Origin of the sequence: Halomonas sp. B23F22_3 (genome assembly GCF_043496965.1) — a bacterium.
Lineage (GTDB): Bacteria > Pseudomonadota > Gammaproteobacteria > Pseudomonadales > Halomonadaceae > Halomonas.
Genome location: NZ_JBIEKG010000005.1, coordinates 220,394 through 331,152, shown reverse-complemented (window position 1 = coordinate 331,152; position 110,759 = coordinate 220,394). Strand labels below are relative to the sequence as shown.

Annotated in this window: 108 protein-coding genes and 1 other RNA gene (2 of these 109 running past the window's edge); 76 read left to right on the top strand and 33 right to left on the bottom strand. The window is 69.5% G+C overall.

The annotated features are described in order from the left end of the window. Nucleotides 1-1,423: the 5' portion of a GcvT family protein gene (locus ACGTNG_RS13580; protein ID WP_394797061.1), read on the bottom strand. 1,145 nt of this gene lie to the left of the window's left edge; only the first 1,423 of its 2,568 coding nucleotides appear in the window; it begins with the start codon at nt 1,421-1,423; the stop codon falls past the left edge of the window. A 291-nt stretch (nt 1,424-1,714) separates the two neighbouring features. On the opposite strand from ACGTNG_RS13580, the gene ACGTNG_RS13575 reads away from it, so the two are divergent. The 3 genes from ACGTNG_RS13575 (at nt 1,715) to ACGTNG_RS13565 (ending at nt 4,565) form a co-directional block, all read left to right on the top strand. Further along, nucleotides 1,715-2,911: a glycine cleavage T C-terminal barrel domain-containing protein gene (locus tag ACGTNG_RS13575; protein ID WP_394797060.1), complete on the top strand. Its 1,197-nt coding sequence runs from the start codon at nt 1,715-1,717 to the stop codon at nt 2,909-2,911. A gap of 419 nt (nt 2,912-3,330) precedes the next feature. Continuing rightward, on the top strand, nt 3,331-3,852 hold the full coding sequence (locus ACGTNG_RS13570) for a methylenetetrahydrofolate reductase (protein ID WP_394797059.1): 522 nt from the start codon (nt 3,331-3,333) through the stop codon (nt 3,850-3,852). 146 nt (nt 3,853-3,998) lie between these two features. Continuing rightward, nucleotides 3,999-4,565 carry a glycine zipper 2TM domain-containing protein gene (locus ACGTNG_RS13565; RefSeq protein WP_394797058.1) on the top strand — a complete coding sequence of 189 codons (567 nt, stop codon included), beginning with the start codon at nt 3,999-4,001 and terminating at the stop codon, nt 4,563-4,565. Between the two features lie 128 nt (nt 4,566-4,693). On the opposite strand, the gene ACGTNG_RS13560 is transcribed toward ACGTNG_RS13565, so the two are convergent. Both ACGTNG_RS13560 and ACGTNG_RS13555 read right to left on the bottom strand, forming a co-directional pair. Further along, the gene (locus ACGTNG_RS13560; RefSeq protein ID WP_394797057.1) at nt 4,694-6,178 is read right to left on the bottom strand and encodes a Na+/H+ antiporter NhaC family protein; all 1,485 of its coding nucleotides are present in this window, start codon (nt 6,176-6,178) and stop codon (nt 4,694-4,696) included. 231 nt (nt 6,179-6,409) lie between these two features. Next, a complete protein-coding gene (locus tag ACGTNG_RS13555) occupies nt 6,410-7,786 on the bottom strand; it encodes a glutamine synthetase family protein (RefSeq protein ID WP_394797056.1) in 1,377 nt (458 codons plus the stop codon). A 257-nt stretch (nt 7,787-8,043) separates the two neighbouring features. On the opposite strand from ACGTNG_RS13555, the gene ACGTNG_RS13550 reads away from it, so the two are divergent. Genes ACGTNG_RS13550 through ACGTNG_RS13540 form a run of 3 tightly spaced genes read left to right on the top strand, consistent with a single transcriptional unit; the run spans nt 8,044 to nt 11,757 of the window. Next, a complete protein-coding gene (locus tag ACGTNG_RS13550; protein ID WP_394797055.1) occupies nt 8,044-8,811 on the top strand; it encodes a gamma-glutamyl-gamma-aminobutyrate hydrolase family protein in 768 nt (255 codons plus the stop codon). Nucleotides 8,812-8,836: 25 nt separating this feature from the next. Then, nucleotides 8,837-10,240 (top strand): aspartate aminotransferase family protein, encoded by a 1,404-nt coding sequence (locus ACGTNG_RS13545; protein ID WP_394797054.1) that lies wholly within the window; start codon nt 8,837-8,839, stop codon nt 10,238-10,240. Beyond that, a complete protein-coding gene (locus tag ACGTNG_RS13540) occupies nt 10,237-11,757 on the top strand; it encodes an aldehyde dehydrogenase (RefSeq protein WP_394797053.1) in 1,521 nt (506 codons plus the stop codon). The genes ACGTNG_RS13545 and ACGTNG_RS13540 overlap by 4 nt, the downstream gene beginning before the upstream one ends. Nucleotides 11,758-11,842: 85 nt before the next feature. Here the strand turns inward: ACGTNG_RS13540 and ACGTNG_RS13535 are convergent, their stop codons facing one another. Continuing rightward, complete coding sequence (locus ACGTNG_RS13535; protein WP_394797052.1) at nt 11,843-13,282, bottom strand: FAD-binding oxidoreductase; 1,440 nt, start codon at nt 13,280-13,282, stop codon at nt 11,843-11,845. A 334-nt stretch (nt 13,283-13,616) separates the two neighbouring features. Between ACGTNG_RS13535 and ACGTNG_RS13530 the strand changes: the two genes are divergently transcribed. Beyond that, nucleotides 13,617-13,787 carry a DUF6435 family protein gene (locus ACGTNG_RS13530; protein ID WP_108446770.1) on the top strand — a complete coding sequence of 57 codons (171 nt, stop codon included), beginning with the start codon at nt 13,617-13,619 and terminating at the stop codon, nt 13,785-13,787. A gap of 9 nt (nt 13,788-13,796) precedes the next feature. Here the strand turns inward: ACGTNG_RS13530 and ACGTNG_RS13525 are convergent, their stop codons facing one another. The 4 genes from ACGTNG_RS13525 to gatC are packed head-to-tail and all read right to left on the bottom strand — an operon-like array spanning nt 13,797 to nt 17,650. Further along, the gene (locus tag ACGTNG_RS13525; protein WP_394797051.1) at nt 13,797-14,348 is read right to left on the bottom strand and encodes a cupin domain-containing protein; all 552 of its coding nucleotides are present in this window, start codon (nt 14,346-14,348) and stop codon (nt 13,797-13,799) included. A 48-nt stretch (nt 14,349-14,396) separates the two neighbouring features. Continuing rightward, on the bottom strand, nt 14,397-15,851 hold the full coding sequence (gene gatB / locus ACGTNG_RS13520; protein WP_394797050.1) for an Asp-tRNA(Asn)/Glu-tRNA(Gln) amidotransferase subunit GatB: 1,455 nt from the start codon (nt 15,849-15,851) through the stop codon (nt 14,397-14,399). Beyond that, the gene (gene gatA / locus ACGTNG_RS13515; RefSeq protein ID WP_394797049.1) at nt 15,851-17,311 is read right to left on the bottom strand and encodes an Asp-tRNA(Asn)/Glu-tRNA(Gln) amidotransferase subunit GatA; all 1,461 of its coding nucleotides are present in this window, start codon (nt 17,309-17,311) and stop codon (nt 15,851-15,853) included. Before gatA ends, gatB begins: the two co-directional genes overlap by 1 nt. Before the next feature lie 51 nt (nt 17,312-17,362). After that, nucleotides 17,363-17,650, bottom strand: a complete 288-nt coding sequence (gene gatC, locus ACGTNG_RS13510) for an Asp-tRNA(Asn)/Glu-tRNA(Gln) amidotransferase subunit GatC (protein WP_394797048.1) — start codon at nt 17,648-17,650, stop codon at nt 17,363-17,365. A 181-nt stretch (nt 17,651-17,831) separates the two neighbouring features. Between gatC and ACGTNG_RS13505 the strand changes: the two genes are divergently transcribed. The 7 genes from ACGTNG_RS13505 (at nt 17,832) to tldD (ending at nt 27,778) form a co-directional block, all read left to right on the top strand. Then, complete coding sequence (locus tag ACGTNG_RS13505) at nt 17,832-18,869, top strand: rod shape-determining protein (RefSeq protein WP_089846023.1); 1,038 nt, start codon at nt 17,832-17,834, stop codon at nt 18,867-18,869. 74 nt (nt 18,870-18,943) lie between these two features. Beyond that, nucleotides 18,944-19,816, top strand: coding sequence for a rod shape-determining protein MreC (gene mreC, locus ACGTNG_RS13500; RefSeq protein ID WP_394797047.1), 873 nt, complete (start codon nt 18,944-18,946; stop codon nt 19,814-19,816). Then, the gene (gene mreD / locus ACGTNG_RS13495) at nt 19,816-20,304 is read left to right on the top strand and encodes a rod shape-determining protein MreD (RefSeq protein ID WP_394797046.1); all 489 of its coding nucleotides are present in this window, start codon (nt 19,816-19,818) and stop codon (nt 20,302-20,304) included. Before mreC ends, mreD begins: the two co-directional genes overlap by 1 nt. A 41-nt stretch (nt 20,305-20,345) precedes the next feature. Then, nucleotides 20,346-20,930 (top strand): Maf family protein, encoded by a 585-nt coding sequence (locus ACGTNG_RS13490; RefSeq protein ID WP_394797045.1) that lies wholly within the window; start codon nt 20,346-20,348, stop codon nt 20,928-20,930. A gap of 83 nt (nt 20,931-21,013) precedes the next feature. Next, nucleotides 21,014-22,477: a ribonuclease G gene (gene rng / locus ACGTNG_RS13485; RefSeq protein ID WP_394797044.1), complete on the top strand. Its 1,464-nt coding sequence runs from the start codon at nt 21,014-21,016 to the stop codon at nt 22,475-22,477. A gap of 4 nt (nt 22,478-22,481) precedes the next feature. Then, a complete protein-coding gene (locus tag ACGTNG_RS13480; protein WP_394797043.1) occupies nt 22,482-26,327 on the top strand; it encodes a YhdP family phospholipid transporter in 3,846 nt (1,281 codons plus the stop codon). Continuing rightward, nucleotides 26,324-27,778: a metalloprotease TldD gene (gene tldD, locus ACGTNG_RS13475; RefSeq protein WP_394797042.1), complete on the top strand. Its 1,455-nt coding sequence runs from the start codon at nt 26,324-26,326 to the stop codon at nt 27,776-27,778. The genes ACGTNG_RS13480 and tldD overlap by 4 nt, the downstream gene beginning before the upstream one ends. A gap of 21 nt (nt 27,779-27,799) precedes the next feature. Here tldD and yjgA read toward each other — a convergent pair whose 3' ends face one another. Next, nucleotides 27,800-28,306, bottom strand: a complete 507-nt coding sequence (yjgA, locus tag ACGTNG_RS13470; protein ID WP_394797041.1) for a ribosome biogenesis factor YjgA — start codon at nt 28,304-28,306, stop codon at nt 27,800-27,802. Nucleotides 28,307-28,422: 116 nt separating this feature from the next. Here yjgA and pmbA point away from each other — a divergent pair, with 116 nt between their 5' ends. After that, the gene (pmbA, locus tag ACGTNG_RS13465; RefSeq protein WP_394797040.1) at nt 28,423-29,763 is read left to right on the top strand and encodes a metalloprotease PmbA; all 1,341 of its coding nucleotides are present in this window, start codon (nt 28,423-28,425) and stop codon (nt 29,761-29,763) included. 27 nt (nt 29,764-29,790) lie between these two features. On the opposite strand, the gene ACGTNG_RS13460 is transcribed toward pmbA, so the two are convergent. From ACGTNG_RS13460 to ACGTNG_RS13405, 12 genes are all read right to left on the bottom strand, one after another. Further along, a complete protein-coding gene (locus tag ACGTNG_RS13460; RefSeq protein ID WP_394797039.1) occupies nt 29,791-30,333 on the bottom strand; it encodes a BUD32 family EKC/KEOPS complex subunit in 543 nt (180 codons plus the stop codon). A gap of 68 nt (nt 30,334-30,401) precedes the next feature. Beyond that, nucleotides 30,402-30,671 (bottom strand): HPr family phosphocarrier protein, encoded by a 270-nt coding sequence (locus ACGTNG_RS13455; RefSeq protein ID WP_394797038.1) that lies wholly within the window; start codon nt 30,669-30,671, stop codon nt 30,402-30,404. 3 nt (nt 30,672-30,674) lie between these two features. Beyond that, nucleotides 30,675-31,595, bottom strand: a complete 921-nt coding sequence (gene rapZ / locus ACGTNG_RS13450) for an RNase adapter RapZ (protein ID WP_394797037.1) — start codon at nt 31,593-31,595, stop codon at nt 30,675-30,677. Between the two features lie 47 nt (nt 31,596-31,642). After that, nucleotides 31,643-32,128: a PTS sugar transporter subunit IIA gene (locus tag ACGTNG_RS13445; RefSeq protein ID WP_394797036.1), complete on the bottom strand. Its 486-nt coding sequence runs from the start codon at nt 32,126-32,128 to the stop codon at nt 31,643-31,645. A gap of 7 nt (nt 32,129-32,135) precedes the next feature. Further along, nucleotides 32,136-32,444: a ribosome hibernation-promoting factor, HPF/YfiA family gene (gene hpf / locus ACGTNG_RS13440; RefSeq protein ID WP_394797035.1), complete on the bottom strand. Its 309-nt coding sequence runs from the start codon at nt 32,442-32,444 to the stop codon at nt 32,136-32,138. Nucleotides 32,445-32,613: 169 nt separating this feature from the next. Further along, on the bottom strand, nt 32,614-34,029 hold the full coding sequence (locus ACGTNG_RS13435) for an RNA polymerase factor sigma-54 (RefSeq protein WP_394797034.1): 1,416 nt from the start codon (nt 34,027-34,029) through the stop codon (nt 32,614-32,616). Nucleotides 34,030-34,183: 154 nt separating this feature from the next. Then, nucleotides 34,184-34,909 (bottom strand): LPS export ABC transporter ATP-binding protein, encoded by a 726-nt coding sequence (gene lptB / locus ACGTNG_RS13430; RefSeq protein ID WP_394797033.1) that lies wholly within the window; start codon nt 34,907-34,909, stop codon nt 34,184-34,186. Then, the gene (lptA, locus tag ACGTNG_RS13425; protein ID WP_394797203.1) at nt 34,909-35,436 is read right to left on the bottom strand and encodes a lipopolysaccharide transport periplasmic protein LptA; all 528 of its coding nucleotides are present in this window, start codon (nt 35,434-35,436) and stop codon (nt 34,909-34,911) included. The genes lptB and lptA overlap by 1 nt, the downstream gene beginning before the upstream one ends. Further along, the gene (lptC, locus tag ACGTNG_RS13420; RefSeq protein ID WP_394797032.1) at nt 35,436-36,020 is read right to left on the bottom strand and encodes an LPS export ABC transporter periplasmic protein LptC; all 585 of its coding nucleotides are present in this window, start codon (nt 36,018-36,020) and stop codon (nt 35,436-35,438) included. Before lptC ends, lptA begins: the two co-directional genes overlap by 1 nt. Before the next feature lie 3 nt (nt 36,021-36,023). Further along, the gene (locus ACGTNG_RS13415; RefSeq protein WP_394797031.1) at nt 36,024-36,581 is read right to left on the bottom strand and encodes a KdsC family phosphatase; all 558 of its coding nucleotides are present in this window, start codon (nt 36,579-36,581) and stop codon (nt 36,024-36,026) included. A gap of 46 nt (nt 36,582-36,627) precedes the next feature. Continuing rightward, complete coding sequence (locus tag ACGTNG_RS13410) at nt 36,628-37,623, bottom strand: KpsF/GutQ family sugar-phosphate isomerase (protein ID WP_394797030.1); 996 nt, start codon at nt 37,621-37,623, stop codon at nt 36,628-36,630. Nucleotides 37,624-37,663: 40 nt separating this feature from the next. After that, nucleotides 37,664-38,614, bottom strand: a complete 951-nt coding sequence (locus ACGTNG_RS13405) for a calcium/sodium antiporter (RefSeq protein ID WP_394797029.1) — start codon at nt 38,612-38,614, stop codon at nt 37,664-37,666. A gap of 158 nt (nt 38,615-38,772) precedes the next feature. Here ACGTNG_RS13405 and ACGTNG_RS13400 point away from each other — a divergent pair, with 158 nt between their 5' ends. The 9 genes from ACGTNG_RS13400 (at nt 38,773) to hisD (ending at nt 45,584) form a co-directional block, all read left to right on the top strand. Then, nucleotides 38,773-39,585, top strand: a complete 813-nt coding sequence (locus tag ACGTNG_RS13400) for an ABC transporter ATP-binding protein (protein WP_394797028.1) — start codon at nt 38,773-38,775, stop codon at nt 39,583-39,585. Continuing rightward, the gene (mlaE, locus tag ACGTNG_RS13395; RefSeq protein ID WP_394797027.1) at nt 39,582-40,364 is read left to right on the top strand and encodes a lipid asymmetry maintenance ABC transporter permease subunit MlaE; all 783 of its coding nucleotides are present in this window, start codon (nt 39,582-39,584) and stop codon (nt 40,362-40,364) included. The genes ACGTNG_RS13400 and mlaE overlap by 4 nt, the downstream gene beginning before the upstream one ends. A gap of 16 nt (nt 40,365-40,380) precedes the next feature. After that, nucleotides 40,381-40,845 (top strand): outer membrane lipid asymmetry maintenance protein MlaD, encoded by a 465-nt coding sequence (gene mlaD, locus ACGTNG_RS13390; protein ID WP_394797026.1) that lies wholly within the window; start codon nt 40,381-40,383, stop codon nt 40,843-40,845. A gap of 4 nt (nt 40,846-40,849) precedes the next feature. Next, nucleotides 40,850-41,500, top strand: coding sequence for an MlaC/ttg2D family ABC transporter substrate-binding protein (locus ACGTNG_RS13385; RefSeq protein WP_394797025.1), 651 nt, complete (start codon nt 40,850-40,852; stop codon nt 41,498-41,500). Beyond that, nucleotides 41,497-41,835: an STAS domain-containing protein gene (locus ACGTNG_RS13380; protein WP_394797024.1), complete on the top strand. Its 339-nt coding sequence runs from the start codon at nt 41,497-41,499 to the stop codon at nt 41,833-41,835. Before ACGTNG_RS13385 ends, ACGTNG_RS13380 begins: the two co-directional genes overlap by 4 nt. 150 nt (nt 41,836-41,985) lie before the next feature. Beyond that, entirely contained in the window at nt 41,986-42,240 is a 255-nt protein-coding gene (locus ACGTNG_RS13375; RefSeq protein WP_138181527.1) for a BolA family protein, read from the top strand. Between the two features lie 12 nt (nt 42,241-42,252). Continuing rightward, nucleotides 42,253-43,515, top strand: coding sequence for a UDP-N-acetylglucosamine 1-carboxyvinyltransferase (gene murA, locus ACGTNG_RS13370; protein ID WP_394797023.1), 1,263 nt, complete (start codon nt 42,253-42,255; stop codon nt 43,513-43,515). A 20-nt stretch (nt 43,516-43,535) separates the two neighbouring features. Beyond that, nucleotides 43,536-44,198 (top strand): ATP phosphoribosyltransferase, encoded by a 663-nt coding sequence (gene hisG / locus ACGTNG_RS13365; RefSeq protein ID WP_394797022.1) that lies wholly within the window; start codon nt 43,536-43,538, stop codon nt 44,196-44,198. Between the two features lie 63 nt (nt 44,199-44,261). Then, nucleotides 44,262-45,584: a histidinol dehydrogenase gene (hisD, locus tag ACGTNG_RS13360; protein WP_394797021.1), complete on the top strand. Its 1,323-nt coding sequence runs from the start codon at nt 44,262-44,264 to the stop codon at nt 45,582-45,584. A 207-nt stretch (nt 45,585-45,791) separates the two neighbouring features. Here hisD and ACGTNG_RS13355 read toward each other — a convergent pair whose 3' ends face one another. Next, nucleotides 45,792-47,009 (bottom strand): S1C family serine protease, encoded by a 1,218-nt coding sequence (locus tag ACGTNG_RS13355; RefSeq protein ID WP_394797202.1) that lies wholly within the window; start codon nt 47,007-47,009, stop codon nt 45,792-45,794. A gap of 103 nt (nt 47,010-47,112) precedes the next feature. Here ACGTNG_RS13355 and ACGTNG_RS13350 point away from each other — a divergent pair, with 103 nt between their 5' ends. Then, nucleotides 47,113-47,874: a Nif3-like dinuclear metal center hexameric protein gene (locus ACGTNG_RS13350; protein ID WP_394797020.1), complete on the top strand. Its 762-nt coding sequence runs from the start codon at nt 47,113-47,115 to the stop codon at nt 47,872-47,874. A gap of 63 nt (nt 47,875-47,937) precedes the next feature. Here the strand turns inward: ACGTNG_RS13350 and ACGTNG_RS13345 are convergent, their stop codons facing one another. Next, nucleotides 47,938-48,381: a Z-ring associated ZapG family protein gene (locus ACGTNG_RS13345; protein ID WP_394797019.1), complete on the bottom strand. Its 444-nt coding sequence runs from the start codon at nt 48,379-48,381 to the stop codon at nt 47,938-47,940. A 196-nt stretch (nt 48,382-48,577) separates the two neighbouring features. Between ACGTNG_RS13345 and zapE the strand changes: the two genes are divergently transcribed. From zapE to ACGTNG_RS13305, 8 genes are all read left to right on the top strand, one after another. After that, nucleotides 48,578-49,768 carry a cell division protein ZapE gene (gene zapE, locus ACGTNG_RS13340; RefSeq protein WP_394797018.1) on the top strand — a complete coding sequence of 397 codons (1,191 nt, stop codon included), beginning with the start codon at nt 48,578-48,580 and terminating at the stop codon, nt 49,766-49,768. A 154-nt stretch (nt 49,769-49,922) separates the two neighbouring features. Continuing rightward, complete coding sequence (rplM, locus tag ACGTNG_RS13335) at nt 49,923-50,351, top strand: 50S ribosomal protein L13 (protein ID WP_071941796.1); 429 nt, start codon at nt 49,923-49,925, stop codon at nt 50,349-50,351. Nucleotides 50,352-50,364: 13 nt separating this feature from the next. Then, nucleotides 50,365-50,754, top strand: a complete 390-nt coding sequence (rpsI, locus tag ACGTNG_RS13330; RefSeq protein ID WP_394797017.1) for a 30S ribosomal protein S9 — start codon at nt 50,365-50,367, stop codon at nt 50,752-50,754. A 218-nt stretch (nt 50,755-50,972) separates the two neighbouring features. After that, complete coding sequence (gene petA / locus ACGTNG_RS13325; protein WP_394797016.1) at nt 50,973-51,566, top strand: ubiquinol-cytochrome c reductase iron-sulfur subunit; 594 nt, start codon at nt 50,973-50,975, stop codon at nt 51,564-51,566. Continuing rightward, nucleotides 51,566-52,825, top strand: a complete 1,260-nt coding sequence (locus ACGTNG_RS13320; protein WP_394797015.1) for a cytochrome b — start codon at nt 51,566-51,568, stop codon at nt 52,823-52,825. The genes petA and ACGTNG_RS13320 overlap by 1 nt, the downstream gene beginning before the upstream one ends. Continuing rightward, nucleotides 52,825-53,595 (top strand): cytochrome c1, encoded by a 771-nt coding sequence (locus ACGTNG_RS13315; protein WP_394797014.1) that lies wholly within the window; start codon nt 52,825-52,827, stop codon nt 53,593-53,595. Before ACGTNG_RS13320 ends, ACGTNG_RS13315 begins: the two co-directional genes overlap by 1 nt. Before the next feature lie 145 nt (nt 53,596-53,740). Further along, nucleotides 53,741-54,367 carry a stringent starvation protein SspA gene (gene sspA, locus ACGTNG_RS13310; protein ID WP_394797013.1) on the top strand — a complete coding sequence of 209 codons (627 nt, stop codon included), beginning with the start codon at nt 53,741-53,743 and terminating at the stop codon, nt 54,365-54,367. Between the two features lie 53 nt (nt 54,368-54,420). Beyond that, complete coding sequence (locus tag ACGTNG_RS13305; protein ID WP_394797012.1) at nt 54,421-54,888, top strand: ClpXP protease specificity-enhancing factor; 468 nt, start codon at nt 54,421-54,423, stop codon at nt 54,886-54,888. Nucleotides 54,889-55,023: 135 nt separating this feature from the next. Here ACGTNG_RS13305 and ACGTNG_RS13300 read toward each other — a convergent pair whose 3' ends face one another. The 4 genes from ACGTNG_RS13300 to ACGTNG_RS13285 are packed head-to-tail and all read right to left on the bottom strand — an operon-like array spanning nt 55,024 to nt 58,344. Further along, complete coding sequence (locus ACGTNG_RS13300) at nt 55,024-55,602, bottom strand: BON domain-containing protein (RefSeq protein ID WP_394797011.1); 579 nt, start codon at nt 55,600-55,602, stop codon at nt 55,024-55,026. A 4-nt stretch (nt 55,603-55,606) separates the two neighbouring features. Continuing rightward, a complete protein-coding gene (locus tag ACGTNG_RS13295; protein ID WP_071941788.1) occupies nt 55,607-56,200 on the bottom strand; it encodes a phosphoheptose isomerase in 594 nt (197 codons plus the stop codon). A gap of 37 nt (nt 56,201-56,237) precedes the next feature. Beyond that, on the bottom strand, nt 56,238-56,606 hold the full coding sequence (locus ACGTNG_RS13290; RefSeq protein ID WP_394797010.1) for a YraN family protein: 369 nt from the start codon (nt 56,604-56,606) through the stop codon (nt 56,238-56,240). Continuing rightward, nucleotides 56,590-58,344 carry a penicillin-binding protein activator gene (locus ACGTNG_RS13285; protein ID WP_394797009.1) on the bottom strand — a complete coding sequence of 585 codons (1,755 nt, stop codon included), beginning with the start codon at nt 58,342-58,344 and terminating at the stop codon, nt 56,590-56,592. Before ACGTNG_RS13285 ends, ACGTNG_RS13290 begins: the two co-directional genes overlap by 17 nt. A gap of 54 nt (nt 58,345-58,398) precedes the next feature. Here ACGTNG_RS13285 and rsmI point away from each other — a divergent pair, with 54 nt between their 5' ends. The 17 genes from rsmI to lpxC all read left to right on the top strand — a co-directional run bounded on the left by rsmI (nt 58,399) and on the right by lpxC (nt 77,257). Further along, nucleotides 58,399-59,256, top strand: a complete 858-nt coding sequence (rsmI, locus tag ACGTNG_RS13280) for a 16S rRNA (cytidine(1402)-2'-O)-methyltransferase (RefSeq protein WP_394797008.1) — start codon at nt 58,399-58,401, stop codon at nt 59,254-59,256. Between the two features lie 32 nt (nt 59,257-59,288). Continuing rightward, nucleotides 59,289-59,655, top strand: an RNA gene (gene rnpB / locus ACGTNG_RS13275) — RNase P RNA component class A. Between the two features lie 52 nt (nt 59,656-59,707). Continuing rightward, entirely contained in the window at nt 59,708-60,664 is a 957-nt protein-coding gene (rsmH, locus tag ACGTNG_RS13270; protein ID WP_394797007.1) for a 16S rRNA (cytosine(1402)-N(4))-methyltransferase RsmH, read from the top strand. Between the two features lie 8 nt (nt 60,665-60,672). Further along, entirely contained in the window at nt 60,673-60,999 is a 327-nt protein-coding gene (ftsL, locus tag ACGTNG_RS13265) for a cell division protein FtsL (protein ID WP_394797006.1), read from the top strand. After that, the gene (locus ACGTNG_RS13260; protein ID WP_394797005.1) at nt 60,996-62,711 is read left to right on the top strand and encodes a peptidoglycan D,D-transpeptidase FtsI family protein; all 1,716 of its coding nucleotides are present in this window, start codon (nt 60,996-60,998) and stop codon (nt 62,709-62,711) included. Before ftsL ends, ACGTNG_RS13260 begins: the two co-directional genes overlap by 4 nt. Nucleotides 62,712-62,733: 22 nt before the next feature. Then, on the top strand, nt 62,734-64,242 hold the full coding sequence (locus ACGTNG_RS13255; protein ID WP_394797004.1) for a UDP-N-acetylmuramoyl-L-alanyl-D-glutamate--2,6-diaminopimelate ligase: 1,509 nt from the start codon (nt 62,734-62,736) through the stop codon (nt 64,240-64,242). Beyond that, the gene (locus ACGTNG_RS13250) at nt 64,239-65,606 is read left to right on the top strand and encodes a UDP-N-acetylmuramoyl-tripeptide--D-alanyl-D-alanine ligase (RefSeq protein WP_394797003.1); all 1,368 of its coding nucleotides are present in this window, start codon (nt 64,239-64,241) and stop codon (nt 65,604-65,606) included. The genes ACGTNG_RS13255 and ACGTNG_RS13250 overlap by 4 nt, the downstream gene beginning before the upstream one ends. A 9-nt stretch (nt 65,607-65,615) precedes the next feature. Then, on the top strand, nt 65,616-66,698 hold the full coding sequence (gene mraY / locus ACGTNG_RS13245; RefSeq protein ID WP_394797002.1) for a phospho-N-acetylmuramoyl-pentapeptide-transferase: 1,083 nt from the start codon (nt 65,616-65,618) through the stop codon (nt 66,696-66,698). Between the two features lie 37 nt (nt 66,699-66,735). Further along, complete coding sequence (gene murD, locus ACGTNG_RS13240) at nt 66,736-68,112, top strand: UDP-N-acetylmuramoyl-L-alanine--D-glutamate ligase (protein WP_394797001.1); 1,377 nt, start codon at nt 66,736-66,738, stop codon at nt 68,110-68,112. Continuing rightward, nucleotides 68,109-69,332 carry a putative lipid II flippase FtsW gene (gene ftsW / locus ACGTNG_RS13235; protein WP_394797000.1) on the top strand — a complete coding sequence of 408 codons (1,224 nt, stop codon included), beginning with the start codon at nt 68,109-68,111 and terminating at the stop codon, nt 69,330-69,332. Before murD ends, ftsW begins: the two co-directional genes overlap by 4 nt. Further along, a complete protein-coding gene (gene murG / locus ACGTNG_RS13230) occupies nt 69,329-70,414 on the top strand; it encodes an undecaprenyldiphospho-muramoylpentapeptide beta-N-acetylglucosaminyltransferase (RefSeq protein WP_394796999.1) in 1,086 nt (361 codons plus the stop codon). The genes ftsW and murG overlap by 4 nt, the downstream gene beginning before the upstream one ends. A gap of 61 nt (nt 70,415-70,475) precedes the next feature. Then, nucleotides 70,476-71,888, top strand: coding sequence for a UDP-N-acetylmuramate--L-alanine ligase (gene murC, locus ACGTNG_RS13225; protein WP_394797201.1), 1,413 nt, complete (start codon nt 70,476-70,478; stop codon nt 71,886-71,888). After that, nucleotides 71,885-72,802: a D-alanine--D-alanine ligase gene (locus ACGTNG_RS13220; RefSeq protein ID WP_394796998.1), complete on the top strand. Its 918-nt coding sequence runs from the start codon at nt 71,885-71,887 to the stop codon at nt 72,800-72,802. Before murC ends, ACGTNG_RS13220 begins: the two co-directional genes overlap by 4 nt. A 3-nt stretch (nt 72,803-72,805) precedes the next feature. Beyond that, nucleotides 72,806-73,531: a cell division protein FtsQ/DivIB gene (locus ACGTNG_RS13215; RefSeq protein WP_394796997.1), complete on the top strand. Its 726-nt coding sequence runs from the start codon at nt 72,806-72,808 to the stop codon at nt 73,529-73,531. A gap of 194 nt (nt 73,532-73,725) precedes the next feature. Continuing rightward, nucleotides 73,726-75,015, top strand: a complete 1,290-nt coding sequence (gene ftsA / locus ACGTNG_RS13210; protein WP_394796996.1) for a cell division protein FtsA — start codon at nt 73,726-73,728, stop codon at nt 75,013-75,015. A gap of 34 nt (nt 75,016-75,049) precedes the next feature. Further along, nucleotides 75,050-76,234, top strand: coding sequence for a cell division protein FtsZ (gene ftsZ / locus ACGTNG_RS13205; protein ID WP_394796995.1), 1,185 nt, complete (start codon nt 75,050-75,052; stop codon nt 76,232-76,234). 111 nt (nt 76,235-76,345) lie between these two features. Beyond that, the gene (gene lpxC / locus ACGTNG_RS13200; RefSeq protein ID WP_394796994.1) at nt 76,346-77,257 is read left to right on the top strand and encodes a UDP-3-O-acyl-N-acetylglucosamine deacetylase; all 912 of its coding nucleotides are present in this window, start codon (nt 76,346-76,348) and stop codon (nt 77,255-77,257) included. Between the two features lie 87 nt (nt 77,258-77,344). Here the strand turns inward: lpxC and ACGTNG_RS13195 are convergent, their stop codons facing one another. Continuing rightward, nucleotides 77,345-77,767 (bottom strand): DUF721 domain-containing protein, encoded by a 423-nt coding sequence (locus ACGTNG_RS13195; RefSeq protein WP_394796993.1) that lies wholly within the window; start codon nt 77,765-77,767, stop codon nt 77,345-77,347. A 142-nt stretch (nt 77,768-77,909) separates the two neighbouring features. Here ACGTNG_RS13195 and ACGTNG_RS13190 point away from each other — a divergent pair, with 142 nt between their 5' ends. The 4 genes from ACGTNG_RS13190 (at nt 77,910) to ACGTNG_RS13175 (ending at nt 83,372) form a co-directional block, all read left to right on the top strand. After that, nucleotides 77,910-78,266: a hypothetical protein gene (locus ACGTNG_RS13190; protein WP_394796992.1), complete on the top strand. Its 357-nt coding sequence runs from the start codon at nt 77,910-77,912 to the stop codon at nt 78,264-78,266. Between the two features lie 69 nt (nt 78,267-78,335). After that, nucleotides 78,336-81,071, top strand: coding sequence for a preprotein translocase subunit SecA (gene secA / locus ACGTNG_RS13185; RefSeq protein ID WP_394796991.1), 2,736 nt, complete (start codon nt 78,336-78,338; stop codon nt 81,069-81,071). A 52-nt stretch (nt 81,072-81,123) separates the two neighbouring features. Continuing rightward, entirely contained in the window at nt 81,124-82,341 is a 1,218-nt protein-coding gene (gene argJ / locus ACGTNG_RS13180) for a bifunctional glutamate N-acetyltransferase/amino-acid acetyltransferase ArgJ (RefSeq protein ID WP_394796990.1), read from the top strand. An 83-nt stretch (nt 82,342-82,424) separates the two neighbouring features. After that, entirely contained in the window at nt 82,425-83,372 is a 948-nt protein-coding gene (locus tag ACGTNG_RS13175) for a Nudix family hydrolase (RefSeq protein WP_394796989.1), read from the top strand. Between the two features lie 125 nt (nt 83,373-83,497). On the opposite strand, the gene ACGTNG_RS13170 is transcribed toward ACGTNG_RS13175, so the two are convergent. Continuing rightward, nucleotides 83,498-84,400, bottom strand: a complete 903-nt coding sequence (locus ACGTNG_RS13170) for a carbon-nitrogen hydrolase (RefSeq protein ID WP_394796988.1) — start codon at nt 84,398-84,400, stop codon at nt 83,498-83,500. 221 nt (nt 84,401-84,621) lie between these two features. Further along, a complete protein-coding gene (locus ACGTNG_RS13165; protein ID WP_394796987.1) occupies nt 84,622-85,677 on the bottom strand; it encodes an agmatine deiminase family protein in 1,056 nt (351 codons plus the stop codon). A 143-nt stretch (nt 85,678-85,820) separates the two neighbouring features. On the opposite strand from ACGTNG_RS13165, the gene ACGTNG_RS13160 reads away from it, so the two are divergent. Both ACGTNG_RS13160 and ACGTNG_RS13155 read left to right on the top strand, forming a co-directional pair. Further along, nucleotides 85,821-87,062 (top strand): lipoprotein-releasing ABC transporter permease subunit, encoded by a 1,242-nt coding sequence (locus ACGTNG_RS13160; protein WP_394796986.1) that lies wholly within the window; start codon nt 85,821-85,823, stop codon nt 87,060-87,062. Continuing rightward, nucleotides 87,055-87,792: an ABC transporter ATP-binding protein gene (locus ACGTNG_RS13155; RefSeq protein ID WP_394577508.1), complete on the top strand. Its 738-nt coding sequence runs from the start codon at nt 87,055-87,057 to the stop codon at nt 87,790-87,792. Before ACGTNG_RS13160 ends, ACGTNG_RS13155 begins: the two co-directional genes overlap by 8 nt. 63 nt (nt 87,793-87,855) lie before the next feature. On the opposite strand, the gene ACGTNG_RS13150 is transcribed toward ACGTNG_RS13155, so the two are convergent. After that, nucleotides 87,856-88,398 (bottom strand): DUF2062 domain-containing protein, encoded by a 543-nt coding sequence (locus ACGTNG_RS13150; RefSeq protein WP_394577507.1) that lies wholly within the window; start codon nt 88,396-88,398, stop codon nt 87,856-87,858. 121 nt (nt 88,399-88,519) lie between these two features. Here ACGTNG_RS13150 and ACGTNG_RS13145 point away from each other — a divergent pair, with 121 nt between their 5' ends. Genes ACGTNG_RS13145 through murB form a run of 9 tightly spaced genes read left to right on the top strand, consistent with a single transcriptional unit; the run spans nt 88,520 to nt 97,276 of the window. Beyond that, nucleotides 88,520-90,817 carry a DNA internalization-related competence protein ComEC/Rec2 gene (locus ACGTNG_RS13145; protein ID WP_394577506.1) on the top strand — a complete coding sequence of 766 codons (2,298 nt, stop codon included), beginning with the start codon at nt 88,520-88,522 and terminating at the stop codon, nt 90,815-90,817. Nucleotides 90,818-90,855: 38 nt separating this feature from the next. Beyond that, a complete protein-coding gene (locus tag ACGTNG_RS13140; RefSeq protein WP_394577505.1) occupies nt 90,856-91,569 on the top strand; it encodes a MotA/TolQ/ExbB proton channel family protein in 714 nt (237 codons plus the stop codon). Next, nucleotides 91,566-91,988, top strand: coding sequence for an ExbD/TolR family protein (locus tag ACGTNG_RS13135; RefSeq protein WP_138181572.1), 423 nt, complete (start codon nt 91,566-91,568; stop codon nt 91,986-91,988). Before ACGTNG_RS13140 ends, ACGTNG_RS13135 begins: the two co-directional genes overlap by 4 nt. Then, the gene (gene msbA, locus ACGTNG_RS13130; protein WP_394797200.1) at nt 91,988-93,730 is read left to right on the top strand and encodes a lipid A export permease/ATP-binding protein MsbA; all 1,743 of its coding nucleotides are present in this window, start codon (nt 91,988-91,990) and stop codon (nt 93,728-93,730) included. Before ACGTNG_RS13135 ends, msbA begins: the two co-directional genes overlap by 1 nt. Beyond that, on the top strand, nt 93,727-94,764 hold the full coding sequence (gene lpxK, locus ACGTNG_RS13125) for a tetraacyldisaccharide 4'-kinase (RefSeq protein WP_394577504.1): 1,038 nt from the start codon (nt 93,727-93,729) through the stop codon (nt 94,762-94,764). Before msbA ends, lpxK begins: the two co-directional genes overlap by 4 nt. Before the next feature lie 19 nt (nt 94,765-94,783). Continuing rightward, a complete protein-coding gene (locus ACGTNG_RS13120) occupies nt 94,784-94,993 on the top strand; it encodes a Trm112 family protein (RefSeq protein WP_394577503.1) in 210 nt (69 codons plus the stop codon). Then, nucleotides 94,993-95,781, top strand: a complete 789-nt coding sequence (gene kdsB / locus ACGTNG_RS13115) for a 3-deoxy-manno-octulosonate cytidylyltransferase (protein ID WP_394577502.1) — start codon at nt 94,993-94,995, stop codon at nt 95,779-95,781. Before ACGTNG_RS13120 ends, kdsB begins: the two co-directional genes overlap by 1 nt. Next, complete coding sequence (locus ACGTNG_RS13110; RefSeq protein ID WP_394577501.1) at nt 95,781-96,257, top strand: low molecular weight protein-tyrosine-phosphatase; 477 nt, start codon at nt 95,781-95,783, stop codon at nt 96,255-96,257. The genes kdsB and ACGTNG_RS13110 overlap by 1 nt, the downstream gene beginning before the upstream one ends. Further along, nucleotides 96,254-97,276, top strand: coding sequence for a UDP-N-acetylmuramate dehydrogenase (gene murB, locus ACGTNG_RS13105; protein ID WP_394577500.1), 1,023 nt, complete (start codon nt 96,254-96,256; stop codon nt 97,274-97,276). The genes ACGTNG_RS13110 and murB overlap by 4 nt, the downstream gene beginning before the upstream one ends. Before the next feature lie 98 nt (nt 97,277-97,374). Here murB and rne read toward each other — a convergent pair whose 3' ends face one another. Continuing rightward, nucleotides 97,375-100,821 (bottom strand): ribonuclease E, encoded by a 3,447-nt coding sequence (gene rne / locus ACGTNG_RS13100; RefSeq protein ID WP_394577499.1) that lies wholly within the window; start codon nt 100,819-100,821, stop codon nt 97,375-97,377. Nucleotides 100,822-101,385: 564 nt separating this feature from the next. On the opposite strand from rne, the gene ACGTNG_RS13095 reads away from it, so the two are divergent. The 3 genes from ACGTNG_RS13095 to sppA all read left to right on the top strand — a co-directional run bounded on the left by ACGTNG_RS13095 (nt 101,386) and on the right by sppA (nt 104,158). After that, nucleotides 101,386-102,333 carry an RluA family pseudouridine synthase gene (locus tag ACGTNG_RS13095; RefSeq protein ID WP_394577498.1) on the top strand — a complete coding sequence of 316 codons (948 nt, stop codon included), beginning with the start codon at nt 101,386-101,388 and terminating at the stop codon, nt 102,331-102,333. Between the two features lie 11 nt (nt 102,334-102,344). After that, entirely contained in the window at nt 102,345-102,995 is a 651-nt protein-coding gene (locus tag ACGTNG_RS13090; protein WP_394577497.1) for an HAD-IA family hydrolase, read from the top strand. Nucleotides 102,996-103,060: 65 nt separating this feature from the next. Next, nucleotides 103,061-104,158, top strand: a complete 1,098-nt coding sequence (gene sppA, locus ACGTNG_RS13085; protein ID WP_394577496.1) for a signal peptide peptidase SppA — start codon at nt 103,061-103,063, stop codon at nt 104,156-104,158. Between the two features lie 80 nt (nt 104,159-104,238). Here the strand turns inward: sppA and ACGTNG_RS13080 are convergent, their stop codons facing one another. Beyond that, nucleotides 104,239-104,820 (bottom strand): Maf family protein, encoded by a 582-nt coding sequence (locus ACGTNG_RS13080; RefSeq protein ID WP_394577495.1) that lies wholly within the window; start codon nt 104,818-104,820, stop codon nt 104,239-104,241. A gap of 129 nt (nt 104,821-104,949) precedes the next feature. Between ACGTNG_RS13080 and ACGTNG_RS13075 the strand changes: the two genes are divergently transcribed. The 8 genes from ACGTNG_RS13075 to pabC all read left to right on the top strand — a co-directional run. Continuing rightward, entirely contained in the window at nt 104,950-105,477 is a 528-nt protein-coding gene (locus tag ACGTNG_RS13075; RefSeq protein WP_394577494.1) for a YceD family protein, read from the top strand. Between the two features lie 32 nt (nt 105,478-105,509). After that, nucleotides 105,510-105,680, top strand: a complete 171-nt coding sequence (gene rpmF, locus ACGTNG_RS13070; RefSeq protein WP_089846176.1) for a 50S ribosomal protein L32 — start codon at nt 105,510-105,512, stop codon at nt 105,678-105,680. Nucleotides 105,681-105,715: 35 nt separating this feature from the next. Further along, complete coding sequence (plsX, locus tag ACGTNG_RS13065; protein ID WP_394577493.1) at nt 105,716-106,837, top strand: phosphate acyltransferase PlsX; 1,122 nt, start codon at nt 105,716-105,718, stop codon at nt 106,835-106,837. Between the two features lie 5 nt (nt 106,838-106,842). Then, nucleotides 106,843-107,814, top strand: a complete 972-nt coding sequence (fabD, locus tag ACGTNG_RS13060) for an ACP S-malonyltransferase (protein ID WP_394577492.1) — start codon at nt 106,843-106,845, stop codon at nt 107,812-107,814. A 30-nt stretch (nt 107,815-107,844) separates the two neighbouring features. After that, the gene (gene fabG / locus ACGTNG_RS13055; RefSeq protein ID WP_394577491.1) at nt 107,845-108,588 is read left to right on the top strand and encodes a 3-oxoacyl-ACP reductase FabG; all 744 of its coding nucleotides are present in this window, start codon (nt 107,845-107,847) and stop codon (nt 108,586-108,588) included. A gap of 130 nt (nt 108,589-108,718) precedes the next feature. Next, nucleotides 108,719-108,952: an acyl carrier protein gene (gene acpP, locus ACGTNG_RS13050; RefSeq protein WP_008956801.1), complete on the top strand. Its 234-nt coding sequence runs from the start codon at nt 108,719-108,721 to the stop codon at nt 108,950-108,952. Nucleotides 108,953-109,150: 198 nt separating this feature from the next. After that, a complete protein-coding gene (gene fabF, locus ACGTNG_RS13045) occupies nt 109,151-110,389 on the top strand; it encodes a beta-ketoacyl-ACP synthase II (RefSeq protein WP_394577490.1) in 1,239 nt (412 codons plus the stop codon). A 32-nt stretch (nt 110,390-110,421) separates the two neighbouring features. Beyond that, nucleotides 110,422-110,759: the 5' portion of an aminodeoxychorismate lyase gene (pabC, locus tag ACGTNG_RS13040; RefSeq protein WP_394577489.1), read on the top strand. 460 nt of this gene lie beyond the right edge of the window; 338 of the gene's 798 nt are visible here — the first part of the coding sequence; the start codon lies at nt 110,422-110,424; its stop codon lies beyond the right edge, outside the window.

Genomic DNA, 110,759 nt, shown 5'->3' with positions numbered 1-110,759 from the left:
GCTCCAGCAACGCCTCGTTGGCGGCATAGCCGTGGGCGCGCTCCCAGCCCACCACCTCCATGAAGTGGCCGCCGAGGGCCTCCTCGCGTGGCCAGAAGGGGCTGCGGCGCAGGTTGCGGCCGGTCGCGAAGGGCTCGCGCGGGTGCACCGGCGGATCGTAGATCTTCTGGGCGATCTCCCGGCAGCGCCCGACGACGTGATGCGGCGTCTTCTGCACCGGGTAGAAGCGGGCGATGTCGATGCCGTGGGGGTCGAGTGTCGGGCGGCCATGGGTGAGCCAGTCGGCCAGCACCTTGCCCATGCCGGGGCCGTCCTTGACCCAGACCGCCTCGCACAGCCACAGGCCGCGGGTCTCCGGCGACTCGCCGACCAGCGAGCCGCCATCCGTGGTGACCGAGAGCAGGCCGTTGAAGGAGTGCTTCTCGTCCCAGCCCAGCTCGCCGAGCACCGGGGTCAGCTCGACGGCCCGCTCGAAGGCGGCCATCACCTGGTCGATCTCCAGGTCGCGCATGGAGGGTGAGAGCCTGGCCTGCTCGCGCTCGAGGATGTCGGTGGGGGCGACCAGGCGCGGCGAGGTGGCCTCGTAGTAGCCCCACTCGAGCTGCCCGCCCTCGGTGCTCCTGGGATCGCCGGTGTCGCGCAGGTAGGCCGAGTTGCCCTGGTCGCGCAGCAGCGGATAGCCGATCTCGAGCCCGGTGCCGGCGAAGGCGTCGAAGGGGCCGAAGAACATCAGCGGGTGCTCCACCGGCATCAGCGGCAGGCTGACACCGGCCATGGCCGCGGGGATCGGTCCCCAGATCCCCGAGGTGACGATCACCACCGGGGTGGCGATGTAGCCCCGGGCGGTCATGACGCCGCGCACCCGGCCATCCTCGACGTCGATGTCGATGGCCGGGGTGTCGGCGAAGGCCCGGAGGTGGCCCGAGGCCACCGCCTCCTCGACCAGTTCGCCGGCGACCCGCTGCGAGCGGGGCACCACCAGCCCGGCGTCCGGGTCCCAGAGGCCGCCCAGCACCAGCGACCGCTCGACCAGCGGGAAGCGTTCGACGACCTCGTCCGGGCCGATGAGCCGCGCGTTGGTGCCGAAGGCCTTGCCCGAGGCGACCTTGCGCGCCAGCTCGGCCATGCGTGCCTCGTCACCGACCCGGGCGATCTCGATCCCGCCCACCCGCTGGTAGTGCCCCCGGCGCTCGTAAAACGCCCGGCTGTAGGTGGTGGTGTAGCACGACATCTTGTCGTGGGCGGTCATGTAGCAGAAGTCCGAGGCGTGGGAGGTCGAGCCTATGTCCGAGGGGATGGCGGACTTCTCGAGCCCCACCAGGTTCGTCCAGCCCAGTTCGATCAGGTGGTGGGCCACCGAGGCGCCGACGATGCCGCCCTGGCCGATGATCACCGCGTCTGCCTGCTCGGGTAGTGTTGTCATGGCCGCTCTCCGATGCCGATGTGCTCACCGCTTCTGGCTTCACCATAAGACAGGTCGGCGCCGCGCGTTTGCTCTGGCCGACCGGTTCTTGTCCCGCGGCGACCGTCTTCGGCGCCGCGCGGCCGGTGGCCCCGCCCGAACGGCGCGCAGTGTCGCTGAGACCAAAGTGGCGGTCGCCGCTGGTGCCATGGGAGCGGGCGCGGGGGACTAGCTTCGAGGGCATGAACGGCCTTTCGGCATTCGCCTCGAGGCCGCTTGGCAGGGCCTCGCATCAGCACAGGAGAGACGATCATGTCCCAGGTCATCGAACGCATCGACCACACCCAGCCGGCCCCGGAGATCCTGCTCTATCCGCGGATCCGCAAGTCGCCGTTCTTCTACGCTTCGCGGCGCCACGGGGTGCGCAAGTACAGCGTCTACAACCATCACTACCATCCGCGCCTCTACACCGACCCCGTCGACGAGTACTGGGCGCTGGTGGAGGGCGTCACCCTCTGGGACGTGGGCGTGGAGCGCCAGATCGAGATCAGCGGTCCCGACGCCTTCACCTTCACCCAGCGGCTGGTGCCGCGGGACATGCGCCACTGCCAGGTCGGCCAGTGCAAGTACGTCTTCGTCACCGCGGATGACGGCGGCATCATCAACGACCCGGTGTTGCTGCGCATCGAGGAGAACCGCTTCTGGCTGTCGCTGGCCGACAGCGACGTGCTGCTGTGGTGCCAGGGGCTCGCCTACCACTCCGGCCTGAACGTCACCATCCGCGAGGTGGACGTGGCGCCGGTGCAGGTCCAGGGGCCGAACGCCAAGGCGGTGATGGTCGACCTGTTCGGCGAGCGGGTGCTGGAGATCCCGTACTACCACCTCATGGAAGCGGAGCTCGACGGCATGTCGGTGGTGATCTCGCGGACCGGCTACTCCGGCGAGATCGGCTACGAGATCTACCTGCGCGAGGCGAGCCGCTACGGCGAGGCCCTCTGGCAGCGTGTCTTCGAGGCCGGGCGGCCGCACGGCATGCAGGTGATCGGCCCCTGCCATATTCGCCGCATCGAGGGTGGGATCCTCGCCTTCGGCTGCGACATCTGGTACGACACCAACCCCTTCGAGGTGGGCATGGGCTACGACTGGATGGTCGACCTGCGCGGCGACGACGACTTCGTGGGACGCGCGGCCCTGGAGCGCATCAAGGCCGAGGGCGTCTCGCGCAAGCTGGTGGGCGTGGAGATCGACGGCCCGAGCATCGGCTATTTCACCGACGGCTCGATGATCGACGTCTTTCCCGTCCACGACAGCGGCGGGACCTTGATCGGCAAGGTGACCTCGGCGACCCGCTCGCCGCGCCAGGAGCGCAACATCGGTTACGCCATGGTGCCGATCTCCCATGCCGAGCTCGGCACGCCGCTGCGCATCGAGGCCAATACCGGCCTGCAGGAGGCGGTGGTGGTGCAAAAGCCGTTCCATGATCCGCGCAAGGATATTCCCAAGGGCTGACCCATGAACGATCTGTGCGGCGCGATGCCCCCGGAGCAGCGGCTCCGGGGGTGCCTGGCCCTGGCCCTGGCTCGCCCTCGCTACGAGCTGCTGCCCCTGGCCGACCTTCCCGAGGCGGCCCACCAGTTGCCCCCCGGGGCCTGGGTCACCGTGACCTGCTCGCCACGCCACGGCATCGAGCGGACCCTCGAGGCGGCGGAGTGGCTGTCCCGTGACGGCTTCTGCGTGGTGCCCCATCTCGCCGCGCGCCTGGTCCGCGATCATGACCACCTGGAGGCGATCGCGGCGCGCCTCTCGGCCGCCGGCATCGACGACGCCTTCGTGGTGGGCGGCGATGCCCCCCGCCCGGCGGGCGACTATGCCAACGGCCTGGCCCTGCTGGAGGCCCTGTCGCGGCTTCCCGGCCGGCACGGCTCGGCGTGCCGGCCTACCCGGAGGGACATCGGCAGCTCGACCGCGGCCTGCTGCAGCGCGACCTCGAGGCCAAGGCGAGGCTCGCCGACTACGCCGTCACCCAGCTGTGCTTCGAGTCCTCGCCGCTGCTCGACTGGCTGCGCCGCCAGCGCGAGGGTGGCCTGGCGCTGCCGGTCTACGCGGGCATTCCCGGCGTCATCGCCCATGCCCGGCTATTGTCGGTGGCCCTGCGCATCGGCCTTGGGCCCTCGACCCGGGCGCTGGGGCGCCAGCGGGGGCTGCTCGGGCGGCTGCTGCGGCCGGCCGTCTACCGCCCCGAGGGGCTCGCGCGCGGGCTTGTGCCGTCGCTGGAGGAGCCGGGCGGGTTCGCCGGCCTGCACGTCTACTCCTTCAACCAGGTCGGCGCGACCCGCGCCTGGCTGGAGGCGCTCTGTGCGACCCACTGCGCCAGCCAGGCGGCAGCGTCGGCGTTGTCGTCGCCTGCCGACAGCGGGGCAGGGATTGTGAAACCTGTGGGGAGGTACTGAAGACCGCGGAGCCGGCGCCGTATACTGGGGGCGATCAGCGAGTGACGCAGGAGGCGTCATCGCCATCGCACCCTTTTTTTTCGTCACGCATCTCCCGGTGACCGTGACAGTCAAGAGGCGCAGCCGCGTCTTCCAGGAGGTGAAAGATGAGCAAGTCGATCGTGGTGGGTTCCACCCTGGCCGTGCTGGGGCTGGGCGGCATCGCCCTCGGGGCCTGGCAGGTCCAGGACGCGCAGCGCGGGCCCGAGTACGCCCAGATCACCAACGTCGAGACCCTGACCCGCACCGTGGAGACGCCCCGCGAGGTCTGCCGCGACGTGGCGGTGCAGACCCAGGCCCCGACCCGCGACCCGCACAGCGTGGTCGGCACGGCGGCCGGCGCCATCGTCGGCGGCCTGCTCGGCAACCAGGTCGGCGGTGGCAGCGGCAAGAAGATCGCCACCGTGGCGGGTGCCATCGGTGGGGGCTTTGCGGGCCGCGAGGTCCAGCGGCGCGTCGAGTCCGGCCAGACCACCACGACCATGCAGCGCCAGTGCGAGACGGTGGTCGATACCAGCAAGGAGACCACGGGCTATGAGGTGACCTGGCGTCACGGCGAGGTGGTCCAGACCACGCGCCTGGATCATCGGCCCCAGGGCGATCGGGTGCTGCTCGAGGAGGGACGTCCCCAGTGGGATGCGGTCTCGTCCCAGGGCGGCGCCCAGGAGGGCTGAGTGCCCCCGCGGCGCACCTCAACGCCACCATCCTCAACGACAGCCTCAACGACAGCCTCAACGACAGCGCCCCGGCCAGAGATGGCCGGGGCGCTGTCGTGACGGGCGGGCGATGAGCCCGCGCCGCTTCAGGTCAGCAGGAAGCCCAGCGCCAGGAAGCCCAGCGCGGTGACGCCGGCCCCGATCAGCGCGTAGGGGAACTGGGTGAGGGCGTGCTGCATCGGCTGGCAGCCGCTGCCCTGGGAGGAGAGCACCGAGGAGTCGGAGAAGAAGCAGGCGTGGCTACCGAAGCTCGAGGCGGAGAGCAGCGCACCGACGACCAGCGGCATCGGGGCCCCCATGCTCTGGGCGATCGGCACCACGATGGGGATCGAGATCACGAACACCCCCCAGGAGGAGCCGGTGGCGAAGACCACCACGGCCATGGAGAGGAACACGATGGCCGGCAGCAGGGCGACCGTCAGGTGGGGCGTCAGGGCGTCGATCATGAAGGCGGTCATGCCCAGCTGGTCGTTGATCTCGCGCAGCACGAAGCCCACCGCGACGATGGCCAGCGGCAGCATCATGGTGCGAAAGCCGTCCATGATGGCGTCCATCAGGGTGGCGAAGGTGGCCAGGCGCTGGATCATGTAGAGAAGGATGGTGAACATGATCGCCACGATCACCCCCTTGAGCAGGTCGATCTCGAACCAGGCGCTGGCGCCGATCAGCACCGCCATCGGGGCCAGGAAGTTGATCACGCCGACCCATGGCCGGGTCGTGGGCACGTCATCCTCGCCGAGGGCGACATCGGGGGCGTCATCGGGGATCGGCTGGCCGTTCCTGGCGCGCGCCTCGGCGGCCTTCATCGGCCCGATGTCCGGCATGATGCCGATCGCCACCAGCAGCACCAGGCCCATGGCCACCCAGCCGTAGAGCATGAAGGGGATCGACTGGATATAGAGCCACATGCCCGAGCTCTCGGTGGCGCCGTTGGTCTCGAGCAGCTCGGCGAAGTAGACCGCCCAGGTGGAGAGCGGCACCAGGATGCAGATCGGCGCCGCCGTGGAGTCGACGATGTAGGCGAGCTTCTCGCGGGAGACGCCGAAGCGGTCGGTGAGGCGCTTCATGGCCGCCGAGGTGGCCAGGGCGTTGAGGTAGTCATCGATGAAGATCAGCACGCCCAGGGCCGCGGTGCTCAGCAGCGACTGGCGGCGCGTCTTGACCAGGCGGGTCATGAAGTGGCTGAAGCTCAGGGTGCAGCCCGACTTCTCGAGCATGGCGATGAAGCCGCCCATCATGCCGCAGACCAGGATCAGCCAGGCGATGGTCTCGTCCATCATCACCGCGAGCGAGATGTCGGCCAGCTCGCCGACGAAGTCCTGGGGCTGGAGCATGATCAGCCCGGAGATCGCGCCGATCGCCAGGGCCTCGAGGGTGCGGTGGGTGGCGATGGCGACCACCAGCACGATCAGCGAGGGCACCAGGCTGATCCAGCCGAAGTCCGTGCCGGGCTGGTGGGTCAGCGTCAGGCCGACGACCGTGACCAGCACGGCCAGCATCAGCAGCAGGGTGCGGCCCGTGCCGCGCCGCGCGGGCAGCGAGGGGGCGAAGGGGTGGGTGGACTGGCTCATGGGCGACCTCCGTGGTGCGCGGTGGTGGGTCGGGCGGCATGAGCCGGAGCAAGGGGGATTGTGATTGTCATTGCATGGCTCCCTTGGTGGCTTGGGCTTGGTGACGTGGGGGGTGAAGGAAGTCATCGGACCGACACGGGGCGTCCCGGACGACCGCCGGCGGGATCACCGGGGTCATCGGTCGTGGGGTCGCTCGTGGGGCGCGCAGCGGCCGACGGGCCGCGCCGGGGCTCAGACGTGGCGCAGGTACCAGTCGTATTCCAGCTTGCTGACCGCCTGCATGGCCCGGTCGCGCTCGGCGCGGCGATTGGCCAGGAAGACGTGGAGGAAGTCGCGTCCGAGGGCCTCGGCGAGGACCTCGCTGCCTTCCAGCAGGGCCAGCGCCTGGGACCAGCTGTTGGTCAGGCTGGGCGCCACCTGGTCGTAGGCGTTGCCGCTGATCGCCGGCGGCGGGGTCGCGCGGTGCTGCAGGCCATGGTCGATGGCGGCCAGCAGCGTCGCCATCAGCAGGTAGGGATTGACGTCGGCGCCGGCCACCCGGTGCTCGATGCGCCGCGCCTCGTTGGGGCCCGAGGGAATGCGCACCGCCACCGAGCGGTTGTCGTAGCCCCAGGTCGGGGCCATGGGCACGTAGAGGCCCGGCTGGAAGCGGCGGAAGGAGTTGAGGTTGGGGGCGAACAGCGCCATGGAGGCGGGCATCAGCGCAAGCAGCCCGGCTACGGCCTCACGGAGGCGAGGCGTGCCCAGTGGGTTCTGATCCTCGGCCGCGAAGACGTTGTGGCCCGCCTCGTCGAGCAGGCTGATGTGCACATGGGTGCCGCTGCCGGCCTCGTCGCCATAGGGCTTGGCCATGAAGGTGGCCTCGAAGCCGTGGCGCAGCGCCACGCCCTTGATCAGCCGCTTGAGCAGCACGGCGCTGTCGCAGGCCGCCAGGGCATCGTCGCAGTGGATCAGGTTGATCTCGAACTGCCCCGGGGCGCACTCCTTGAGGGCGGTATCCAGCGGCAGTTCCTGAATGCGCGCGGCCGAGTGGATCTCCTCGAGGAAGTCCGCGTATTCGTCGAGCTCGCTGATCGAGTAGAGTTGGCTGTGGCTGGCGCGCTCGCCGCTCGATGGCGAGCAGGGGGGCTGGGTCATGCCCAGCTCGTCGCGCTGGCGGTCGACCAGGTAGAACTCCATCTCCACGGCGACCACTGGCGTCAGGCCCGCCCGGTGGAAGCGCTCGAGCACGCGGGACAGCACCTGGCGAGGATCGGCGAAGAAGGGGGTGTCGTCGACCTCGACCATGGTCATCAGCAGCTGAGCCTGGCGGCCATTGCGCAGCCAGGGGCTCGGCATCAACGTGCCCGGGACGGGGCGGCAGACCCGATCGCCGTCGCCGCTGGAGAGTCCCAGCCCGGTCTCCTCGATGGTATTGCCGAGGATGTCCAGGGCGAACACCGAGGCGGGCAGGTTGACCCCGTCGCGATAGGCCTTCTCCAGGTTCTCGCGCGGGATGCGCTTGCCGCGCTGCACGCCGTTGAGGTCGCTGATCAGTAGATCGATGCTGGCAATATCGGGGTGACGTTCCAGGAAGTCACGGGCTTCGTCGACGGGAAGGGGCGGCATGATGACACCTGTTTTCTTGGGATGTTGGCGTTGTGGTCATCTTTGGCCGAACCGCTGAGTGTTGTCAAATAATTTACGTATTCGGCGGTGGTGCTGGCGAGCGACGTTCCTGATTTTTTATATAAAGACCTTTAAAAACAGCATGCTGATTGTGAGGCGCGACTTGTCGGCGTCACGCGGGTTGGCAAGATTAATCAACCGCGCTATGTTGAGCAAAGCATAACAACCCCGACGCTGAATCTTTCAAGGAGGCTGCCATGCAGACTCGACCCCTGGTGGGGGTGATCGCCTGTCGCCGCGAGGTGGAGGGCCACCCCGCGCACATGGTGACCGACAAGTACCTCTCCGCCCTGCGGGAGTATGGCCTCGAACCGGTCCTATTGCCGGTCTGGGAATCCGTCGTGGGGGCGGACATCAAGCCCCTTCTGGCGCGCCTGGATGGCCTGGTGCTGACCGGCAGCTACACCAATGTGGTGCCGCAGCGCTATGGCGCCGAGCGCGAACCGGAGAACACCCGGGACGATCCGAGCCGTGACGCCGCGGCCATGGCCTGGGTGCCGGTAGCCCTGGACCTTGGCGTGCCGCTGCTGGGCATCTGCCGAGGCTTCCAGGAGCTCAACGTGGCCTTCGGCGGCAGCCTCTACCAGGCGGTACAGAAGCAGCCCGGCAGGCTCGACCACCGTGAGCCGGCCGGCGATCGCGAGACCCAGTACGCCCCCAGCCACGACCTGGAGATCCTCCCGGGCGGTCGGCTGGCGGCCCTCCACCCCGAGCGCCATACCCGGGTGAACTCCCTGCACCAGCAGGGCATTGAGCGACTCGGCGAGGGCCTCACCGCCGAGGCCGTGGCGCCGGATGGCCTGATCGAGGCGATCTCGGTCACCGACGCCCCGGCCTTCACCCTGGCGGTGCAGTGGCACCCCGAGTGGCGTCCCCGCGAGCATTCGCTCTACGACGCCCTGTTCACCGCCTTCGCCCAGGCCTGCCAGCAGCGCCAGGCCAGCCCCTCGTCACTGCCGGCCTGAGGGCCCGCGACCCCGGAGAATCATCATGCAGACTCAAGCGTGTCAGGCCCTGGATCGGGCCCATCACCTTCACCCTTTCACCGACTTCAAGGCGCTGGGCGAGGAAGGGTGTCGCGTCATCACCCGTGCCGAGGGTGTCTATATCCACGACAGCGAGGGGCATCGCATCCTCGATGGCATGGCCGGCCTGTGGTGCGTGAACCTCGGCTACGGGCGCCGCGAGCTGGTCGAGGCGGCGACGGAGCAGATGGCCGAGCTGCCCTACTACAACACCTTCTTCAAGACGACCCACCCGCCGGTCGCCCGCCTCGCCGAGAAGCTCTGCGACCTGGCGCCGGCCCACATCAACCACGTCTTCTTCACCGGCTCAGGGTCCGAGGCCAACGACACCGTGCTGCGCATGGTGCGTCGCTACTGGGCGCTGGAGGGCAAGCCCGAGAAGCAGTGGATCATCGGGCGCGAGAACGGCTATCACGGCTCCACGGTGGCGGGCTTGAGCCTCGGCGGCATGGCGCCCATGCACGACCAGGGCGGCCCCTGCGTGCCCGGCATCACCCATGTGCGACAGCCCTACTGGTTCGGGGAAGGGCAGGATCAGTCGCCGGAGGCCTTCGGGCGCGCCTGCGCCGCGGCCCTGGAGGAGAAGATCCTCGAGCTCGGCGAGGATAAGGTCGCGGCCTTCATCGCCGAGCCCGTGCAGGGGGCCGGCGGCGCCATCATGCCGCCGGCGAGCTACTGGCCGGCGATCAAGGCGGTGCTGGCCAAGTACGACATCCTGCTGGTCGCCGACGAGGTGATCTGTGGCTTCGGGCGCCTCGGGGAGTGGTTCGGCAGCCAGCACTTCGGTCTCGAGCCGGACCTGATGCCGATCGCCAAGGGGCTGTCGTCGGGCTACCTGCCGATCGGCGGCGTGCTGGTGGGCGACCGCGTGGCGGATACGCTGATCGAGGCGGGGGGCGAGTTCTTCCACGGCTTCACCTATTCCGGGCACCCGACCTGCGCCGCCGTGGCGCTCAAGAACCTGGAGCTGCTGGAGGCCGAGGGCGTCGTCGAGCGGGTCCGCGACGACCTGGGGCCCTACCTGGCCGAGCGCTGGGCCGAGCTTGGCGACCACCCCGTGGTCGGCGAAGCTCGCTCGCTGGGCCTGATGGGCGCGCTGGAGCTGATCGACCCGGCCACCGGCGAGCGCTTCGACAAGGCCCTGTCGGCCGGCAACCTGTGCCGCGATATCTGCTTCGCCACGGGGCTGGTGATGCGCTCGGTGGGCGATACCATGATCATCGCCCCGCCGCTGGTGATCACCCGCGACGAGATCGACGAACTGGTGCGCCTGGCGCGCCAGGCCCTGGACGAGACCGCCCGCCGCCTGGCCGATCGGCATGCCGCGGCGCCGTCCACCGCCCTTCATCAAGAGGAGATTCGCGCATGAGCCTCACACGTCAACCGACGACCCGCGAGGAGTGGCAGGCGCTGGCCGCCGAGCTGACCGTCGAGCAAGGGCTCGAGACCCGCGCCTTCATCGACGACGCCTTCGTCGAGGCCGCCGACGGCGCGACCCTGACCACCGTGAACCCGGCCACCGGTGCGGCGCTCGCCGAGGTGGCGAGCTGCGACGCCGCCGATGCCGAGGTCGCCGTGGCGGCCGCCCGGGCCGCCGTCGATGGCGGCGCCTGGTCGCGCCTCGCCCCGGGCAGGCGCAAGGCCGTGCTGCTCAAGCTGGCCGACCTGATGGCGGCGCATAAGCACGAGCTGGCGCTGCTCGACACCCTGGACATGGGCAAGCCGGTCTCGAGCGCGCTGGGCGACCTGGCCGGCGCCATCGGTTGCCTGCGCTACCAGGCCGAGTGCATCGACAAGCTCTACGGCGAGGTCGCGCCCACCGGTGACAACGCCCTGGGCCTGGTGCTGCGCGAGCCGCTGGGCGTGGTGGCCTGCATCGTGCCCTGGAACTTCCCGCTGATGATGACCGCCTGGAAGATCGCCCCGGCGCTGGCCGCCGGCAACAGCGTCATCCTCAAACCCTCGGAGAAGTCGCCGCTCTCGGCGCTGCGCCTGGCGAGCCTGGCCCAGGAGGCCGGCCTGCCGCGGGGCGTCTTCCAGGTGCTACCGGGCTTCGGCCACACCGTGGGCAAGGCGCTGGCGCTCTCCATGGAGGTCGACTGCCTGGCCTTCACCGGCTCCACCGGGGTCGGCAAGCAGCTGATGCAGTACGCCGGCCAGTCGAACCTCAAGAAGGTCTTCCTGGAGTGCGGCGGCAAGAGCCCGAACCTGGTGTTCGCCGACTGCAAGGACCTGGATCGGGTGGCCCAGCACGCCGCCGCGGCGATCTTCCACAACCAGGGCGAGGTGTGCATCGCCGGCTCCCGGCTGCTGGTCGAGAATTCGATCCGCGAGGCCTTCGTGGAGAAGGTGCTGGCCGCCGCCGAGGCCATGCAGCCCGGCGACCCGCTGGACCCGGCGAGCTTCATGGGCGCCATGGTCGATCGCGCCCAGTACGAGCGGGTGCTCGACTACATCCGCCGCGGCGTCGAGGAGGGTGCGACCCTGCGCGTCGGCGGTAAGGCGACCGAGGTCGAGGGCCGGGGGCTCTTCATCCCGCCGACCGTGTTCGACGGCGTCACCGAGACCATGGCCATCGGCCGCGAGGAGATCTTCGGCCCGGTGCTCGCGGTGTTCGGCTTCGACAGCGAGGAAGAAGCGGTGCGGCTCGCCAACGACAGCGACTACGGCCTGGCCGCGGGGCTGTGGAGTCAGGACATCGATCGCATCATGCGCGTCACGCGCCGGCTGCGCTCGGGGCAGGTGTTCGTCAACAACTGGGCGGACATGGACCAGACGGTGCCCTTCGGCGGGGTCAAGCAGTCGGGCAACGGCCGCGACAAGTCCCACCACTCGCTGGAGGAGTACTCCGACCTGAAGAGCGTGTGGGTGACGCTCGCGACCTGAGATCGGGCTCTTGCGGCCTCATCCGATTCGCCGACCGGCGCCCCAATGGGGCGCCGGTCGGCGTTGAGGGCCTGCCAAGGCTGGGTCAGGCCGCGACCTCGGCGGCGCCCGGCGGGATATTGAGGTTCACGCGGAACAGGTTGTCCGGATCCACGCGGCGTTTCACCGCCTGCAGGCGCGCGAAGTTGACGCCGTAGGCGCTGGCGACGCGGTCGCCCTCGTCTTCGGTCAGGAAGTTGACGTAGCCGCCGCCGGTGGCGAAGGGCGCCAGCCTCTGGAAGACCTCGCGCGCCCAGTCGCGGCAGCGGTCATCCTCGGGGGCCTCCTGCCAGCGGGCGTGCACGTTCATCACGTAGTGGGCATCGCGACCGGCATAGGCGGTGGCGGTGGGGTCGACCCGCGACATGGCGCCCCCCAGGTGGGCCAGGAAGATCTCGCACTCGGGACCCGGCAGCGCCTCGGCCGCAGTGAGGGCCTCCTCCAGTGCCTCGTCGGTGAGCTCGCGAAAGTCGTGGGACTTCCAGTAGTTGCGGGCGCCCGGCGCGAGCAGGGGATCGAAGGCCGCCTGGAAATCGGCGTAGGGCTGGGGGCCGAGCATCTGGCCGGCCGGCTCGCCGAACGCCAGCACCGGCGCCGCGTCGCGCTCGGCACTGGCCGGATCGCCGGTATGCATCAGGGCGAACACCACGACCCGCTGTCCATGGATGGCCTCGGGCAGGAAGGGCAGCGGCGGCGCCTCGCGGAGGATCGCCCAGACGCTGAGCTCCTCCGGCGCCCCGCCGGTGAAGTCGCGCCAGGCCGTCAGTACCTCGCGGGCCTGGTCATACGGGTAGACCACCAGGCCGGCGTAGATCTCCGGGCCCACCGGGTGCAGGCGGAACTCGAAGGAGGAGACCACGCCGAAGTTGCCGCCGCCGCCGCGCAGCGCCCAGAAGAGCTCCTCGTCCTCCTCGGCCGAGACGTGATGACGCTGGCCATCGGCGGTGACCAGTTCCGCCGAGAGCAGGTTGTCGGCGGTCAGGCCGTGCTGGCGGGTCAGCCAGCCGAAGCCGCCGCCCAGGGCGAGGCCGGCCACGCCGGTGGTGGAGTTGATGCCCAGGGGCGTGGCCAGGCCGTAGGCCTGGGTCTCGCGGTCGATGTCGCCGAGCAGCGCCCCCGGTGCTACTCGGGCGGTGCCCTGGCGAGGATCCACGTGCACGCTGCGCATCGCCGAGAGGTCGATCACCAGGCCCCCCTCGGCGATGGCGTTGCCGGCGATATGGTGGCCCCCGCCGCGGATGCTCAGGCACATGCGTCGGGTACGGGCGAAGTCGACGGCCTCGACGATGTCCTGGCTGCCCTGGCAGCAGGCGATCAGGGCCGGGTGGCGATCCACCATGCCATTCCAGACGCATCGCTGCGTCGGGTAGTCGTCGTCGGTCGGGGTGATCAGGCGTCCCCGGAGACTCGCCGCGAGGGCATCGACGGCCTCGCTCGGCAGGGCGTTCTGGTCGCCCTCCAGGGTGCGATAGGTTAGCGCGGTCATGAAGCGTTCCTCCTCTGCCAGGCGGTCGCCGGGGCGCGCAGCCGAAGGCGAGTCCGCTGGATCGTGGGAATGGGTCCTGTGCTAAGTCTGGAGGATGCTCGCCGGCTCAGCGGCTCATATTGCTAGGTCGAAAGTGGCGATATCGGCACGGCCGAGCCGGGCAGGGGGCCTGCGATCGACGTGTCATTCTTAGAGGGGCGGGCAGGGCGCCGGGAGAGGAGGCCCGACCTGAGGGGAAGGGAAAGATGCATGTACAGAATGTAGTGTTTGTATAGTATTTGTACATGTCATGGCGTAGGCTGGGAGTCGACCCTCTCGATCAGGAGACAGACCCATGTTCGGACTCTTCAAGACCGACCCGCAGAAGAAGCTTCAGAAGGCCTACGAGCAGAAGCTCGAGCAGGCGATGCTGGCCGCCCGCAATGGCGACATGCGCGCCAACGCCTCGCTGACCGAGGAGGCGGAGGCGCTGCGTGAGGAGATCGAGAAGCTGAAGGAGGCCTGAGCCGGCGGTTCAGAAGGTCCGCGCCGGGGTGGCGCAACTGACCAGGCGGCAGGGGGCGCTGCCGGGATTGCGGAAGCGATGGGGCACGTTGGTGTCGAAGTAGTAGGCCTCTCCGACCGTGAGCAGGCGCGTCTCGGCGCCGATGGTGATCTCGATCTGCCCCTCCAGCACCACGCCGGCTTCCTCGCCCTGGTGGGCGATCATCTCGCGGCCGGTGTCGGCGTCGGGTGGGTAGGTCTCGATCATGAAGGCCAGCGCGCGACTGGCGCGGTTGGCGCCGACCAGCTTGTAGATGACGTCCCCGGTGCCCACGTCGGCCAGCTCGTCGGCCGAATAGAACACCTGGTTGCGGCTCTCCAGGTCCATGGTGAAGAAGTCCCCGACGCTCATCGGAATGGCATCGAGGATCTTCTTCAGCGAGCTCACCGAGGGCGAGACCTTGCCCTGTTCGATCAGCGACAGGCTGGAGTGGGTGACGCCGCAGCGCTTGGCCAGCTCACGCTGGGAAATGCCTCTCAGGGTGCGCAGGGCACGCAGTCGCGCGCCGACATCGTCTGCCATGGGTCGTCCTTTGAAATCGGGGGGCGGGCGCGAGGCCCGCCCCGATGCTCAGCACAGGGCGTCGAGCTTTTCCTTGAGCAGGCCGTTGACCTGCTGGGGATTCGCGGTGCCCCGGGAGGCCTTCATCACCTGACCGACGAAGTAGCCGATCATCTTGCCACGCTTGTCGGGCTCGGCGTCACGGTACTGGGCCACCTGGGCGGGGCTGTCCGCGATCACCTGGTCGATCATCGCCTCGATGGCACCGGTGTCGGTGACCTGCTTGAGGCCCTTGGCCTCGATCACCGCGTCGGCACTGTCGGCCTCGCCGTTCCACAGCGCCTGGAAGACCTGCTTGGCGGCCTTGCCGTTGATGGTGTCGTCGATGACCCGGGCGACGAGCTCGCCGAGTTGAGTCGCCGAGATCGGGCTGTCCTGGATCGGCAGCCCCTCGCGGTTCAGCGCGCCGGAAAGCTCGCCCTGCACCCAGTTGGCGGCCTGCTTGGCATCGCCGCAGACCTCCTTGACCTGCTCGAAGAACTCGGCCATCTCGCGGCTCGCCGAGAGCACCCCGGCGTCGTAGGCCGAGAGGCCCAGGGCCTCCTGGAAGCGCGCGCGCTTGTCGGCGGGCAGTTCCGGGAGGTTGTCGCGCAGGTGATCGACGTAGGCCTGGTCGAGCACGACCGGCAGCAGGTCGGGGCAGGGGAAGTAGCGGTAGTCGTTGGCCTGCTCCTTGGTGCGCATGCTGCGGGTCTCGTCGCGCTCGGGATCGAAGAGGCGCGTCTCCTGGACCACCTCGCCGCCGTCCTCGAGCAGCTCGATCTGGCGCTCCACCTCGAAGGCGATGGCGCGCTCGACGAAGCGGAAGGAGTTGACGTTCTTGATCTCGGCACGGGTGCCGAAGGCCTCCTGGCCCTTGGGGCGTACCGAGACGTTGACGTCGCAACGCATCGAGCCCTCGGCCATGTTGCCGTCGCTGATGCCGAGATAGGTGACGATGGAGTGGATCGCCTTGAGGTAGGCCGCGGCCTCCTTGGCCGAGCGCATGTCCGGCTCGGAGACGATCTCCAACAGCGGCGTGCCGGCGCGGTTCAGGTCGATGCCGGTCATGCCGTGGAAGTCCTCGTGGAGCGACTTGCCGGCATCCTCCTCGAGGTGGGCGTGGTGCACCCGGATGGCCTTGGTGCTGCCGTCGTCCAGGGTGATCTCCACCTCGCCGGGGCCGACGATGGGGTGATACATCTGGCTGGTCTGGTAGCCCTTGGGCAGGTCCGGATAGAAGTAGTTCTTGCGGTCGAACACCGAGACCTCGGGGATCTCGGCGTGGATGCCCAGGCCGAACTGCACGGCCATGGCCACGGCGGCCTCGTTAAGCACCGGCAGCACGCCGGGCATGCCCAGGTCGACGGCGCAGGCCTGGCTATTGGGCTCGGCGCCGAAGGCGGTCGAGGCGCCGGAGAAGATCTTGGAACGGGTGGCGAGCTGGACGTGGACCTCCAGCCCGATCACGGTTTCCCATTGCATCACAGGGACTCCTCGGCGAGAGCGGGACGACGCAGGTGCCAGTCGGTGGCCTGCTGGAACTGGTGGGCGACGTTGAGCAGGCGGGCCTCGGCGAAGTGGGTGCCGAGGACCTGCAGGCCCACCGGGCGGCCGCCGACGATGCCGGCCGGCACGCTGATGCCGGGGATGCCCGCCAGGTTGATGGCGATGGTGTAGATGTCCTGCAGGTACATCGAGACCGGATCCTTCTTCGCCCCAAGGTCGAAGGCCGGGGTCGGCGAGGCCGGGCCCATCAGCACGTCGACCTCGTCGAAGGCGTCGAGGAAGTCCTGGCGGATCAGCCGGCGCACCTGCTGGGCCTTCTTGTAGTAGGCGTCGAAGAAGCCTTCGGAGAGGGTGTGGGTGCCCATCAGGATGCGTCGCTGGACCTCCTCGCCGAAGCCCTCGGCGCGGCTGCGCTTGTAGAGGTCGGTCAGGTCGGCGGGGGCGTCGCAGCGATGGCCGAAGCGCACGCCGTCATAGCGCGCCAGGTTGGAGGAGGCCTCCGCCGGGGCGATGACGTAGTAGGCCGGGATGGCGTAGTGGGTGTGCGGCAGGCTCACCTCGCGCACCGTGGCGCCGAGCGACTCGTAGACGCCGATCGCCTCGCGCACGGCCTGCTCCACCTCGGGGTCGAGGCCCTCGCCGAAGTACTCCGTCGGCAGGCCGATCTTGAGCCCGGCGAGCGGCGCGTCGAGCTCGGCGGTGTAGTCCGGCACGCCACGCGCCACGCTGGTGGAGTCGCGCAGGTCGTGGCCGGCGATGGCGCCGAGCAGATGGGCGCAGTCGGCGGCGGTGCGCGCCATGGGGCCGGCCTGGTCGAGGCTCGAGGCGTAGGCGATGATGCCGTAGCGCGAGACGCGGCCGTAGGTGGGCTTGAGACCGGTGATGCCGCAGAAGGCGGCCGGCTGGCGGATCGAGCCGCCGGTATCGGTGCCCATGGCGGCGGGGACCAGGCCCGCGGCCACGGCGGCGGCGCTGCCGCCGGAGGAGCCGCCGGGTACGGCGGCGCCGTCCCAGGGGTTCTTCACCGGGCCATAGAAGCTGTTCTCGTTGGACGAGCCCATGGCGAACTCGTCCATGTTGGTCTTGCCAAGGCTCACGGTGCCGGCGGCCTGCAGTTTCTCGACCACGGTGGCGTCGTAGGGGGCCACGAAGTTGTCGAGCATCTTCGACCCGGCGCTGGTCTTGACGCCGGTGGTGCAGAAGATGTCCTTGAGCGCCAGAGGCAGGCCGGTGAGCGGCCCGGCCTCGCCCCGGGCGCGGGCGGCGTCGGCGGCGTCGGCGGCGGCCAGCGCCTGCTCGGGCGTCACGGTGATGAAACTGTTGAGGTCGCCGTCGAAGCGGTCGATGCGCGCGAGCAGGTTCTCGGTGAGCTCGCGGCTGGAGAACTCGCCGGCCGCGAGGCTGGCGGCGAGTTCCGTCAGAGTCTTGTCATGCATGGGCCCTGGGCTCCGTGATGGCTTGCCGGTAACGGATGGGAGTGACGCGGATCATTCGACGACCCGGGGAACCAGGTAGAGCCCCTGCTCCACGGCGGGTGCGCAGCGCTGGAAGGCCTCGCGCTGGTCGGGCTCGGTGACCTCGTCGGCGCGCAGCCGCTGGGTGGTCTCCAGGGGGTGGGCCAGGGGGGCGACGCCCTCGGTGTCCAGGGTCTGGAGCTGGTCGACCATCGCCAGGATGCGGCCGAGGTCGTCCAGGTAGTGGGCGGCCTCGTCGTCGTTCAGCCCGAGCCGTGCCAGATGGGCGGCCCTGAGAACGTCTGCGTGTTCAAGCGCCATGATCGGATGTCCTCGAGAGGGGGTGGGTCATGGAAATGACCGCAGAAGGTACCACATCCGCCGCCCGGCTGGCAGGCCCAAGAAAGCCGGGGCACACGGGTGTTCCGCTTGCTGCTGGGGGGGCTCGGTGATACCGTTTGCGTCCGCACAGGGTTCCCGGACTGCACTAGGTAACGACTCCATGTTCAAACGCTTGAGGGGGCTGTTTTCCAGCGATCTATCGATCGACCTGGGGACGGCCAATACGCTGATTTATGTCCGCGGCCGCGGCATCGTGCTCGATGAACCGTCGGTCGTGGCGATTCGCCAGTCCGGCAACATGCGCAGCGTGGCGGCGGTGGGTGCCGATGCCAAGCGCATGCTCGGTCGGACCCCCGGCAACATCACTGCCATTCGGCCGATGAAGGACGGCGTCATCGCCGACTTCACCGTCACCGAGCAGATGCTGCAGTACTTCATCCGCAAGGTACACCAGAGCACCTTCCTGACGCCGAGCCCGCGCGTGCTGGTCTGCGTGCCCTGCATGTCGACCCAGGTCGAGCGGCGCGCCATCAAGGAGTCCGCCGAGGGCGCCGGGGCCCGCGAGGTGTTCCTGATCGAGGAGCCCATGGCCGCGGCCATCGGCGCCGGCCTGCCGGTGGAGGAAGCCCAAGGGTCCATGGTGGTCGACATCGGCGGCGGCACCAGCGAGATCGCCATCATCTCACTCAACGGTGTGGTCTACTCCGAGTCCATCCGCGTCGGCGGCGACCGTTTCGACGAGGCGATCATCGCCTACGTGCGCCGCCACTACGGCAGCCTGATCGGCGAGGCCACCGCCGAGCGCATCAAGGAAGAGATCGGCTGCGCCTACCCGGGCGGCGAGCTGCGCGAGATCGACGTGCGCGGCCGCAACCTGGCCGAGGGCATCCCGCGCAGCTTCACGCTGAACTCCCACGAGATCCTCGATGCCCTCCAGGAAACCCTGGGCTCCATCGTCGCCGCGGTGAAGAGCGCCCTGGAGCAGTCGCCCCCCGAGCTCGCCTCCGACATCGCCGAGCGCGGCCTGGTGCTGACCGGCGGCGGCGCGCTGCTGCGCGACCTCGACAAGCTAATCGCCGAGGAGACCGGCCTGCCGGTGATCGTCGCCGAGGACCCGCTGACCTGCGTGGCCCGGGGCGGCGGCAAGGCCCTGGAAATGATCGACCAGCACACCTTCGAGCTGCTCTCCAGCGACTGACGGAGGCGCTGGCCTGATGCAGGGGGTCGCTCATTAAACCGCTGTTCTCGCACGGACCGCTGCCGGGCTATCGCATGCTGCTGTGTGCGATGCTGGCCGCCGCGCTGATGTACGCCGACGCGCACTTTACCCGCATGGAGCCTGTGCGGGCGCAGCTGTCGACCCTGGTGGCGCCGATCCAGTGGGTGGTCAGCCTGCCCAGCGACGTCCTCAACTGGGGGGCGCTGGCGCTCTCGGATCAGCGCGCCCTGGTGGACGAGAACCGTCGGCTGCGCGAGCAGATTCTGACGCTCTCGCACCGGGTGCAGCGCATGGCCAGCCTCACGGCCGAGAACGTGCGGCTGCGCGAGCTGCTGGCGGCTACCCGCGAGCGGGATATTCCCTACATCACCGCCGAGCTGCTGTCGCTGGATCCCGATCCCTTCACCCATCAGATGGTGATCGATCGTGGCCGTCGCGACGGGGCCTACGTGGGTCAGCCGGTGCTGGACGCCTCGGGGCTGGTCGGCCAGGTCACCGCGACCTCGGCCTACTCCAGCCGGGTGCTGCTGCTGGCCGATGCCAGCCATGCCCTGCCGGTGCAGATCAACCGCAACGGCCTGCGCTTCGTCATCCAGGGGGCGGGTAGCTACGAGGCCCTCAACGTCAAGCATGCCCCCGATACGGCCGATATCCGCGAGGGCGACCTGCTGACCACCTCGGGGCTCGGCGGCCGCTTTCCGGCGGGCTACCCGGTGGCGCGGGTCTCGTCGGTGATCCATGACCCGGGCGAGCCCTTCGCCCGGGTGACCGCCGAGCCGGTGGCCCAGCTGCAGCGCTCGCGCCACTTCCTGCTGCTCTTTCCCCCCGCCAGGCCCAGCGCCCCGCCCGAGGGCGAGCTCACCGCCCCGGCCCTCGAGGCGGCCCGGGCCGTGAGCGGCGCCCTGGCCAACGAGGAGGCGCGCTGATGGCCACGTCCCCGCCCGCCAACCTGCTGTGGGTCTGGTTCACCCTGCTGCTGGCGCTGTGCCTGCAGGTGATGCCGCTGGCCGATGGCTGGCAGGTGTGGCGCCCCGACTGGCTCGGCCTGATGCTGATCTACTGGTGCATGCGCGACCCGCTGCGGGTCGGCGTCCTGCATGGCTTCGTGCTGGGCCTGCTGGTGGATCTGATCGAGGGCGCGCCGCTCGGTCAGAACGCCCTGCTGCTGTCGCTGCTGGCCTTCCTCTGTGCGCTGGTCTATTCGCGCTTCCGGGCCTACTCGCTGGTCCAGCAGGCGGTGCTGATCTTCGTGCTGCTGGGCATGGTCCAGCTGGCCGAGCAGTGGCTGCGCACCCTGTTCGGGCCCTTCCTGATGCACCTCTCCTTCCTGGTGCCGGCGCTGATCGGGGCGCTGCTGTGGCCCTGGCTCACCACCCTGTTCGAGGCGCTGGGCCGGCGACACGCCCGCGACTGATCCTTCTTCACTCGCCCTCTGTCACTCGCTCTGGAGCCGCCATGACCCGTGACCCCGTGCTCTGCCTGGCCTCGGCCTCCCCGCGCCGTCGTGACCTGCTGGCCTCGATCGGCGTGGCGGTGGACGTGCGCCCGGTGGACATCGACGAGACGCCGCGGCCTTCGGAGCCGGCGGACGACTACGTGGTGCGCCTGGCGCGGGAGAAGGCCCTGGCCGGCGCGGGGCTGAGTCCTCTGCCGACCCTGGGCTCGGACACCGCCGTGGTGCGCGACGGCGAGATCCTCGGCAAGCCGGCAGGCCGCGATCAGGCGCTGGCGATGCTGCGGTCGCTCTCCGGGCGTGGCCACGAGGTGCTCACCGGGGTGGCGGTCACCGGCCCCGCCGGCGTGCTGAGCGCCTGCGTGACCACCCGGGTCTTCATGCGCGAGCTCGAGGAGGCCGAGCTCGCCGCCTACTGGGCCACCGGCGAGCCCGCCGACAAGGCCGGCGGCTACGCCATCCAGGGCCTGGCCGCGGTGTTCGTCGAGCACATCGAGGGGAGCCACTCGGCGGTGGTGGGGCTGCCGCTCTTCGAGACGGCGGCGCTACTGGCTCGCCAGGGCGTGCCGCTGTGGCACACGGCCTAGCCCCGGGACGTTGACCGCGGCGCAGGACGGCGTGGCGTGCTATGTCATAATGGCGCCAGATCTTACCGGACAAGGATATCCGCATGAGCGGTGAAGTACTCATCAACCTGACACCGATGGAGACCCGCGTCGCCGTCGTCGAGAACGGCGTGCTGCAGGAGGCCTTCATCGAGCGCGCCCGGCGACGCGGCATCGTCGGCAACATCTACAAGGGCAAGGTCGTGCGGGTGCTGCCGGGCATGCAGGCGGCCTTCATCGACATCGGCCTCGACCGCGCCGCCTTCATTCACGCCCACGAGGTGATGCCGCCGGGCACGCCGGCCGACGAGCAGGTCTCCATCGCTCAGCTGCTCCACGAGGGGCAGGCGCTGGTGGTGCAGGTCACCAAGGACCCCATCGGCTCCAAGGGGGCACGGCTGACCACCCATCTCTCGGTGCCCTCGCGCTACCTGGTCTACATGCCCGACTCGCCCCATCACGGGGTCTCCCAGCGCATCGAGGACGAGACCGAGCGCGAACGGCTGCGCGGCCTGGTCGAGGCGGCCGCGGGCGAGCAGCAGCTGGAGGTCGCCGGCGGCTTCATCGTGCGCACCGCCGCCGAGGGCGTCACCCTCGAGGAGCTCTCCGCCGACATGCATTTCCTGCTGCGCCTGTGGCGCCGGGTCAGTGAGCGCAAGGTGACGGCGGCGGCGCCCAGCGTGGTCTACGACGACCTGCCGCTGTTCATGCGCACCCTGCGCGACGTGATGCGCGACGATATCGAGAAGGTGCGCATCGACTCACGGGAGAACTACGTCAAGCTGATCGAGTTCGCCAAGGAGTTCATGCCGACGGCGGCGGAGCGCATCGAGCACTATGCCGGCGAGCGACCGATCTTCGACCTGTTCAGCGTCGAGGACGAGATCCAGAAGGCGCTCGGCCGCAAGGTGCAGCTCAAGTCGGGCGGCTATCTGGTCATCGATCCCACCGAGGCGATGACCACCATCGACGTCAATACCGGCGGCTACGTGGGGCATCGCAACCTCGAGGAGACGATCTTCAAGACCAACCTCGAGGCCGCCACCGCGATCGCTCGGCAGCTCAGGCTCAGAAACCTCGGCGGCATCATCATCATCGACTTCATCGACATGGACGAGCCCGAGCACCAGCGCCAGGTGTTGCGCATGCTCGAGAAGTCGCTGGAGCGTGACCACGCCAAGACCAAGTGCACCGGTGTCACCGAGCTGGGGCTCGTCCAGCTGACCCGCAAGCGCACCCGGGAGAGCCTGGAGCAGACGCTCTGCGAGGCCTGCCCGACCTGTGCCGGGCGGGGTACCCTGAAGACCCCGGAGTCGGTCTGCTACGAGATCTTCCGCGAGATCCTGCGCGAGGAGCGGGCCTACAGCGCCGAGACCTATGCGGTGCTGGCCTCCCAGCCGGTGGTCGACCGCCTGCTCGACGAGGAGTCGTCCGCCGTGGCGGACCTCGAGGAGTTCATCGGCAAGACGATCCGCTTCCAGGTCGAGACCCACTACTCCCAGGAGCAGTACGACATCGTGCTGATGTGAGCCCATGTCCGCGGCGCGCCTGATCCTTCGCTGGCTGTTGACCCTGGTGGCGGTGCCGCTGGGGCTGCTGGCGGTGCTGGTAGTGGTGCTGCGGCTGCTGCCGTGGTTGCTCGACGAGCAGGCCGCCCCCCTGGAGCGGCTGCTTTCGGCGCGCTTCAATGCGGTGGTGGCGCTGGACGACGTGACGGCGGGGCTCGCCCGGCTGGATCCGTACCTCGAGGTCGAGGGCCTCACCATCCGCTCCCGCGAGGGGCTCGGCCACGTGCCGCTGCTCGAGGTGGAGCGGGCCAAGCTGCGCCTGGATAGCGGGGCAAGCCTCGCCGCCGGCCTGCCGCGGGTGGCTGCGGCGCGGGTCGAGGGCGTGACCGTGCACCTCTATCAGGATCCGGCCGGGCGCTGGCAGTGGCCAAAGCCCGCGGAGCTGCCCCCCGAACTGATCCCCGACAGCACCTTCGATCTCGAGCGGCTCGACTTCTGGGTCGGCATGCTGCTGCGCCAGAGCGCCTGGGCCGAGGACGTCAGCCTGGTGCTGCACGGTCGCAAGCAGCGCGCCGTGCTGAAGGCGCCCCGCCTGGTGATGACCGGCGATGAGCGCCGCACCCATCTCGAGGGCGAGGTGTTCGTCGAGGGGCAGGAGGCGCATGCCATCCGCGCGGTGATGGAGCTTCAGCCCGGGCCCTCGGGGCTCGGGGATTTCAGTGCCGCCCTGCAGGCCGACATGCGCCTGAAGAGCCTGCTGGGACTCTCCGAGGTGCTGGGCTACGGGCGCGCCCTGCGCCTGGAGACCGTCAGCGGCGAGGCGCGGCTCTGGGGGCGCTGGCATCGCGGTGCCCTGGCCGACCTGCGCCTCGACCTTCAGGCGCCCCTGCTGGCCCTGCGCCAGCCGACATCGAGCGTCGAGGAGGTGCCCCAGGCCATCGTGCTCAAGCAGGCCTCGGCGAGCGCCCAGTGGCTGCGCGAGGAAGCGGGCTGGCAGGCCTGGATCGAGACCGATGCGCAGAGCGCCGACTGGGCCCGCCCCGAAGCGCAGCGAGATGACGCCGGGCCGGCGGTGCCGCGCTACTGGCAGGTGCGCAGCCAGGACGACGGCTGGTGGCTCACCACCAGCGAGTTCGACCTGGGGGCCCTGGCCGCCTGGCGCGACCGGCTGCCGCTGCCCGAGGCCCTGGCCCGGGTGATCGACAGCCTCGACCCGCGGGGACGGGTCACCGCGCTGGGGCTGGGCCGTGAGGAGGGCCACTGGCGGGCCCGGGCGGCGGCCACCGAGGTGGCCGTATCGCCCTGGGAGCAGGCGCCCGGCGGCGGGCCGCTGGACGTCTGGGTGGAGTCCGAGGACCTGTCGGGACACGTCGAGTTCGTCGGCCGTGACGCGCGGCTGCACTTCCCGGAGGTGTTCGGCGCGCCGATGGCGCTGACCCGCGCCCGGGGCATGATCGACTGGGCCTACGACGGCCCGCGCAGCTTCGTCAGTGGCCGGGACCTCGAGGTGGAGTGGAACGGGGCGCGGGTCGAGGGCGGCTTCGGGCTCTCGATCGGCGGCGAGCGGCGCGGCGGCTTCGGGCTGCAGCTCGACTTCGCGGACGTGGACGCCGTCGACACGCCGCTCACCGACTGGCTGCCCGTGGGCGTGCTGCCCCCCGCACTGACCGAGTGGCTGGCCGACGGCGCCGCCGGCCGGGTGACCGAGGGCGCGCTGCGCCTCCATGTGCCGGTGGCCCCCGAGGAGGAAACGGTTGAGCCCGCCCTGACGCTGGATCTCGATGTCGTCGAGGGGCGCCTGCCCATCGCCCCCGGCTGGCCGCGCCTCGAGGGGATCAGCGGCCACCTGGCGATGGTCGACGAGTCGCTGACGGCGGGTGTCGACACGGCCGAGAGCCTCGGGATCGAGGCCTCGGCGGGGGAAGTGTCCCTCGAGGATGAGCGGCTGGCGGTCACCGGCGACCTCCGGGCCGAGGGCGCTGCCCTGCGTCGCTATCTACTGGCGCTGCCCGTCGAGGGCATGGAGGCGCTGGAGGCCTGGCGGGCCGAGGGCCTGGCGAGCGGCACCCTGGATCTGGCCATGAACCTCGACGACCCCGCCTCCCTGGCACTGGATATCGAGACCCGGGCGGATCTTTCGCGCCTCGTGCATGAGCCCCTCGGGCTCGTCATCGAGGGTATCGAGGGCCCGCTCGCCTGGCGCCAGCGCGGCGAGGAGGGGGGCCTCGAGGGGCGGGTGAGCGGCCGGGCGCTGGACGGGCCCGTGGTCGCCGAGGTCGATACGCTGGCCGGCGGGCTCGACCTCTCCGGCACCGCCGAGGCCGCGGCCCTGACCGCCTGGAGCGGCGTGCCGGCCCTCGATACCCTGATCGACGGTCGACTGCCCTGGCAGGGGCGCCTGTCGATCGGCGACGCGGACGTCTCGCTGCGCCTGGATAGCCGGCTGGAGGGACTCGCCATCGACCTGCCGGCCCCCCTCGGCAAGTCCCGCGAGGCCCGCCGGCCCCTGCGGCTGACCGTCGACCTGACCGAGGGGCGGCTAGAGGGCCGCCTGGGCGACCGCCTGGGGCTGCGCTGGCGGGCCCCCGCCGGCACCGGCCAAGGCCGGGGACAAGTGTGGCTGGGGCACCTGTCGGCGCCCGACTGGGCCGGCCGGCCGGGCTGGGCGGTGTCGGCCTACCTGCCGCGCCTGGCCGTGGCGCCCTGGGGGCGCGCCCTGTCGCCGCTGATGGCGGCGGCCGAGCCGTCCTCGGCCGGCGGCGCGTCGACCGCGCTCTCCGCGCTGGCCCTCGAGACCGACTGCCTGCAGGTCGATGAGCGCTGCCTGGGCTCGCTGGCCGTGGAGGGCGGCGCCGGTGACGGCGGCTGGCGGCTCGCCCTGGGCGGTAGCCTCGCCGGCGGGCGGATCACCTATCGGCCCGACCTGGTGGAGCCGCTGGACATCGCGCTGGATCGGCTCTCGCTGGATGCGCTGGTGCCCCCGGCGACCGACGGTGGCCAGCTGCTCGATGAAGTGGCGCTGCCCGTCGAGGCGGCCCCGCTGCCGGCGGGACTGGCCGCGCTGCCGGCCGGTCGCCTGCGCATCGCCGACATCGCCTGGCGCGGCGCGCGGCTCGGCCCCTTCGACGGGCGTTGGCGGTCGACGCGCGATCGCCTGGTGATCGATCCGCTGGCTCTCACGCTCGGGGAGATCGAGGCCCGCGGCCAGCTGATCTGGGAGGCGAGTGGGGCCGGCGATAGCCTGACCCGCGCCCGGCTCGACCTGGAAGGCGGCGACCTGGGCAGCGCCCTGGCGGCGCTCGATCAGCCGGTCGCCGTGGAGAGCACCGAGACCCGGGTGGAGAGCCAGCTCGCCTGGCCGGGGGCGCCCTGGCAGTTCGCCCTGCCGCGCTCCCGGGGCAGCCTCGAGGTGATGATGCGCGACGGGCGCTTCGTCAATCTGGAATCGCCCTCGGCGCGGGTCGTCGGGCTGCTCAACGTCGACAACCTGCTGCGGCGCCTGCGCCTGGATTTCTCCGATGTCACCGGCCGGGGCACCGCCTTCGATCGTGTCACCGGTGCCGCCACCCTGTATGGTGGGGTACTCGAAACCCGTGGTCCGGTGGAGATCGAGGGGCCGGCGACCCACTTCACCCTGAACGGCAGCGTCGACCTGGCGCGCCGGGAACTCGATCAGCGTCTGTCGGTCACGGTACCGGTCAGCAACAACCTGCCGTTGGCGGCGGTGCTGGCCGGTGCGCCGATGGTCGGCGGTGCCCTGTTCATCGCCGACAAGCTGTTCGGGGATGCCATCGACCGCGTGACCCGAATCCATTATCGCGTGCAGGGTCCCTGGACCTCGCCGCGGATCGCTCTGGAAAGTGCCGAATGACATCACAGACTCACGACATGCTCGACGACGCTTCTGACCTGCTGCTGGCGCCGGGCGGCCTCGACCTGGCGGCCCTGGATGCCGGACTCGGCCACGCCATGGGCCGGGGCATCGACTATGCCGATCTCTATTTCCAGCGCACCTGGCACGAGGGCTGGGTGCTGGAGGATGGCGAGGTCAAGGAGGCCAGCTACAACATCGACGGCGGCGTCGGCGTGCGTGCCCTGGCCGGTGAGAAGACCGGCTTCGCCTACTCCAACCAGATCACCGCCGACGCCCTGGCCGAGACCGGACGCACCGCCGCCGGCATCGTGCGCTCGGGCGCCCGCCAGCGCGTGGCGCCGGGCGTGGCCATCGCCCCCGCGGTCCGCTATGCCGGGATCGACCCGCTCTCCGGGCTCAGCGCCGAGGACAAGATCGCCATGCTCAAGCTGGCCGACCGGGTGGCGCGGGCGGCGGATCCCTCGGTGGCCCAAGTCAGCGCCTCGCTCACCGGCGTCCACGAGGTGGTGCTGGTGCGGGCCAGCGATGGCACCCTGGCGGCGGACATCCGCCCGCTGGTGCGCTTCAACGTCAGCGTGATCGCGGCCAGGAACGGCCGCCGCGAGCGCGGCAGCGCCGGCGGCGGCGGGCGCTTCCCCATGGCGCGACTGCGCGACGACAACGTCGCCGAGCGCTATGCCAGGGAGGCCGTGCGCCAGGCGCTGGTCAACCTGGAGGCCGTCGACGCGCCGGCCGGGCAGATGCCGGTGGTGCTGGGCCCGGGCTGGCCGGGCATCCTGCTCCACGAGGCGGTGGGGCACGGCCTGGAGGGCGACTTCAACCGCAAGGGCAGCTCGGCCTTCGCCGGACGCATGGGCGAGCGAGTCGCCGCGAAGGGCGTCACGGTGGTCGACGATGCCACCCTGGCCGACCGTCGCGGCTCGATGTCGGTCGACGACGAGGGTACGCCGGGCCAGTGTACCCCGCTCATCGAGGACGGCATCCTGACCGGCTACATGCAGGACAAGCTGAACGCCCGGCTGATGGGCATGGCGCCCACCGGCAACGCGCGGCGCGAGTCCTTCGCCCACCTGCCGATGCCGCGCATGACCAACACCTACATGCGCGCGGGCAGCGACGACCCCGCCGAGATCATTCGCAGCGTCAAGCGGGGCCTCTATGCGGTGAGCTTCGGCGGCGGTCAGGTGGACATCACCTCGGGCAAGTTCGTCTTCTCGGCGAGCGAGGCCTACCTGATCGAGGACGGCAGGATCACCGCCCCGGTCAAGGGCGCGACCCTGATCGGCAACGGTCCCGAGGCCATGGGGCGCGTCTCGATGATCGGCCACGACATGGAACTCGACACCGGCATCGGCGTCTGCGGCAAGGAGGGGCAGGGCGTGCCGGTGGGCGTCGGCCAGCCGACGCTCAAGCTCGACGAGCTGACCGTGGGCGGCACCCAGTCCTGAGGCCGCCCCAGCGGCGCGGGCCTAGAGTCCCGCGCCGTCGCGGATCAGCTTGAACAGCCGGCGCGCGTTGGTCGGCGGCTTGCCCTGTTCGCGCTCGCGGCGGGCGTTGCGGATCAGCTGGCGCAGGGCCTGGCGCTCGATGTCGGGGAACTCGGTCACGAAGGCCTCGACGGCGTCGTCGCCCTCGTCGATGAGGCGGTCGCGCCAGGTCTCGAGGCGGTGAAAGGCGTGATCGCGACGCAGCTTCTCGTGCTCGATCTCGTCGAATACCGCCTGGATGCCGTCAAGGTCCTCGCCGCGCATCAGCTTGCCGACGTACTGCATGTGGCGGCGGCGAGCCTCGCGAGCCTTGATGCGCCCGGTCTCCTCGACGGCGGCCAGCAGGTCGTCGGAGAGGGGAAAGCGCGCACGCTGGGCATCGCTCATGGCGATGATCTGCTCGCCGAGCTGCTGCAGGGACTGCATCTCGCGCTTGAGCTGGGACTTGCTGGGCCGTTCGTCGGCCGGGGAGAGGTCATCCTGGGTCATGCCGGTTCCACTTCGTCGGGGTCGAATCGCGCCAGTATATCAGCCCGCGGCACGGGGCTGGACAATGCACCATCTTGAGGGCCGGCGACAGGCCGGCCGAGTAAGGAGAGACGTACATGACACAGGCTTTCGATGCCGCCGCCCAGCAGACCCTGCTGGAGAGTCGCGCCCGGATGGCCCTGGACCTGGCCCGCCAGCTCGGGGCCGAGGCCTGCGAGGTGGGGGCCAGCGTCGACCAGGGCGTCGGCGTCAGCGTTCGCGAGGGCGAGGTGGAAACGGTCGAGCTGTCCCGGGACCAGGGGATCGCCGTCACCGTCTACGTGGGGCAGCGCAAGGGCAGCGCCTCCTCCAGCGATGCCGGCGAGGCCTCGGTGCGCGCCGCGGTCGAGAAGGCGCTGTCCTTCGCCCGCCATACCGGCGAGGATCCGGCCTCGGGCCTGGCCGAGGCGGCGCTGATGGCGACCGACTTGCCCGACCTCCAGGTCCACCACCCCTGGCCGCTCTCCATCGACGAGGCCACCGAGCTCGCCCTGCGCTGCGAGGCGGCCGGGCGCGGCGTGACGGGCATCAAGAGCTCCGACGGGGCGAGCCTCTCCAGCGGTGAGGGGGTCCGCGTCTACGCCAACAGCCACGGTTTCCTGGGCAGCCAGCGCGGCAGCCGCCACTCGCTCTCCTGCCTGCTGATCGCCGAGGACGGCAGCGGCATGCAGCGCGACTACGACTACACCAGCGCCCGCGACCCCCGCGACCTGCTCGCCGCCGAGGCGGTGGGCAAGAGCGCCGCGCGGCGCACCCTGAGCCGCCTCGGCGCGAAGCGCCCGGCGACCGGGCGCATGCCCGTGCTCTTCGATCCGACCCTGGCCAGCGGCCTGATCGGCCACCTGATGAGCGCCATCGCCGGCGGGGCGCTGTTCCGCGAGGCCTCCTTCCTCTGCGATCGCCTGGGCGATCCGCTCTTCCCCGAGTGGTTCAGCCTCGGCGAGCGTCCCATGGAGGTCGGTGCCATGGCGAGCTCGCCGTTCGACAGTGACGGCGTGCAGACCCGCGACAACGTCTTCATCCAGGAGGGCCGCCTGGCGAGCTACATGCTCTCGGCCTACAGCGCCCGGCGGCTGGGGCTTCAGACCACCGGCAACGCCGGCGGCGCGCGCAACCTGCGCATCACCGCGCCGCTCGAGCCTCGCGAGGCGCTGCTCGCGCACATGGGGCGCGGCGTGCTGGTCACCGAGCTGATGGGCCAAGGCGTCAACGGCGTGACCGGTGACTACTCCCGCGGGGCGGCCGGCTTCTGGGTCGAGGACGGCAAGATCCAGCACCCGGTGGAGGAGTTCACCATCGCCGGCAACCTCGAGACGATGTTCCAGGGGCTCGTCGGGGTGGGGAGCGATACCGATACCCGCGGCAGCATCCACACCGGCAGCTGGCTGATCGACGAGGTGATGGTGGCCGGCAGCTGAGCTGGGCGGGACGGGGCATGGAAGCGTTCAGCCCAGCGCTTGGTAGTTCTCGTCCAGGCCAAGCCGCTCTAGCAGGCGGATGAAAAGGAATGCCTCCTGGCCCTTTAGGGAGCGTTTAAGGCAGTCGAGGTACTCCCGTTTGGAGTACTTGAACAGACTAGGAGCCTTGTAGGCGTCCAGATCGATGGCGAAGAGCTTTTCTTCCCTGACGAGAAAGTTGCCGGTGTGCAGGCCGCGACAGTGAATGTCGTGGCGATAGTAGGCTATCAGGGCCTCGAGGTATTGCTCCTGCAGATCCGTCGACGTCAGGATTAGCTGCTTGAGCGGTACCCCGTGGATGTTCTCCGTCACCAGCCGATATCGGTCCGCCTCGACGATGGTCGGCGTGGCGATACCGAGCGCCTCCAGCCGCTTGGCGATCAGGGCGAAATTGTGGCCCGGGTAGGGGCGAATGCGCAGCGCATAGCGCAGACGATCGACGGCCTTGGGGTGAAAGGTCTTGATGAAGTGGTCACGCTCAGGATCATAGTGGACAAGTGAGTACTTGCCGCTCTGGATCAGTTCCATCATGGGGCTCAACAGGGTGAATAGTGCCGCTGGGTGGCAGGGTGACGAGCAATGCCCGTGGCGGCCTTCGCTCAGGCGTCTTCATGGAAGCGGGCCTCGAAGAGCGCGGAGATGGCCTCGAGGGCCGCGTCGGCCTCCTCGCCTTGGGTGTGCACCTCGAGTTCGGTGCCGCAGGGCGCGGCGAGGATCAGCAGCGACATGATGTTGCCGGCATCGGCCTGCTGGCTGCCTCGGTGCACGGTGACCCGCGCATCGAAGGGCTGGCAGCACTGCACGAGCTTGGTGGCGGCGCGGGCATGCAGGCCGCGTCGGTTTGTGAGGGTCAGCTTGCGACTCGGCACGCCTCAGGCTCCTTCCTGGGGTGCGTCGGTATCCATCGATGCCGGCGCATCGGGGAGGGCGACCTGCACGCCCAGCTCGCGATGGCGCAGCCTGATGCCGGCGTGTCGCTCGGCCAGGTAGGCGGCCAGGCGTTCGGCCAGGTAGACCGAGCGGTGCTGGCCCCCCGTGCAGCCGACGGCCACGGTCAGGTAGCTGCGCTGGCTGGTGCGATAGCGCGGCAGCCAGCGCTCGACCCAGGCGAGGATGTCGTCGTGCATCTCGGCGACGACCGGGTAGCCGTCGAGGAAGGCGATGATGCTGGCATCACGCCCCGTGGCGTCGCGCAGGGCCGGGTCCCAGTAGGGGTTGGGCAGGCAGCGGGCGTCGAAGACGATGTCGGCATCCAGCGGCACGCCGCGCTTGAAGCCGAAGGACTCCACGGTCAGGGTCATCTGCTCGGCGCGATGGCCCGCCACCTGATCGGTGATGCGCCCGCGCAGCTCGTGCACCGAGAGCCGGGTGGTGTCGATCACCAGGTCGGCGAGGTCGCGAATCTCCGAGAGCGCCTGCTCCTCGGTATCGATGGCCTCGGCCAGGGTCATGTCGCTATCGCGGGTAAGCGGGTGGCGGCGGCGGGTGTGGGAGTAGCGCTCCAGCAGGATCCGCGCATCGGTGGTCAGGTAGACCACCTGGCACTCGAGGTCGCGGGTGTGCAGGTCGTCGAGGAGTTCCGGGAAGCGCGCCAGGGCGTCGGGCAGGTTGCGGGCATCGATGCTGACGGCGACCGAGGAGCGCACGCTGCGCCCCTGCTGGAGCTCGTCCACCAGCGGCCCGAGCAGCATGGCCGGCAGGTTGTCGATGGCGTAGTAGCCCAGGTCTTCCAGCGCCTGCAGCGCGATCGATTTGCCGGAACCCGACCGGCCACTGATGATCACGAGCTGCATGCGGGTCTCCTGGTCGAGAAAGGGGGCGGGCGGCGCCCCGAGAGGGATCAGCCGCCCTGGCGGCCGCTCGGGGCCTGTTGTCGTATCGCCTCCATGAGATACTCATGAAGCTCGCGCTGGCTCGCGCTGTGGCGCAATCGGCCGCGGGTGTCGGCATCGTTCATGATGCCAGCGACCTGGCCCAGCAGGGCGAGGTGTGCCTCGTCGGCTTCCTCGGGGACCAGCAGCACGAAGACCAAGTCCACCGGTTCGCCGTCGATGGCATCGAAATCCACCGGCTCGGCCAGCTTGAGAAAGCCGGCGATGGGCGCCTTGCAGTGGGGGTTTCGGGCATGCGGAATGGCCACCCCGTGGCCGATGCCGGTGCTGCCCAGTCGCTCACGGCCGATCAGTCGGCTGAATACCTCCTGGCTGTCGAGGCTGGGCGTGTTCTGAGCGATGAAGGTGCTGAAGAACTCCAGCACCCGCTTCTTGCTTCCCCCGGGCACATCGAAGAGGGTGCGCTCGGGGGGCAGGATGGCGTCCAGTGTCATGACGGAGTCAGCGCGCGCCGGCGCCCTGGGCGCGGGCCTGGGCCTTTTCCTTGTGCTTGACCAGCTGACGGTCGAGCTTGTCGGCGAGGGCATCGATGGCGGCGTACATGTCATTCTCCATGGCTTCGGCATGGAGGTCGGCCCCGGAGGCATGCAGGGTGCAGGCCGCCTGCTGGCGCTCCTTCTCCACGGAGAGGGTGACCTGCACGTTGGTGATGTTGTCGTAATGACGCTCGACGCGGGTCAGTTTTTCCTGCACATAGTCACGCAGTGCGTCGGTCAGTTCCACATGATGGCCGGTGATGTTGACTTGCATGACACGCTCCTTGCTCTTACGGGGTGTGAGTCGATTGTAACCCTTTTTAGCGTCCTGCATACCCCCTCGGTCGGGGGCGACAAGACTCTCGTCGAAAGGCGTCAATTCAATCGCTTGCGCGTGCGTCGACGGCCGGGATTCGGGCGCGTCGAGACGCCATTCGCGGCGTTCAACGCAGGCGCTTGCGCTCGCTGGAGGAGGGGATGCCCATCCCCTCGCGATATTTCGCGACCGTGCGTCGCGCCACGCTGATGCCGGCCTCGTCGAGCAGGGCAACCAGCCGGCTGTCCGAGAGGGGCTTGCGGGGCGGTTCGTCCTGGATCAACTTGCGGATTCGCGCACGGATCGCGGTGCTGGAGTGGGCGTCACTATCGCCGCTGCCGCCCACCTGGCTCGAGAAGAAGTACTTGAGCTCGAACATGCCGCGCGGAGTGTGGATGAACTTCTGGGTGGTGACCCGCGAGATGGTCGACTCGTGCATCTCCACGACCTGGGCGATATCCGCCAGGATCAGCGGCTTCATGGCCTCCTCGCCGCGCTCCAGGAAGTCGAGCTGGCGCACCATGATCTCGCGACCCACCCGCAGCAGGGTGTCGTTGCGGCTGGAGAGGCTCTTCATCAGCCAGCGCGCCTCCTGCAGGTGGTCCTTGAGGAACTGGTTGTCCGCGCTCTTGTCGGCGCGCCGAATCAGGGCGGCGTAGTCCGGCTGGATGCGCAGGCGCGGCATGGCCTCGGGGTTGAGCTCCACCTGCCAGCCCTCGCGGGTATGACGGGCCACGAGGTCGGGAATCACGTAGTCCCTGTCGCCCTCGCCGAAGGCGCTGCCGGGGCGCGGGTCCAGCGAGCGTACCAGGCCGATGGCCGTGTCGAGGGCCTCGTCGTCGAGGCCCAGGCGGCGTTTGAGCAGGCGGCGATCGTCGCCGGCCAGCGCCTCGAGGAACTGGCGGACCAACCGGCGGGCCTGGGGCAGCAGCGGGGTGTCGTCGGGCAGCGTGGCGAGCTGCAGCATCAGGCACTCGCGCAGGTCGCGGGCGAAGACGCCGGTGGGCTCGAACTGCTGGAGGCGCAGCAGCACCTGCTCGACCTCCCGGCTCCTGAGCCCCGTAAGGCCCTGGGCCTTGAGGCCGTCGCGGATCTCGTCCAGGGGCTGGGTGAGGTAGCCGTCGCCGTTGACGGCGTCGATCAGGCTCTCGGCGATGCGCATCTGGCGCTCGTCCAGGTCGGTCATCGCCAGCTGCCAGGCCAGATGACCCTGGAGGCTCTGGCCCGCGGCCTGGCGTTCGAAGTCGGGCGCCTCGCCGCCGGCGGGGGCGCTGCCGAGGTCCTGGTAGGTGTCGGACCAGTCGCTGTCGGTGGCGAGCTCGTCGGGAATCTCGCTGGCCCAGTCGTCGTCGGGCGTCTCGCTCACCGCCTGTTCGCCGAACTCTTCCTCGACGTCCAGCAGGGGGTTGGATTCCAGCGCCTGCTGGATCTCCTGGCGCAGGTCCAGGGTCGAGAGCTGCAGCAGGGCGATGGCCTGCTGCAGTTGGGGCGTCATGGTCAGCTGGGTGCCGACCCGAAGCTGCAGGGAAGCCTTCATGGCCATGAGAGGAGTTCCCTCGACGTGCCGAAAGATCCCACCCTAGCCGCTGGACGCGGGGGGTGCAACCGAAGAAATAGCAACAATCGTGCCAGGATCAAACGGCGTGCCGCCGGCGAATAACGATATTTATATCAGTGTATTGCGATCGAGGAAGCGCTCAGAGGCGGAAGTCCTGGCCCAGGTAGACGTCGCGGACGCGCTGGTTGGCAAGGATCGCCTCGGCATCTCCCTCGGCGATGATCCGCCCGTCGCCGACGATGTAGGCGGTGTCGCAGATGTCGAGGGTCTCGCGGACGTTGTGGTCGGTGATCAGCACGCCGATGTCGCGCGCCTTGAGCTGGCGAATGATGCCCTTGATCTCGCCCACCGAGATCGGGTCGACCCCGGCGAAGGGTTCGTCGAGCAGGATGAAGGCGGGCTCGGTGGCCAGCGCCCGGGCGATCTCGACTCGCCGCCGTTCGCCCCCGGAGAGGCTCATGCCGAGGTTGTCGCGGATGTGGGTCACGTGGAAGTCCTCGAGCAGCTCCTCGAGCCGGCGCTCGCGGCCGGCGCGGTCGAGATCGCGGCGTGTCTCGAGGATCGCCATGATGTTGTCGGCGACCGACAGCTTGCGAAAGATCGAGGCCTCCTGGGGCAGGTAGCCGATGCCGGCCCGGGCGCGCTCGTGCATGGCGGCCCTGGACAGGTCGAGCTCGTCGATATGCACCGCGCCGGCGTCGGCGCGCACCAGGCCGACGATCATGTAGAAGGAGGTGGTCTTGCCGGCCCCGTTGGGTCCGAGCAGGCCGACGATCCGGCCCTGCTCGATGGAGAGGCTGATGTCCTGCACCACCCGGCGCCGCTTGTAGCTCTTGGCCAGGTGTTCGGCCCTCAGGGTCTTCATCACGGGCCATCCTGCTGTTCGGGCTCGAGGGTCATGCGCACGCGCTGGCTCTCCTCGACGCCTTGCGCCTCGGAGCGCGCCTGGACGACGCGCCGGTCGAGGAAGTATTCGAGGTAGCCGCCGTCGAAGGTGTCGCCGCCCTGGTGAAGCTCGGCGCGGTCGATCAGCTCGATGCGCCGCTCGGCGACGTGGTAGACCACGGTGCGTCCCCAGCCGCGCACCAGCGGCTCGTCCGGGGCGGGCTTCTGCTCGATGTAGGCGCGCTCGCCGGTGGCGGTGGCGAGGGTAAGCTGGCCCTGATCGTTGCGGCGGATCTCCACCCGCGCGCCGGTCAGCTGCATGCTGCCCTGGCGGATCTCCACGTCGCCGGTGTAGACGGCGGTGCCGGCGCGATCGTCGAGGTCGAGGCGGTCGGCCTCCACCTGGATCGGGGCGCTGGCATCACCCTCCAGGGCCAGGGTCGGGGTGCTGCCGAGCAGCAGGCCGATGACGCCGAGGGTCAGCAGGGGGGCGAAGGAGGCTCGCATCATGACTCGGGGTCCTCGCGGGTGTCGGGCGGGTGGTGGCCGCGCACATTGTCGGTCAGTCGAGCGCGGTTGTCATCGATCCAGGCATCGAAGCGTTCGCCGCGCATCCGCTGGGGCGGCTGGCGCAGCAGCGCCGGGGTCTCGCTCCAGGCGTGGCCGCTGTCGGCGTCGAAGTGCAGGATCTCGGTGTCCAGCTGCCAGCGCTCGGCCGGGGCCAGCAGGCGCGCCTCGCCGGTCAGGGTCAGCGGGTTGCCGCCCGCGCCCAGGGTGCCATGCTCGCCGCTGGCCAGCCAGATCCGGCCCGACGAGTCGTAGAGCCGTCCCCGGGGTTGCTCGAGGCGGGTGACGTCGTCATGGGGAGTGTGGGTCAGGCGCGGGGTGTCGAGGCGCTGATGAGGCTCGCCCGTCGCATCGAAGCGCGTCAGGCGGGCGTTCTCCAGGTAGTAGTCGGGCTCGCCCGACGCGTTCCCCGGCACCGGGCCGGGCAGCGGCGCCTCCTGCAGGTCGAGCAGGGCCAGTCCGCCGCCCAGGGCGAGCAGCAGCAGCAACAGTCCGGTGCGAAAGCCGGGGCGCGGCAGGCTCATGGATCAGGTCGTGCCGTGCAGGTAGGTGTCGAGCACGGCGTCCCAGTGCCCCTGCGCCTGCAGCAGGGTGTCGCAGATCTCGCGCACCGCGCCATGGCCGCCCACGGCCTCGGTGACCCAGTCGGCATGCTTGCGGATATAGCTCGGCGCGCCGGGCACGCTGATGCCGACCCCGGCGCGCCGGATGGCGGCCACGTCGGGCATGTCGTCACCGCAGTAGGCGACCTGATCGAGCTCCAGCTCCAGGCGGGCGCACAGCTCGCGCAGCACGGTCAGCTTCTTCTCGGCCCCCTGGAAGACGTGCCGGATGCCCAGCGCGGCGGCACGACGGCTGACCATCGGCGAGTCGCGCCCGGTGATCAGGGCCACCACGATGCCGGCGCGCTGAAGGAGCTTGATGCCGTGGCCGTCGAGGGTGTGAAAGGCCTTGATCTCGACGCCATCGGCCTGGAAATAGAGGCGTCCGTCGGTGAGTACGCCGTCCACGTCGAGGGCCAGCAGGCGCACGCGCCGCAGGCGGTCGACGAGCTGGCTGTCGAGCAGGGGGGAATCGAGGCTCATGGTGTCTCCGGTCGAGGGTCGGGCGATAGCGGATGGTCGCAAGGAATCAGATGACGCCGCTCGAGAGCAGGTCGTGCATGTGCAGGGCGCCGATCGGGCGACCGTCGGCGTCGACCACGGCCAGCGCCGAGATGCGCCCGTCCTCCATCAGGCGGACCGCTTCGGCGGCCAGGGTGTCGGGGGCGATGCGTTTGCCGGGACGGGTCATGACGTCGTCGACGGTGAGCCCCGAGAGGTCGCTGTGCTGATCGAGGGTGCGGCGCAGGTCGCCGTCGGTGTAGACCCCGGCCAGGCGGCCGTCCTCACCCACCACGCAGGTGAAACCCAGTCCCTGGCGAGTGATCTCCAGCAGCGCATCGCGCAGGGGGCTGCCCAGCGGCACCGCGGGCAGCCGATTGCCCTGGTGCATCAGGTCGGCGACCTTGAGCAGCAGGCGCTTGCCGAGGCTGCCACCGGGGTGAGACAGCGCGAAGTCCTCGGCGGTGAAGCCGCGGGACTCGAGCAGTGCCACGGCGAGGGCATCGCCCAGGGCGAGGGCGGCCGTGGTGGAGGAGGTCGGCGCCAGGTCCAGCGGGCAGGCCTCGCGTTCGACGCCGGCATCCAGATGGGCGTCGGCATGGCGTCCCAGGGTCGAGCCGGGACGGCCGGTCATGCTGATCAGCGGCGTGCCCAGGCGCTTGAGCAGGGGCAGCAGGGCGGTGACCTCGGCGGTCTCGCCGGAGTTGGAGAGCGCCAGCACCACATCCCCCCGGGTGATCATGCCCAGGTCGCCGTGGCTGGCCTCGCCGGGATGCACGAAGAAGGCCGGGGTGCCGGTGCTGGCCAGCGTCGCGGCGATCTTGCCGGCGATGTGGCCCGACTTGCCCATGCCGGTGACGACGACGCGCCCGCGACAGGCCAGGATCAGCCGGCAGGCATGGTCGAAGGCCTCGTCGAGGCGTTCGGACAGGGCCGCCACGGCCTGCTGTTCCAGTTCCAGGGTGCGGCGGGCACTGTCGCGCAGGAGGGAGGTGCCGGCCACGGAGGGGGTGTCATTGGTCATGGCAGTGATTGTTGCCCGTTGTGAGGTTTCACTCAAGGGGTCAGGCCGCGGGGGAGAAGCCGGCGCTCCCCAGCCAGGCCAGGTAGGCGAGGTAGCATGTCAGCAGCAGGGCCCCGGGCAGTCGTCCCAGGTGGCCGCGCCGATTCCACAGCAGCAGCGCCCCCAGCGCCAGGGTCAGCAGCAGCATCACCGGGTAGTCGCGGCCGGCCGCCGCGGGATCGGTGGCGCCTGGCGCCAGCAGCGCGGGCACGGGCAGCACGGTCAGCATGTTGAAGAGGTTGGAGCCGATGACGTTGCCGATCGCCAGGTCGTGGTGGCGCTTCAGCGCGCTGGCGACGCAGGCGGCGAGCTCCGGCAGGCTGGTGCCGATGGCGACCACGGTCAGGCCGATGGTGAGCTCGCTGACGCCGAGCCCGCGGGCCAGTTCGCTGGCGCCCCACACCAGGGCGCGGGAGCTGGCGACCATGATCACCAGGGTGCCGACCAGCCAGGCCAGGGCCTGGCCCAGCGGCATGCCGGGTATCTCGCCACCGCTCTCGGCGTCCGGGGTGTCGGCGCGAAACAGCCACCACAGGCTGAACACCAGCAGCACCAGCAGCAGCACGCCGTCGAGGCGGTCGAGGTGGCCGTTGGCCAGCGCATAGCCGGCCAGGCCCGTGGCGCCGAGCAGCAGCGGCAGTTCGCGACGCACGATGGAGAAGCGCACCGGGATCGGCACCACCAGGGCGGTCACGCCCAGTACCAGGGCGATGTTGGCGATGTTGGAGCCCAGTGCGTTGCCGATGGCGAGATCCGGCGCGCCGTCCAGGGAGGCCATCACCGAGACCACGATCTCCGGCGCCGAGGTGCCCAGCGAGACGATGGTCATGCCCACCAGCAGGGTGCTCATGCCGGCTTGCCAGGCGGTGGCGGCGGCGGCCCCGACGAAGCGGTCGGCACTCCACAGCAGGCCGATGAAACCGAGCGACACGATCAGCAGGGGAACCAGCATGGCGAGATCCGGAGCGGGGAATGAAGGGCGCACATTGAACATGGCAGGCACCGGCGGTGCAAGGGGCCCCTCGGGGCGCTGGCGCGCCGGGTCACGGTTAGGATACGATGTTCGACAATTTTGCGAAGGATGCTGATTTTGCGAAGGAAGCTGATGCAATGACGGACTCCCCCTTCGTGGAAGTGGAGAGCCTGCACTTCTCCCGTGGCGAGAAGGAGATCTTCCGTGGCGTCGATCTGACCATCCCGCGAGGGCGGATCACCGCCATCATGGGCCCCAGCGGCACCGGCAAGACCACCCTGCTCAAGATGATCGGCGGCCAGCTCACGCCCGATGCCGGTCGTGTGCGCATCGCCGGTCAGGACGTCCATGCGCTGTCGCGCCGGGACCTGTTCGGCCTGCGCCGGCGGATGGGCATGCTCTTCCAGAGCGGGGCACTGTTCTCGGACCTGGATGTCTATGAGAACGTGGCTTTTCCGCTGCGGGTGCATACCGATCTCCCCGAGACGATGATCCGTGATCTTGTGCTGATGAAGCTGCAGGCGGTGGGGTTGCGCGGCGCCCGCGGGCTGATGCCGTCGGAACTCTCCGGCGGCATGGCGAGGCGCGTGGCGCTGGCCCGCGCGATCGCCCTGGACCCGGAGTTGATCCTCTACGACGAGCCCTTCGCCGGGCAGGATCCCATCTCCATGGGCGTGCTCGTACAGCTGATCAAGCGCCTGAACGATGCGCTGGGGCTGACGGCGGTAGTGGTCTCCCACGACATCAAGGAGACCCTGAGCATCGCCGACTACGTCTACGTGATCTCCGACGGCCAGGTGATGGCGCACGGCACGCCGGCGAGCCTCGATGCGGACCGCGACCCGCGGGTCAGCCAGTTCATGCACGGCGAGCCGGACGGTCCGGTGCCGTTCCACTATCCGGCGATGGACTTCCACGCCGACATCCTGGGCGCCGGGGGGCCGCAATGATCGAGCGAATTCGCCGCCTGGGACGACGCGGCTGCGATGTGATGGAGTCGCTGGGGCGGGCCGGGATCTTCCTCGGGCAGTCGGCGGTGGGCGTGCCGAGCCGCGAGGGCCTTCGCCTCTGGGTGAGCCAGATGCACTTCGTCGGCGTGATGTCGCTGGCCATCGTGCTGGTCTCGGGGCTGTTCATCGGCATGGTGCTGGCGCTGCAGGGCTACACCATCCTGGTCGATTTCGGCGCCGAGCAGGCGCTGGGGCAGATGGTGGCCCTGTCGCTTCTGCGTGAGCTGGGCCCGGTGGTGGCGGCGCTGCTCTTCGCCGGGCGCGCCGGCTCCGCCCTGACCGCCGAGATCGGCCTGATGAAGGCCACCGAGCAGCTCACCAGCATGGAGATGATCGGCGTCGACCCGCTGCGCCGCGTGATCGCCCCGCGGCTCTGGGCCGGTTTCGTGGCGCTGCCGCTGCTGACCATCGGCTTCAGCGTGGTGGGGGTCTGGGGCGGTCAGCTGGTCGGTGTCGAGTGGCTGGGGGTGTTCGAGGGCTCCTACTGGGGGAACATGCAAGCCAGCGTCGAGTTCTTCGATGATGTCGGCAACGGCCTGATCAAGAGCGTGGTCTTTGCCCTGGTGGTGACCTGGATCGCGGTCTTTCAGGGCTACGACCTGATTCCCACCTCGGAGGGCATCTCGCGCGCCACCACGCGCACGGTGGTCTATTCCTCTCTGGCGGTCCTGGGCCTGGATTTCCTGCTCACCGCCCTGATGTTCGGAGAGCTTTCCTGATGTTCGGAGCAAACGGATGAAGCGCAGCAAGACGATGGAACTCGGGGTCGGCCTGTTCATGCTGGCCGGTATCCTGGGCCTGGTGTTCCTGGGGCTCCGTGTCAGCGGGCTCAGCCTGACCGTGCCCAGCGAGACCTTCCGGCTCGAGGCCAACTTCGCCAACATCGGCGGCCTGAAGCCTCGCGCCCGGGTCACCATGGCCGGGGTCACCGTGGGGCGGGTCGAGAGCATCGAGCTCGACACCGACTGGTACGATGCGCGGGTGGTGATGGAGCTCGACGGTGAGCTGGAGGGGCAGCTGCCCGAGGACAGCACCGCGGCCATCCTCACCGCGGGCCTGCTGGGTGAGCAGTACATCGGCCTCTCGGTGGGGGGCGCGCCCGAGACCCTCGGCGATGGCGACACGCTGCGCGACACCCAATCGGCCCTGGTGCTGGAAGAGCTCATCCAGCAGTTCGTGACCAGCATGGTCAAGGAGTAACGACATGAAGACGATGAACCTACGTGCCCTGTTCGCCGGGCTCTGCCTGCTGCTGATGGCCCTGCCGCTGATGGCCGCCCAAGCCGACCAGCGTCCCGAGCAGATGATCCGCGACAGCATCGACGACCTGATGACGCGCATCGAGGGGCGCGAGGCCTACTTCGCCGATCACCTCGATGAGCTCGAGGCCATCGTCGACGACAGCCTCGAGGACGTGGCCGACTTTCGCTACATCGGCGCCAGCGTGATGGGTCGCTACTTCGGCAACGCCTCGCCGCAGCAGCGCTCGCGCTTCGTCGAGACCTTCCGCAAGACGTTGATCGATACCTACTCCAAGGGACTGGTGACCTTCGACTACCGCGAGATTCGCGTGCTCGACAATCAGCAGGCCTCGCGCTACGAGGACCAGGCCAGCGTGGCCATGGAGGTGGTGGCCAACGACGGCACCGTCTATCCGGTCAGCTACTCCCTGCGCCTGGACGACGGGCAGTGGAAGGTGGTCAACGTGATCGTCAACGGCATCAACCTCGGGCTGACCTTCCGCAACCAGTTCGATCAGGCCATGCGCGACGAGGGCCGCGACTACGACGCGGTGATCGAGGGCTGGTCGCCCGACCTCGCGGTCGAGGAGCTGGAGCAGGGCGGCAGCGCATGAGCGTGCTGCTCGAACGGAACGGCTCGCGCCTGGAGGCCGACGAGCGGCGCCTGGCGGTGACCGGGGAGGTCGGCTTCGGGGTGGCCTCGGCGATGGCCGAGGCCGGCCGCGACTGGCTGGCGGCCCGGCCGGCGGGCAGCGAGGTGACCTTCGACCTGAGCGGCGTCGGCCGCGTCAGCAGCGCGGCGCTCAGCGTGCTGCTGGAGTGGACGCGTCGGGCCCGTGAGGCGGACGTGAGGGTCGCGGGCGTTCGCCTGTCGGCGCCGCTCGAGCGGCTGACCCGGGTCGCCGGGCTCGATACCCTGCTGCCGCTGGGGGCCGCCGAGGCCGCCTGAAGGCGGCCCGCGCCTCCCGGTCGCCACCCCATCGCCAAGCGCGGTGCTTTTCTTTACCATGTCCTGCCATGACGGGACGCCCCGGCCTGCTATCACGGGCCCGGCGGGCGTGTCCGCGACGATTCGATGAACTACAGGAGTGCCGGTTCCATGCAACCCAGTGACGTCAAGGCGCTGCTCGAGAACCGACTCGACGGCTGCGAGTTTCATATCCAGGGCGAAGGCTGCAATTTCCAGGTGGTCGCCGTGGGCGAGGTCTTCGAGGGGCTCTCGCCGGTCAAGCGCCAGCAGATGATCTACGGTGCCCTGACCGAGGAGATCGCCTCCGGTGCCCTTCACGCCGTGAGCATCAAGACCTACACGCCGCAGCAGTGGCAGGCCGCCACTGACCAGCAGGGGGCCTGAAGGCGAGCGCCCATGGACAAGCTGATCATTACCGGTAACGGCCCCGTCGACGGCGAGGTCTGGGCCAGCGGCGCCAAGAACGCCGCCCTGCCGATCCTCTGTGCGACCCTGCTGGCCGACGAGTCGGTGACCATCGGCAACCTGCCGCACCTGCAGGACATCACAACCACCCTGGAGCTGCTGGGCCACATGGGCGTGCAGCCGGTGATGGGCGACAAGATGTGCATCCAGCTCGACGGCTCCCAGGTGACCGACTGTCACGCGCCCTACGAGCTGGTCAAGAAGATGCGCGCCTCGATCCTGGTGCTAGGGCCGCTGCTGGCCCACTTCGGCCATGCGGACGTCTCGCTGCCCGGCGGCTGCGCCATCGGCTCGCGCCCGGTGGACCTGCACATCCACGGCCTGCAGGCGATGGGCGCCGAGATCAGCGTCGAGGGCGGCTACATCCGTGCCCGGGTCGACGGCCGGCTGCACGGCGCCACCATCTTCTTCGATACGGTCACCGTGACCGGCACCGAGAACCTGCTGATGGCGGCGACGCTGGCCGAGGGCACCACGGTGCTCGAGAACGCGGCCAGGGAGCCCGAGGTCGTCGACCTCGCCGAGTGCCTGATCAAGATGGGCGCGAACATCCGCGGCCACGGCACCGACACCATCGTCATCGAGGGCGTCGAGCGCCTGCACGGCGCCTACCACGACGTGATGCCGGATCGCATCGAGACCGGCACCTTCCTGGTCGCCGCGGCGCTCTCCCGGGGGCGGGTCAAGGTGCGCCGGACCCGCGCCGACATCCTCGATGCGGTGCTAGCCAAGCTCGAGGAGGCCGGCGCCACCATCCGCCACGGTGACGACTGGATCGAGCTCGACATGCAGGGGCGCCGGCCGAAGGCGGTCAACCTGCGCACGGCGCCCTATCCGGCCTTTCCCACCGATATGCAGGCCCAGTTCGTGGCCATGAACGCCGTCGCCGAAGGCACCGCCCGGGTGGTCGAGACCATCTTCGAGAATCGCTTCATGCACGTGCAGGAGCTCAACCGCATGGGCGCTGACATCGCCCTGGAGGGCAACACGGCGGTGATCACCGGCGTGGAGGCGCTCTCCGGCGCGCCGGTGATGGCCACCGACCTGCGGGCCTCGGCCTCGCTGGTGATCGCGGCGATGATGGCCGAGGGCGAGACCCTGGTCGACCGCATCTACCACATCGACCGTGGCTACGAGTGCATCGAGGAAAAACTGCAGCTGCTGGGCGCGCGCATCCGGCGCGTGCCCGGCTGAGCCGACAACAGGCGAGACCCATGAGCAAGCAACTGATCCTGGCCCTCTCCAAGGGCCGCATTCTCGACGAGACCCTGCCCCTGCTGGCCGATGCCGGCATCACTCCGGCCGAGGACCTGGGCAGGAGCCGCAAGCTGCTGTTCGACACCAACCTGCCGGACGTCAAGCTGGTGGTGATCCGTGCCACCGACGTGCCGACCTACGTGCAGCTCGGGGCGGCGGATCTCGGTGTGGCCGGCAAGGACGTGCTGCTCGAACATGGCGTCGAGGGGCTCTATGAGCCCCTCGACCTGGAGATCGCCCGCTGCAAGCTGATGACCGCCGGCATCACCGGCGCCGAGCCGGCCCGGGCGCGGCGCCGGGTGGCCACCAAGTTCGTCAACGTGGCGCGCCGCTACTACGCCGAGCAGGGCATCCAGGCCGAGGTGATCAAGCTCTATGGCGCCATGGAGCTGGCACCGCTGATGAACCTGGCCGACGAGATCGTCGATATCGTCGATACCGGCAATACCCTGCGCGCCAACGGCATGGAGCCCCGCGAGCTGATCGCCCCGGTCAGTACCCGGCTGGTGGTCAACAAGGCCGCGATGACCATGAAGCACGCCCGGCTCAAGCCGCTGCTGGCCCGTCTCGGTGAGGCCGTGGCGGCGCGTCGCGATGACGCGGCGCTGTCGGCGTCGTAGCGCGCCGGTTTCCGACGACGTCCCCTTGATGCGACGAACCTTGATGCGAGAGGAAGCATTGCCATGAGCGAATCCCCCACCGACGGCGTCGACATCGCCCGTCTGTCGACCGAGCAGGACGACTTCGATGCCCGCCTGGATCATCTGCTGGCCTGGGAAGGGGTCTCCGATGCGACGATCCAGCAGCGCGTCGACGAGATCCTCGCCGAGGTGCGGGCGCGGGGCGATGTGGCACTGGTCGAGTACTCCAATCGCTTCGATCGCCTGAACGTCGCCTCCATGGCCGAGCTGACGCTGGGCGAGCCCCGCCTGCGCGAGGCCTACGAGGGCCTGCCGGCGCATCAGCGCGAGGCGCTCGCCGCGGCCGCCGAGCGCATCCGGGTCTACCACGAGCACCAGAAGCCGGCCTCCTGGCAGTACACCGAGGCCGACGGCACCGTGCTCGGCCAGCAGGTCACGCCCCTGGACCGGGCCGGCATCTATGTACCCGGCGGCAAGGCCGCCTATCCCTCCTCGGTGCTGATGAACGCCATTCCCGCCCACGTGGCCGGTGTGCGCGAGATCGTCATGGTGGTGCCGACCCCCGACGGGGTGCTCAACGAGCTGGTGCTGGCGGCGGCCTACCTGGCCGGCGTCGATCACGTCTTCACCCTCGGCGGCGCCCAGGCGGTGGCGGCGCTGGCCTACGGCACCGAGACGGTGCCAGGGGTCGACAAGATCGTCGGGCCGGGCAACATCTACGTCGCCACCGCCAAGCGGGCGGTGTTCGGCCAGGTGGGCATCGACATGATCGCCGGCCCCTCGGAGATCCTGGTGGTCTCCGACGGCGGCACCGATCCCGACTGGCTGGCCATGGACCTCTTCTCACAGGCCGAGCATGACGAGGATGCCCAGGCGATCCTGGTAAGCTGGGACGAGGCGCACCTGGCGGCGGTAGAGGCTTCCATCGCCCGGCTGCTGCCGACCCTTGAACGGGCGGAGATCGTGCGCGAGTCGCTGGCGCGTCGCGGCATGCTGATCCGCTGCCGGGACCGCGACGAGGCGGCGGCGTTGATCAACCGCATCGCCCCGGAGCACCTGGAGCTCTCGGTGGCCAACCCGGAGGGCTGGCTTCCCGAGGTGCGCCACGCCGGCGCCATCTTCATGGGGCGCTACACCGCCGAGGCGCTGGGCGACTACTGCGCCGGGCCCAACCACGTGCTGCCGACCTCGGGCACGGCGCGCTTCTCCTCGCCGCTCGGGGTCTACGACTTCCAGAAGCGCTCCTCGATCATCCACTGCTCCGCCGAGGGCGCCGGCGAGCTTGGCAAGATCGCCTCGACCCTGGCGCGGGGCGAGTCGCTGACCGCCCATGCGCGCTCCGCGGAGTATCGCCTGACGCCCTAGCTCGACCTCCCGGCAGGGCAGTGCAGGGGGCGAGACGCGGCCTCCATGGATCGGCCCAGAATGACCCGGGATCAACGAAAGGGCCCCGCCGGCTGGCGGGGCCCTTTGGTTTGCGGCCTGTCGGTGAGGGGTAGCGGTGCGCTGCTGTCGCGGGCTTGGCGAGGCCCTTCTCATCGCGCGATTCGTCGCGCGATCGGGAATGTCGCCTCAGCGCTGCTCGGGCCGGGGCAGTCTCGGCGTCGGCCGCTCGCCCAGCTCGATGGTCACCTCGCGGCGCTCGCCGCCGCGCACCAGTGTCAGCGGCAGGCGGGTGCCGGGCTCCACCGCGGCGATGTCGCTCATGGTCTGGCGGGGATCGAGCACCGGTTCGCCGTCCACCTCCAGCAGCACGTCGCCGGGCTGCAGGCCGGCGCGGTCGCCGGGCCCGCCCGGCACCACGCCGGCAATCACCACGCCGATGGGGTTCTGGAGGCCGAAGGAGGCGGCAAGCTCCTGGTTGAGCTCCTGGGCCTCGACGCCCATCCATCCGCGGATGACCCGCCCCTTGACGACCAGCTCCTCGAGGATGCTGCGGGCCAGGTTGGCGGGAATCGCGAAGCCGATGCCCTGGGAGCCGCCGGAGCGCGAGAAGATCGCGGTGTTGATACCGATCAGCGCGCCCTCGGCGTTGACCAGGGCGCCGCCGGAGTTGCCGGGATTGATGGCGGCATCGGTCTGGATGAAGTCCTCGTAGGCGTTGAGTCCCAGGTGACTGCGGCCGGTGGCGCTGATGATGCCCATGGTGACGGTCTGGCCGACCCCGAAGGGATTGCCGATGGCCAGCGAGACGTCGCCGATGGCGATCTGGGTGGTGTCGGTCAGCTCGATCACCGGCAGCGAGGCGAGCTCGATGCGCAGCACGGCGAGATCGCTCTCCGGGTCGGTGCCGATCACCTCGGCGAGGGTCTCGCGCCCGTCGCGCAGCGCGACCTGGATCTGGTCGGCGCCGCGGATCACGTGATGGTTGGTCAGCACGTAGCCGTCCTCGCTGACGATCACCCCGGAGCCGAGGCTCGACAGCATGCGCTGTCGGCGGGGCGTCTCGTCGCCGAAGAACTGTCGGAAGAAGGGATCTGACATCAGCGGGTGCTCCTCCCGCTCGACCACCCGCGAGGAGTAGATATTGACCACGGCCGGTGCGGCGCGGGCCACCGCCTGGGCGTAGCTCACCGGTCCCTGCTGTCGCGTCAGCGGCTCTGCCTGGCGCACCTCCGGGGCATCGCGGGATTCGGCCGGCTCCTCGGGGGCGCTCGGCGCGAGCTCATAGGGTGCCGGAGTCGAGGGCGCCTGGCGCCCGATCAGCTGTGGGAAGGCGTTGAGCAGCACGATGGCCCCCAGCACGCCGATGAGCACGGGCCAGAGGTAGGGGAGCAGGGTGCGTCGCATGCGGCGGGGGTCCTTGTCGACGATGCTGGGTCGCGGGGCATCCGCCCGCTGGTTACACTGTGCGGATTGTAACATTGCCAACTCGACCGCGCCTGGAGGCTGAATGACGAATCGAGACGACCTGGTCGCCGCCTGTGATCGCCTGCTCGAGCCCGAGCGTTTCAAGGATTACACCCTGAACGGCCTGCAGGTGGCCGGCCGTGACCGGGTGGCTCGGGTGATGAGTGGCGTGACGGCCTGTCAGGCGCTGCTCGACGAGGCCGTGGCCTGGCAAGCGGATCTGCTGCTGGTCCATCACGGCTACTTCTGGAAGAACGAGCCGGTCGCCATCACCGGCATGAAGCGCCGGCGCCTCGCGACACTGCTGGCTCACGACATCAACCTGCTGGCCTACCACCTGCCGCTGGACGCCCACCGCGAGCTCGGCAACAACGCCGAGCTCGGCCGGCGGCTGGGGTTCACCGTCACCGGCTGCGCCGACGGCGCGCTCGGTGAGGGGCTGGTGTGGCTCGGCGAGCCGTCGCCCGGCCTCGATGCCCGGGGGCTGGCCCGCAAGGTGGGCGATTGCCTGGGGCGCGAGCCGCTGCTGATCGAGGCGCCGGATGGCGGCGAGATTCGTCGGGTCGCCTGGTGCACTGGCGGCGCCCAGGACATGATCGCCACCGCCTGGGAGGCCGGCGCCGACGCCTTCATCTCCGGGGAGATCTCCGAGCGCACCACGCACCTGGCCCGCGAGCTGGGCATTCACTACCTGGCGGCGGGCCACCATGCCACCGAGCGCTACGGGGTGCAGGCGCTGGGCGAGCGGCTGGCGGCCGAGTGCGGGATCGAGCACCGCTTCGTCGATATCGATAATCCGGCCTGATCCATACGACAACGCCCCGGCCATGGGCCGGGGCGTGCGACGGGACAGGGATGGTGCAGCGGCTCAGTAGCGTGGCGGCTGCGGCGTGGCGCCTTCCTCGCTCTGCTTGAGGCCGAAGTCCTCAGAGAGGGTGCCGCGGTTGCCGTCGGCGTAGTCGCGGGGCACGGCCGGCGCGTCGGCCTCCTCGGCGGGGGCGGGGGTGGCGGCATCCATGGCCTGGCGGCGCAGGGACGGGGCCCCCAGGGTGGTGCTGGCCGTCTCGGCCTCCTGCTCGAGGCTCTGGCTCTCCCGGCGCAGGCTCTCGGCCAGCTGGCCGATGCGCTCCAGGCTGTCGCCCAAGCCATCCTTGAGTTCGGCCAGGGCTCGTTCGCGCTCGGCGAGGCGCTGGCGCAAGCGCTGGGTATTGCCGTCGCTGGCGTTGAGCAGGTGGTAGCCCAGTGCTCCGATCCCGATGCCGGCCAGCAGGCAGGCGGCGGCCAGCACCCAGCTGATGTTGGTCTCATCCACGATGTACGTCTCCCTGGAACAATGGCCCTGTGGCGTGCCGGCCGCCGGTGCCGTCGTGAGGCCGCTTGTGGCCGGGATTCCATTATAGAGGCGAGCCCGTGTGCCGGGTCAATGCGCGAGGGCGCACATGCCAATGACCGACGGGATGCGTATAATGCCGACGCCAAAGCCCGAGGACAGGCCATCAGGAATCCCCATGAGCGAGACGCACCCCCCCGCGGCCTCCCGCGAGTCGCGCCGGCCCGAGACGCCGATGAGCCGCTACCAAGCCGATCTCGAACGTCGTGACTTCAAGCACGATGCCGCCCAGGAGCAGGCGGTGGCGCACCTGCAGCGTCTCTATGATGACCTGGTGAACACGCCGCCCTCGCGGGTGGCACCGCCGCGGCGCGGCGGCGGGCTCGCCTCGCGGGTGGCGGGGCTGTTCGGGCGGGGCAGGAGCGACGCGCCCGCCGAGCCGGCGCTGCCGGCCGTCAACGGGCTCTACTTCTGGGGCGGCGTGGGGCGTGGCAAGACCTACCTGATGGACACCTTCTTCGAGACGCTGCCCTTTCCCGAGAAGATGCGCACCCATTTCCATCGCTTCATGCAGCGGGTGCACAACGAGCTCGAGCACTACAAGGGCGAGAAGAATCCGCTCGCGCTGATCGCCGCCAAGTTCGCCGCCGAGGTCCGGGTGATCTGCTTCGACGAGTTCTTCGTCAAGGACATCACCGATGCGATGATCCTGGCCAACCTGCTCGAATCGCTCTTCGAACACGGCGTGGTGCTGGTGGCGACCTCCAACATCGTCCCCGGGGAGCTCTACAAGGATGGCCTGCAGCGGGCGCGCTTCCTGCCGGCCATCGACCTGCTCGAGCGTCACTGCGAGGTGGTCAACGTCGACTCGGGCGTCGACTACCGGCTGCGCGTGCTGGAGCGCGCCGAGATCTTCCACGCCCCGCTCGATGCCGAGGCCGAGACGGAGCTCGCCCGCAGCTTTCGCGAGATCGCCGGCCACGAGGGCGAGGAGGGTGCGCCGCTGGAGATCAACCACCGCGTGCTGCACACCCGCCGGCTGCACGACGACGTGGTGTGGTTCGAGTTCACCGAGCTCTGCGACGGGCCGCGCAGCCAGAACGACTACATCGAACTGGCGCGGGAATTCCACAGCGTGCTGGTCTCCAACGTCACCCGCATGAGCGGGGCGACCGACGACCGCACGCGGCGCTTCATCAACATGGTCGACGAGTTCTATGACCGGGGCGTCAAGCTGCTGATGTCCGCCGAGGTGCCGGCCGAGGAGCTCTATCGCGACGGGCGCCTGGAGTTCGAGTTCCAGCGCACGCTCTCGCGCCTGCAGGAGATGCAGTCCCACGATTATCTGGCGCTGCCGCACAAGCCCTGATGCCTCTTCCCCTGTGGGGCGCGGGTCGTGTAGAATGCGCGCTCGCTCGACCGTTGCAGCGTCCCCTCGGGGCGAGGCAACCAAGAAGAATAGGGACGGTTCGATGCCGGCCATCCGGCAACAGAACCCAATACATCCTAATGGTGATTCACCCATGAAGACGTTCACTGCCAAGCCGCAGTCCGTCCAGCGCGACTGGTTCGTCGTCGACGCTGCGGACAAGACACTCGGTCGCCTGGCCACCGAGATCGCTCGCCGCCTGCGTGGCAAGCACAAGCCGGAGTTCACCCCGCATGTCGATACCGGCGATTACATCGTCGTGATCAATGCCGAGAAGGTGAAGGTCACCGGCAACAAGGTCAACGCCAAGACCTACTACCGCCACACCGGTTATCCGGGCGGCCTGCGCTCCATGAATTTCGAGAAGATGATCGCCCACGCACCGGAGCGTGTCATCGAGTCCGCCGTCAAGGGCATGCTGCCGAAGGGTCCCCTGGGTCGTGCCATGTACTCGAAGCTCAAGGTCTACGCCGGCACCGAGCATCCGCACGCTGCCCAGCAGCCGCAAGAACTGAACATCTGAGGGAGTCTTCGCCATGACACAGCAGTATTACGGTACCGGGCGCCGCAAGACCTCTACCGCGCGCGTCTTCCTGAAGCCGGGCACCGGCAAGATCACCGTCAACAGCCGCGATCTGGACCAGTACTTCGGTCGCGTCACCGGCCGCATGGTGGTCCGTCAGCCCCTCGAGCTGACCGAGACCCTCGGCCAGTTTGACGTCTACGTCACCGTCAAGGGCGGCGGCGGCAGCGCCCAGGCCGGCGCTATCCGTCACGGCATCACCCGTGCCCTGATGGATTACAACGAGGACTTCCGCGGTCAGCTGCGCGAAGCCGGGTACGTCACCCGTGACGCCCGTAAGGTCGAGCGTAAGAAGATCGGCCTGCGCAAGGCGCGTCGTCGCCCGCAGTTCTCCAAGCGCTGATACGCACGTATTGCCGCTCGAAAACGCCCAGGTCCTGCGACCTGGGCGTTTTTTGTTTCGGATCAAGAATTTGTCGTCGGATTGCGCCGCGTACGGGGAACCTTTCCTTGTGCGGGGCGACGCGATTTTTTAACATAGTGCGCATTTGATATCCGTGGTCGCGGGGGATTCACTGCTCGTGATGGAACAGCGGGTAAGTCGATGGGAGAAATCTGAAAATGGCAGATAACGGCGTAAACAAGGGTCGGCGCCGTTTCCTCGTAGGTGCCACCACCGTCGTGGGTGCGGTGGGTGCCGTCGGGGTTGCGGTCCCCTTTGTAGCTTCCTGGCAGCCGAGCGCCAGGGCGAGAGCGGCGGGCGCGCCCGTTCAGGCGGATGTGTCGAAGCTCGAACCCGGGCAGCGCATGACCGTCGAATGGCGCGGCAAGCCGGTGTGGATCCTCAACCGCTCGCCGGAGATGATCGAGCGCACCGAAGCGATCGAGGCCTCGGAACTGGCGGATCCGGATTCCAGCGTGCCGCAGCAGCCGGACTACGTGGAGGGGCCGCTGCGCTCCATCAAGCCTGAGATCGGTGTGCTGATCGGTATCTGCACCCACCTGGGCTGTTCGCCGCTGTTCCGGCCGGAGCCTGGCAGCGTGGATGTCGGGGACTGGCCCGGCGGCTTCTTCTGCCCCTGCCACGGCTCACGCTTCGACCTGGCCGGGCGCGTCTTCGCCAACGTGCCGGCGCCGACCAACCTCGAAGTGCCACCTTACCGCTTCGACAGCGATGTGCTGATCACTGTCGGCGAAGATGAGGAGTCTGCCTGATGGGTAATCCGAACAAGGCCAAGGCGGAAAGCGGCGTGATGCGCTGGGTCGACGACCGTTTCCCCGCCACCCAGATGTGGCAGGAGCACCTGTCCAAGTACTACGCGCCGAAGAACTTCAACTTCTGGTATTTCTTCGGCTCGCTGGCCCTGCTGGTGCTGGTCAACCAGATCCTCACCGGGGTCTGGCTGACCATGAGCTACAACCCCTCCGCCGAGGGCGCCTTCGCCTCCGTCGAGTACATCATGCGCGATGTGGAGTGGGGCTGGCTGATCCGCTACATGCACTCCACGGGGGCTTCGGCCTTCTTCGTCGTGGTCTATCTGCACATGTTCCGCGGCCTGCTCTACGGCTCCTACAAGGCGCCCCGCGAGCTGGTGTGGATCTTCGGCATGACCATCTACCTGGCGCTGATGGCCGAGGCCTTCATGGGCTACCTGTTGCCCTGGGGCCAGATGTCCTACTGGGGTGCCCAGGTCATCATCTCGCTGTTCTCCGCCATCCCGGCCATCGGCCCGGACCTGGCGCAGTGGGTGCGTGGTGACTTCCTGATCTCCGGCATCACCCTGAACCGCTTCTTCGCCCTGCACGTGGTGGCGCTGCCCATCGTGATCCTGGCGCTGGTGGTGCTGCACATCATCGCCCTGCACGAGGTCGGCTCCAACAACCCCGACGGCATCGACATCAAGAAGAAGAAGGACGAGACCGGCAAGCCGCTGGACGGCATTCCCTTCCACCCGTACTACACGGTGAAGGATATCGTCGGCGTGGCCGTGTTCCTGTTCGTCTTCGCGGTGGTGATCTTCTACTTCCCGGAAGGCGGCGGCTACTTCATCGAGAAGCCGAACTTCGAGCCGGCCAACCCGCTGAAGACGCCGGATCACATCGCGCCGGTGTGGTACTTCACGCCCTTCTACGCGATGCTGCGGGCGATCACCTTCAGCCTGTTCGGTCTCGACGCCAAGTTCCTCGGGGTCATCGTGATGGGGGCGGCGATCGCCATCCTGTTCGTGCTGCCCTGGCTCGACAAGAGCCCGGTGAACTCCATGCGCTACAAGGGGTGGATCTCCAAGGTGATGCTGCTGCTGTTCGCCATCAGCTTCGTGATCCTCGGCGTGCTCGGCGTGCTGCCGACCACCGAGACGCGGACCCTGGTCGCCCAGCTGTGCACCGCGCTCTACTTCGCCTTCTTCCTGCTGATGCCGATCTACACCCGGCTGGAGAAGACCAAACCCGTTCCGGAAAGGGTGACTGGCTAATGAAAAAGCAACTGTTCGCACTGCTCTTCGCGCTGGTGCCGATGGTCGGGTTCGCCGCCGGGGGCGGGGGCGTCCACCTGGAGGAGATGAATCCGGACCTCGAGGACAAGGCGTCGCTGCAGAATGGCATGAAGCTCTTCGTGAACTACTGCATGGGCTGCCACTCCATGGAGCATCAGCGCTTCTCCCGCGCGGCCCAGGATCTGGACATGCCCCAGGGGCTGGTCGAGGATAACCTGATCTTCTCGGACGCCCTGAAGTTCAATGACCAGATGCACATCGCCATGGACAGCGGCGACGCCGAGAGCTGGTTCGGCGCGCCGCCGCCGGACCTGACCCTCGAGGCGCGCCTGCGCGGCACGGACTGGATCTATACCTACCTGCTGAGCTTCTACAAGGATCCGGAGCGCCCCACCGGCGTCAACAACGCGGTCTTCCCGCTGGTGGCCATGCCCAACGTGCTGGAGCCGCTGCAGGGGGTGCAGGAGAAGGTCTGTGCCGCCACGGACAAGCCGGTCGACGGGGCCGAGCTCGATCCGCTGACCGGCAAGTACCAGTCCTGCGAGACGCTGCAGGTGACCAAGCCCGGTCAGATGGAGCCCGAGGAGTTCGAGGAGGCGATCTACGACCTCACCAACTTCCTGGCCTATGCCGGCGAGCCGTCCAAGCTGCAGGCCCAGTCGCTGGGGCCCAAGGTGCTGATCTTCATCTTCATCTTCGGTGTCATCGGCTACCTGCTCAAGCGTGAGTACTGGCGCGACATTCACTGATCCGCCAGCGACAGTGCACCGCGGGGCGCATGGCCAGTGGCCATGCGCCCCGATGCTTTTTGCCCGATACCGGGCCCCACGATCGCCCTCAAGGTGGGGGCGGTCGTGTTATCATCCCGGCACGAACTGATGCGAGGATTGTTTCATGGGTGTAGTGGCCAAGCGGTCGTCGATGATTTTCTACTCCGGAGGGGATGACCATTTCAGTCATCGTGTCCGCATCGTGCTCGCCGAGAAGGGCGTGGCCGTGGACATCGTCGAGGTGAGCGACGAGCAGCGTCCGGAGGAGCTTGCCGACCTCAATCCCTACAACAGCGTGCCCACGCTGCTCGATCGCGATCTGGTGCTCTACGAATCCAAGGTGATGATGGAGTACCTGGACGAGCGCTTCCCGCATCCGCCGCTTTTGCCGGTCTATCCCGTGGCCCGTGCCAAGAGCCGGCTGTGGATGCATCGCATCGAGCGCGAGTGGTGCCCGCTGGTCGAACAGATCCAGAGCGGCGCCAAGAAGGACGTGGAGAAGGCCCGCAAGGAGCTGCGCGAGAGCCTGGTCGGCATCTCGCCGATCTTCGAGGACATGCCCTACTTCATGAGCGACGAGTTCACGCTGGTGGACTGCTGCCTGGCGCCGATCCTCTGGCGCCTGCCGGCGCTCGGCATCGAGCTGCCCGAGAAGCAGGTCAAGCCGCTGCTGGGCTACATGGAGCGGCTGTTCGATCGCGACGGCTTCAAGGCCGCCCTCAGCGAGAACGAGCGCGAGATGCGCGCCTGATCTACCCTGTCTCCCCCGGCGCGTCCGGGGGCCACTCCCCAGGAGGGCCAAATATGCAGTCGAGCCGTCCCTATATGGCCAGGGCCCTGTACCAGTGGCTGCTGGACAACGAGCTGACGCCCTATATCGTCGTCGATGCCGAGCAGGAGGGCGTCGAGGTGCCGCGACAGTTCGTCCAGAACGGCCAGATCGTGCTGAACCTGGCGCCGAGCGCCATCCGCGACTTCGCCATGGAGAACGCGGCGGTCAGCTTCTCGGCCCGCTTCGGCGGACAGCCCATGCAGGTGATGGTGCCCATGGAGGCGCTCATCGCCATCTACGCCCGCGAGAACGGCGTGGGCATGGTGTTCGGTCATGAGCCGGTGATGCCGGTCGAGACCGATGAGGCGGAGGATGCCTCACCCCTCAGCGAAGTGGAGGCGTCGGTCGAGACCGGCGAAGAGGAGGGCGGCGACCCGGCCGAGCAGGAGGACGGGTCCCGGCCGCGCAAGGGGCGTCCCTCCCTGCGCGTCGTCAAGTAGGCCGTTCGTCCATGCGCGGCGGTTGATCCGTCAGCGCAGGCAGGGCTTGCAGAGGACGCCAGAAGTCAGATGCAACGCAAGACGGCAGGCCATGGGCCTGCCGTCTTGCGTTTCATGCCGAGTCATTCGGGGCGTTCAGTCGAGGTAGTCGAAGACCTTGACGATGCGCTGCATGCCGCCCAGGTCGGCGACGGAGCGCACGATGCGTTCGGCCTCGTTGCGGGTGACGATGCCCATCAGGTAGACGCTGTCGTTCTCGGTGATCACCTGAAGGCGCCCCGAGTCGATCTCCTGGTTGGCGACCAGGTGGGAGTTGATGCGGGTGCGCAGCCAGGTATCGGCGAGGCGCTGGCTGGCCGGCAGGTTGGCGGCGATGGAGAGTTCGTTGTGCACCTCGCGGACGTTGCGCACCGCGCCGGCGACCCGTTCGGCCTCGCTCTTGAGCTCTTCGCTGGGCACCTGGCCGGTGAGCAGCACCACGCCGTTGAAGCTGTCGACGTTGATGCGGGCATCACTCAGCCGGGCATCGGTGCGGCCGAGGTTGTGCGCGATCTTGGTCTCGATGCTCTGGTCCTCGACCTGCGTGCCGAAGGTGCGCTCCCCGTAGTTCTCGTCGATGGTGCCGGGATTGGTGACGCCGGTCATGGTGGTGCAGCCGGTGAGGCCGAGGGCCAGGCTGAGCAGCAGGGGGGTGAGCAGGGAGATCTTGGTCATGGGGTTACTCGCTTGTGCCGAAGAGTTGCTCGTCGATCAGGTCGCAGAGGCAGTGGATGGCCAGCAGGTGGACCTCCTGGATACGCGCCGTGGAGGTCGCCGGGACGCGGATCTCGCAGTCGTCCTGGCCCAGCAGCGAGGCCATGTCGCCACCGTCGCGACCGGTCAGGGCGATCACCGTCATGTCGCGGTCATGGGCGGCCTGGATGGCCTGGATGACGTTGGCGGAGTTGCCGCTGGTGGAGATCGCCAGCAGGATGTCGCCGGGCTGGCCCAGGGCGCGAATCTGCTTGGAGAAGACCTCGTTGTAGCTGTAGTCGTTGGCGATGGAGGTCAGCGTCGAGGTGTCGGTGGTCAGGGCCAGGGCCGGCAGGCTGGGGCGCTCGCGCTCGAAGCGGTTGAGCAGCTCCGAGGAGAAGTGCTGGCTGTCGCCGGCGCTGCCGCCATTGCCGCAGGCCAGGATCTTGCCCTCGTTGACCAGGCACTGGACCATCATCTGGCTGGCGACCTCGATGAAGGGGGGGAGCACTTCGCTGGCGTAGGTCTTGGTGTCGATGCTGGCGTTGAAGTGGCCGAGTATGCGCTGCTGGAAATCCATGCGGGTTCCGGGTCCTTTGGCAAAGTGGCTTGACCGGTCAGGGCGCTTCGAAGGCGTTCGCGACCCAGTCGATCTCGAGGTCGGGCGGCGTGCCGGTCACGGCTAGCACGTCGAAGCGGCAGGCACATGATAGCCGGTTGTGCTGGAGATAAAAACGCGCCGCCCGGATGAGGCGGCGCTGCTTGGTAGGGGTGATGGTCTCGAGCGGATGCCCGTGCCGGCTGTCGGCGCGGTGGCGCACCTCGACGAAGACGAGGACCTCGCCGTCGCGCATCACCAGGTCGATCTCGCCGCCCTTGGCATGCTGGTTGCTCGCCTCGAGGGTCAGTCCGCGCGCGACGAGCCAGCGGGCGGCGAGGCGCTCGATGGCGCCGCCGCGAGCGCGGGCGTCACGGGGCCCGGTCATCGCCGAACACGTTGTTGGGTGCGAGCACGGGCTGGGGCACGCCGTCGACGAAGCGGGCCCAGGGCAGGCGGCGCTGGATGCGGCCGTCCGCTTCCGCGCTCAGCGTGCCGGTGGCGCCGAACAGCTCGGTCCCGCCGATCGCCTGCAGCTGCGGCATGCGCAGGGCGAGTTCATAGGCGTCCACGCCCATGGCCATCAGCCGGAACATCGTCGAGTTGGACTCATTGCGCAGCTCGCGATAGCTGGCGAGGAAGGGCAGGGCCTCCACCCCGCCTACCGCCGCGTCGGGAATCTGCCAGGGGATGTCGACAAACATCACGTCGTTCAGGTCGGCGTCCAGGCGCGGCTGCAGGCGCCCCTCGAAGAGGTGTGAGGTGGCGTAGATCGGCAGGTCGCCGCTGTAGGCGTAGTCCAGGTTGGGCGGCACCTGGCGGGCGTAGTCGGGCAGGGCCAGCAGGAACAGCATGTCCGGCTTGGGGTTCGTGGCCGCCCGCTTGGCGCTCTCGGTGGCCGGTGCGCCGGGGTTGTAGCGCACCGCGCTGGCGATCTCTCCGCCCAGGTCCTGCCAGCCGTCCGCGAAGGCCTCGCCCACGCGGCGTCCCCAGCCGTTGTCCGGGACCAGCAGGGAGGCCAGGCGATGGCCGTCGCTATAGGCGCGCTGCGCGGCCTGGCGGGCCTCGTCCTCGGCCGAGAGGCCGTACTGGAACAGTCCCTTGGCCCGGTTGCGCTCGCCGCGACCATAGTTGAGCGCGAGGGTCGGCATCGGTACCCGGTCGCGCTGTTCGAGTCGGCTGACGATATCCTTGTCCAGCGGACCGATCACCACCTGGGCGCCGAGGGCGGCGGCTTCCTGATAGAGGGCCTCCATGTTGCCGCTGCTGCTGTCGATGAAGCTCAGCTGGGCGCCGCTGTCGACGCCCGCCAGGTGATGGGTGCGGATGCCCTGGCGCGTCGCCTCGGCGATGCTCGAGAGCGGGCCGGACTCCGGAAGTAGCACGGCGATATGATCGACGCGCTGGCCGCGCAGCTCGCCCAGGGCGGTGATCTCGGCGGGTAGCCGCCGGGCCGCCGGATGGCCGCGATAGCGCTCGCGCCAGTCGTCGAGGCGCGCGAACAGGCGCTGGATGTCGCTGCCGGTGGAGCGCACCAGCTCGGCCAGGGCGGCCCAGCCCTCGGTCAGGTCGTCGCCGTCGTCGCGCAGCGCACTCAGCTCGCGACGGTCCAGTCGAGAGAGCTGGGCCCAGATCGGAGCGTTGAGCGCCTCGCGCTCGGTCTCGGCCTGCACGCGGATCAGTTCCCGTGCGGCGGCGAGGGGCTCGTCGACCTCGGCCAGCGCCAGGCCGAGGCGCTCGCGCAGGGTCAGCGAGGCCTCGCGGGGCAGCTCGATCTCGTCGAGCAGCTGACCGGCCTGGATGACCGCCCAGGGATCGCCTTCGGCTTCGCCCAGTTCGGAGAGCAGCAGGGCCCAGCGCACGCGGGCCTGGCGCTCCAGGCGGCTGTCGTCGACCTGCTTGGCGACCTCCAGCGCCTGGGTGCGATCGCCCCGGCGTGCTAGGATGTCGGCCGCTTCCAGGCGGGACAGGGCCGCCTGCTCCGGCGCCTGCTGTTCGGCCTGCTCGAGCAGCCGCTCTGGGTCGACATCGGGCTGTCGCTCGATGATGCCCGGCTGGAAACCGCAGCCCGCGAGGAGCAGCGCCGTGAGCGCAACGGCCAGCGGGCCGCGTAACGAGATCTTCATGATTCCTTCCCTTGTTTCCATGACCCAGAACATCCCCAGCATCCAGGAGTCGAGATGTCCGATACGCCTGCCGGTTCATTGTACGTGGTCGCCACACCGATTGGGAATCTGGACGACCTGAGCCCGAGGGCCGCCCGGGTGCTCGGCGAGGTGGCCCTGATCGCCGCCGAGGATACCCGCCACAGCGGCCGACTGCTGCGCCATCTCGGCCTGTCGCGCCCGATGCTCTCGCTGCACGAGCACAACGAGGCCGCGCGGGTCGATACCCTGGACGCCCGGTTGGCGGCCGGCGAGGACGTCGCCCTGGTCTCGGACGCCGGCACGCCGCTGATCAGCGACCCGGGCTTCGTGCTGGTGCGCGAGCTCCGGGCCCGGGGGCGCCGTATCGTCCCGCTCCCCGGCCCCTGTGCCCTGGTCGCGGCCCTCTCTGCCGCGGGCCTGCCCACCGACCGCTTCCTCTTCCAGGGCTTCCTGCCGGCCAGGGGCGGCCCGCGGCGCGCCCGGCTGGAGACGCTCGCCGCCCGCGAGGAGACCCTGGTGTTCTATGAGTCGCCTCATCGGGTCCGCGACACCCTGGCCGATCTGGAGAGCGTGCTCGGCGAGCGTCGGGTGGTCCTGGCCCGGGAACTGACCAAGACCTTCGAGACCTTCCTCGAGGGCAGCGCCCGGGCGCTGCTCGCCCGCATGGAGGCAGACCCGGACCAGGCTCGCGGCGAGTTCGTGGTGATGGTGGCCGGGGCCGCCCGCCGTGACGATGCCGAGCAGTCGGCGGTGGAGGCCGATGCGCTGCTCGCGGCGCTGCTCGCCGAGGGGGTGGGGGTCAAGCAGGTCGCCGCGGTGGCCTCACGAGTGCTGGGCGGCGTGAAGAAGGAGTGGTACGCCAGGGCCCAGGCGCTCAAGGACGGTGATTGAGGCGGCGCCCGGGCGCTGGTATCCTTGCCGCGGGAGTTGGCCAGACAGTCGCCGCCATCGCCGATCTACGGGTCGGCGGTGGGGGAGGAAAGTCCGGGCTCCACAGGGCAGAGTGCCAGGTAACGCCTGGGCGGCGCGAGCCGACGGAAAGTGCAGCAGAGAGTAGACCGCCTACGTCTCCCTCGGGAGGCCGGTAAGGGTGAAAGGGTGCGGTAAGAGCGCACCGCGCGCCTGGCAACAGTGCGTGGCACGGTAAACCCCACTCGGAGCAAGACCAAATAGGAACCCCATGGCGTGGCCCGCGCTGGGTTCGGGTAGGTTGCTGGAGGGCCGTGGTGACGCGGCTCCTAGAGGAATGACTGTCCACGACAGAACCCGGCTTACCGGCCGACTCCCACTCCGAACATTGCCGTCGCGAACGGCCCTTCATGTCCCTGCCATCGAGAAGCGCATGCCGCCATCCGCCCCTGAACAGCCCGTCTGCGGCTTTCGTCATGCCAGCGTGCTGCTCGATGGCGCCGTGGAGGCGCTGATCCATGATGCCGACGGGGTCTACCTCGACGGCACCTTCGGTCGCGGCGGCCACTCCCGCGCCATCCTCGAACGGCTCGGTCCCGCGGGCCAGCTGCTGGCCATCGATCGCGACCCGCAGGCGATCGCCGAAGCCGGCACCATCACCGATCCTCGCTTCGCCATCGAGCGCGGCGAGTTCGCCCGCCTCGACGAGATCGCGGAGCGCCGCGGGCTGCACGGCCGGCTCGACGGGGTGTTGCTGGACGTCGGCGTGTCATCGCCCCAGCTCGACGACCCCGAGCGCGGCTTCAGCTTCCTGCGTGACGGCCCGCTGGACATGCGCATGGATCCCGAGCACGGCGAGAGTGCCGCCGACTTCCTGGCCCGCGCCGGCGAGGGCGAGATCGTGCGGGTCTTCAAGAGCTATGGCGAGGAGCGTTTCGCCCGCCGCCTGGCCCGCGCCATCGTGGCGCGGCGCGCCGAGCGCCCCTTCGAGCGCACCGCGGATCTCGCCGAGGTGGTCAAGGCCGCCCATCCCGCCTGGGAGAAGGGCAAGCACCCCGCGACGCGCGTCTTCCAGGCGCTGCGCATCCAGGTCAACGGCGAGCTGGAGCAGCTCGATGCCGCCCTCGACGCGGCCCTCGAGGCCCTCGCCCCGGGTGGGCACCTGGTGGTCATCAGCTTCCACTCGCTGGAGGATCGCCGGGTCAAGCGCTTCATCCGCGACCACGTTCGCGGCGACACCGACCTGCCGCGGGGCATCCCGGTCCGCGACGATCAGCTGAAGCGGCGCCTCGAGTCGCTGGGCAAGGCGCGCCGGCCCTCCGCCGAGGAGGTGGAGGAGAATCCCCGGGCGCGCAGTGCGGTGATGCGTGTAGCGCGCAAGCGATACTGAGGTTCGCCATGGCACAGGGACGCTCTGCGGTAACCTCTTCCTTCGGCTGGCCCCTGCGCCTCGGCGCGTCGCGAGCGCTGCTGCTGGTCATGCTGCTGCTGGCGACCTGCCTGGCCTCGGCCCTGGGGGTGATCACCACCAGCCACCTGACGCGCGATCAGTACGCCCGCCTGCAGGAGCTCGAGCGCGAGCAGCAGCAGCTGCAGACGGAGTGGGGCCAGCTGCTGCTCGAGGAGAGCGCCTGGTCCTCCCCGGCGCGCATCGAGCGCCTCGCCCAGCAGCGTCTGGAGATGCGCCTGCCCGATATCGACGAGGTCGAGGTCATCCAGCCATGAGCGCCGACGCGCGCAGCGGCGTGACGCCGCGTCGCCCCCCGCCCACGGCTCCCATGGGCAAGGCCCGTTACCGGGTGATGATGACCCTGGTGCTGCTGGGGCTGATGCTTCTGGCCGGGCGCATCGTCGACCTGCATGTCTTCGACCGCCCCTTCCTGCAGGGGCAGGGCGATGCCCGCACCCTGCGCACCGACACCATCCCCGCCCACCGCGGCATGATCACCGACCGCCACGGCGAGCCGCTGGCCATCTCCACGCCGGTGGTGACCCTCTGGGCCAATCCCCAGGACCTGCCGGACGATGATATCCAGCGCCTGATGCTGGCCAACGCCCTGGGGCAGGAACTCGACACCCTCAACGAGCGCATCGCGCGCTACGCCCAGCGCGAGTTCATGTACCTGCGGCGGCGCATGACCCCCGAGGCGGCCCAGCGGGTGCTCGCCCTACGGGTGCCCGGCGTGCACGCTCGCGAGGAGTACAAGCGCTACTATCCGGCCGGCGAGGTGACCGCCCAGATGCTGGGGGTGACCAACATCGACGACCTGGGCCAGGAGGGGCTGGAGCTCGCCTACCAGCCCTACCTCGCCGGGGTGCCCGGCAAGCGCCGGGTGCTCAAGGACCGTCGCGGCCGCCTGGTGCGTGACCTGGAGCTGCTGCAGGAGGCACAGCCCGGCGGCGACCTGACCCTGGCGCTGGATCAGCGCCTGCAGTACATGGCCTATCGTGAGCTCAAGGCCGCGGTCACCGAGCACGATGCCGACGGCGGCAGCGTGGTCATGCTCGACGCGCGTACCGGGGAAGTGCTGGCCATGGCCAACCAGCCCTCGTACAACCCCAATGACCGGGCCGGACTCGATCCCCAGGGGCTGCGCAACCGGGCCATCGTCGACACCTACGAGCCGGGGTCGGTCGTCAAGCCCCTGGCGATGGCGGCGATGATCGAGCATGGCGATGTGGCGCCGGACACGGTGGTCGACACCTCGCCGGGCTGGATGGTCATCGACGGGTTCACGATCAAGGATATCCGCAACTACCGAGAGCTGGACCTGGCCGGCATCCTCGAGAAGTCCTCCAACGTCGGCATGTCGAGGCTGGCGCTGCGGCTGGAGGAGCCGGTGATTCCGGCCACCTATCGCGCCCTGGGGCTGGGGCAGAGCCCGGGCACCGGCTTTCCCGGCGAGGCCGCCGGGAGCATCCCGGCCCCGGTGCGCTGGTCGAGCAGCCAGTGGGCGGCGCTCTCCTACGGCTACGGCCTGTCGACCTCGGCGCTGCAGCTGGCCAGCGCCTTCACGGCGATCGCCAACGACGGGCGTCGCCTGCCGCCCTCGCTGCTCAAGCTTGGCGAGCCGCCGGCTGGCGAGCCGGTGATCGACCCGCAGATAGCGCGTCGCGTTCTGGCCATGATGGACCAGGTCGTCGAACCCGGCACCGGGGCCCGCCGGGCCCTGGTGCCGGGCTACCAGGTCGCCGGTAAGACCGGTACCGTGCGCAAGACCGCCGCCGGCGGGTATCAGGAGAAGGCCTATCGCGGCCTGTTCGTGGGTATCGCCCCGGTCTCGGATCCGCGGATCGTCACCGTGGTGATGATCGACCACCCGCGGGGCGACAGCTACTACGGCGGGGCGGTGGCGGCTCCGGTCTTCTCGCGGGTCGCCGGCAACGCCCTGCGCCTGCTCGACGTACCCCCGGATGCCCGGGCACAGGATCCATGATGGCGACACCAGGAGAGACGAGATGCAGCTGAGTGCCGAGCGACTCGAGGCGGGCCTGGTCGGTCTCTGGCCCGACTGCCGCCACGCCCTGGCAGATCTACGCCTGCCCGAAACGCTGAGCCTGACCCTCGACAGTCGTCGGGTCGGTGCGGGCGATGTCTTCGTCGCGGTGCCCGGCGTGGCCGTCGACGGACGCGACTTCATCGACCAGGCGCTGACCGCCGGGGCGGCGCTGGTGCTGGCCCACGACGATGGCCGGCCCGGGCCGCAGGATGAACGCGTGCTGTGGCTGGCGGGGCTGCGTGAGGCCCAGGGCGAACTGGGCCGGGTGCTCTTCGAGGTCCCCGGGTCGCTGGCGCTGATCGGCGTGACCGGCACCAACGGCAAGAGCTCGGTCACGCACTACCTGGCCGCGCTGAGCCAGGCCCTCGGCGTGGAGGCCGGGCTGATCGGCACCCTGGGCCATGGCCGCCCCGGCGCCCTGACGGCGGGCAGCCTGACCACGCCCGGTCCCCTGGCCCTGCAGGCGGCGCTGGGTGAGATGGCCGCCGACGGGGTGACGCGCGTCGCCATGGAGGCCTCCTCCCATGCCCTGGAGCAGGGGCGTCTCGATGGCGCGAGCGTGCGGGCGGCGGTGTTCACCAACCTGAGTCGCGATCACCTGGACTACCACGGCAGCATGGCGGCCTACGCCGCCGCCAAGGCGCGGCTATTCCGTCGCCACGAGCTCGAACTCGCGGTGGTCAACGGTGGCGATCCGTTGGCACGGCTGATGCTCGCTGGCGTCCACCGCGGCGTGCGCGTGCTGGCGGTGGGTCAGGACGAGGCGGTGACCCTGCGTGTCGTCGACTGGCTCGCCCATGGCGATGGCCAGCGCGCGCTGATCGCCACCCCCGACGGCGAGCGCGAGCTCGAGCTTTCGCTGATGGGCCGCTTCACCCTGGATAATGTGCTGCTGGCCATCGCCACCCTGCATGGCCTCGGGCACCCCCTCGAGGCGCTCTTCGCGGCGGCGGCCAGGCTCGCCCCGGTGCCGGGACGCATGGAGCCGCTCTCGCGGCCGGGCGCGCCCACCGTGGTCATCGACTACGCCCACACGCCGGCCGCCCTGGACAATGCCCTGACGGCGCTGCGCGCACATTTGCCCGGCGACGGGCGGCTGTGGTGCCTGTTCGGCTGCGGCGGCGATCGCGACCGCGGCAAGCGACCGCTGATGGCCCAGGCCGCGGCGCGCCAGGCCGACGTGCTGGTGGTGACCGACGACAACCCGCGCGGCGAGGCGCCCGAGGCGATTCGCGCCCAGATCCTCGCGGGCCTGAACGAGGCGCCGTCACGCGAGGTGCTCGAGGTCGACGGTCGCGGCGCGGCCATCGCCCGGGTGCTGGTCGAGGCCGCCCCCGACGACGTCATCCTGATCGCCGGCAAGGGCCATGAGGACTATCAGGAGGTAGCGGGCGTGCGCCACGCCTTCTCCGATCTCGCCGAGGCCGAGCGCGGCCTGGCACGCCGGGTCGAGGAGGGCGCGGGATGAGCGGCGTCGGCCTGCGGACCCTGGCCGAGGTCGCGATCGCCCTCGGGCTGCCCCGGCTCGACGCGGACCCGGCCGTCGGCGCGATCGTCACCGATACCCGGCGCCTCGCCCCTGGTGCGCTCTTCGTGGCGCTCGTCGGCGAGCGCTTCGATGCCCACGACTTCGTGGCCCAGGCGCGCGAGGCCGGCGCCGTGGCGGCGCTGGTCGAGCGCCCGGTGGATGACCCGCTGCCCCAGCTGGTGGTGCCCGACACCCGGCTCGCCCTGGGGCTCCTCGCCCGGGCGCGGCGCCAGGCCTGGGGCGGGGGCCTGGTCGCCGTCACCGGCAACAGTGGCAAGACCACGGTCAAGCAGATGCTGGCGACCCTGCTGGGGCGGCGCGCCTCGACGCTCGCCACCCAGGGCAATCTCAACAACGACATCGGCGCGCCCCTGACGCTGCTGGCCCTCGAACCCCATCATCGCCAGGCGGTGGTGGAGCTCGGCGCCAATCACCTGGGCGAGATCGCCTGGACCACGGCCCTGGCCGCGCCCCGGGTGGCGATCATCACCAACGTCACCGGCGCCCACGTCGGCGAGTTCGGCGGCACGGGGCGCATCGCCCAGGCCAAGGCCGAGATCCTCGCCGGCCTGCCGAGCGACGGCGTGGCGGTACTCAATCGCGACGACGCCTTCTTCGCCGCCTGGGCGAGCCTCGCCGCGCCCCGGGAGGTGCTCGACTTCGGGCTGGGGCCGCGGGCGCGCGTGCGCGCCGAGGCGCTGGCCTGCGACGCCCTCGGACGCTATGCTTTCACGCTTGTCCGGGACGGTCACGCCATCGGCCGGGTCCAGCTGGCCCTGCTGGGGCGCCACAACGTGGCCAACGCCCTGGCTGCGGCGGCCGCGGCCCTGGCCATGGGGCTTCCGGAGGCCGAGGTGCTGGCCGGGCTCGCGGCGGTGGCGTCGATGCCGGGCCGACTGAGCGCCGTGGAGGGCTTCAACGGCACCCGGCTGCTGGACGATACCTATAATGCCAACCCCGGCGCGGTGAAGGCGGCGCTCGATGTCCTCGTGACGCTGCCCGAGCCGCACTGGTGCCTGCTCGGCGCCATGGGAGAACTGGGGGGCGAGTCCGACCGGCTGCATGCCGAGCTCGGGCACTATGCGCGGGAACGGGGCATCGACTTCCTGGGTACCCTGGGCGAGCCGGCACGGCCGGCCAGCCAGGCCTTCGGTGAAGGCGGGACCCACTTCGACGATCGGGAGGCGCTGACGCGCCACGTCCTCCACCATCTACCGCCCGGGGCCAGCGTGCTGGTCAAGGGCTCGCGCAGTGCCGGCATGGAACACGTCGTGGCCGCCCTGCGCGCGGATGCTTCAAGGTGAACGCACTACATGCTGCTCTTTCTGGCTGACTTCCTGGCGCAATTCCAGAGCGCCTTCAACGTTTTCGACTACCTGACCCTGCGCATGATCCTGGGAACCCTGACCGCGCTGGTGCTCTGCCTGTGGCTCGGTCCGCTGATGATCCGCCGCCTGGTGGAGCGCCAGATCGGCCAGGCGGTGCGCGACGACGGCCCCCAGTCCCATCTCTCCAAGGCCGGTACCCCGACCATGGGCGGCGCGATGATCCTGATGGCCATCGCGGTGAGCACTCTGCTGTGGGGCGACCTGACCAACCACTACGTGTGGCTGGTGCTGGGGGTGACGCTGGGCTTCGGTGCCATCGGCTGGGTCGACGACTACCGCAAGGTGGTGGAGAAGAACCCGCGGGGCCTGCCGGCACGCTGGAAGTATTTCTGGCAGTCGCTGATCGGCCTCGCGGCGGCGGTGCTGCTCTACGTCACGGCGGCCTCGCCGGTGGAGACCAGCCTGATCGTGCCGGTGTTCAAGGAGTTCGTGCTGCCGCTGGGCGTCTTCTACGTGGTGCTGACCTACCTGGTCATCGTCGGCAGTTCCAACGCGGTCAACCTCACCGACGGCCTCGACGGCCTGGCGATCATGCCCACCGTGCTGGTGGCCATGGGGCTCGCGGTGTTCGCCTATGCCAGCGGCAACACGGTGTTCTCCGACTACCTGCAGATCCCCTTCATTCCCGGTGCCGGCGAGCTGGCGGTGTTCTGCGCCACCATCGCCGGGGCGGGGCTCGGTTTCCTGTGGTTCAACACCTACCCGGCCCAGGTCTTCATGGGCGACGTGGGTGCGCTGGCGCTGGGCGCGGCCCTGGGCGTGGTGGCGGTGATCGTGCGCCAGGAGGTGGTGCTGTTCATCATGGGCGGGATCTTCGTCATGGAGACGGTCTCGGTGATCCTGCAGGTGGGCTCCTACAAGCTCACCGGGCGCCGTATCTTCCGCATGGCGCCGCTGCATCACCACTATGAGCTCAAGGGCTGGCCGGAGCCGCGGGTCATCGTGCGTTTCTGGATCATCACCGTGGTGCTGGTGCTGATCGGCCTGGCCACCCTCAAGGTCCGCTGATCGCCATCCGCCGATCGCCATTCGCAAGGAGCGCAACATGCTCAAGGTGCCGAAGGGAGTGACGCTGGTGGTCGGGCTCGGGCTCTCCGGGCGCGCCATCTGTCGCCACCTCAGCCGGCTCGGCGTGCCGTACATGGTCGCCGACACCCGCGCCGCGCCGCCCGGGCTGGAGGACTTCCGCGCCGCCCATCCGAGCGTCGCGTTCCACGGCGGGCCGCTCACCGAGCTGGACCTCACCGAGGTCGAGGAGGTGGTGCTGAGCCCGGGGGTCGACCCGGCGACGCCCGGACTCGCCGCGCTCGCCGGGCGCACCCGCGAGGCCACCGGCGAGCCGCTGCTGGTCGGCGAGATCGCGCTCTTCGTGCGCGCGGCCCGGGCGCCCATCGCCGCCATCTCTGGCTCGAACGCCAAGTCCACGGTCACCACCCTGGTCGGCGAGATGGCCCGCGAAGCCGGCCGCCGCGTCGCCGTGGGTGGCAACCTCGGCACCCCGGCCCTGGACCTGCTGGTCGAGGTGCCCGAGGCCGAGCTCTTCGTGCTGGAACTCTCCAGCTTCCAGCTCGAGACCACCCCCTCGCTCGGCGCCGAGACGGCGGCCTTCCTCAACCTCTCCGAGGATCACCTCGACCGCCACGGCGACATGGCAGGCTACCGAGACGCCAAGCGGGGCATTTTTCGCGGGGCCCGTCACGGCGTGATCAACGCCGAGGATCCCATGACCTGGCCGGCCACCCCGCTGCCCGCGGAGGACCGCTTCACCACCGGCGTGCCCGGGCCGGGGGAGTGGGGGGTCGGGCGCCACCAGGGAGCCGACTGGCTGATGCACGGCGACACGCCGCTGATGGCCGCCGCCGAGATGCGCCTGCCCGGTCGCCACAACCAGGCCAACGCCCTGGCCGCCCTGGCGATGGGCACCCGGCTGGGGTTGCCGCTCGCCGCGATGCTCGCGGTGATGCGGCGCTTTCCCGGGCTGCCCCACCGTGGCGAGCTGGTGGCCGAGGTCGACGGCGTGCGCTGGATCAACGACTCCAAGGGCACCAACGTCGGGGCGACCCTGGCGGCCATCGCGGGCCTGGGGCCGACCCTCGAGGGACGGCTGATCCTGCTCGCCGGCGGGGTGGGCAAGGGCGCCGACTTCCGGCCGCTGGCGGCGCCGCTGGCCCGCTACGGGCGCGAGGCGATCCTCTTCGGTGAGGACGCTTCGCGCCTCGAGGCCGATCTGGCGGGCGGCGTGGGGACGACGCGGGTCGACGACCTGGGCGCGGCGCTGGTGCGAGCGGCCGAGATCGCCGAGGCGGGCGACTGCGTGCTGCTCTCGCCGGCCTGCGCGAGCCTCGACCAGTTCCGCGACTATCAGGCCCGCGGGGAGGCCTTCCGTCGGGCGGTCCTGCGGCTGGCGGAGGCGACGCCATGAGCCGGCTCGCGCGTCTTCGCAAGCGGCTGAGCACCGCCGACCAGCCCTTCGACGGCTGGCTGGTGCTGGCCGCGCTGTCGCTACTGCTGATCGGCTGGGTGATGGTCACCTCGGCCTCCAGCGAGGTCGCCTCGAGCCTGACCGGCAACGCCTGGTACTTCAGCCTGCGTCACGGCACCTTCCTGCTGGCGGCGCTGGCCGTCGGGGCGCTGGCCCTGCGCGTGCCGCTGGCCTGGTGGAAGGCCAACGGCCCGCTGCTGCTGCTGGTAGGGCTCTCGCTGCTGGCGCTGGTGCTGCTGGTGGGGCGGGAGGTCAACGGCAGCCGTCGCTGGCTGTCGCTGCCCGGCGTGCCCTTTAACCTGCAGGCCTCCGAGGTCGCCAAGTTCTGCCTGATCATCTATATGGCCGGCTACCTGGAGCGCTTCCTGCCCCAGGTGCGCCGCGAGTGGGGCGCCTTCCTGCGCCCCCTGGCGGTGATGGCCGTGGTGGCGGGCCTGCTGATCCTCGAGCCCGATTACGGCGCCGTGGTGGTGATGACCGGGGCGGTGATGGGCATGCTGCTGATGGCCGGCGCGCCCTGGGGGCGTTTCCTGGTGATCCTGCTGCTGGTAGGAGCGCTGGGCGCCCTGGCCGCCGTCGCCGAGCCTTATCGCATGGCGCGCCTGACGAGTTTCGCCGACCCCTGGGCCGATCAGTTCGCCAGCGGCTACCAGTTGACGCAGGCGCTGATCGCCTTCGGGCGCGGCCACTGGCTGGGCATGGGGCTCGGCAACAGCGTGCAGAAGCTCTTCTACCTGCCCGAGGCCCATACCGACTTCGTCTTCGCGGTGCTCGCCGAGGAGCTCGGTCTGGTCGGCGCGATCGCCGTGGTGGGGCTCTTCGCCCTGCTGATCTGGCGGGCCATGGCGGTCGGCCGGCGGGCCGAGCTCGCCGGCCTCGCCTTCGCCGCCTACGTGAGTTATGGCTTCGCCCTGGTCCTCGGCGCCCAGGCCTTCATCAACATCGCCGTGAGCACCGGCATGCTGCCCACCAAGGGCTTGACCCTGCCGCTGCTGAGCTACGGGGGCTCGAGCCTGGTGGTGAGCAGCGCGATGGTCGCCCTGCTGCTGCGCGCCGACATCGAGACCCGCGAGGTCCGCCGGCGGGCGCGCCCCACGGCTCGGCGGGCTTCCTCGGACAAGACGCCCGGTGCCGGCAAGACACAAGGAAGTAGCCCATGAGTCGACAGCCAGGACGTCGTGTCCTGATCATGGCCGGCGGCACCGGTGGCCACGTCATTCCCGCGCTCTCGCTGGCCCGCGGGCTGGCCGCGGAGGGCGTCGAGGTCACCTGGCTCGGTAGCCCGCGGGGCATCGAGAATCGCCTGGTGCCTGAGGCCGGCATTCCGCTGTCGCGCATCGCGGTGAGCGGCCTGCGTGGCAACGGCCTGACCGGCTGGCTGCTGGCGCCGCTGAATCTCGTGCGCTCGGTCTGGCAGGCGCGGCGGGTGATCCGCGAGGCCGACCCCCAGTTGGTGGTCGGCCTGGGCGGCTTCGCCAGCGGCCCCGGGGGGCTCGCCGCCTGGCTGATGCGCCGTCCGCTGGTGATCCACGAGCAGAACGCCGTGGCCGGCCTGACCAATCGCGCCCTCTCTCGCCTGGCGCGCCGCGTCTACGCCGCCTTTCCCCAGGCCTTTCCCGGCCGGGCCGAGGTGATCGGCAACCCGGTGCGGGCCGAGATCGCGGCGCTCGGCCGGGTACCGAGGAGCGCCGCGGAGATGGCGGGGCGGCCCCTGCGCCTGCTGGTGGTGGGCGGCTCGTTGGGTGCCAAGGCACTCAACGAGCGCCTGCCCGAGGCGCTGGCCACCCTGCCCGAGGAGCGTCGCCCCGCGGTACGCCACCAGGCCGGGCGCGACAAGGATCCGGCGACCCGCGAGGCCTATGAGGCCCAGGGTGTTGCGGCCGAGGTGACGGCCTTCATCGACGACATGGCGGGCGCCTACGACTGGGCCGACCTGGTGGTCTGCCGGGCCGGTGCCCTGACCGTGGCCGAGCTCGCCGCCGCGGCCAAGCCGGCACTCTTCGTGCCCTTCCCCCACGCGGTGGACGATCATCAGACGGCCAACGCCCGGGCGCTGGTCGAGCAGCAGGCAGCCCGGCTGATGCCCCAGCAGGAAATGAGCGCAGCGGCGCTGGCCGAGTGCCTGGCGACGCTGCTGGACCCCGACACTCTCGCCACCATGGCGGCACGGGCCCGTGCCGGTGCCCATCTCGACGCCGTCGAGCGCCTGGTGGCCGGTTGCATGGAGACAGGTTTTGAGTGATGAGACCCTCGGGCCGGTTCCCGGTCAGGCGACACCCCCGCATCCCGGTCGCGGGCTGGGCATGCGTCGGATTCGACGCATCCACTTCGTCGGCATCGGCGGGGCCGGCATGTGCGGCATCGCCGAGGTGCTGGCCAACCAGGGCTACGCGGTCAGCGGCAGCGACCTGAAGGCCTCGCCGGTGGTGGCCCGCCTGCAGCAGTGCGGCATCCGCGTGGCCCTCGGCCACGCCGCCGACAACGCCGCGGGCGCCGACGTGGTGGTGGTCTCCACCGCGGTGGACGAGACCAACCCCGAGATCCGCTGGGCCCATGAGCACCGCGTGCCGGTGGTGCGCCGCGCCGAGATGCTCGCCGAGCTGATGCGCTTCCGCCACGGCATCGCCGTGGCCGGCACCCACGGCAAGACCACCACCACCAGCCTCACCGCGACCCTGCTCGGCGAGGGCGGCCTCGATCCCACCTTCGTGATCGGCGGCAAGCTGACCAGCGCCGGCACCAACGCGCGGCTCGGCGAGGGCGACTACCTGGTGGCGGAGGCCGACGAGTCGGATGCCTCCTTCCTGCACCTGCAGCCCATGGTCTCCATCGTCACCAACATCGACGCCGACCACATGGCCACCTACGGCGGCGACTTCGAGCGGCTCAAGGGCACCTTCATCGAGTTCCTGCACAACCTGCCGTTCTATGGCCTGGCGATCCTGTGCATCGACGACCCCCACGTGCGCGGCCTGCTCGACCAGGTCAGCCGGCGGTTCGTGACCTACGGCTTCAGCGAGGATGCCGACTACCGCATCGAGGACTTCGACCAGCGGGCCGGCGAGGTGCGCTTCACCGCCGTGCGGCCCGAGGGGCTGGCGCCCCTCGAGGTGCGCCTGGCCATGCCGGGTCGCCACAACGCCCTCAACGCCCTGGCGGCGATCGTGGTGGCCAGCGACGCCGGCGTCTCCGACGAGGCCATCCTCAGCGGCCTGCGGCATTTCGCCGGCGTGGGGCGGCGCTTCCAGGTGCATGGCCACTACCTCGCGCCCGAGGGCGAGGGACAGGTGATGCTGGTCGACGACTACGGCCACCACCCCCGCGAGGTGGAGATGGTGATCGACTCGGTCCGGGCGGGCTGGCCCGACCGCCGCCTGGTGATGGTCTACCAGCCGCACCGCTACTCGCGCACCCGCGACCTTTACGAGGACTTCGTGCGTGTGCTGGCGGGGGTCGACACCCTGCTGCTGCTCGACGTCTACAGCGCCGGGGAGGCGCCGCTGGCCGGCGCCGACGGTCGTACCCTGGCCGGCTCGATCCGCCAGCGCGGCGCGGTCGATCCGATCTTCGTCCAGGACAAGAGCGAGCTGCCGGGGCTGCTGGCGCGCGTGCTGCGCCCCGATGATATCCTGATCACCCAGGGCGCCGGCGACGTGGGCGGCATCGCCCAGCGGCTGAGCGATGCCGCCCTGAATCTCGATGAGGTGACGCTATGAGTGGCGACATGGGCCGCGTGGCGGTGCTCTTCGGCGGGGCGTCCGCCGAGCGTGAGGTGTCGTTGAAGAGTGGGGCGGCCGTGCTGGCGGCCCTGGAGCGCCAGGGCGTGGACGCCATCGGCTTTGACCCCGCCGACGGCGGGCTGGTGGGCCTCGAGGCGCTGGCGCCGGATCGCGTCTTCATCGCCCTGCACGGCCGCGGGGGCGAGGATGGCACCCTGCAGGGGGCGCTTGAGCTGCTGGACATTCCCTATACCGGCAGTGGCGTGCTGGCCTCGGCGCTGGGCATGGACAAGCAGCGCACCAAGCTGGTCTGGCAGGCCCTGGGACTGCCGACCCCGGAGAGCGTGATGCTCGGCCCCGACGCCGACTGGCAGGCGGTGATCGAACGGCTCGGCCTGCCGCTCATCGTCAAGCCGGTGCACGAGGGCTCGACCCTAGGCATCAGCATCGTCGATAGCCGCGATGCCCTGGAGGCGGCCTACCGCGATGCGGCCCGCTTCGATGCCCGAGTGATGGCCGAACGCTTCATCACGGGGGCGGAATACACGGTGTCGCTGCTTGGCGACGAGGTCCTGCCGGCCATCCGCGTCGAGGTACCCGGCGGCTTCTACGACTATGAGGCCAAGTACGTCTCCGACGACACGCGCTACCACCTGCCGTGCGGCCTCTCCGCGGACGAAGAGGCCGAACTCGCCGTGCTCTGTCGCGATGCCTTCGCGGCGATCGGCGCGGAGGGCTGGGGGCGCATCGACGTGATGCGCGATGGAGCAGGGCGCTTCTGGCTCATCGAGGTCAATACCGTGCCGGGCATGACCGACCACAGCCTGGTCCCCCTGTCGGCCGCCCATGCCGGCATCGATTTCGATGCCCTGGTGCTGCGCATCCTCGCCACGGCCGGGGAGCGTCGCTAGCCCATGGCCGCGCGTGGAAGCCTCGTCGGGGTGCTGTTGCTGGCGCTCCTGCTGGGCGCCGGGGGGCGGGCGCTGTGGGTATGGCTGGACCGTCCCATCGAGCGGGTCTCGGTGCGGGGCGAGCTTACGCATGTCAGTGCCGACTACCTGCGCAGCCGCCTGGCGCCGCTGATCCAGGGCCAGAGCTGGCTCTCCGTCGACCTCTCGGCGCTGCGCCGTCAGGCGCGGGAGATCGGTTGGCTGAAGGAGGTGCGCGTCAGCCGCGAGTGGCCCGATGCGTTGACCTTCGAACTGGTCGAGCAGGTGCCGGTGGCGCGCTGGAGCGACGGGCGGCTGCTCAATCCCGAGGGCGAACCCTTCGCCGCCGGCCCGGTGTCGCCGCCCGCCGACCTGCCGGACCTGGCCGGCCCACCCGACAGCGGGGCCGAGGTCCTGGACTACCGGGCTCGGCTCGCCGTGCAGTTTGCGTCTCTGGGGCTCGAGGTGCGCCAGCTGCGCCTCGAGCCGCGCGGCGCCTGGCGCTTCCAGCTCGATAGCGGCGTCTGGGTGATGCTGGGGCGTAACGATCGGGCCTCTCGTCTGGGGCGCCTGGTCGCCGCCTGGGAGCGCGAGCTGGGACCTCTGGCGTCGCATATTCGCTACATTGATCTGCGCTATCCCAATGGTGTCGCCGTGGCGTGGCATGGCGAAACTGAACCGCTCGAGGGTGAGTCGACAACGGAAGGGTGATCGATCGATGAAATGACTCGCCCATGTTGGCGGTATTTGGGGTGTTTCTTTCGCGGCAAAATCGCCGTATCGTGTCCGGTGTTTTAACAATCGGGCTGGTGGAACACGCGATGTTGTTCCTATAATTGCCCCAGACTAACTTTTCAGGATTAATCTTCCCCTTCGGGGTCAGGTTCTAGGAGACTTCCCGACTCATGGCAGGTCCATCCAATGCGTCCAATATGGTAGTCGGGCTGGATATCGGAACATCCAAGGTCGTGGCGATCGTGGGTCAGCCCACCGACGATGGCGGGATCGAAATCGCCGGTATCGGCTCACATCCGTCACGCGGAATGAAGAAAGGCGTGGTGATCAATATCGAATCCACGGTGCAGTCGATTCAGCGCGCCGTGGAAGAGGCCGAACTGATGGCCGGCTGTGATATCCACTCGGTCTATGTCGGCATCGCCGGTAGTCATATCAGTTCGATGAATTCCGATGGTGTGGTGGCGATCAAGGAGCGCGAGGTCGCCTCCACCGATATCGACCGCGTCATCGATTCCGCCCGTGCTCGCGCGATCTCGGAAGGGCAGCGGGTGCTGCACGTGCTTCCCCAGGAGTTCGCCATCGATACCCAGGGCGGTATCCGCGAACCGCTCGGCATGTCCGGGGTTCGCCTCGAGGCGCGGGTACATCTGGTCACCGCCGCCCTGAATGCCGTGCAGAACATCGAGAAGTGCGTGCGACGCTGCGGGCTCGAGGTGGACTCGATCATCCTCGAGCAGCTGGCGTCCAGCCATGCGGTGTTGACCGAGGACGAGCGGGAGCTCGGCGTCTGCATGGTGGACATCGGCGGCGGCACCACCGATATCGCCGTGTTCACCGAGGGCGCGATTCGCCACACGGCGGTGATTCCCATCGCCGGCGACCAGGTTACCAACGATATCGCCATGGCACTGCGCACGCCCACGCAGCATGCCGAGGAGATCAAGGTCAAGTATGCCTGCGCGCTGACCCAACTGGCCGCCAGCGACGAGATGATCAAGGTGCCCAGCGTCGGTGACCGGCCGGCCCGGGACCTCTCTCGCCAGTCACTGGCCGAGGTCGTGGAGCCCCGCTACGAGGAGCTCTTCACCCTGGTGCGCGACGAGCTGCGGCGCAGCGGCTACGAGGACCTCGTCGCCGCAGGTGTGGTCCTGACCGGCGGCACCGCCCGCATGGAGGGCGTGGTCGAGCTGGCCGAGGAGATCTTCCATATGCCGGTACGCATCGCCTGTCCGCAGAATGTGCGTGGACTGGCCGACGTGGTGCGCAATCCGATTTATTCGACGGGTGTCGGCCTGCTGCATTACGCTCTACTGGAAACCCGTCAAGGGCATGGCCGCCAGGGGGCCGGGGGTAGCATGTCGGCGCAACCCAGACGTGACGACAATACCCGGCGTGACGCAGGGGAAGGGACTCCGGCGTTGGCAAGGATCAAGGGCTGGTTCAAAGGAAATTTCTGACAGGGCCGCGGTCGCGGTCCAGGAGACGGGACTTATGTTCGAACTGGTAGATAGCGCACCCTCCAGCAGTGCAGTCATCAAGGTCATCGGTGTCGGGGGTGGTGGCGGCAATGCCGTCAACCACATGGTCGAGAGCAACATCGAGGGCGTCGAGTTCATCTGCGCCAATACCGATGCTCAGGCGCTCAAGCGAGTCGCCGCCAAGACCGTGCTCCAGCTCGGCAGCGAGATCACCAAGGGGCTAGGCGCCGGCGCCAACCCCGACGTCGGCCGTCAGGCCGCCATGGAGGACCGGGAGCGCATCGCCGAACTGCTCGGTGGGGCCGACATGGTCTTCATCACCGCCGGCATGGGGGGTGGGACCGGCACCGGGGGCGCGCCCGTGGTCGCCCAGGTGGCCAAGGAACTGGGCATCCTCACCGTTGCCGTGGTGACGCGCCCCTTCCCGTTCGAGGGTCCCAAGCGCATGCGTGCCGCCGAGGAGGGCATGAAGGAGCTCTCCGAGCATGTCGACTCCCTGATCACCATTCCCAACGAGAAGCTGCTCTCGGTGCTGGGCAAGAGCGCGACGCTGCTGACCGCCTTCAGCGCGGCCAACGACGTGCTGCTTGGCGCCGTGCAGGGGATCGCCGAGCTGATCACCAGCCCCGGCATCATCAACGTCGACTTCGCCGACGTGCGCACCGTGATGTCCGAGATGGGCATGGCGATGATGGGCACCGGCGGCGCCACCGGCGAGAACCGCGCCCGTGAGGCCGCCGAGAAGGCGATCCGCAGCCCGCTCCTCGAGGATATCGACCTCCACGGTGCCCGCGGCATCCTGGTCAACATCACCGCCGGCCCGGATCTCTCCATCGGCGAGTTCAACGACGTGGGCGCCACCGTCCAGGAGTTCGCCTCCCAGGACGCGACCATCGTGGTCGGTACCTCCATCGACATGGACATGACCGACGAGCTTCGCGTCACCGTGGTGGCCGCTGGTCTCGACGGTCGTCAGGCCCAGAAGCCGGCCGCCCGCGAGGCCTCCTCGCGGCGGACCGAAGCCAGCGGCTATCGCCAGCGTCCCCCGGCGGCCGCCAGCCGTGGCCAGGCCGCGACGGCCTCCAAGCCGGAGCCCCAGGAGGCGCCGCGCCCCCAGGCGCAACCGGAGAAGCGTCCCTCTCAGGAGCTCGATGACTATCTCGATATTCCCGCCTTTCTGCGCCGCCAGGCCGATTGAGGCGGTCTATCGCGGGAATAGCGGGCGCCGGGTGATCTTTCTTTGTTGAAACGGCCGTTCGGTGTTATAGTGAACGGTGTTTGATAACCAATGACTGCCTGGCGACCGCCCATGATCAGACAACGAACCCTGAAGAATGTCATCCGCGCCACCGGCGTCGGCCTGCACTCCGGCAAGAAGGTCTACCTGACGCTTCGTCCGGCACCGGTCGACACCGGCATCGTCTTCGTGCGCACTGACCTCGAGCCTGAGGTGCAGATCCCGGCGCGCGCCGAGCACGTCACCGACACCACGCTCTGCACCGCGCTCTCCGCGGGCGGGGCCAAGGTCGCGACCGTCGAGCACCTGATGTCGGCCTTCGCCGGTCTCGGCATCGACAACGCCTACGTCGACGTCAGCGCGCCCGAGGTGCCGATCATGGACGGCAGCGCGGGCCCCTTCGTGTTCCTGATCCAGTCGGCGGGCATCGCCGAGCAGAACGCCGCCAAGAAGTTCATCCGCATCAAGCGCGAGATCGTGGTGCGTGAGGACGACAAGGAGGCCATCTTCCTGCCCCATCAGGGCTTCAAGGTCTCCTTTGCCATCGACTTCGATCACCCGGTGTTCGAGGGGCAGTCGCAGACCGCGATGGTGGATTTCTCCACCACCTCCTTCGTGAAGGAGGTGTCCCGGGCGCGGACCTTCGGCTTCATGCGTGACCTGGAGTACCTGCGCGCCAACAACCTGGCGCTGGGTGGCAGCCTCGACAATGCCATCGTGGTCGACGACTACCGGATCGTGAACGAGGGCGGGTTGCGTTACGACGACGAGTTCGTCAAGCACAAGGTCCTCGACGCCATCGGCGACCTCTACCAGCTGGGCTATAGCCTGATCGGCGAGTTCCGCGGCGTGAAGTCGGGCCATGCCCTGAACAACCAGCTGTGCCGTGCCCTGCTGGCTCAGCCGGAGGCCTGGGAGCTGGTCACCTTCGAGGGTGAGGCCGAGAAGGCGCCGATCTCCTACGCGGCGCCCGCCATGGCCTGAGGTCGCGCCCCTCACCGAGCAGTCATTGAAACGCCGCCATCCTCCCCGGATGGCGGCGTCTTCGTATGCGGCTTGCTGGTGCGCCGCTCAGGGTTTTTCGGCGTGGGCGGCCAGCCGCTCCAGGGCGCGCTTGAGGCCGGGGTCGTCGACGTCGGCAGCGCAGCTCGTGATCTCGTCGGCCGCCTTCTCCGGCAGGTGGCGGGCCTGGCGCAAGGGTGGGCGGGTCGGGCGCACGGGGCGCACCTTGAGGGTGAAGCCGGTGACCGCCTCGAACCCCGGCAGCTGGTGCAGCAGGCCGAGCAGTCGCGGCTGCTCGTAGCGCAGCCGGGTCAGCCAGACGGCGCGGTCGGTGATCAGCGCGATCTTGCCCTGATGGAAGCCGCCGACGAAGAGATGCTCGCGCATCTCCTCGGGCAGGTGATCGCGAAGATGGGCCTGGGCGCGCTCGACCAGGGTGGCCATGCGCATCAAGGCGCCCAGCTCGCCGCGACCTTCGAGCAGGCGGGACATGGGCTGTGCTCGGAACCGCTTAACCTTTATACTCATCTGCTTGATTCTCGGGGTCGAAGCCCTGACGTTAGCCGTCGGCCGCCATCATCCAGGCGGACCTTGAACAGCCAGAGCCTAGCACGCACCGGAGGCCCTCGACAGCATGCCCGCCGCCATCACCGACAACTGCGCCGGCCCCCAGGGCTCGCGGCGCATGCGCCGCGCGACGCGTTGGTGGCTGGCCGGTCTGCTGGTGGGTTGCCTGTTGCCGGCGGGTCTCGCCCAGCTGGAATCCCTGCGTCCCGTCGAGCGGGCCGCCCAGGTCAGCATGCTGGTGCCCGTGCTGCTGCGCGTGCGCTCCCGCCTCCAGGCACGCCGGCGCGCCCTGGGGCGCTGGGTCCGTCGCCGGATGGGCTGGCCGCTGGCGACGAGACGGATCTTTCCGCGTCCTTCGCCCCCCAGTGTTCCGGTGGCCGCCCACGACGTCCTGTCGCGTCGTGGCCCTCCCGCCCTCGGCTGAATTGCCGCCCCGGAGAGATCGCGGGCCGCTGCCCGCGATGCGACATCATACGCAGCCACTGGATCCTTCATGATCAATAACCTGTTACGCAAGGTCGTCGGCTCGAAGAACGACCGCGACGTCAAGCGCATGAACCGCCAGGTCACGGACGTGACCGCCCTGGAAGCCGACCACGAGGCCCTCGATGAGGCCGCCCTCAAGGGCCGTACCGACCATTTCCGCGAGCGCCTCGAGGGGGGGGAGTCCCTCGATGCGCTGCTCCCGGAGGCCTTCGCCACGGTGCGCGAGGCCAGCCGCCGGGTCATGGGTATGCGCCACTTCGATGTGCAGATGGTCGGCGGCCTGACCCTGCACCGGGGCCGCATCGCCGAGATGAAGACCGGCGAGGGCAAGACCCTGGTGGCGACCCTGGCCGTCTACCTGAATGCGCTGCCGGGCAAGGGCGTGCACGTGGTCACGGTCAACGACTACTTGGCCCGCCGCGATGCCGAGTGGATGCGCCCGCTCTATGAATATCTCGGCCTGTCGGTGGGCGTCATCTACGCCGGCCAGACGCCCGAGGAGAAGCGCCACGCCTACGGCTGTGACATCACCTACGGCACCAACAACGAGTTCGGTTTCGACTATCTGCGCGACAACATGGCCTTCTCGCTGGAGGAGAAGGTGCAGCGCGACCTGCACTTCGCCATCATCGACGAGGTCGACTCGATCCTCATCGACGAGGCGCGCACGCCGCTAATCATCTCCGGCGCGGTGGACGAGAACACCGAGCTCTACCAGGTGGTCGACCGGCTGGCCCACCACCTCGAGCAGTGCAGCGACGAGGAGGACCCCGAGAGCGGCGACTTCACCCTCGACGAGAAGCAGAAGCAGGTGGAGCTGACCGAGGGCGGTCACCACAAGGTCGAGGCGCTGATGCGTGAGCAGGGCCTGCTCGGCGAGACCGACTCCCTCTACGCGGCCCAGAACCTCAACCTGCTGCAGCACATGCACTCGGCGCTGCGCGCCCGCCACCTCTATCACCGCGACGTCGACTACATCGTCAAGGATGGCCAGGTGGTGATCGTCGACGAGCACACCGGTCGCAGCATGCCGGGTCGGCGCTGGTCCGAGGGCCTGCACCAGGCGGTGGAGGCCAAGGAGGGCGTGACGGTCCAGCGCGAGAGCCAGACCCTGGCCTCGACCACCTTCCAGAACTACTTCCGCCTCTACGAGAAGCTCTCGGGCATGACCGGCACCGCCGACACCGAGGCCTTCGAGTTCCGCCAGATCTACGGCCTGGACGTGGTGGTCATTCCCACTAACCGGCCGCTGGTCCGCCAGGACCTCAATGACCTGGTCTACCTGACCGCCGAGGAGAAGTTCGAGGCGATCATCGAGGATGTCCAGACCCAGACCGCGGCCGGTCGACCGGTGCTGGTCGGTACCGCCTCCATCGAGACCAGCGAGTACCTGGCCGAGCTGATGAAGCGCGCCGGCATGGCCTTCAACGTCCTCAACGCCAAGCAGCACCAGAGCGAGGCGCAGATCATCGCCCAGGCCGGCCGCCCCGGCGCCGTGACCATCGCCACCAACATGGCCGGCCGCGGTACCGACATCGTGCTCGGCGGTAACTGGGAGGCCGAGGCCGCCACCCTGGAGAATCCCTCCGAGTCGGAGCTCGAGCATCTCAAGGCGGAGTGGCAGGCGCGTCACGACGCGGTGCTTGAGGCCGGTGGCCTGCACGTGGTCGGCTCCGAGCGTCACGAATCCCGGCGCATCGACAACCAGCTGCGTGGTCGCGCTGGCCGCCAGGGCGATCCGGGCTCGACGCGCTTCTTCCTCTCGCTGGAAGACAACCTGATGCGGCTCTTCGGCTCCGACCGGGTCCAGCGGCTGATGCAGGCGCTGGGGCTGGAGCGGGGCGAGGCGATCGAGCACAAGATGGTCTCCAACGCCGTCGAGCGGGCCCAGAAGAAGGTCGAGGGCCGCAACTTCGATATCCGCAAGCAGCTGCTCGAGTACGATGACGTGGCCAACGATCAGCGTCGCGTGATCTACGAGCAGCGCAATGAGATCCTCGCCGCCGAGGACATCTCCGACAACGTCGCCGGCATCCGCGAGGAGGTGCTGGATCTCGCCATCAGCGATTTCGTGCCGCCCCAGAGCCTGCCCGAGCAGTGGGACCTGGCCGGCCTCCAAGATCACCTGAAGAGCGAGTTCAACCTCGAGGCGCCGGTCGTCGAATGGGCCGAGCAGGACGATCGCTTCCACGAGGAGCAGCTGCGCGAGCGGCTCCAGGCGATGCATCGCGAGGCCTACGAGGCCAAGGTCGCCGAGGCCGGCGAGACCCTGATGCGCCGCTTCGAGAAGCAGGCGATGCTCCAGGTGCTCGACACCCGCTGGAAGGAGCACCTGCAGTCCATGGATCACCTGCGTCGTGGGATCCACCTGCGCGGCTATGCCCAGAAGAACCCCAAGCAGGAGTACAAGCGCGAATCCTTCGAGCTGTTCCAGCACCTGCTGACCAACATCAAGGCCGACGTGACACGCATCCTGAGCCACGTTCAGGTGCGTCGTCCCGAGGAGGTCGAGGAACTCGAGCGCCAGCGTCGCGAGGCGCTGGAGCGCGAGAAGGCGACGGCGGCGAGCCGCCATGACGAGCCTGCCCTGGCCGGCGACGCGCGTGACGAGGCGCCGGCTGCGCCGGCACCGGGCGCCGACGGTCGCCCGCTGCGCCGCGAGGGCCCCAAGGTGGGGCGCAACGATCCCTGCCCCTGCGGGTCGGGCAAGAAGTTCAAGCAGTGCTGCGGCAAGCTGAGCTGATGGGCTGAGGCGATCGGCCGGGCACGCCCCGGCCGCTATAGGAGACGAGACGATGGCAGTGGGCGAGACACGTTTTCCCGAGATGCCGGTGATCGAGGGGCTGCGGCTGGGCACCGCCATGGCCGGCATCAAGAAGCCCGATCGCCGCGACCTGGTGGTGATCGAGGTCCCCGAGGGGGCCCGAGTGGCGGGAGCCTTCACCCGCAACGCCTTCTGTGCGGCGCCGGTGACGGTGGCCCGTGAGCACCTCGCGGACGGCGAGGGGGCGCGCTACCTGGTGATCAACACCGGCAACGCCAACGCCGGCACCGGCGCGACGGGGCTCCGGGATGCCCGGGCCACCTGCGCCGAACTGGCGCGGCTGGCCGGGGTGGAAGAGACGAGCGTGCTGCCGTTCTCCACCGGGGTGATCGGCGAGCCGCTGCCCATGGAGCGGCTGCTGGCGGGCCTGCCCGGCGCGGTGCAGACCCTCGACGCCGGGTCAGACGCCTGGCGCGCGGCGGGCGAGGGCATCCTCACCACCGATACCCGGGCTAAGGGCGCCAGCGTCACCCTGTCGCTTGGCGACGCGACGGTGACCATCAACGGCATCGCCAAGGGCTCGGGCATGATCCGCCCCGACATGGCCACCATGCTCGCCTTCGTGGCCACCGACGCCGCCATCGAGCAGTCGCTGCTCGACCGGCTGCTGCGCGAGGCGGTGGAGCGCTCCTTCAACTGCATCACCGTGGACAGCGACACCTCGACCAACGACGCCTGCCTGCTGATCGCCACCGGGCGTGGCGCGGCGGTGGCCGATGGCGAGGCGCTCGAGCGCTTTCGCGAGGGGCTCCTCCGGGTGATGACCGAGCTCGCCCAGGCGGTGATCCGCGACGGCGAAGGCGCGACCAAGTTTGTCACCCTGCGGGTCGAGGAGGCGCGCAGCCGTCGCGAGGCGCTGGACGTGGCCTTCACCGTGGCCCACTCGCCGCTGGTCAAGACGGCCCTCTACGCCTCCGATGCCAACTGGGGGCGCATCCTCGCCGCGGTGGGGCGGGCCCCCGTCGAGGCGTTCGACGTCGACCGCGTCACCATCGATCTGGGCGAGGTTCGCCTGGTCGAGAACGGCGGTCGTGCGCCCGGCTATGCCGAGGCGGCCGGCAGCGCGGTGATGGCCCGCGAGGAGATCGAGATCCGCATCGCCCTGGGGCGCGGGGAGCAGCACGCCACGGTCTGGACCTCGGACCTGTCCCACGACTATGTGAGCATCAACGCCGACTATCGTAGCTGACCGAACCCTTCGGTCGGCAGTCAGACAGAAATCCCCCGCGGCCCACGGCCGCGCGGAACAGCGGGTAGGAGTCAATGAACGCAATGGTGAAGAGAAGGGTGCACGTGGCGGCGGCCGCCATCATCAGTGCCGACGGCCGCGAGGTGCTGCTGGCCCGTCGTCCCTCCAACGTCGATCATGGCGGCCTCTGGGAGTTTCCCGGCGGCAAGCTGGCCCCCTACGAGACCGGCCTGGAAGCGCTCAAGCGTGAGCTCCACGAAGAGCTGGGCGTGGAGATCCGGCGCGCTCAGCCGCTGATTCGCATCCACCATGAGTATTCCGACAAGCACATCCTGCTGGACGTCTGGCAGGTGCACGACTTCGCCGGCGAGCCGTTCGGTCGCGAGGGACAGGCCGTGCGCTGGGTGCCGATGAGCGAGCTGGTGAACTATCCCTTCCCGGCGGCCAACCTGCCGATCCTGCGGGCGGTGATGCTGCCGACGGAGTACCTGATCACCGGCGAGGAGGCCGACGAGTCGCGCTTCCAGGAGTGCCTGGTGCGCGCCCTCGACGAGGATGGGGTGCGCCTGGTGCAGCTGCGCGCCAAGTCGCTGGGTGAGGCGGACTACCTGAAGCGCGCCGAGCAGGCCCTCGAGCTCTGCCGGGCGCGGGGCGCACGGCTGGTGCTCAACGGCGAGCCGTCGCTGCTCGAGGCCGTGGACGCCGACGGCGTCCATCTGACCAGCGATCGGCTGATGAGCCTGGAGCGTCGCCCCGTGGCCGAGGCCAAATGGCTCTCCGCCTCGACCCATGATCGCCGGCAGCTGGACCATGCGCGGCGCATCGGCTGCGACTTCGTGACCTTGTCGCCGCTGCGCACCACGCCCTCGCATCCCGAGGTGCCCCCCATCGGCTGGCACGACTTCCAGCAGCTGGTGGAGCACGCCGGCATGCCGGTCTTCGCGCTGGGCGGCATGACCCGCTTCGACGCTCATCATGCCCGCGCCGTGGGCGCCCAGGGGATCGCCTCGATCCGCGACTTCTGGAAGTAGCTACCCGCACCGCACGACCAGCGCCAAGCGAACCGCAGAGCCCGAGGCCATGGCCTCGGGCTCTGCGGTTCTGGGCGTGACTCCATGCGGCTGGGCTGTCAGCTTGCGGTTCTGCGGAAGCGCGGCTAGTCCCGGTAGCGACGCACCAGGTCCCCGTAGGCATCGATGCGCCGGTCCCGGAGGTAGGGCCAGATGCGTCGCACCTCCTCGCTGCGCGTCATGTCCAGCGTTACCAGCATGCGCTCGGCCTCCTCGCCGGCATGGGCCAGCAGTTCGCCCTGGGGGCCGCAGATGAAGCTGCCGCCCCAGAAGTCGATGCCCGGCGTGGCCCCGGACGGGTCGGCCTCGTGGCCGACCCGGTTGGCGACGATCACCGGCAGGCCGTTGGCCACGCCGTGGCTGCGCTGGATCAGGGTCCAGGCCTCCTTCTGGCGCCGTTTCTCCGGCGTGTCGTCCGGCGGATGCCAGCCGATGGCGGTGGGGTAGAGCAGGAGTTCCGCGCCGGCGAGTGCCATCAGCCGCGCCGCCTCCGGGTACCACTGATCCCAGCAGACCAGCACGCCGAGCCGACCCAGCGAGGTATCGATCGGCGTGAAGCCCTGGTCGCGGCCCTCGTCCTGGTCGCCGGGGGTGAAGTAGAACTTCTCGTAGAAGCCCGGGTCGTCGGGGATGTGCATCTTGCGATAGTGGCCCACGCGGCCGCGATCGCGGTCATAGACCACCGCGGTATTGTGGTAGAGACCGGGCGCGCGGCGCTCGAACAGCGATCCCACCAGCACGATGTCGAGCTCTTCCGCCAGCGCCGCCAGCCGGGTGCCGGTCGGCCCGTCGAGGGGCTCGGCCAGGTCGAAGACGTCGGTGTCCTCGGTCTGGCAGAAGTAGTGGGTGGCGTGAAGCTCCTGGAGCATCACCAGCTGGGCGCCGGCGCTTGCCAGCTCGCGGATGCCGGCCTCGCTCTCGTCGAGGCTCCTGGCCTTGTCGGGCCAGGCGGGCTGCTGGACCAGGCCGACCTTCAGATGACGGGACATGATGAACTCTCCACGTTAGGTGTTTCTCGAGGCTGATCCGGTGACAGCTTTCCGAGGGGCGCTGTGAATACCTCCCTGTACGCTACCAGCGCCTGCGACGCTCTCGCATCCTGCTCCGCTTGCAGGTCCGGTGCTGACCATCCCTGGTCAGCCCGTTCGGAGCAATGCTCCTCACCCCTGGCGTAGGACCCCTCTACAACCTGTCCCCGGCGCCTCTTGTTTCAAGCGTTGGCAGCCGCCTGGGTCCCCAGGCTGCCGCGGGGCAGCTGCATGGTCAGGCAGTGCAGGCTGCCGTGCTGGCGGATCACGCTCAGGCAGTCGATGGGAACGATCTCTCGGTCCGGGAAAGCCTCGGCCAGGGCGCTAAGCGCCCGGGTATCGGCGGCGTCGCCGTAGGTCGGGACCAGCACGGCACCGTTGATGATCAGGAAGTTGGCGTAGGTGGCGGGCAGGCGGTGGCCGTCCACCGGGTCGTGGCAGGCGCGCGGCCAGGGCAGGGCCACCAGCCGGTAGGGCTCGCCGTTCGTGCGGCGCAGAGCCTTGAGCTCGGCCTCCATGGCGTTGAGCGCCGGATAGTGGGGGTCGGTCGGGTCGTCGCAGCGCACGTAGGCCAGGGTGGCCGGGTCGCAGAAGCGCACCAGGGTATCGACATGGCTGTCGGTGTCGTCACCCTCCAGGTGGCCGCTGGTCAGCCACAGCACCCGCGTGATGCCGAGGTCCTGCTTGAGGCTCGCCTCCATGGCCGCCCGATCGAGCTCGGGATTGCGGTTGGGGTTGAGCAGGCACGCCTCGGTAGTCAGCAGGGTGCCCTCGCCGTCGGTCTCGATGGCGCCGCCCTCCAGCACCAGTTCGCTCGAGGTGACGGGGCAGGCGAAGGCGCCGGCCTCTGCCAGACGCCGGGTCAGGGTGTTGTCCCGGGCGGCCGCGTACTTGCCACCCCAGCCGGTGAAGGTGTAGTCGAGCAGCCGCAGCGCGTCGCCCCCGGCCACGGCGAGTGGTCCGTGATCGCGCGCCCAGGTGTCATCGGCCGGGGCGACGATCAGCCGCAGGCGGGCGGGGTCGACGCCCAGGCAGTCGAACCGCCGGGCCAGGTGGGTGCGGGTGGCGGCGTCCGGCACGGCGATCAGCACGGCCTGATGGCGGGCGATGGCCACCACCATGGCCTCCAGGGTCGCCTCGATACGCTCGAGCAGAGGCGCCCAGTCGCTGTCGGCAGCGGGCCAGGTGAGTTGCACGGCATCCTGGGGATGCCATTCGGGGAGCATGCGATGGGCCATGGGGCGAGTCTCGTGCGGGTCGTGACGGCGCAATGTAGGCCGCCGTCGTCAATGATGCAATGATCACGCAAGCGGTCGATGGCGGCGATGCAGGCGCGGGCAAAAAACCGTACCATGGGCGCCCGCTGACAAGGAACGTTCTCATGCTCGACCGTCTCCCCTTTCTGATCGGGTTGCGCTACGTGCGGGCCAAGCGTCGCAACCATTTCATCTCCTTCATCTCGTTGACCTCCATGCTGGGCCTCATGCTCGGGGTCGCGGTGCTCATCCTGGTGCTCTCCGTCATGAACGGCTTCGACCATGAGCTGCGCACCCGGGTGCTCGGCATGGTGCCGCATACCAAGATCGAGTCGCCGGGCGGTCTCACTGGCTGGCAGTCCCTGGCCGAGCGCCTCGTCGAGCGCGAGCGGGTGATCGGCGCCGCCCCCTACGTGGAGCAGCAGGGCATGTTCTCGGTGGGCGGTCGCAACGAGGGTGCCATGGTCAACGGCATCGACCCCGCCTGGGAGAGTCGCGTGTCGATCGTCGACGAGAACATGCGCGAGGGCAGCCTCGACGACCTGGAGGCGGGTGAGTGGAACGTCGTGCTGGGCTCGATCCTGGCTCGCCGCCTGGGCGTGGGTGTGGGGGATCGCGTCACCCTGCTGGTGCCCGAGGCCTCGATCACCCCGGCTGGGGTGTTCCCCCGGCTCAAGCGCTTCACGGTGAGCGGCATCTTCAGCGTCGGCGCCGACCTGGACGCGGCCCTGGCCTATGCCCATATCGAGGACATGCAGACCCTGGCGCGCCTGGGCGACGCCGTGGGCGGCCTGCGCCTGGAGCTCGATGACCTGTTTGCCGCCGGCAGCGAGACCCGCGCCATCATCAACGAGCTCGGCGCCGGCTACCGGGGGCTCGACTGGACCTACTCCCACGGCAACCTCTTCCAGGCGATCCAGATGGAGAAGCGCATGATCGCGCTGCTGCTGACGGTGATCATCGCCGTGGCGGCCTTCAACATCGTCTCCACCCTGGTGATGGTGGTCACCGACAAGCGGGCCGATATCGCCATCCTGCGCACCATCGGCGCCACCCCGCGCTCGATCATGGGCATCTTCATCGTCCAGGGGCTGGCGATCGGCGTGATCGGCATCCTGGTCGGGGTCACCCTGGGTGTGCTGCTGGCGCTCACCGTGTCGGACCTGATCGGCTGGGTGGAGAGCACCCTGGGCATCCACTTCCTCGATGCCGGCGTCTACTTCATCAGCGATCTGCCGTCGCGCCTGATCTGGTCCGATGTGCGCAACATCGTCTCCGCGGCCTTCATCCTGACCTTCCTGTCGACCCTCTATCCGGCCTGGCGGGCCGCCCGGGTCCAGCCTGCCGAGGTACTGCGCTATGAGTGATGCGACCCTGACGCCACGCCCCGATGCGGCCAGCCGAGCGGGACGGGTGATGCTCGAGTGTCGCGACCTGACCCGGGTCTATCGCGAGGGGCCGCGGGACTTGACCGTGCTGGACGGCCTGGAGATGCAGGTGCAGGCCGGTGAGCGGGTCGCCGTGGTCGGCAGCTCAGGCTCCGGCAAGACCACGCTCCTGAACCTGCTGGGCGGGCTGGATCAGCCCAGTCGCGGCGAGGTGTGCATCGCCGGCGAGTCGCTGCTGGCGCTCAACGATGCCGACCTGGGGCGCTTTCGCAACCGCCATATCGGCTTCGTCTACCAGTTTCACCACCTGCTGGCGGAGTTCACGGCGCTCGAGAACGCGGCCCTGCCGCTGATCGTGCGCGGCCAGCGCAAGCGCCACGCCGAGGAGCGCGCCCGGGAGTTGCTGACCCGCGTCGGCATGGCCGATCGGGCCGATCACAAGCCGGGTGAGCTCTCCGGGGGCGAGCGCCAGCGGGTGGCCATCGCCCGGGCACTGGTCACCGACCCCAGCCTGATGCTGATGGACGAGCCCACCGGTAACCTCGACCAGACCACCGCGGGCAGCATCCTCTCGCTGATGGATGAGCTGGCGGCCAGCGCGGCCTGTGCCTTCGTGATCGTCACCCATGATCCGGGGCTCGCCGCCCACCAGGATCGGGTGCTCAAGCTCGACGGCGGGCGCCTGGTCGAGGAGCCTCCCCACGCCTGAACGCGCTCGGTGGCGCGATGCAGCAGCGGCCGGCGCCTTGGCGCCGGCCGCCTGCGTTGCACGTCACGATTCCTGGGGGGCCTCTCGCGAGCGGCGGCGTCGGCGCGTGCGCTGACGCCAGCTGCGTGACACCTGCCAGCGCCAGATCAGGCGGATCGCCAGGTTGGCCAGGGCGGCGGTGACCACCGCCGCGACCAGCGACCCGAGCGCCAGTGCCGGCAGGATCTCCACGAGCTGCTCGGCGATCCACTGGGTGGAGATGCGATCCGGGGCCGGGCGTACCGGCGTGTCCAAGAGCCAGGCGCCCAGGCGATAGTTGCCGAAGAAGATCAGCGGCATGGTCAGCGGATTGGTGATCCACACCAGGCCGATCGACAGCGGGAGGTTGCAGCGCGCCAGCCAGGCGCCCATGGCGGCCACCAGCATCTGGAAGGGGATCGGCAGCAGGGCGCTGAACAGCCCCACGGAGAAGGCGTTGGCCACGCTGCGCCGGGTCAGCACCCACAGCGACGGATTGCCGATCAGATGGCCGACCATACGTAGGGAACGCCGACGCCGGAGGGCGTCGGGATGGGGCAGGTAGCGCTGCAGGAGTCTGCGCGGCATGAAGACGAGCTCGCGGCGTCGAAACCCGAGCTATTATCCATAGAAGTCACCTGCCTCGCCATGATGCGTCTCGCCGACGCGACGGAGGGCGAGGGTCCGCCCGCCGTTCAGGGATGACATCATGTCGCTTGGTCTGGCCATTCCCCTGGCGCTCGCCGTTCTGGTTGGCGTGCTGGGAGGGCATCTTGCCCTGCCGGGAAGCGCCGAGCTGCTCGCCCTCGCCCTCCTAATGGCCCTGGCAGGGCGCCGCCCGCGATTCGCGCTGGGGCTGGTGATCTTGGCCGTGGTCGCCGCGCAGCTGCTCACGGTGCGCGGCGGTGAGCTCCCCGCCGGCCTGACCCGCCAGGACCTGCACCTCGAGGGGCGCCTCGCCTCGGTGCGTCGCGACGCGAATCTCGCCCGGGTGGTCATGGCGGTAGACGAATGCCGTGCGCTGTCGAGCGGCGTCCCGGCCTGTGACGACCTCACGCGGGTGCGTCTCTCCTTCTTCGAGGCCCCCGACCTGGTGACGGGCGAGCGCTGGGCGCTGACGGTGCGCCTGCGCCCGCCGTCCGGCTTCGCCAATCCCGATACCTTCGACTTCGGCGCCTGGCTGAGGCGGGAGGGCATCCAGGCCAGCGGCTACGTACGTCGCGACCCGCCACCGGTCAGGCTAGCCGAGGCCGGACTCTCGCTGCGCCGCCAGGCGCTCGAGCACCTCGACGCCCAGGCGCCGTCGGGTCGCCAGGCGCGCTGGCTGGCGGCGCTGACCCTGGGGGCCAGCGAGCGACTGGAGCGGGCCGACTGGGAGCTGCTCAACGCCAGCGGTACCACCCATCTCGTAGTGATCTCCGGCCTCCACGTCGGGCTGGTGGCGACCTTCGCCCTGTGGCTCGCGCGCGGCGTGGCCCGGCTGGTGACCCCCGCGGCCTGGCGCCTGGTGGTGTGGCCCTGGTGGGTCGCCGCCGCCTCGGCGGTGGGGTACGCCGTGTTGGCCGGCCTGGAGCCGCCCGCGCTGCGCGCCATGATCATGGCCCTGGTGGGGCTCTGGGTGGCCAGTGGGCGACACGCGCCCGGCCCCTGGCAGGCCTGGTGGCTGGCGCTGGGCCTGGTGCTGTCGGTCGACCCGCTCTCGGCCTGGCGCCCCGGTCTCTGGCTGTCGTTCGCCGCCGTGGCGATGCTGATCCTGATCTGGCAGGGCAGACCCCGCCCGCGGGGACTGCGAGGATGGCTGTGGGCGTTGGTGCGCACCCAGCTGTTGCTGGCGCCGCTGATGGGGGCCGCCGTGCTGCTGGCCTTCGAGCGGCTCGCCCCGGCGGCGCCGCTGCTCAACCTGATCGCCGTGCCGCTGGTCAGCGCGGTGCTGGTGCCCCTGGGACTGCTCGGCTGGCTCACCGCCTGGCTGCCACCGCTCTCGGCACTCTGCTGGGATCTCTTCGCCCTGCTGGTGGAGGCCCTGGCCGCGCTGCTCGAACTGGTGGTCGCCCGGCTGCCACTGTGGCAGCCGGCGACGTCGTGGGTGGTGCCGCTCGGCCTCGCGCTGGGCCTGGCCGGCCTCTCGTGGGCGTTGCCGGGCCTCACGATGCGGCTGCGCCTGGCGGCCACGCTGGCGCTGATGCTGGTGCCGCTGGGACTGCCTGCCCCGTCGCCGGTGCTCGCCGAGGGGCAGCTGCGGGTCCGGGTGCATGACGTGGGCCAGGGCCAGCTGATCGAGCTGCGCACCGCCGGCTATCGCGCCCTCTATGACACCGGGCCGCGCTTCGCCTCGGGCTTCATGCCGCTGGCCGCGCTGTGGCCGCCGGGCCAGCGCTTCGATGACCTCATCGTCAGCCACGCCGACCGGGACCATGCCGGTGGCCTGCCGGCGCTGCTCGATGCGCATCGTGTGGGGCGCGTCCTTTCGCCCCCTGGCGAGGCCCTGGGCCTGCCGGCCAGGCCGTGCACGGCGGGGCGCCGCTGGCAGCGCGACGGCGTCGGCTTTCGCATCCTCTGGCCGCCTCGCGAGACCGCCGGGCTCTCCGCCAACGATCGCTCCTGCGTCCTGCTGGTCAGCGCGGGGGCCCAGCGGCTGCTGATCACCGGAGACGTCGGTCGCGAGACCGAGCGACGCTTTCTCGACGAGGTGGCGCCGGGGATCACGCTGCTGGTGGCGGGCCACCACGGCAGCGCCACCAGTTCCGGGCTTCAGCTGGTGCGGCGCCTGGCCCCGCGCCACGTCATCTTCAGCGCGGCGCGCCACAACGCCTTCGGCCATCCGGCGGATCGCGTCGTGCGCCGCTTCCGCGCGGTGGGCAGCTGTCTCTGGAGCACCGCCCAGGACGGCGCCGTGACTCTCTGGCTCGGCGACTCGGCACGCCCGGAACTCATCGCCGAGCGGCCGGCCGCCGGGTGGCGCGGCGGTGTCGGAGGCGGCTGCCTTGCGTTAGAATCGCGCCACTGATGCCGGCCCGCGGGCCGGCCCTACCCGGGGAGAGTGCCATGGACATGATGGATGCCCTGATCGCCGGCGGCTGGTTGATGGTGCCGCTGCTGGGCTGTTCGCTGCTGGCCTCGGTGATCATCATCGAGCGCCTGTGGACCCTGCGCGCGCGCCGCATCGCCCCCCGCGGGCTCGGCCAGGAGGTCTGCCAGCTGGTGGCGCGCGGGCAGGTCAACCTCTACTGGCTGGAGGCGCACTCGCCGCTGGGCGGCGTGCTCGCCGCCGGACTGCGCAACGCCCGGCTCGGTCACGAGCAGGTGCGCGCCCGGCTGCAGGAGGCGGCGACCGCGGTGATCCACGACATGGAGCGCTTCCTGAGCCCGCTGGGTACCATCGCCGCGATCACGCCGCTGATCGGCCTGCTGGGCACCGTGGTGGGCATGATCGAGGTGTTCGCGGTGATCGTCAGCGGCGACGGGGCGAGTCGCACCGCGGATCTCGCCGGCGGCATCTCCCGCGCCTTGGTGACCACCGCCGCGGGCCTCACCGTGGCGATTCCCGCGCTGATGTTCCACCGCTACTTCCAGCGCCGGGTCGAGGACATCACCGTGCGCATGGAGGAGCAGGCCGGCCAGGTGGTCGAGTACCTGGCCCACTATCCGGGCGAGCTGGTGCTGGCCGAACGCCACGCCGACGAGGCGCACCCGGCGTCGCGCGGCGACGAGCGTCGCGAGGCGGACGGGCGCATCGCGCCGCGGGTGAAGCCGTCGTGAGATTTCCCCGGCGACGACGCGACCCGGTGGAGGTCAACCTCACGCCGCTGATCGACGTGGTCTTCCTGCTGCTGATCTTCTTCATGGTCTCGACCACCTTCGAGACCCGACAGGCGCTGGAGCTCGAGCTGCCCGAGAGCGCGAGCGGCCAGCCGATGGAGGCCGCGCCGGTGACGCTGGTGGTCACGGCGGCGGGCGAGTATCGCCTGGGCGAGCGGGTCCATACGGCCGGGACCCTGGGCGATGCCCTGGCGGCAGAGGCCGAACAGGCCCGGGAACACGGCCTCGTGGTCGAGGCCGACGGGCGGGCCGCCCATGCCGACGTGGTACGCGTGCTGGACCGGGCCGCCGGTCTCGAGATCCGGCACGTGCGCATCGCCACCGAGGCCGTTGCAACCCCTCAAGCGGAGACACCGTGATCGAACATTCCGGCTGGACCCTCTACAAGCGCCTGCTGGCCTATGTGAAGCCCCACTGGCGCGCCTTCGCCCTGGCGATCCTCGGCTATGTGATCTACGCCGCCTCGAGCACGGCGCTGGCCGAGATGATGAAGCGACTGATCGACGGCATCCAGAACCCGGACGCGGACTTCCGGCTGTTCCTGCCGCTATTCGTGGTGGGCATGTTCGCGGCGCGGGGCCTCGGCACCTTCCTCGGCACCTACTTCATGAGCAGCGTGGCCAGAAACCTGGTCCATGCGCTGCGCTGCGACGTCTTCAACCACATGCTGCACCTGCCGGGGCGCTTCTTCGACGCCCACTCCTCGGGGCACCTGATCTCCCGGGTCACCTACCACGTCGAGCAGGTCACCGGGGCCGCCACCAAGGCGGTCACCATCCTGCTGCGCGAGGGGCTCTTCGTGATCGGCCTGGTGCTCTACCTGCTGTGGACCAACTGGATGCTGACCCTGCTGTTCCTGGCCGTGACCCCGCTGATCGGCGGCGTGGTCAGCTATGCCAGCAAGCGCTTCCGTCGCATCTCCCGGCGCATCCAGCGCTCCATGGGCGAGGTCACCCACGTCGCCGCGGAGGCGCTGTCCGGCTACCGGGTGGTACGCACCCACGGGGCCGAGGGCTTCGAGAAGGCCCGCTTCGCCCAGGCCAGCGAGATCAATCGTCGCCAGAGCATGAAGGAGGCGCTGACCAAGGCCACCAGTACGCCGGTGATCCAGCTGCTGGTGGCGCTGTCGCTGGCGGTGCTGGTGTGGCTCGCCATGTCACCGGCGCTGATGGCGGACATGACCCCCGGGGAGTTCGTCGCCTTCATCACCGCGGCCGCCCTGATGGCCAAACCGGTGCGCCAGCTCACCGAGATCAACGCCACCATTCAGAAGGGTATCGCCGCCGCCGGCGAGCTCTTCGGGTTGCTCGAGGAGCCCCCCGAGCGCGACACCGGGACCTATGATCCCGGTCGACTGGAGGGACGGGTCCGCTTCGAGGGGGTGCGCTTCGCCTACGGCGACGACCAGCCCGAGGTGCTCAAGGGCATCGATCTGGAGGTCGAACCCGGCGAGATGGTCGCCATCGTCGGCCGCTCCGGCAGCGGCAAGTCGACCCTCGTCGGCCTACTGCCGCGCTTCTACCGCCCCACGGCGGGTCGGCTGTTGATCGATGGGGTGGAGCAGGGCGAGTACCGCCTGGCGCCGCTGCGCCGTCAGATCGCCCTGGTCTCCCAGCAGGTCACCCTGTTCAACGCGAGCATCGCCGACAACATCGCCTACGGCGTGACGGACGCCGATCCCGCCGCCATCGAGGCCGCCGCCCGCGCGGCCCATGCCCACGAGTTCATCGAACGCATGCCGGACGGCTACGACAGCGTGGTGGGGGAAAACGGCGTGATGCTCTCCGGCGGCCAGCGCCAGCGCCTGGCCATCGCCCGGGCGATCTTCAAGGACGCCCCGCTGCTGGTGCTCGACGAGGCGACCTCGGCGCTGGATACCGAATCCGAGCGCTACATCCAGGCGGCCCTGGAGGAAGTGTGTCGCGGCCGGACGACCTTCGTCATCGCCCACCGCCTCTCGACCATCGAGCGGGCCGACCGCATCCTGGTCATGGAGCAGGGCGAGATCATCGAGCAGGGCTCCCACGACGAGCTGATGGCGCGCGACGGCGCCTACGCGGCGCTGCACCGGCTGCAGTTCCAGGAGTCCGGGCCGGCATGAGCGGCCTCGGCGAGCGCTGGCTGACGGCGGCCTATCGCGGCGACGCCTGGCTGTGTGCCCTGCGGCCGCTGGAAGCGCTCTACCGCCTGGCCGTGCGCCGCCGCGCCGCGGCCTATGCGTTGGGCCGCAAGCCGGTGTGGCAGGCACCGGTGCCGGTGATCGTGGTCGGCAACGTGACCCTGGGCGGCACCGGCAAGTCGCCGCTGGTCGCCTGGCTGGCGCGCCACCTGGCCGAGCGGGGCTGGTCGCCGGGCATCCTCTCCCGGGGCTATGGCGGTCACAGCGAACGCTATCCGCTGCTGCTCGACGCACACACGCCGGTCACCGCCTGCGGCGATGAGCCGCGCATGCTGGCCGACCAGACGGGCCTGCCGGTGGTGGTGGATCCGGATCGGCCGCGAGGGGCGAGGCGCCTGCTCGAGGCGGGCTGCGATATCCTGATCAGTGACGACGGCCTGCAGCACCTGGCGCTGAGGCGTGACCTGGAGCTGGTGGTGGTGGACGGGCGGCGCGGCCTCGGCAACGGTCGCTGCCTGCCGGCGGGTCCGCTACGCGAGCCGCCCTCGCGGCTCGACCAGGTGGATGCGGTGGTGATCAACGGCACACCGGCCTTCGACCCTCCTTCCGGGGCTCACAGCATGGTCCTGGAACCCGCCGCCTGGCGCCGCCTGGGCGATGGACGGCGCTTCCCGCTCTCGCCCTTGCCCTTCGAGGGGGAGGTGCACGCTATCGCCGGCATCGGCCATCCGCCGCGTTTCTTCGCGACCCTGGCAGCGCTCTGTGTCGAGGCGACGCCGCATGCCTTCGCGGATCACCACCGCTACACGGCCGAGGACCTGGCCTTCGGCGACGATCGGCCGCTGGTGATGACCGCCAAGGACGCGGTGAAGTGCCGGGGCCTGGCGCCCGACGAAAGCTGGGTCCTCGAGGTGGAGGCGAGCCCCGATGCCGCCTTCCGTGCCTGGCTGGCGCAACGGCTGGACACCCTGTCATCATCTTATCCGACGCCGGGCGAGGCCCGGGCGGCGAACTGAATCACCACGAGGGGGAGTCATGGACAAGGAACTGCTGGCAATGCTGATCTGCCCGCTGTGCAAGGGCAAGCTTACCTACAACCGCGAGGCCCTCGAGCTCGAGTGCCGCTTCGAGGGCCTCGCCTACCCGATCCGCGACGGCATTCCGGTGATGCTGCCGGAAGAGGCGCGGGCCATGAGCGTCGACGAGACGCTGCACGATTCGCCGGGACGCGCGGGAGAAGCGTGATGAGCGGTGACGACGCCTTCATCGCGGTGATCCCCGCGCGTCACGCCTCGTCGCGCCTGCCTGGCAAGCCGCTGGCCGAGATCGCCGGCGAGCCCATGGTGGCGCACGTCTGGCGGCGCGCCGGCGAGAGTCGCGCCGCGCGGGTGGTGGTGGCCACCGACGATGAGCGCATCCGCGACGTCCTCGAGCCCCTCGGCGCCGAAGTGGTGATGACGCGCGACGATCACCCCTCCGGGACCGACCGCCTGGCGGAGGTGGCCGAGCACCTTGGGCTCGCCGACGACGCGGTGCTGGTCAACGTGCAGGGCGATGAGCCGCTGATTCCGCCGGTACTGATCGACCAGGTCGCCGCCAGGCTGTTCGACGATCCCGAGGCCTCCATCGCCACCCTCGCCGAGCCGATCAGTGACGTCGAGACGCTCTTCAATCCCAATGCGGTGAAGGTGGTGCGCGCGCTCTCCGGGCGGGCGCTCTACTTCTCCCGGGCGCCCATCCCCTGGGATCGGGACGCCTTCGCCCGGCGTCCCGAGCTGCTCGAGACCGACGCCTGGCTGCGCCACATCGGGCTCTACGCCTATCGGGCGGGCTTTCTCGCCGACTATCGCGACTGGCCACCGTCGCCGCTCGAGCGGCTCGAGCAGCTCGAGCAGCTGCGCGCCCTGCACCATGGTCACGCCATCCAGGTCGCCCTGGCCCGGGTGCCGCACCCGGCCGGCGTCGATACCGAGGCGGACCTGGCGCGGGTGCGCGAACTGCTTTCTGGCCAAGACCGTTCGGGAGGTGCCTGATGCGCGTGCTCTTCGTCTGCCTGGGTAATATTTGCCGCTCGCCCACCGCGGAAGGGGTCTTCCGCGCCCATCTCGAGCAGGCCGGCCTGGCCTCGCGGGTCGAGGTCGACTCCTGCGGCATCGGCGCCTGGCACGTCGGCAAGGCACCGGATGAGCGCGCCCGGGAGGCGGCCCTGCGACGCGGGGTCGACCTCTCCGAACTCCGGGCGCGGCAACTCGCCGCCGACGACTTCGAGCGCTTCGACTACGTGCTCGCCATGGACCATGACAACCTCGCCGCCATCGAGGCGCGGCGCCCCGCATCGAGCGAGGCGGTCGTCGGCCTGTTCCTCGCCTACGCCGGCTGGCCCGAGCGCGCGGTGCCCGATCCCTACTTCGGGGACGAGGGCGGCTTCGAGACGGTGCTGGATCTGGTCGAGGCGGCCTCCCGGGGGCTCGTGACCGAGATCGCCTCGCGCCTGGAGGCCAAGCCTTGAGCCTGGCGGTCCACGCCGATCACCCCCTGACCGGGGCCAACACCCTCGGGCTGCCCTGCGTCGCCGAGCGTCATGCGGCGCCGGGGACCCTGGCCGAACTGCGCGAGGCGCTGGCCCTGGCAAGGCGGCACGACTGGCCGCTGACGGTACTCGGCGGCGGCAGCAACCTGATTCTGCCCGAGCGGCTGCCGGGACTGGTGATCCAGCCGGCCATGGCGCAGTGGTGGCTCGAGGAGCAGGATGACGGCGCGCTCGTGCATGCCGAGGCGGCGGTGGAGTGGCACGCGCTGGTGATGGCCCTGGCACAGCGTGGGCTCTGGGGCGCCGAGAACCTGGCGCTGATTCCCGGCCACTGCGGGGCGGCGCCGATCCAGAACATCGGCGCCTACGGGGTCGAGCTGAGCGACCTGCTCGAGGCGGTGCACCTGGTGCATCTCGACGACGGCCGCGAGGCGGTGCTGTCGGCGGCCGACTGCGCCTTCGGTTACCGGGACAGCATCTTCAAGGGCGCGCTGGCGGAGCGGGTGGTGATCACACGACTGGTGCTGCGCGTGTCGCACACGCCGCGTCCCCGGCTTGGCTATGGCGACCTGGCGAGCCGGCTCGACGCCGCGCCGACGGCGCTGGCGGTGGCCGAGGCGGTCTGCGCGATCCGCCGCGAGAAGCTCCCCGACCCGGCGACGCTCTGTAACGCCGGCAGCTTCTTCAAGAACCCGCTGATCGATGGCGAGCGCGCCCGCCGACTGCTGGCCGAGCATCCCGCCATGCCGCACTTTCCTCAGCCCGACGGACGCGTCAAGCTGGCGGCCGGCTGGCTGATCGATCGCTGCGGGCTGAAGGGGTGGCGCCAGGGCCACTTCGGCGTGCATGACCGCCAGGCCCTGGTGCTAGTGCACTTCGGAGGCGGCAGCGCCGACGAGCTGCTCGGCTTCGCCGGCGAGGTGGCCGCCCGAGTGGAGGAGCGCTTCGGCGTGAGCCTCGAGCGCGAGCCTCGCTGGGCCGGCGCCCGGGGGCAGTAGGCGAACGCCATCGGGAGGGCACCCGGATACGGCGCCCCTGAACGACAACGCCCGCAGCCATGGCTGCGGGCGTTGTCGTTGGGGCAGGGTGGGGGTGATCAGCCCTGCTTGCCCTCCTGGGCCTTGGCCTCCTGCTCGCGGCGACGGATCTCGCGCGGATCGTTATGCGCGCGACGCCCCCGGCGACGAGAGGCCTTGGCGGCAGGCTGAGACTCGTCTTTCGCCTCGGCCTTGGCCGGCTTCTCGGCCTTGGACTCGGTAGCCTTCGGCGCGGCCGGCTTCGGCTCGGGCTTCTCTTCAGCCTTTTCCTCAACCTTCGCATCAGCCTTGGCCTCGGTGGGCTTCGGCGCGGCCTTGGCGTCGGTCGGCTGTTGCTCGGCCTTGGCCTCGGCGGCTTTCGGCGCGGCCGGCTTCGGCTCGGGCTTCTCTTCAGCCTTTTCCTCAACCTTCGCGTCAGCCTTGGCGTCGGCGGGCTGCTGCTCCGGCTTGGTTCCAGCAGGCTTCTGCTCGGCCTTGGCGTCGGTGGGCTTCTGCTCGGCCTTGGTCTCGGCGGGCTTCTGCTCGGCCTTGGCTTCAGCAGGCTTCTGCTCGGCCTGGGCCTCGGCAGGCTGCTGCTCCGGCTTGGCTTCAGCAGGCTTCTGCTCGGCCTTGGCCTCGGCGGGCTGCTGCTCCGGCTTGGTTCCAGCAGGCTTCTGCTCGGCCTTGGCGTCGGTGGGCTTCTGCTCGGCCTTGGTCTCGGCGGGCTTCGGCTCGGCCTTGGCTTCAGCAGGCTTCTGCTCGGCCTTGGCCTCGGCAGGCTTCTGCTCGGCCTGGGCTTCGGCAGGCTTCTGCTCGGCCTTGGCCTCGGCAGGCTTCTGCTCGGCCTGGGCGTCGGCGGGCTGCTGCTCCGGCTTGGCCTCAGCAGGCTTCTGCTCGGCCTTGGCCTCGGTCGGCTTCTGCTCGGCCTTGGCCTCGGTCGGCTTCTGCTCGGCCTTGGTCTCGGCGGGCTGCTGCTCCGGCTTGGCTTCAGCAGGCTTCTGCTCGGCCTGGGCGTCGGCAGGCTGCTGCTCCGGCTTGGCTTCAGCAGGCTTCGGCGCGGCCGGCTTCGGCTCGGCCTTGGCCTCGGCAGACTTCTGCTCCGGCTTGGCCGGCTGTTCGGCCTTGGCGTCGCTCGCTACCGGCTCGGCCTTGGGCGCCTCGGCGGCTTCCGCCTGCAGGCGCTGCTGCTCGGCTTCGGCCTTGGGGTTGATGGCATGCTTGCGCGTGCGGTTGCGCGGATTGTTGCGGGTCCGCTTCGGCTTGCCATCATCGACCGGTTCGCTGGCCGCTGGCTTGTCGGCGCGTTTCTCGCTCGGCTTGTCGGCGACCTTCTCGGACGGCTTGTCGCTCGGCTTCTGGCGGCGCGCGTCTTCGCGGGGCTTCTCCTCGCGGGACTTGTCGTCACGCGGCTTGTCATCACGACCCTTGGGCGCTTCCTGCTGGTTCGCTGCGGAGCGATTGTCGTCCTGGCGGCCACGTCCGCGGCCGCCACGGTTGCCGCGACCCTCGGTGCCGGTGGCCTTGCCCTCATCGCGCCCGCCTTCCTGGCGAGCATTGCCGCGACGCTCGTCATTGCGCTGACGACGCTGGCGACCGCCACGGCTGCCGCGATCCTCGTCACGCGGGGCGGGCTTGCGTGCCGTCTGGTCGCTGGCGGTGGATGACTCGCTGCGGCGAGTGGCGGGCGTCTTCTCCTGCTCGGCGGGTGTGTCCTCACCGCCGAGCAGCTTGGCCAGCCCCTTGACCAGGCGACCGAGGACGCCGCCCTCGGGCTCGGCGGCCGGCCGCGCGCTCGGCGCCTTGGCGGCGGACGGTGCCTTGGCACTGGCGGCCTTGGGAGCACTGGGCTTGCTGGCCGCGGGCGCCTTGGCGGCCGGCGCCGGCGCCTGTTCCTCCTCCTTCTGCAGGGAGGCGGGCGCCGGCTCGTGATGGATCACCGTCTTAACGGCGGCCTCGGCGCGCTGGACCGGCTTGCCGAAGGCTGCCTCGGGCTCCTTGCCCACTTCGCTCTCGGTGGAGAGCTCGAAGCTGGAGAGGTTGGCGGTGCCTTCCTCGTCGACATGGTCGTCGCGCAGGCGCTGGACGTCGTAGTGGGGCGTGTCCATGTCGGGATTGGGCAGCATCACCACGCGCACGTCCTGGCGGCGCTCGATCTCGGCCAGCACGCTGCGCTTCTCGTTGAGCAGGTAGGTGGCGACCGGCACCGGCAGGATCGCGCGGATCTGGGCACTGCGCTCCTTCATGGCCTCTTCCTCGATGAGGCGCATGATGGAGAGCGAGATGGAGCGCACGTCGCGGATGGTGCCCTGGCCGTCACAGCGCGGGCAGACCACGCCGCTGGTCTCGCCGAGCGACGGGCGCAGGCGCTGACGCGACATCTCCATCAGGCCGAAGCGCGAGATGCGGCCGATCTGCACCCGGGCGCGATCGAGCTTCAGCGCGTCGCGGGTGCGATTCTCGACCTCGCGCTGGTTGCGCGCCGGGCTCATGTCGATGAAGTCGATGACCACCAGGCCGCCGATGTCGCGCAGGCGCAGCTGGCGGGCGATCTCGTCGGCCGCCTCGAGGTTGGTCTGCAGGGCCGTCTCCTCGATGTCGCTGCCGCGGGTGGCGCGCGCCGAGTTGATGTCGATGGAGACCAGCGCCTCGGTGTGGTCGATGACGATGGAGCCGCCGGAGGGCAGCTTGACCTCACGCTCGTAGGCGGTCTCGATCTGCGACTCGATCTGGAAGCGCGAGAAGAGCGGGACCTCGTCGACGTAGAGCTTGATCTTCTGCTGGTAGGAGGGCATCACCTGGCGGATGAAGGCCAGTGCCTCCTGGTGGATCGCCTCGCTGTCGATCAGCACCTCGCCGATGTCCTGGCGCAGGTAGTCGCGCATGGCGCGGATGATGACGTTGGACTCGCGGTAGATCAGGAAGGGCGCGGCGCGCTTGCCGGCCTCTTCGGTGATCGACTCCCACACCTGGACCAGGTAGTCGAGGTCCCACTGCAGCTCCTCGGGGGAGCGGCCGATGCCGGCGGTGCGCACGATCAGGCCCATCTTGTCGGGCACGGTCAGCTGGCCCATGGCCTCCTTGAGCTGGCTGCGCTCCTCGCCCTCGATGCGACGCGAGATGCCGCCGGCCCGGGGGTTGTTGGGCATCAGCACCAGGAAGCGGCCGGCCAGGCTGATGAAGGTGGTCAGCGCCGCGCCCTTGTTGCCGCGCTCCTCCTTGTCCACCTGGACGATCACTTCCTGACCTTCCTTGAGCACTTCCTTGATGCTGGGGCGGCCGGACGGCTCCTTCAGGAAGTAGTCGCGGGAGACCTCCTTGAGGGGCAGGAAGCCGTGGCGGTCGGCACCGAAGTCGACGAAGGCGGCTTCGAGGGAGGGTTCGACGCGGGTGATCTTGCCGCGGTAGATGTTGGCTTTCTTCTGTTCCCGGGCACCGGACTCGATGTCCAGGTCGTAGAGGCGTTGTCCATCGACCAGCGCGACGCGCAGCTCTTCCGGCTGGGTCGCATTGATGAGCATCCGTTTCATGTCGTCTCACAAATATGGACGTGCCGGATGACGGTCAACGACGGAGGCGAACCGCTGGCTGCAGCGTGCCTGTGCTCAGCGCATGTCGCGGATGCGGTATAGCGCCCGGCCGCCCCGGAGCATCCTTGCACAATGGATCCGACACGGCATGATCATGTTGAGTACGGGGCGGTGGCAGGACATGTCACGGTGGGACATCGCCCATCCGGTTCTGCGGTCACCGCCAACACCTGGCATTCATCGATTCGCCAACGCCGGCCTCCGGCACGTTGTTGTACGTATCCCTTGGTCCCCGGTCGTGCCGCTGCGGGCGCGATCGGAGCCGGGCGTGGCGTAGTATCGTTTGCTTGTCGGCGGCGGGACCTCGGATTGGCGAGGATCGTCGCGGCCTGATCTTTTCGCCTCGGCCTGCGTGTCTGTCGTGCAGGCGCACTAACGGGCCATCAAGACCCATTGAGACGAGTTGGCAATATACCAGTAACGGGGGTGACCAGCAATTGGCGCAGGATGGTGCACACTGCGTTAGAATGCGCCTTTCGAGCGGGTTTTCAGTGGAGTGGCGGCATGGCCGAAGGGCGCGACGTGCAGTGGGTGGAAGTGACCGAGGGTCAGGTCGGCCAGCGGGTCGACAACTTCCTGTTGACGCGCATGAAGGGGGCGCCGCGGGCGCTGATCTACCGCATCGTGCGCAAGGGCGAGGTGCGGGTGAACAAGAAGCGCGTCAAGGCGGATACTCGCCTGGCGCTGGGGGATCTGGTGCGCATCCCGCCGCTGCGTCTCACGCCCCGCGAGGCGGTACGCGAGGTCAGTGACAACCTGCGCAACCTGCTGGCCGGCAGCGTGCTGGTGGAGGGGCGCGACTGGCTAGTGATCAACAAGCCCTCGGGACTCGCCGTGCACGGCGGCAGCGGGGTCAAGATCGGCCTGATCGAGGCGCTGCGCCAGGTGCGGGAGGACCTCGACTTCCTGGAGCTCGTGCATCGCCTGGATCGTGACACCTCCGGCTGCCTGCTGCTGGCTAAGTCGCGCCCGGCGCTGCTGGCGCTCAACGAGTCGCTCAAGCAGCATCGCATGGACAAGCAGTACCTGGCTCTGGTGGCCGGACGCTGGCCGGCGCGTCGCGATTTCGTCAGCGCCCGGCTCGATCGCTTCGAGCTGGGTAACGGCGAGCGGCGGGTGCGGGTGGACACCGCCGGCAAGGTGGCCCGCACCCGCTTCGCGGTGCGCGAGACCTTCGACAAGGTGACCCTGGTCGAGGCCGAGCCGGTCACCGGGCGGACGCACCAGATTCGCGTGCATGCCGCCCATGCCGGGCATCCGCTGCTCGGCGACGACAAGTATGGCAGCCGCGAGAGCCAGCGCCTGGCGGCGGGGCTCGGCGTCTCCCGGCTCTTCCTGCATGCCGCCTCGCTGACCTTTCCCGAACCCACCAGCGGTCGTCCCGTGCAGATCAAGGCGCCGCTTCCCGACGATCTCGAGGCGGCGCTCGCCCGAGCGCGCCACGCTCGCTGACAGGAGACCTCATGCGCTATCGACTGGCCATCTTCGACTGGGATGGCACCTTGATGGATTCCATCGCCCGCATCGTCTCCTGCATGCAGGCGGCCTCCCGGGATGCCGGCTGGGGCGAGCTCGAACCAGGCGCAGTGCGCAACATCATCGGCCTCGGCCTGCCGGAGGCCATCGCCACGCTCTGTCCCGGCATCGATGCCGAACGGGCCGAGCTGCTCAGGGCCCGCTACGCCTACTACTTCGTCGAGGGGGACGCCACACCGATGCGCTTCTATCCGGGTGTCGAGGCGGGACTCGCCCGACTGCGCGGGCGAGAGGAGCAGCAGCTGGCGGTGGCCACCGGCAAGAGCCGCCGCGGACTCGATCGTATCTTCCGCGAGAGCGCCAGCGGCCACTGGTTCCACGCCAGCCGCACCGCCGACGAGACCCTCTCCAAGCCTCACCCGCGCATGCTCGAGGAGCTCCTCGCCGAACTCGAGATCGAGGTCGGCGAGGCGGTGATGATCGGCGACACGGAATACGACCTGGAGATGGCTCGGGCGCTGGGCATGGACCGCATCGCGGTGACCTGGGGAGTGCATGCCCCGGACCGGCTGGCCGCCAGTCGCCCGGTGCTTACCGCCGAGACGGTGCCCGAGCTCTTCGACTGGCTGCACGGCTAGGGCCGTGATGTCCCGTCGGCCACGACCAGTCCGTTCACGACCCGCCTATCAAGGGAAGAATTGCCATGAGTGATGACGACAAGCGGGACGACCGCTGGACGACGGGCCCGGAGCTGACGCCCGAGCAGGCGCGCCAGGCGCGTGAGGGTGCGCCGGCCGATGCCGCGCCGGCCGGTGCCGCGTCGTCCGGCGACGAGGATGCCGAGACGCTGCGCGAGCGCCAGCGCCTGGCTCAACTGGCGATGATGGATCGCTGGATCGACGGCGTGCTGGTCGAGCAGCGCCGCTCGCGGCGCTGGAAGCTGTTCTTCCGCTTCTTCTTCGCGCTGCTGATCCTCGCCTCGCTCACCACCACCTTCTATGGGATCTTCATGGCGTCGGGGCCGTCGGCGCCCGCCGAGCGTCACCTCGGCGTCGTCGAGGTCAAGGGCGTGATCGACAGCGAGTCGCCGGCCAGCGCTCAGCGCGTCATCGAGGGGCTCGAGCGGGCCTGGAAGGCCGATCAGGCCGAGGCGGTGGTGCTGCACCTCAACAGCCCCGGGGGCAGCCCGGTGCAGTCCCAGCGCATCTTCGATGCGGTGATGCGGCTGCGCGAGCAGGGCGACAAGAAGATCATCGCGGTGGTCGAGGACATCGGGGCCAGCGGCGCCTACTACGTGGCGGCGGCGGCCGACGAGATCGTCGCCGCCCCGGCCAGCCTGGTGGGTTCGATCGGGGTGATCCATGCCGGTTTCGGCTTCGAGGAGGCCATCGAGCGCCTCGGGGTGGAGCGGCGCGTCTTCACCGCCGGGGAGAACAAGGCCTTCCTCGACCCCTTCTCCGACATCTCCCGCTCCCAGCGTCAGTTCTGGCAGGAAGTGCTGGCCACCACCCATCAGCAGTTCATCGACGACGTCCGCAATGGGCGCGGCGACCGGCTGGGCGATGACGAGCGGCTCTTCAGCGGGCTGATCTGGACGGGCGAGCAGGCCCGTGAGCTTGGGCTGGTGGATGAGCTGGGCAGCCTGGATACCCTGGCGCGACGCTTCGACGGCGCGCGGCTGCAGGACTACACTCCGCGCCTGGATCCCCTGGAGCGGATCTCCCGTCAGTTCGGCCGGGTCGCCGCCGAGTTGATGGGGCTCCCCCAGGCCGCGGCTCCGGTGCGCTACCAGCTGCCCTGAGGGATGGCCGGCCCCTCCGGCAGGAGGGGGCGCCAGCGCATCCTCTAGGCGTCACCGGCTCTTCCCTGTCGGTCCCGGTGCTAGGCCAGCGGGTCGAGGCCTGCCTCGCGCAGCATCGCGCAGAGCCGGATCAGCGGCAGGCCGATCAGGGTGTTGGGGTCGTCGCCCTCGAGGCGCTCGAACAGCGTGATGCCCAGACCCTCCATGCGAAAGCTGCCGGCACAGTCCAGCGGCTGTTCCCGGGCGACATAGGTTGCGATCTCCTGCGCGTCGAGTCGACGAAACACCACCTCATAGCTCTCGTGGCAGACGCGATGCCGGCCATGGCCGGTGTCGATCAGGGCCAGGCCGGTGAGAAAGCGCACCCGTCGGCCGGAGAAGCGCGTCAGCTGGGTGCGGGCCGCGGCTTCATCGCTGGGCTTGCCGAGGATCTCGCCCTCGAACAACGCCACCTGGTCGGCCCCGATGATCAGGTGGTCGGGGTGGGTCGTCGCCAGCCGCTCGGCCTTGGCGAGCGCCAGGCGATGCACCAGCGATTCGGGCGTCTCGCCGGGGCGCGGCGTCTCGTCGATGTCGGGGCTCTCCCAGGCATAGGGGAGAGCGAGGCGGTCGAGCAGCTGGCGGCGCCAGCGAGAGCCCGAGGCAAGGACCAGGCGGGGCATGAAGGCTTCCTCTGCGGTGGGGCGAATGAGCGAAACGCGCGATGACGCCGAACGCGTCGCTCGGCCATTGTAACCCGGCGCGATGGTGGCTTTGACAGGGGGAGGGGGAGTGCCTATCATTGCGCGCCTATGTTGACCTCAAGACTCCCCGGCAGGGTCGAGCCCTACAAGCTCGCGGCCCGTGCCGAACACCTGGAAGGCCTGGTGGCGCTCGCCGAACTGGCCCGACTCGAAGACGAAGTCGGCGCCCAGTCCGGCGACGGCCAAGTGTGGCTGGATTTCGCCATCGATCCCCAGGGGCGCCGGGAGATTCGCGGCCACCTGGAAGCCGAGCTGCAGATTCCCTGTCGGCGCTGCCTCCAGCCCATGGCGCAGCGCGTCGAGAGCGATTTCCGGCTGGGGATGGTCACCAGCGATGCCCTGGCCGCGGAGCTGCCGAGCACCCATGAACCGGTGCTGGTGGAAAACGAACAGCTGAACCTGATGGCGGTGGTCGAGGATGAGATCATTCTCAGTCTGCCCCAGGTGGTTTACCACGACGAGGCCGAGTGCCCGGTCTCGCGCGACCAGCTGACCAGCGGGGAGGCGACCGACGCGTCGGCCGACGCCCCGGCGAACCCTTTCGATGTGCTGCGGCAGATCAAGGGCAAACTCTGATACACCCTCGTTTCACTCTGGAGTGATAACCCATGGCAGTTCAACAGAACCGCAAGACCCGTTCCAAGCGCGGCATGCGTCGTAGCCACGACGCCCTGACCTCCGCGGCCCTGTCCCAGGACAAGGAGACCGGTACCACCCACCTGCGTCACCACGTGGCGCCGGACGGCTTCTACCGTGGCCGCAAGGTCGTCGAAGTCTAAGACGACGACGCGAGTGGTAGTGGCTGGCCGCTGACGTGCGGATCGCCATCGACGCGATGGGCGGGGACCTCGGTCCCCGCCCGGTCGTGATGGGGTCCGCTCAGGCGGTCAACGCCGACCCGGATCTGGAACTCCAGCTGTTCGGCCCCGCCGAGCGGCTCGGCGATGAGATCTCCCGCCTGCCGCGGCCGCTGGCCGCGGCGGCGGCGCGTCTGCAGATCAGCGATGCGCCCGGCGTGATCCGTCAGGCGCAGCGCCCCAGCGAGGCGTTGCGCCACGGGGCCGAGACCAGCATGGCCAGGATGCTCGACAGCATCGCCTCCGGTGACGCCCTGGCCGGGGTCAGTGCCGGCAATACCGGCGCCCTGATGGCCCTGGCACGGCGTGCCCTGGGCACGGTGGCGGGCATTCCGCGGCCGGCGATCAGCACCGCCATCCCCACTCGCGATCGGCGCCGCTGCTATCTGCTCGACCTCGGTGCCAACGTCGAGGCGAGCGCGGCGCGTCTCGTCGACTTCGCCCTGATGGGCGAGGTCATGGCGCGCCACGTGGACGGCCTCGCCGCTCCTCGGGTGGCGCTGCTCAACGTCGGCGTCGAGGGCACCAAGGGTACCGCCAGCGTGCGTGAGGCGGATGCCTGGCTGCGGCAGTATCCCGGCATCACCTACCTCGGCTATGTCGAGGGCGACGGGGTCTTCAGCGGTGCCGCCGACGTGGTGGTCTGTGACGGCTTCGTCGGCAACGCGGTGCTCAAGGCCAGCGAAGGCCTGGCACGCTTGCTGGTGGAGCGGGTGCAGGCGACCTTCGAGGCCCACTGGAGCAGTCGGCTGGTGGGGCTCCTGGCCCGGCCGGCGCTGCGGCGCCTCAGGGGGGAGCTCGATCCCGTTCGCTACAATGGGGCCAGCCTGCTGGGGCTCGCCGGGATCGTGATCAAGAGTCATGGCGGCGCCGATGCCACGGGCTTTCGCTACGCGGTCCAGCGCGCGGCCAACGAAGTCAGTCACGACCTGCCGAGTCGGCTGGCCGCTGAACTGGATCATCGACGGTCCTCTGTCGATTCGGCCGCCGTCGGTCGAGTCGAGAGCGGATCCGGGCCTCAAGGTCCGATCCTGCCGGGTGCGACCGGCATCGACGACAGTCAACAAGCGCAAAGGTGATCGACATGACACAATCCCTTGCCCTCATCTTTCCCGGGCAGGGCTCGCAGCAGATCGGCATGCTGCGCGAGCTGGCGGAGCGCTACAGCGTGGTGCGCACCACCTTCGAGGAGGCTTCTGACGCCCTGGGGTACGACCTCTGGCAGGTGGTTCAGGAAGGCCCGGCCGAGGCGCTCAACGCCACGGCCTGCACCCAGCCGGCGCTGCTCACCGCCAGCGTCTCGATCTGGCGCGTCTGGCAGGAGCTGGAGGGCCCGAGGCCCGTGGCCATGGCCGGTCACAGCCTCGGCGAGTACAGCGCCCTAGTGTGTGCCGGGGCCCTGACGTTCGCCGAGGGCGTGCGGCTGGTGAAGCTGCGCGGCGAGGCGATGCAGGCGGCCGTGCCGGTGGGCGAGGGCGCCATGGCGGCGATCCTCGGCCTGGACGATGCCGCCGTCGAGCAGGCCTGCGCCCGTGCCGCGGACGGCGACGTGGTCGCCGCGGTCAACTACAATGCCCCCGGTCAGGTGGTGATCGCCGGCAGCAAGGCGGCGGTCGAGCGGGCCATCGTGGCCTGTCAGGAGGCCGGGGCGAAGCGTGCCATGCCGCTGCCGGTATCGGTGCCGTCGCACTGTGATCTGATGCGCCCGGCCGCCGAGCGCCTGGCGGCGGCGATGGAGGAGATCGAGCTGCGCGCGCCGCGCTACACGGTGTATCAAAACGTGGATGCCCAGGCCCATGCCGATGTGGAGACCCTTCGCACCCGGCTGATCGAGCAGCTCTATCAGCCGGTGCGCTGGACCTCATGCATCGAGGCCATGACCGGGCAGGGCGCCGAGGTGCTCATCGAGTGCGGGCCCGGCAAGGTACTCACCGGCCTCAACAAGCGCATCGCACGGGGCAGCAAGGGGCTGGCGGTCAATGACCCGGACAGCCTCTCCGCGGCCCTCGAACTGGCCAGGGAAGCCGCCGGCCAGTCGCCGTCGGCCAATGGCTGATCCATCTTCAGGACGTAGACGGAAGAGACCATGACAACCGAGCGTAGAGTCGCCCTGATCACCGGGGCCAGTCGCGGCATCGGCCGCGCCACCGCCCACGAGCTGGGGCGCCAGGGTCGCATCGTGATCGGCACCGCCACCAGCGATGCCGGCGCCGAGCGGATCGATGCCGATCTCGCCGCGGCGGGCATCGAGGGTGCCGGCCGCAAGCTGGACGTCACCGACCAGGACAGCGTCGATGCCCTGATCAAGGCGATCACCGAGGAGTTCGGGGCGCCGACCATTCTGGTCAACAACGCCGGCATCACTCGCGATAACCTGTTGATGCGCATGAAGGAGGACGAGTGGGATTCGGTGATCGACACCAATCTCAAGTCCGTCTATCGCGTCAGCAAGGCCTGCCTGCGCGGCATGACCCGGGCGCGCTTCGGGCGCATCGTCTCGATCAGCTCGGTGGTGGCCACCATGGGCAACCTGGGCCAGACCAACTATGCCGCCGCCAAGGCGGGCATGGAGGGTTTCACCCGGGCGCTGGCCCGTGAGGTGGCCTCGCGTGCCATTACCGTCAATGCGGTGGCGCCGGGGTTCATCGCCACCGACATGACCGAGGCGCTGCCCGAGGAGCAGCACAAGATGCTGCTCGGCCAGATCCCCCTGTCGCGGCTCGGTGATCCCGAGGAAATCGCGGCGGCGGTGGGCTTCCTGACCGGCGAGACGGCGGGCTATATCACCGGCGAAACCCTGCATGTCAACGGCGGCATGAACATGCGTTGAAGCCATCGGGGGGAGGCGGTTGCGCCGACCCCGGGGCGTCTATAAACTACCCCGCAGCTTCCGGCTAGCGGATCTGGATCTTTAACGGCTGGTTTCCGAACGGCCAATGTGAACGACTGGAGTAGTCATAATGAGCACCATCGAAGAGCGCGTTAAGAAGGTTGTGGCTGAGCGTCTGAACGTCAAGGAAGAAGACATCCAGAACTCCTCTTCCTTCACCGAGGACCTCGGCGCGGATTCCCTGGATACCGTCGAGCTGGTGATGGCGCTCGAAGAAGAATTCGACACCGAGATTCCCGACGAGGAAGCCGAGAAGATCACCACCGTTCAGGAAGCCATCGACTACGTCAACGCCCACCAGTAAGGTGGCGGTCGATACCGCTTTCTGAAGCGTCCGGGGCTGCGCCCCGAGGAGAGCCGTCCTGCCGTGGCAGGACGGCTCTCGTGCTATGCGCGACGGGAACTTGCCGAGCCCGCACAGGTCGGGGAGACTCGGGTATAATGCGCGCAATGACGACCCCGTGACGGGGTCGTGTCACCAAGGTTGTCTGGAGGAAAGCTGATGGCTCGTAGAAGGGTTGTGGTGACCGGGCTCGGTCTGGTCACGCCGGTGGGGAATACCGTCAAGGAGAGCTGGGCCAATATCCTGGCCGGCAAGAGCGGTATCACTCCCATCGAACACTTCGATGTCAGCGCCTTCAATACGCGCTTCGGCGGGTCGGTGAAGGACTTCGACATCAGTCCCTATCTCAATCCCAAGGACGCCCGCAAGATGGACCTGTTCATCCAGTACGGGATGGCGGCGGGCGGCCAGGCGATCGCCGATGCCGGGATCGAGTGCACCGAAGAGAATGCCGATCGCATCGGGGTGGCCATCGGCTCGGGCATCGGCGGCCTGCCGATGATCGAGCACAACCACAACGCCCTCAACAAGGGCGGGGCGCGCCGGATCTCGCCGTTCTTCGTGCCGGGCTCGATCATCAACATGATCTCCGGCAACCTGGCGATCCAGCACGGCTTCCGCGGCCCCAACATCGCGATCACCACCGCCTGCACCACCGGGACGCACAACATCGGCTACAGCGCGCGCACCATCGCCTACGGCGACGCCGACGTGATGGTCTGCGGTGGCGCCGAGATGGCGACCACGCCGCTGGGCCTCGGCGGCTTCTCGGCGGCCCGGGCGCTGTCCACGCGCAACGATGATCCCGAGGCGGCGAGCCGTCCCTGGGATCGGGATCGCGACGGCTTCGTGCTCTCCGACGGCGCCGGGGTGATCGTGCTCGAGGAGTACGAGCAGGCGAAGGCCCGCGGGGCGACCATCTACGCCGAGCTCACCGGCTTCGGCATGAGCGATGACGCCTACCACATGACGGCGCCGCCGGAAGATGGTCGTGGGGCGGCGCGCTCCATGAGCAATGCCATTCAGGATGCCGGCATCGATCCCTCCGCCGTCGACTACATCAACGCCCACGGCACCTCGACCGCGGCCGGCGACCTGGCCGAGAGCCGGGCCGTCGAGAAGGTGATGGGCGAGGCCGCCCAGTCGGTGGCGGTCAGCTCCACCAAGTCGATGATCGGTCACCTGCTGGGGGCGGCCGGTGCCGTGGAGGCGGTGTTCAGCGTGCTGGCGATTCGCGATCAGGTCGCGCCGCCGACGATCAACCTGGACAACCCCCAGGACGGCTGCCGGCTCGACTACGTGCCGCACACCGCGCGCGAGATGAAGATCGACGTCAGCCTGTCGAACTCCTTCGGCTTCGGCGGCACCAACGGCACGCTGATCTTCAGCAGGGTGTGAGCAAGCGGCGCGTCGTGGCGGCAGAGGCGGCCATGAGCGACTGGCCGCTGGAGGATCGCGGCGTCGCCTACGGGGACGGTCTCTTCGAGACCGTCCTCGTGCGTGACGGCCGCCCCGTGCTGTGGGAGCAGCACCTGGCGCGCCTCGCCCGAGGCTGCCGGGTGCTGGACATCCCGCCGCCCGACCGGGCGCGGCTGGAGGCACCGCTGGCCGAGGCCGGCGAGGGGCTCTCGGTGCTCAAGCTGATCCTGACCCGCGGCAGCGGGGGACGCGGCTATGCGCTCCCGAGCCCCCCCGATCCCCAGCTGCGCTGGCGGCTCGGGCCGTTCGCGCCCGACGCCGAGCGCTGGCGGCACGGCGTGCGGGTGCG

Coding starts and splice junctions, on each gene's coding strand:
- ACGTNG_RS13080 (WP_394577495.1), bottom strand. CDS start 104,820: ATGCCCCGCCTGGTCCTTGCCTCGGGCTCTCGCTGGCGCCGCCAGCTG.
- ACGTNG_RS13320 (WP_394797015.1), top strand. CDS start 51,566: ATGGGTAATCCGAACAAGGCCAAGGCGGAAAGCGGCGTGATGCGCTGG.
- ACGTNG_RS13220 (WP_394796998.1), top strand. CDS start 71,885: ATGAGTGGCGACATGGGCCGCGTGGCGGTGCTCTTCGGCGGGGCGTCC.
- ACGTNG_RS13150 (WP_394577507.1), bottom strand. CDS start 88,398: ATGCCGCGCAGACTCCTGCAGCGCTACCTGCCCCATCCCGACGCCCTC.
- ACGTNG_RS13170 (WP_394796988.1), bottom strand. CDS start 84,400: ATGTCCCGTCATCTGAAGGTCGGCCTGGTCCAGCAGCCCGCCTGGCCC.
- ftsL (WP_394797006.1), top strand. CDS start 60,673: ATGGCACAGGGACGCTCTGCGGTAACCTCTTCCTTCGGCTGGCCCCTG.
- ACGTNG_RS13550 (WP_394797055.1), top strand. CDS start 8,044: ATGCAGACTCGACCCCTGGTGGGGGTGATCGCCTGTCGCCGCGAGGTG.
- ACGTNG_RS13530 (WP_108446770.1), top strand. CDS start 13,617: ATGTTCGGACTCTTCAAGACCGACCCGCAGAAGAAGCTTCAGAAGGCC.
- ACGTNG_RS13505 (WP_089846023.1), top strand. CDS start 17,832: ATGTTCAAACGCTTGAGGGGGCTGTTTTCCAGCGATCTATCGATCGAC.
- ftsZ (WP_394796995.1), top strand. CDS start 75,050: ATGTTCGAACTGGTAGATAGCGCACCCTCCAGCAGTGCAGTCATCAAG.
- ACGTNG_RS13075 (WP_394577494.1), top strand. CDS start 104,950: ATGTTGACCTCAAGACTCCCCGGCAGGGTCGAGCCCTACAAGCTCGCG.
- murA (WP_394797023.1), top strand. CDS start 42,253: ATGGACAAGCTGATCATTACCGGTAACGGCCCCGTCGACGGCGAGGTC.
- sppA (WP_394577496.1), top strand. CDS start 103,061: ATGAGTGATGACGACAAGCGGGACGACCGCTGGACGACGGGCCCGGAG.
- ACGTNG_RS13460 (WP_394797039.1), bottom strand. CDS start 30,333: ATGATGGAACTGATCCAGAGCGGCAAGTACTCACTTGTCCACTATGAT.
- ACGTNG_RS13415 (WP_394797031.1), bottom strand. CDS start 36,581: ATGAGCCTCGATTCCCCCCTGCTCGACAGCCAGCTCGTCGACCGCCTG.
- murD (WP_394797001.1), top strand. CDS start 66,736: ATGCTCAAGGTGCCGAAGGGAGTGACGCTGGTGGTCGGGCTCGGGCTC.
- yjgA (WP_394797041.1), bottom strand. CDS start 28,306: ATGACCCAGGATGACCTCTCCCCGGCCGACGAACGGCCCAGCAAGTCC.
- fabD (WP_394577492.1), top strand. CDS start 106,843: ATGACACAATCCCTTGCCCTCATCTTTCCCGGGCAGGGCTCGCAGCAG.
- rng (WP_394797044.1), top strand. CDS start 21,014: ATGAGCGGTGAAGTACTCATCAACCTGACACCGATGGAGACCCGCGTC.
- ACGTNG_RS13255 (WP_394797004.1), top strand. CDS start 62,734: ATGCAGCTGAGTGCCGAGCGACTCGAGGCGGGCCTGGTCGGTCTCTGG.
- ACGTNG_RS13155 (WP_394577508.1), top strand. CDS start 87,055: ATGAGTGATGCGACCCTGACGCCACGCCCCGATGCGGCCAGCCGAGCG.
- ACGTNG_RS13445 (WP_394797036.1), bottom strand. CDS start 32,128: ATGACACTGGACGCCATCCTGCCCCCCGAGCGCACCCTCTTCGATGTG.
- lptC (WP_394797032.1), bottom strand. CDS start 36,020: ATGAGCCTGCCGCGCCCCGGCTTTCGCACCGGACTGTTGCTGCTGCTG.
- rpmF (WP_089846176.1), top strand. CDS start 105,510: ATGGCAGTTCAACAGAACCGCAAGACCCGTTCCAAGCGCGGCATGCGT.
- ACGTNG_RS13160 (WP_394796986.1), top strand. CDS start 85,821: ATGCTCGACCGTCTCCCCTTTCTGATCGGGTTGCGCTACGTGCGGGCC.
- ACGTNG_RS13410 (WP_394797030.1), bottom strand. CDS start 37,623: ATGACCAATGACACCCCCTCCGTGGCCGGCACCTCCCTCCTGCGCGAC.
- acpP (WP_008956801.1), top strand. CDS start 108,719: ATGAGCACCATCGAAGAGCGCGTTAAGAAGGTTGTGGCTGAGCGTCTG.
- mreD (WP_394797046.1), top strand. CDS start 19,816: ATGGCCACGTCCCCGCCCGCCAACCTGCTGTGGGTCTGGTTCACCCTG.
- ACGTNG_RS13435 (WP_394797034.1), bottom strand. CDS start 34,029: ATGGCCATGAAGGCTTCCCTGCAGCTTCGGGTCGGCACCCAGCTGACC.
- ACGTNG_RS13120 (WP_394577503.1), top strand. CDS start 94,784: ATGGACAAGGAACTGCTGGCAATGCTGATCTGCCCGCTGTGCAAGGGC.
- mreC (WP_394797047.1), top strand. CDS start 18,944: ATGCTGCTGTGTGCGATGCTGGCCGCCGCGCTGATGTACGCCGACGCG.
- zapE (WP_394797018.1), top strand. CDS start 48,578: ATGAGCGAGACGCACCCCCCCGCGGCCTCCCGCGAGTCGCGCCGGCCC.
- rsmI (WP_394797008.1), top strand. CDS start 58,399: ATGTCCGATACGCCTGCCGGTTCATTGTACGTGGTCGCCACACCGATT.
- ACGTNG_RS13535 (WP_394797052.1), bottom strand. CDS start 13,282: ATGACCGCGCTAACCTATCGCACCCTGGAGGGCGACCAGAACGCCCTG.
- ftsW (WP_394797000.1), top strand. CDS start 68,109: ATGAGCCGGCTCGCGCGTCTTCGCAAGCGGCTGAGCACCGCCGACCAG.
- hpf (WP_394797035.1), bottom strand. CDS start 32,444: ATGCAAGTCAACATCACCGGCCATCATGTGGAACTGACCGACGCACTG.
- gatC (WP_394797048.1), bottom strand. CDS start 17,650: ATGGCGCTTGAACACGCAGACGTTCTCAGGGCCGCCCATCTGGCACGG.
- ACGTNG_RS13315 (WP_394797014.1), top strand. CDS start 52,825: ATGAAAAAGCAACTGTTCGCACTGCTCTTCGCGCTGGTGCCGATGGTC.
- sspA (WP_394797013.1), top strand. CDS start 53,741: ATGGGTGTAGTGGCCAAGCGGTCGTCGATGATTTTCTACTCCGGAGGG.
- gatA (WP_394797049.1), bottom strand. CDS start 17,311: ATGCATGACAAGACTCTGACGGAACTCGCCGCCAGCCTCGCGGCCGGC.
- rsmH (WP_394797007.1), top strand. CDS start 59,708: ATGCCGCCATCCGCCCCTGAACAGCCCGTCTGCGGCTTTCGTCATGCC.
- ACGTNG_RS13110 (WP_394577501.1), top strand. CDS start 95,781: ATGCGCGTGCTCTTCGTCTGCCTGGGTAATATTTGCCGCTCGCCCACC.
- ACGTNG_RS13575 (WP_394797060.1), top strand. CDS start 1,715: ATGTCCCAGGTCATCGAACGCATCGACCACACCCAGCCGGCCCCGGAG.
- ACGTNG_RS13300 (WP_394797011.1), bottom strand. CDS start 55,602: ATGACCAAGATCTCCCTGCTCACCCCCCTGCTGCTCAGCCTGGCCCTC.
- petA (WP_394797016.1), top strand. CDS start 50,973: ATGGCAGATAACGGCGTAAACAAGGGTCGGCGCCGTTTCCTCGTAGGT.
- ACGTNG_RS13380 (WP_394797024.1), top strand. CDS start 41,497: ATGAGCGTGCTGCTCGAACGGAACGGCTCGCGCCTGGAGGCCGACGAG.
- ACGTNG_RS13555 (WP_394797056.1), bottom strand. CDS start 7,786: ATGCCGCCCCTTCCCGTCGACGAAGCCCGTGACTTCCTGGAACGTCAC.
- ACGTNG_RS13250 (WP_394797003.1), top strand. CDS start 64,239: ATGAGCGGCGTCGGCCTGCGGACCCTGGCCGAGGTCGCGATCGCCCTC.
- rpsI (WP_394797017.1), top strand. CDS start 50,365: ATGACACAGCAGTATTACGGTACCGGGCGCCGCAAGACCTCTACCGCG.
- murC (WP_394797201.1), top strand. CDS start 70,476: ATGCGTCGGATTCGACGCATCCACTTCGTCGGCATCGGCGGGGCCGGC.
- ACGTNG_RS13295 (WP_071941788.1), bottom strand. CDS start 56,200: ATGGATTTCCAGCAGCGCATACTCGGCCACTTCAACGCCAGCATCGAC.
- ACGTNG_RS13260 (WP_394797005.1), top strand. CDS start 60,996: ATGAGCGCCGACGCGCGCAGCGGCGTGACGCCGCGTCGCCCCCCGCCC.
- ACGTNG_RS13565 (WP_394797058.1), top strand. CDS start 3,999: ATGAGCAAGTCGATCGTGGTGGGTTCCACCCTGGCCGTGCTGGGGCTG.
- murG (WP_394796999.1), top strand. CDS start 69,329: ATGAGTCGACAGCCAGGACGTCGTGTCCTGATCATGGCCGGCGGCACC.
- hisG (WP_394797022.1), top strand. CDS start 43,536: ATGAGCAAGCAACTGATCCTGGCCCTCTCCAAGGGCCGCATTCTCGAC.
- ACGTNG_RS13375 (WP_138181527.1), top strand. CDS start 41,986: ATGCAACCCAGTGACGTCAAGGCGCTGCTCGAGAACCGACTCGACGGC.
- ACGTNG_RS13305 (WP_394797012.1), top strand. CDS start 54,421: ATGCAGTCGAGCCGTCCCTATATGGCCAGGGCCCTGTACCAGTGGCTG.
- ACGTNG_RS13385 (WP_394797025.1), top strand. CDS start 40,850: ATGAAGACGATGAACCTACGTGCCCTGTTCGCCGGGCTCTGCCTGCTG.
- rapZ (WP_394797037.1), bottom strand. CDS start 31,595: ATGCAGCTCGTGATCATCAGTGGCCGGTCGGGTTCCGGCAAATCGATC.
- ACGTNG_RS13190 (WP_394796992.1), top strand. CDS start 77,910: ATGCCCGCCGCCATCACCGACAACTGCGCCGGCCCCCAGGGCTCGCGG.
- mraY (WP_394797002.1), top strand. CDS start 65,616: ATGCTGCTCTTTCTGGCTGACTTCCTGGCGCAATTCCAGAGCGCCTTC.
- ACGTNG_RS13165 (WP_394796987.1), bottom strand. CDS start 85,677: ATGGCCCATCGCATGCTCCCCGAATGGCATCCCCAGGATGCCGTGCAA.
- ACGTNG_RS13405 (WP_394797029.1), bottom strand. CDS start 38,614: ATGCTGGTTCCCCTGCTGATCGTGTCGCTCGGTTTCATCGGCCTGCTG.
- ACGTNG_RS13350 (WP_394797020.1), top strand. CDS start 47,113: ATGACGAATCGAGACGACCTGGTCGCCGCCTGTGATCGCCTGCTCGAG.
- ACGTNG_RS13215 (WP_394796997.1), top strand. CDS start 72,806: ATGGCCGCGCGTGGAAGCCTCGTCGGGGTGCTGTTGCTGGCGCTCCTG.
- ACGTNG_RS13355 (WP_394797202.1), bottom strand. CDS start 47,009: ATGCGACGCACCCTGCTCCCCTACCTCTGGCCCGTGCTCATCGGCGTG.
- lpxC (WP_394796994.1), top strand. CDS start 76,346: ATGATCAGACAACGAACCCTGAAGAATGTCATCCGCGCCACCGGCGTC.
- lpxK (WP_394577504.1), top strand. CDS start 93,727: ATGAGCGGCCTCGGCGAGCGCTGGCTGACGGCGGCCTATCGCGGCGAC.
- ACGTNG_RS13140 (WP_394577505.1), top strand. CDS start 90,856: ATGGACATGATGGATGCCCTGATCGCCGGCGGCTGGTTGATGGTGCCG.
- rne (WP_394577499.1), bottom strand. CDS start 100,821: ATGAAACGGATGCTCATCAATGCGACCCAGCCGGAAGAGCTGCGCGTC.
- ACGTNG_RS13145 (WP_394577506.1), top strand. CDS start 88,520: ATGTCGCTTGGTCTGGCCATTCCCCTGGCGCTCGCCGTTCTGGTTGGC.
- hisD (WP_394797021.1), top strand. CDS start 44,262: ATGAGCGAATCCCCCACCGACGGCGTCGACATCGCCCGTCTGTCGACC.
- fabF (WP_394577490.1), top strand. CDS start 109,151: ATGGCTCGTAGAAGGGTTGTGGTGACCGGGCTCGGTCTGGTCACGCCG.
- ACGTNG_RS13400 (WP_394797028.1), top strand. CDS start 38,773: ATGACGGACTCCCCCTTCGTGGAAGTGGAGAGCCTGCACTTCTCCCGT.
- lptA (WP_394797203.1), bottom strand. CDS start 35,436: ATGCGAGCCTCCTTCGCCCCCCTGCTGACCCTCGGCGTCATCGGCCTG.
- ACGTNG_RS13090 (WP_394577497.1), top strand. CDS start 102,345: ATGCGCTATCGACTGGCCATCTTCGACTGGGATGGCACCTTGATGGAT.
- ACGTNG_RS13525 (WP_394797051.1), bottom strand. CDS start 14,348: ATGGCAGACGATGTCGGCGCGCGACTGCGTGCCCTGCGCACCCTGAGA.
- ACGTNG_RS13175 (WP_394796989.1), top strand. CDS start 82,425: ATGGTGAAGAGAAGGGTGCACGTGGCGGCGGCCGCCATCATCAGTGCC.
- ACGTNG_RS13290 (WP_394797010.1), bottom strand. CDS start 56,606: ATGACCGGGCCCCGTGACGCCCGCGCTCGCGGCGGCGCCATCGAGCGC.
- argJ (WP_394796990.1), top strand. CDS start 81,124: ATGGCAGTGGGCGAGACACGTTTTCCCGAGATGCCGGTGATCGAGGGG.
- ACGTNG_RS13490 (WP_394797045.1), top strand. CDS start 20,346: ATGACCCGTGACCCCGTGCTCTGCCTGGCCTCGGCCTCCCCGCGCCGT.
- lptB (WP_394797033.1), bottom strand. CDS start 34,909: ATGAAGACCCTGAGGGCCGAACACCTGGCCAAGAGCTACAAGCGGCGC.
- ftsA (WP_394796996.1), top strand. CDS start 73,726: ATGGCAGGTCCATCCAATGCGTCCAATATGGTAGTCGGGCTGGATATC.
- ACGTNG_RS13095 (WP_394577498.1), top strand. CDS start 101,386: ATGGCCGAAGGGCGCGACGTGCAGTGGGTGGAAGTGACCGAGGGTCAG.
- ACGTNG_RS13560 (WP_394797057.1), bottom strand. CDS start 6,178: ATGAGCCAGTCCACCCACCCCTTCGCCCCCTCGCTGCCCGCGCGGCGC.
- kdsB (WP_394577502.1), top strand. CDS start 94,993: ATGAGCGGTGACGACGCCTTCATCGCGGTGATCCCCGCGCGTCACGCC.
- pmbA (WP_394797040.1), top strand. CDS start 28,423: ATGACACAGGCTTTCGATGCCGCCGCCCAGCAGACCCTGCTGGAGAGT.
- ACGTNG_RS13540 (WP_394797053.1), top strand. CDS start 10,237: ATGAGCCTCACACGTCAACCGACGACCCGCGAGGAGTGGCAGGCGCTG.
- secA (WP_394796991.1), top strand. CDS start 78,336: ATGATCAATAACCTGTTACGCAAGGTCGTCGGCTCGAAGAACGACCGC.
- ACGTNG_RS13480 (WP_394797043.1), top strand. CDS start 22,482: ATGTCCGCGGCGCGCCTGATCCTTCGCTGGCTGTTGACCCTGGTGGCG.
- ACGTNG_RS13285 (WP_394797009.1), bottom strand. CDS start 58,344: ATGAAGATCTCGTTACGCGGCCCGCTGGCCGTTGCGCTCACGGCGCTG.
- mlaE (WP_394797027.1), top strand. CDS start 39,582: ATGATCGAGCGAATTCGCCGCCTGGGACGACGCGGCTGCGATGTGATG.
- fabG (WP_394577491.1), top strand. CDS start 107,845: ATGACAACCGAGCGTAGAGTCGCCCTGATCACCGGGGCCAGTCGCGGC.
- rplM (WP_071941796.1), top strand. CDS start 49,923: ATGAAGACGTTCACTGCCAAGCCGCAGTCCGTCCAGCGCGACTGGTTC.
- ACGTNG_RS13545 (WP_394797054.1), top strand. CDS start 8,837: ATGCAGACTCAAGCGTGTCAGGCCCTGGATCGGGCCCATCACCTTCAC.
- mlaD (WP_394797026.1), top strand. CDS start 40,381: ATGAAGCGCAGCAAGACGATGGAACTCGGGGTCGGCCTGTTCATGCTG.
- gatB (WP_394797050.1), bottom strand. CDS start 15,851: ATGCAATGGGAAACCGTGATCGGGCTGGAGGTCCACGTCCAGCTCGCC.
- tldD (WP_394797042.1), top strand. CDS start 26,324: ATGACATCACAGACTCACGACATGCTCGACGACGCTTCTGACCTGCTG.
- ACGTNG_RS13195 (WP_394796993.1), bottom strand. CDS start 77,767: ATGTCCCGCCTGCTCGAAGGTCGCGGCGAGCTGGGCGCCTTGATGCGC.